We start from the raw sequence: 115,343 nt of genomic DNA, 5'->3' as shown, positions 1-115,343 counted from the left end.
TAGAGCATGCGGAACACGTTCGTAAAATAGTTCGGATCGTCATAGCCGACCGCGGACGCGATCTCGAACACCTTCATGTCGGTATTCAGCAGCAGCATCGCGGCTTTCGTCATCCGAAGCCGGGTCAAATAGGCGATGTAGTTGTCGCCGGTTTCTTTCTTGAACAGCTTGCTGAAATAAGCGGGACTGACATAGAACCGCTCGGCCATCTCCTTCAGCGGGCACGATTCCATGTAATGCCGTTCCAAATACTCGAGCGTGCGCTTCACGATGCTCCGGCTGCGTCCCTCTCTCCAGTCCTCGTACTCCGCGAGAAAACCGTCCGCCGCCCGCTTCGCCCATTGTGCGGCTTCCTCCGCATTCGCCGTCCGCCGAAGCTCCTCCAGCCGTCTGCCGAACGACGGGTCTTCCGCGCGGGCATCGAACGACTGCACGGCCGTCTTGTCCATGGCCATCGCCAGCGTCAGCGCCTCCATCCTGGCGTCCTCGGGCGAAAGCCCGGATATCCGTGAGGAGGCCAGGTCCAGCATCCGTTTCAAGGACTCGATCCGCCCAAGCGCGATTTCCGAAGCGAGCTGCATTTGCAGCTCCTTCACCTTCGACTGGCGCACGGGCGCATCTTGTCCGGCAGCGCGGCGAAGATCGCCCGCCCCGGCTCGGGGCTCCGAATTTCGGCGGAACCGCTCGCAGGCTGCGGGCAGATCGTCCGGTTCGGACAGTCGGCCGGCCGGGAAGACTTCGATGCGAAGGCCGAGACAGCGGTATACGTTTCGTTCGGCCGACGGCTTGAACGTTTCCGGATACGGGCCTTCCACGAACAGCGCGAACCAGTCGAACTCGAGCGGCACGGACGTCCACCGCGCGCCGCATTCTTCGAGCAGCTCGGCCAAAATATTGAACAGCGCAAACTGCAGCAGGCCGAGATCCCTCTTGCCGTACGGTTTATCCGCGGGGAAAAAGCTGTCCACGCGGATAAACAGCAGCTCCCGGTTCAAATATTGCTCCGACTCCCGGATGGCCGCCGCCGCATCGTGCGGCAGACGCAGCATAAAGGCGCGCAGCAGGCTCTCCCGCCGCTCCCGTTCAGCCTCCAGCAGACGCCGCTTCTCCTGCCGTTTTCCCTGGACGTGCTCGAACGCTTTGCGCAGCACGGCAATCAGCGTCTCCTCGTTGCACGGCTTCAGCAGAAAATCGATCGCCCCGTACCGCAGCGCCGCCTGGGCGTATTTGAAATCCTCGTATCCGGTCAGCATGATGAGGGCGGTATCGAACCGGTGCCGGTTCCGGTGCACATACTCGGCCAGCGCAATTCCGTCCATGCCCGGCATCCGGATATCCGTCAGAACCAGATCCGGCGGATCGCGCTCGATCAGCCGGACCGCTTCCTCGCCGTGCTCCGCTTCACCGGTTACGGTCCAGCCGATGGCGTGCTCCTCGATCATTTTGCGCAAGCCTTTCCGAAAAAACGTCTGGTCCTCGACGATGAGCAGTTTTCCGTTCATACGTCCGTCTCCCTTTCTTCCGCGCCTTGAACGAGCGGCAAAAACAGATGGACGGTCGTCCCTTCCCCCGGCGCGCTCGCGATTTCCAGCCGGTAAGGCGGACCGTACATCAGATCGATGCGGCGCATGACGCTGCGTACGCCGAGCGGCGTGCGGCCTTCGTCCGCGAGCTCGTCCGACATGACCCGGGCAATCTCGGCCGGGCTCATCCCGCAGCCGTTGTCGGAAACCTCCAGCTTCAGAAACGAATGAAGCCGGTACGCGCGAATCAGCAGCTCGTTCGGCGTATCGCGCTGTTCCCGAAAGGCATGCACGAACACGTTCTCGACGATCGGCTGCAGGAACAGCCGCAGCGTCGGGCAGGCGGCCACGTCCTCGTCCATCTCGATGCGGGCGTGAAAGCGGCTGCTTACGAAGGCGTCCTGGATGCGCAAAAAATTGCGGATCTGCTCGATCTCCTCCCGCAGCGTCGTCCGTTTGCGCACCCGCTCGAGCGAATATTTCAGCAGCCCGGACAGCGCGGAGACGAGGCTTGCGGTTTCGCGGTCGTCCTGCAGGTAGAGCTTCCAGTAAAGGCCGTTCAGCGTGTTGTACAGGAAATGCGGGTTCAGCTGCGCCTGCAGCGCCTTCAGCTCCGCTTCCTTTTCACTGATTTGGCGCAAGTACACTTCCTTGATCAGCGAGCTCAGGTTCGCCGCCATCGCGTTGAAGCTGTCCGCGATATACCCGAGCTCGTCGCTCGAGCGCGGCTTGATGCGAATATCGAACTTGCCTTCCCGCATCGTCCGCATCGCGGGTACCAGCTCCCGGAGCGGTCGCAGCAGCCGGTGGCTGAGCAGGAAAATCAGCATTGCGCTGAGCAGGACGCTGATGCCGCCGCTTGCGACGCTGATTTTCAGGATCAGCCGGCTTTTTTCAAGAAAATCGGCCATCGAGATGCGGCTGACGAGCGTAAACTGCGTCTCCGGCGAAACATGCTTCGCGAAGTAGTACGAAGCGCCCCCCGCTTTCTCGATTCCGTCGGTTTTGCGCTCCAGCAGCTTCGCGGCTTCGGCTGGTCCCGTCCGCATGTCGTTCGTATACAGCAGGTTATGGTGCCGGTCGAACAAATAGACGCTTCCCGCATGGTCCCCGCCTGCAATTTCGCGGAACGACCGGGCCAGGAAATACTGGTCGACGACCATGACCATCATGCCGTACATCCCGCCGCCGTCTTCCATGTACCCTTCGTCCAGCTGCTCCGAGTTGCTCTCGATAATAAACTTGCTGCGCATCCACTGGGCGGCGATGACGACGTCGCGGTATCCGCTTTTCTCGATATGGCTCGGCAGCCGCTTGTTCATCCATACCATTTCGCCTTCCGATGCCTGCACCTTCGCGAGAATTTCCTTGAACGTCTCGCCTACGATCGGTTCGACGGATTCCCGCATCAGTCCGTAATAATAGTTCCGACCGCTGAGGTCGAACAGGTAGAGCGACAGCACCTGCGGCGCGTCGAATTTCACTTGGCCAAGCTCGGCGCCGATCTCGCTCTGCATCGAATATCGGTCGACCGGCGGCACGCCGCCCTTTGACAGCTTCGTTACGTTCTTCTCGATTGTCGGGTTGAATACGACGTAGTTTGCGATGCGGGAAAGCTCCCGGATCCGCAGATCGAGCTGCGCCATCGCCTGCTCGCCGGCTTTGACGTACCTGCCGCTGACCTCGTCCTCGAACAGCCGCAGATGCGTCCGGTACGAGAAGACGCCGGCCATGGAAAATGTAAACAGGATGATAGCCGAAATCCCGAGCAGCAGCTTCACTTTAAAACTGGCTTTCCTTGGATTGAACATAACGTTATTCCTTCCGCCGAACCGGTGTATACGCTTCAAAACCGTGCGGGCCAGGGCGGCCGCACGGCTATCGCGAAGCGTGGACGCCGGTTAATCCGGCGCCACGATGAAATTGTCGAATACGGCCGTCTGGTTATGCGTGCGCAGTCCGGCATACCCTTCGGTCAGACTGGCGTCGGCGGCGCTGATTTTCCGGACGCCGTTGACGTACCCGGTCAGATAGCGGCCGCTCAGCTCAAGCCGCAGCAAATACCAGGTTCCCGGGCTTGCCGACTGCTCCGCTTCCGCGAGCTTCGTCCAGACGCCGTTTATTTTCTTGTACAGCTGAACCTTGCGCTGATCGTAATTGATCCGCATCGTATAGAAGCTGGACAGGTCGGCGCTCGCCCGGGCAATCAGCCCGGATGCGGCTTCGGTGCCTTCGCTGTACGCTTTGACAGCCGCGGTCACGGCGGCGTTCGCATAGACGCCCCCGGCCCTCGCCTCCGCAACGCCCGGCGCGGACTGCTTCAGCACCATCGAGATGTCGCTCGCCGGAGCCCAAGCGCCGCTTGCCAGTGTCCAGCCGTTCGTCCCGCCGCTCTGGAACAGGTCGCCGAACAGCACCGGCTCAATCATGACCGCGTCGGCCCGGCTGTTGCTGCCGGAGGTACCGGCTTTGCCGCCGGCGGTAAGCATGACGTATTGACCGGGTCCGGCGGCAAAATAAGCGGTATCGACCAGACGCCACTGACCCTGGGCAATACTCAGCTGGTCGACGGACACCCTGTCGGCAGCCCCGTTATGGTACACCGTATACGTTACGCTTTGCGACGAGGATTGATGATAAGGATAACGGACATAGACGTTATAATAACCGGGAGCTTGAACGTTCAGCATCCACTTCGCCGTGCTCCCGGCTGCGCTGCTGTAGCGGGAGCCGCCGCCGTAGCTGCCGGGAAGCGAGCTGCTTCCCCAGGTCCCCGACTCCGAATAACTGCCGCTCCCGTTATCGACGACCGTCGTTTCCCGCGGCTTCATCGGCCCGATGACGTTGGAATACGGGGAATAAACGCCCGAGGGGCTTTTCGCTCTGACCCGGTAAAAATAGCCCTTTCCCAGCACAGCGTCCGGGTCGTCCGCGACCGGCACGGTGTAGTTGTAATTTTCCGGGGCCGTCACGTCATCCGTTACGCCGCCGGCGATGACCGTCCACGGTCCGTTCGCCGAGGCCGCACGTTCGAGGTCGTAAGAAGCCGCGGTCGAGACGCCCATCCACGACAGCGCATGGACGGAATCCGACGGAAACAGCACCGGGGCGTCCGGCGCCGGCCATGCCGGGACAGCCGAGCCTCTGAACGAATACGCATAGCTTCGCAGCAGCTCGATGACCGCCGATTCGTTCGCCCAGTCGCCGCTCGGGAATCCGGGGTAACGCACGTACGACCAGTCGCCGACCGGCGGCCAATGCCATCCGCCCATCCGGTGATGGAACATCGTGCCCCAGATCATCGCGCCCGTCGTGCCGTTGCTTTGCATCGTGCTCAGCAGCCGATCGGTCGTTTCCGGCGGGAAATCGCCGAATTCGCCGATGATGAGCGGCTTTTTCCCCTGCGTCGTCGCTCTCCAGTTGTTCAGCGTTGCGACCGGATCCGCATAATTGTGGTATAGATAGATATGCGGATCAATAAAATCGATATTAGGGTCGTTCAGCGCATTGCTCCTGATGCCCTGGGCGCGCACATACCCGCCGTCTCCCACAAGGTGATTCGGGTCCAGACTCTTGATATACGCCGCCATCTCGCTCGTCCAGCTGTCCGTGGAACGAAGCTCGTTACCGAGCTGCCAGGCCAGAATGGCTTTATCGTTCTTGTACGGCACGTTCGTTATCGTGTTGGTCCGGTTCACGACGTACCGGATGAAATCCTTGAAATCCTGTTTTACGACCGGGTCGCTCCAGAAAGAATCGGCGCTTTTGCCGCGGAATGCCGCCCAATCGGCCGTGCCGCCCACATAGGTGTAGGCGTCCACAAAAGGAATGATCAGCCTGACGTTGTACCGGTTCGCGAGCTGAAGAATTTTGTCGAATAACCGAAAGGCGCTGTCATTGAAGTTACCGGGTCCCATGACGTGTCGATAGGTACCTGCGGGATCGCTGCTCATTTTGACTTCGAACGGATACAGGCGGATCACATTGATTCCCGACTGGCTTGCCGCGCGGATTTCGTCCTCGAACTCCGCCGGGTCGCCCCATGTTCTGCCCAGGAACGGGGCGTTCGTTCCGATAAACCGGAACTCGGTTCCCCCGTCCATCAGCTTGTCGCCGTTTCGCGTAATCCAATTCGCGGGATCGCCAAAAGCGCGATCCGAATTACCGATAAACAGGCAAGCTGCTGCGGCAAGCATGAAAACGAAAAAAGCGCAGACCTTTTTTCGACACGTTCTTCATGCGCATACCCCTCCAGTTGAAAGCGCTTCATATTTTGCGCAAAATCGCTTCGCTTACGCTCCGCCAACGATTTCAGGCAGCCCTCCTCCCCGAAAATCAGCCTCATCATGCCGCACGATCATGCCAGGCTCTCGACATGACGGGAATGACACCCCTAATCAAGTATACGCTTACATATCCGTTATATTCCAGAATGTAACAATTGGTTCATGCCTTTGTCGCATTTTGGGCAAAAAAAATCGGAAGGCGCAGATCCTAAGACCCGCGCCTTCCGAAAAGTCGCATTGTGTCGAATTCGAGCTGATTTATCCGTTCTTACTTCCGCAGCCGCAGCGGCGGTTTGCCGAGCCATTCCCGGCGGATATAGCCGTGGCAGACATCGATCGCCAAGCGCAGCTGTTCGGTGCTGCCGGCCATCACCCGAAGCATGCACCCGGCCATGTCCAGACGGGTCAGCCCGAAGCGGATGCCGCTGCCTTCCAGCCGCTCCGCCAGATGCTGGGCCAGCTTGTCCTGCGCGGCCGCGTCGGCCTTCTCGTGCACGGCGAGCAGCGACCCGTAATGCGTAAAGCCGTCGAGGTCGTCCCACTCGCCGCCGGCGGAAGGAACAAGCGCGAGCCGGTCGCGCGCCTTTAGCTCGCCGTCCAGATACAGCTCGGTCAACGAGTCGATACGCTCGTACGTGAAAGGGGCGCCGGACGGGCTCCAGCCCGGCGTCCATGCATCGGCGACGATGACGGAGGCGCCGGGCTCAAGGCAAATGCGCGTGCGCTGGAAATATCGCGCATCCGCATAAGCAATGACGGGGTCGGGCAGCAGCTCGACCAGCGCGCCGGCGGCGATGCGGATCTCCGTATCGGAGCGGACGCAGTCCCGCGGCGTCTTGTACACCTTCGTCGCCGATTGCGTCGTGACGGCCAGCTCCGCCCTCGCTTCCGCCGCAATTTCCAGCCGGTAACGGTCGCCGTCGACGAAGCCGCCTCCCGGATTCATCAGATACAAGAGCGCGCCGGCCGCCCCTTCCGCCTCCACGAGCCGGGACGGCTTATAGGCGCCGGTGCCGATCGATTCGGCAAGCGTCGTCCGTCCCTGGCGGAGGCAGGCCGTCAGCCGCAGATAGCCGGTGTAGCGCGCGGCATCAAGCGCCGGCATTCAGGCCCTCCAGCAGCACTTCCTCGCGCAGCCAGGCGATGACCTTATCGAGACCGTGGTCGATCTTCAGATTGGTCATAATGACCGGCCGGCCGCCGCGGGCGCTTGTCGCTTCGGCGTCCATCACTTCCAGGCTCGCCCCCACGTATGGGGCCAGGTCGATCTTGTTGATGACAAGCAGATCGGATTTGATCATGCCCTGTCCGCCCTTGCGGGGGATCTTCTCGCCCTGCGCCACGTCGATTACGTAAATGCTGAAATCGACCAGCTCCGGGCTGAAGGTCGCGGACAGGTTGTCGCCGCCGCTCTCGACGAAGATCAGCTGAACATCCGGATGCCGCGCAATCAATTCGTCGATGGCGGCGAAGTTCATCGAAGCGTCCTCGCGAATTGCCGTATGCGGACAGCCACCGGTTTCCACACCGATAATGCGGTCCTCCGGGAGCACGCCGTTGCGGATCAGAAAAGCCGCATCTTCCTTCGTATAAATATCGTTGGTCACAACGGCGAGGCTCAGCCGCTCGTGCAAATGGCGCGTCAGGCGTTCGACGAGCATCGTTTTGCCGGCGCCGACCGGTCCGCCCACCCCGATTCGAATCGGTTTCATTCCGCTTTCCTCCCTTGGCTAATGGTCTGCCGTTCGTTGTTCATTATCCAATGTTCACCATTCGTTATCCGTCATGACATGCGCATGCGTCCGTTGTCCGTTACGACACGCGAATGTACATGTTGTCCGTTATGACATAAACATGCGTCCGTCGAGCCGCTCGTGCCGGATGGCGGCGAGCTCCAGCCCCGGCGGGCTGATGCCGAAATCGTCCTCGTGCAGCCACTGGACGGCTTCCGCGGCCGCTTCCCATACGCCGTGCAGCCCGGCAAGCAGCCGCTGGCCGTCGGTCTGGCCGAGCGGGATGGCACGTACGGCATTTTGCACGAGCGCCGCCGAGCCCGCGTACGCGAGATGCAGCAGCGCTTCGCGCAGCGGAACGCCGCTGCCGCGGCAGACGATCGCGAAGACGATCGCCGTCTGCCCTCGGCAGCGTCCCGCCGCGATTTGCGCGCCGTATTCGACGAGCCCGGCGACGTCCGGCCACAGGCTGCGCACAAGCTCCAGCATGCGCCGGCCCATGCGGATGCCGGCCGTTCGCGATTCGTGCGGAATCGTCTGCGCCGCCATCCGGCGGTCAAGCGCCCAGACCGCCGCGAACACCCCAGCGTCAGCCGGAGCGGGTGCAGCGTCTTCCGGCGCCTTTTGGTGCGCTCCATCGGAACGGCGGTCAAGCGGCAAGCCGGCCGCCCGGATACGCCGTCCTGTCTGCGCCGTGCCCTGAGCTATTAATGCGGACGCCTCAGCCGGCATGCCGCCCTCCAGCGCTTCATACGCCAGACGCAGCGCGAAGCCTTCGTTATAGACCCACTGCCGGAGCAAATACGCTTCGAGCCAGGCGCGGAACGTGCGGCTGTCCGTAATGCGCCCCTCCTGCACGTACGTTTCGAAGCCGAACGAGTGGGAGAAAGCGCCGGACGGGAAGCCGCTGTCGCACAGCTGGAGCAGCACAAGCCGCCATTTATCCATGGCTGTGGCCGATGTGGCGGAACGCCTGCCGCACCGACCGTTCCTCGACCGCATACGGCACGCCGTGCTGCTGCAGCAGCTCTTCGATCAGGCGGTCGTGCATGACGAGCATCTCGTTCTCCTCGAACTGTGCCGGCGTGTGCCGGTTGCCGAGCTGGTGAGCGATAAAGCCCATCTGCCGGATCGTCTCCGGGCGGATGACGATCAGGCGGTCCGGGATGACGCTGATGACGATCGCGTTGCGTTCGTCCGCGAACAAAATATCCCCGTCCTGCAGATCCTTCGGCTCCTGAAGCCGGATCCCGATCACCCGGCCGTGATCGGAGGTCACGCGCTGAATGCGCTTGACCAGATCGTCGCTGCGCATATAGACCTTCTCGCGATGTGCGGCGGACAGCGGCGTCGTGGCGATATTTCCGACGATGCGTTCAATGATCATGTTACGCGCTGGCCCCTTCCGTCTAAAATAAAAAGTACCGCTGCGCCATCGGCAGCACGTCCGCAGGCTCGCAGGTCACGAGCTGCCCGTCCACTTTCACTTCATACGTCTGCGGATCGACGTCGATCCGCGGCATTTCGCCGTTATGAATCATATCGGCTTTGCTCAGATTCCGCACGCCCTTCACCGGCAGCAGCGTCTTCGTCAACCCGAGCCGCTCGCCGATGCCCAGCTCGTAAGCGGCCTGCGACACGAACGTGAACGAGGTGCCCCGCACCGCCTTGCCGAACGACCCGAACATCGGCCGGTACATGACCGGCTGCGGCGTCGGAATCGACGCGTTCGGATCGCCCATCAGGCTGTGCGCGATAAAGCCGCCCTTCAGCACGAGCTCGGGCCGCACGCCGAAGAAGGCCGGATGCCACAGCACCAGATCGGCGTATTTGCCGACCTCGACCGAGCCAACATAATCGGCAATGCCGTGCGTGATCGCCGGATTGATCGTATATTTGGCGACGTACCGCTTGATCCGGCCGTTGTCGCCGATGCCTTCGTCGCCCGGCAGCTTGCCGCGCTGCTTTTTCATCTTGTCTGCCGTCTGCCACGTCCGGAGCACTACCTCGCCGACGCGTCCCATCGCCTGCGAATCCGAGCTGATCATGCTGAACACGCCCAGATCGTGCAAAATGTCCTCCGCCGCGATCGTCTCTTTGCGAATCCGCGAATCGGCGAAAGCGATATCCTCCGGCACGTTGGGGTCGAGGTGATGGCACACCATCAGCATGTCCAAATGTTCGTCGATCGTGTTCCTCGTATACGGCCGCGTTGGATTCGTCGAGGACGGCAAAATGTTCGGATAGCTCGCCACCTTGATAATATCCGGCGCGTGGCCGCCGCCGGCGCCCTCCGTATGGTACGTGTGGATGACGCGGCCGCCGATCGCCTTCAGCGTCTCCTCCACGAAGCCGCCTTCGTTCAGCGTGTCGGTATGGATCGCGACCTGCACGTCGTAACGGTCGGCGACGCCGAGACAGCAGTCGATCGCCGCGGCCGTCGTGCCCCAGTCCTCGTGCAGCTTCAGGCCGATCGCCCCGGCGCGCACCTGCTCCTCCAGCGCCTCCGGCGAGGAGGAGTTCCCTTTTCCGAGAAAACCGAGGTTGACGGGAAAATGCTCCGCCGCCTCCAGCATCCGGTACATGTTCCATTCGCCCGGCGTGCAGGTCGTGGCGTTCGTCCCCGTGGCGGGGCCGGTGCCGCCGCCGATCATCGTCGTGATGCCCGAGGACAGCGCGGCGTCGATCTGCTGCGGAGAAATAAAATGAATGTGCGAATCGATCCCGCCGGCCGTCACGATCATGCCTTCGCCCGCGATAATTTCCGTCGAAGCTCCGATAATCATATCGATACCGTCCATCAGGAGCGGATTGCCCGCCTTGCCGATGGACGCGATTTTTCCGTCTCGAATGCCGATATCCGCTTTCACGATACCGGAATGGTCCACGATCACGGCGTTCGTGATGACCAGGTCCATCACGCCGTCGTCCCGCACGGCGAGCGGATGCTGCCCCATGCCGTCGCGAATGACCTTGCCGCCGCCGAACTTCACTTCGTCGCCGTAGACGGTAAAATCGCGTTCAATCACGGCGAACAGCTCCGTGTCCGCAAGCCGGATCGCGTCTCCCGTCGTCGGCCCGAACATGTCGGCGTACTGCTCCCTGCTCATGCGCAAACTCACGTTGTTCACTCCTTGATGGCGGTGCCGTTCGTTTTATTGTTCAAGCCATATATTTTGCGTTGACCCGCCAACTCCACCAGCTCGACGGTGTGCGGGTCGCCCGGCTCGAAGCGCACCGCGCTTCCCGCCGGAATGTTCAGCCTCATCCCGAAAGCCTGATCGCGCTCAAACTTCAGCGCCTCGTTGATTTCGTAAAAATGAAAATGCGAGCCGACCTGCACCGGCCGGTCTCCCGTGTTCAGCACGGAGAGCCGTACCGTCCGCCGCCCTTTGTTGCATTCGATCTCTTCCTGCCGCAGCACATATTCACCGGGAATCATTGCAGCGCTCCTCTCTCTGTACCGGCAAACGCCTCGCAGCCGAGCGTCGTGCGCTCCGCCCGGACGCCGCCTAGCGAATCGGATTATGCACGGTCACAAGCTTCGTTCCGTCCGGGAACGTCGCTTCGACCTGGATATCCGGAATCATTTCCGGCACGCCCTCCATGACGTCCTCGCGGCTCAGGATTTGCGCGCCTTCGTTCATTAATTGGGCGACCGTCTTGCCGTCGCGCGCCCCCTCCATCATTTCGTACGTAATAATGGCCACCGCTTCCGGATAATTCAGCTTCAGCCCCCGTGCCTGCCGGCGTCTCGCCAAATCGGCGGCGATCATGACCAGCAGCTTTTCCTTCTCTCTTTCCGTCAGTTTCACGTTGTCCCTCCCGAGCGTTTTTGTTTTGCCGGAGAATGCGTTTTCTTTCAGAATAGCCAAACCGAATTGGAACTGCAAGTTAAACGGTCCGTTCATTGAAATTATCCGTTCATCATCATGCAGCGCGGGTTTCTTCCGCCGCAGCCGGAACACCCGATGCCGGTCAGCCTTCCGCCCGCGCGCTTTCGCCCCGGATTGCCACAGCAGCCAGAGCATTTCTCCACACCTCTTCCATCGTGCCGTCCAGGAGCAGTCTGCCCTCGTGCATAATCGTCACCCTGCCGGCGAAGCGGCGTACGAATTCCATATCGCGCTCCGCCGCCAGCACCGCGCGCTGACCGGAAATGCGGACGAGCAGCTCACCCGTCTTCTCCGCTTCGGCGCCGGACATGCCGGCAACCGGTTCGTCGAGCAGGAGGACCTGAGGCTCCTGCGCGAGCGCCATGCCGATTTCCAGCCGCTTCCTCTGTCCGGGAGGCAGGCCGCCCGCACGGCGCAAGGCGTGCTCCTTCAGCCCGGTCGTCTCCAGGATGTCGGCCAGCCGCCTGCGCGTCTCCTTGTCGGATTTGACGATCAGAGCGGCGAAAATGCCGCGGTTCGGATGCAAGGCGAGCAGCAGATTGTCGGCAACGGTCAGACCGGAGACGACCGGAGACTTATAGATGCGGCTGCCGCCGATTTTGACGATCCGATGCTCCCGGCCGTCCGGATAAATTATTCGCCCCTGCGCCGGCTTTAGCTTGCCGCACATGACGTCAAGCATGGTCGTCTTGCCCGCGCCGCTTGGTCCGATAAGGAAATGAATCTCCCCGCGCCGAAGCTGCAGATTCACTCCGTTCAACGCCTTGAAGCCGTCAAATTCGGCCGTAACCTTTTCCAGTGACAGCACGACCGGTCCCGTCCCCCTATTGTGCGGCATTGCATTTCCTCCAGTCCTCCAAATTCGACAAAAACGGCCGGGCGCGTCAGCCCTGTCGGCAGGCATGCTGCGGTCGCATGGAACGGAGCGCCGGACGATCATTCCGTCGGGATGGATCGTCTCGGCATGAATGGAGTCGCGTTGCCGCTGATTCGTTGACCTTGCCGGCAGCTGTAGGCACGGCGTCCAATTCGAACCGCCGCCGCCGATGGGCATCGTCCCGCCAACAATGAGCCGGAAAACCGGCTGTTAAATCGTCATTTCGCGCCGATAAAGAAGACTTTGCCGTTCATAAACATGCCCGGCTTCTCCTCCTCGGCTGTCCGCGATGCCTGCTGCGCATCCGGCCGCTCTTCCTTCCGCCCGCGGCCGGAATGACGCGGCAGAAGCGTTCCGCTTGCGCCGTTCCTTCCTTCCACTCCTGAATAACTCTCTCTATCACGAACAATAGATCGCCGAAAAATCGTAATGTTCGCGTTTTATTCCATTATAAAATCGCTGTAATGTTAGTGTCAATATAATTGACATTAACAAGAAGAGGAAACGCTGTCGGAATAGGAATATCACTTGGATGTCAGTCTATTTTACATCTATATTCGGAATCGGGGATAATATTTCTATACGGCGCACTTAAACCTCGCTTTTCACCGGCCATGGCGATTCCGTTCGGCTGGTCCGTACGCCGGCCGGCGGAAAATTTGCACCGTACAGCACGCAAAAAACCCCCGGCCGTTATGGCCGGGGGTCGCTCGCAATATGGGTTTGACCGAACGTTTCGCTTGCCGAGCGCTTAACTCAGCGCCCCGTAGACGACGGCGCGAATCCGGGGATGAATGTAGGGCTCGAGGCTGGGCAGCATCTGCTGCATATATACGACGGACAGCTCTTCCTGCGGATCGATGAGCAGGTACGAGCCGGCAAGACCGGCCCAGCCGAACTCTCCGATCGTCGCGTTGTTGCCGCCGGCTGCGGGATCGATCAGCACGCGCACGCCAAGCCCGTAGCCGTAGCCCGGCGAATTGAAATCCTTCAGCTGCTCGGCGTTCAGGTGGTTGGTCGCCATGAGCTGAATCGTCTTCGGACTCAAAATGCGCGCGCCGTCCAGCTCGCCGCCCCGGGCGAGCGCCTGGGCAAAGCGGTTGTAGTCGGCAAGCGTGGACAGCAGTCCGCCGCCGCCGCTTTCGTAACGGGAGTCCGGCTGATAGTTCCGGTCCATCCTCGTGTTCAAGGTCAGCTCGCCGCCCTCCGCGTAGTCGTACATCGAGCAAAGCCGGTCCTTTTTACCCTCCTCGATGCGGAACGAGGTGTCGGTCATGCCGAGCGGCTCGAAAATTTCCTTCTTTAAATACTGCTCGAACGTCAGACCGGAGAGCGCTTCGACGAACGCGGCCAGCACGTCGTGGCTCGTGCCGTACCGCCAGTGCGTGCCGGGATCGAACGCAAGCGGGATCTCGGCCAGCGCCTTGGACAGCGACCGCATATCCGTCGGCCTGACGTCGCTTTCCATTTTGTCGCGCGTTAATCTGGCGGTTTCGACATCGTCGCCGCCGTATGTAAGACCGGAGCTCATCGTAAACAAATCTTTCACCCGAATCGGCCCCGCCGCCGGAGACACCGTCCGGGAGCCGAATGCATTGTAACGGAAAACCTGCGGATTTTTGAATTCCGGGAGATAAGCGTCCAACGGATCGTTCAGCAGGTAGAGCCCTTTCTCGTACAGCGTCAGCGCCGCCACGCACGTAATGACTTTGGTCATCGAGTAAATCCGGTAAATCGTATCCGGGCCGATTTCCTTCTTGCTCTCCAGGTTCGCGTAGCCCAGGTGCTCCTCGTACAGCACTTCTCCGCGCCGAATCACGCTGCAAGCGCAGCCTGCCGGCCCGTTCTCCATAAAACGTTTCAGCAGGGGCGTCAAACGCCCGCCCAGTCGTTCTTTTCGACTCATGATCATTACTCCTCCCGCAAACGGTTTCATTTCCAATTCATTATAGCACGAGCAAGCGTCCAGCGGCTTTATGATTTGATAGACAAGTGCAGGCTCTGCCGTTTCAAAGTCGTTCTTATCATTCATTCTGTGCACAGCCTAAAACCAGTTGGTATAATACAATGGAAAGGAGTGGAGAAGCATGCAACGTCTGATCGATCACTATATTCGCACGGAAGAACAAAGACAATGGGCCGATAAAATCGGGGAGTTGGCCGAACGATTCGCGGAGAGGGCCGCAAAACACGACCGCGAAGGGTCTTTCCCGTTTGAAAATTTTGCCGATTTGCGCGAGGCCGGTTACTTGAAGGCAACGGTCCCCCGCGAATACGGCGGGGACGAAATCTCGCTGTACGAAATGGTGCTGCTGCAGGAGCGAATTGCGTACGGAGACGGTTCGACGGCGCTGGCCGTCGGCTGGCATATCGGACAGGTCCTCCACCTTCGTACAACCCGCAAATGGCCGGAGGCGGTATTTGCCGATTTGTGCCGGTCGGTCGTCGAGGACGGGGCGATGATCAACACGTTCGCCAGCGAGGCCGCGTCCGGCAGCCCGAGCCGCGGCGGCCGGCCGGAAACGACGGCGGTGCCCGCCGACGGCGGATGGCGGATTACCGGACGCAAAACGTTCAGCACGCTGTCGCCGATTCTCGACCGTTTCGTCGTATCGGCTTATATCCCGGGCGAAGAGACGACCGGGGATTTTCTCGTCCATCGCTCCGACCGGGTCAGCATCGTCGAGACCTGGGACACGATCGGCATGCGCGCGACCGGCAGCCACGACGTCGTGCTGGACGGCGCATTCACCGCCGCTCACAATCGCTTGACCGGGAAAGGCGCGGACGACGGCAGCGGCTGGATGCTGCACATCCCGGCGTGTTATATGGGCATCGCCATCGCCGCGCGGGACTTCGCCCTTGATTTTGCCCGCATCTATCGGCCCAACAGCTTGAGCGAGCCGATCGCCTCCCTCCCGACCGTCCAGTCTTCGATCGGCGAGATGGAGGTGCTGCTGAGAACCGCGCGCTCGTACTTGTATATGGCCGCCGACCGCTGGGACCGGGAGCCGGAGAGCCGTACGACGATGAAGGCGGAGCTTGGCCTCGCCAAATACACCGTGACCAACAACGCGATCCGGATCGTCGACCTGGCCATGCGAATCGTCGGCGGCACCGGCTTGTCGCGCAAGCTGCCCCTGGAGCGCTATTACCGCGACGTGCGCGCCGGGCTGCACAATCCGCCGATGGACAACGCGGTTATTCATACGCTGGCCGCCTCCGCATTGGGAGAGCAGCTCCGCTCGGAGTGATCCGGCACGAAAACAGAGGCGGAAGCCGGCATTCACGAATGCCGGCTTCCGCCTCTGTCGATCATTCCCCGCAGGCAGCGCCGTCTAGGCCGGGAACAGGTTATCGTGCGGCTGCCCCTTCACAGCGGGACTGCCTTGAATGAAATATTCATACCGCCCGAAGCGCGACAACGCTTCCTTGTCAGGCCGCCAAATCGACTCGTCGATTTCGGTCTGGCAGCGGTGAGCCCGGAACGAGGCGAGTTTGGACTTTAAGTGGGCCTGGATATCGATCTTGAAAATATCTTTGCGGGTATACCCGTATCGTTCCGGATATTCCATCGAATCGCCGAACGAAATAAAATAGAGCGACCCGCGGCCCGCGCGCCGGAACGCAGCCGTCGCCGCTTTACCGATTGCGCAGTGATCCGGATGCCCGCCGAGCTTCTCATGGAACGTCAGCACGACGTCCGGATCAATCTCGTGAATAAGCGCTTCGATCCGTCCGATCAGGCTCTCTTCATCCTGAAACTCGACCGTCTTGTCACGGATATCGAAAAAGATCAGGCGGCGGATACCGAGACATTTGCAGGCTTCCTGCAGTTCGCTTTCGCGGGCGGCCGGGATCGTTTCCCGGTTTAAGTAAGGCGGGTTGCCCATGCGGCGCCCCATTTCGCCCCGCGTGGCGCTGACCAGCGTAATGTCCGCGCCTTCGGCGGCGTATTTGGCCAGCGTCCCGCCGCAAATAAAGGACTCGTCGTCGGGATGCGCGAAGACGGCGAGCAGCTTCTTGTTCTTGTTCATTCCGGAAACGGCTCCTTTCCTACATGCAGGGCAACGTTCATCCGGCCTCTGTCGTCGAAGCCGGCGAGCAGCAGACGGCCGTTACCATCGACTTCGGCGTGCGTCAGCGCTTCCATGCGCAGCCAGCCGTGGCCGTCAAATCGGAACGCAGCCCGGTAAGGGCCGTCTCCGGCAATAAATGCATGCGTCACGTTGACCTTGAAATTACGGACGAATACGAACGAGGTCGCCTCGCTGTGAATATATACGTCCGCCCCGACGAATTTCTTCAGCTCGGCCTCCACTTGAGACCTGTCGATTTTGTTCATTGCACCGGTTCCCTTTTCCATAAAATTTGATTGCGACCTAATCGTATCATAAATTCGTCCCGTCGCTTCCGAAAAATCCGAAAGATTTTGTTTATCGCCCGGTCCGGCGGCAATAAATTTCGGGTATTCGGATTGCGGTGAAATTGGATTTCTTCCACCCGCCGGATCTTGCATCAACATACCGCTTTGATACGATACCAAATACCAATGACCCCGATCTTTTTTGGGATCCGCTATTATGTTTCGTTTCCTTTATTGCGTTCGATCAAAAATACGAGAGGCTCCGATTGAATCGTTAAGTATCCTTTGCTGATAAGCCGTTCGCATTCATTGCAGAATGCATGCTCTGGGCGGTGAGGCTCAGGCCAGAACGGCCGGCTTGAGTATTTCCTCGCACCATTGTCGAAAACGTGTCGGCGTGCTGAACTCGGGGTTGCGCGGTACGTCGTTGTAGATCCCTTTGTCGACCGCAGCCGCCATGTTGATCAACCCCTGCGCCCACGCATCGGACATCCCGTGCTGCATCAATGCGGCCTTGTAGTCCTCACCAGAGACCTGCTGAAAGCGAATCGCCCTCCCCAGCACCTCGGACATGATCTGAGCCATGTCGTTGAAGGACAGCTCCTCGGGGCCGCATACCGGTATGTTCTGTTGTCCGCTCCAGGAGGGATCGATCAGCAGATTCGCGGCAACGGCGGCGATGTCGCGGGTTGCGCAGTGCGGGACCTTGCGATCCCCGGACATCGGATGGAAGAACACGCCTTGACGTTTGATCGACTCGACTTGCATGAGCATATTTTCCATAAACCCCGGCATGCACAATGAGCGGTAGCTCACGCCCGTGCTCTCGATCAGATCGTCCATGGCGAATATTGCGGAGATCTGTCCGGCGTTTTTGGCTGTCGCGCGGCCCAGGCTCGAGATACCGACCACGCGCTTAATGCCATGGGTATGGATAGCTTCGCACAGCGGCTTAACAAAGCCCAGAATATGGTCTTGGATGCTCTTCGCATGGGGTTTAGGGGGTACCAGCCAAAATACGGTGTCAGCGCCTGCGAACGCCTTGATGACAACATCGATATCGTCATGCGACCCCTGTATAACTTCGACGCGATCGCGCACACGTGTGGACAAACGGGAGGGATCGCGTGCGATCACACGGATTGACTCTGCACGATCCAGCACCATGTCGAGGACTTGGCGGCCGATCTGGCCAGTAGGAGCGGTAATGACCATCATGAAACCATTCATCCTTTCTTGCAGCTTAAAAGGCTGGCAATCGTTGACCGACACAAAATACACAGTGTTGTTTAAACAGCATTTTCGCGTAAACTATACGGTAGAATGAATGATAAGCGGTTTGGGCGTTTTGAGCAATCAGCAAATGATCGTAATCGTTGTGTAGACAACATCTACGTGTCTTTGTTGTTTGCTTGGGAATCCCTGATTTGAGGAGTGACGTTGAAAATGCCGGTCAATCAAAACGATCCCCGTGTGAAACGCACGCGTCAGTTGTTATTGCAGTCCTTTATGGAGCTGCTTGAACAAAAGAAGAACATTTACTCTATCTCCGTGCAGGACATTACCGATCGAGCCACTGTAAACCGAGCCACATTTTATGCACATTTCGAAGATAAATATGCTTTCCTTGAATGTTGGATGAGAGAAAAATTCCAACGGAAATTGGAGGAGGCGCTGCCTAATTCTTCAATATCGAATATGAGCAGCTTGCGAATCCTCATTCTAACGGTTTTTGATTTTCTTGCCCTTACCAGACAGTACATGATTCGGACTCCGGAGAACAGTCAGTTTGAACCGCTGTTTGAAATCGCGATGCAAAAAGAGCTTTATCAGCTCCTGGTCGCTTGGCTCAGCAAAGAGTCGAAAGCTTCCGTTTCGCAAGAGATGGTGGAAACCACGGCCCTCGTCATTAGTTGGGGCATACTGGGAACAGCTATACAGTGGAGTCGGGGTCCTCAACTGCGCACGGCCGAAGCGATGGTGCGAGACGTGCTGGTGGTTGTGGCGGCGGGATTGGCACCAGTACTTGACTAAAAGTAAATAAACATTTATTATTTTGAGGTAAAAGTGAACGGATATCCTCTATTAATCTAAATTTATTTAATAGACTGCCATTAATTTAGTACAATTTTATTTACTTTATCGCAAAAATGCAGGCTGCACCATAAGGAGGGATGGCATGACAACCCCATTCACATTCGGGATCTATCCGCTCAGCCCGGCCGGCTCGCCGACGGGACTCGCCCTCGGACCGGAGGACGATTACGGCAAAATCCGGGCGGCGCTTCAGGAGCTGCGCGGGAACAAGACGCTGCATCCGCGCATGTATGTGGTCGATATGGGAACCGAGATGGAAGCCCGTACGTTGGCCGCCGCGGAGCGATATGCCGCAAACGGCCTGCTGGGCAATTGGGCGATCGGAAACCTGCACCCGTCCGAGCTCGATATGGACGGCTGGCTTCGTTTTGTCCGCACCATCGTCGGCCGTTACGGTTCCCGGCTCGCGTCGCTGCAGATCACGAACGAACCGAACCTGTCGTTTATGGAAGGCTCGAAGCCGAATATCGCCCTGGCCCTGGTCGAGGGCGTAAAAACGGCCAAGCAGGAGGCGCTGAAGCTCGGACTGCGGCTGCCCGTCGGCTTCGGTTCGGTGCCGGACGGTCCGGCGGCGGTTCCCGGCTTCTGGGAAAGCCTGGCGCGGACCGGAGGCAAACCGTTTGCGGAGGCGGTCGATTTTGTAGGGCATAATTTCTATCCGGATGTGTTCGAGGCTGCGCTTGAACCGTCCGAAATTCCAGCGTCGGTCGAGCGCACGCTGCGCGAGCTGCGGGAGAAGCATCTGGCCGCCGCAGGGCTGCCCGCTTCCGTGCCGATCCGGGTGGCCGAGAACGGCTGGCCGACGGGCATCAATCCGTTCGACAACCGCGTGCGGACCTGCGAGCGTCAGGCGGAGGTGCTGGAGACGGTGATCCGCACCGTTCACGGGCTGCGCGAGGAGCTGAACATCACCCATTACGTTCTGTTCGATCTCCGGGATGCGGACAGCTCCAAAGAGGATCCTTTCCACCAATTCGGCATCATGCGGGACGACTACACGCCGAAGCCGGCGTATTTTACGTTCAAACAACTAATAAAGGAGCTCGGCGATTAAGCCGGGCTCCTTCTTCTTTAATCGATGACGCGGTGCCGGTACCACTTCTTCCCGTAGAAGCGCCGCAGAAAAATCGCGCCGCGCACGCCCCACTCGCAGTTCATCGCCAGCCAGACGCCGACGATGCCGAAGTGCAGCACGATGCCCAGGATATACCCGAGCACGATCCGGAACAGCCACATCGACAGCATGGAGACGATCGACGTGAATTTCGAATCGCCCGCCGCCCGAAGCGCCGAAGGCATCAGGAAGCTGAACGACCAGAACGGGATTTGCAGGATCGAGGTCAGAATCACAATCTTGAAAATGTCGGGCACGATCGCTTCCGGCGGGTGAAACAGGCTGACAATCGGATGGAACAGGGGCACGACGATCATCCCCATCAGCAGGCAGGCGCAGGCCGACAGCCCGAGAAACGTTTTCGTAAATTTCCGCGCATCCTCAACGTTTCGCCGCCCCATGCACTGTCCGACCACCGTCACCGTCGTCAGCGCCAGCGCATTGGCCGGGATTTGCAGCACGCCGGCGATCGAGCCGCAGATGGCGTTGGTCGCAATCGCGTACGTGCCAAGACTGACGATAAACACCTGCGTCAGCATTTTGCCGCCGTTGAAGAACAGCTGCTCCGCCGCAAACGGAATCCCGACGAGCAGAATGCGTTTGATCATGGCAACGTTCAATTTCAGCAGGTCCTGCAGCTGCACGTGCAGGTTCGTATCCATCTTCATCAAGTAAAACAGCGCGCAGACGGCCGCTCCGTAACGGGCGATATTGACGGAGAGCGCCATGCCGACGACCCCCATGTGCAGGAGGTTAATGAACAGCACGTTAAGCAGCACGTACGAGAAATTCATGATCATGGACAGCGCCAGCGACGCCCGCGTTCTCCCGATCCCTCTCAGCGCCCCGCACACCGCTTCCGTCAGCGCGATCCCCATGTAGGAGAGGCTGCTTCCGACCAAATACGTTTTGGCATTGCTGAACACGTCCGCCGAAGCCGAACCGAACAGCGCGGTCAGCGTCAAATTGTGAAATATGCCGATAAAGACACACAGCAGAAGCGCCAGCAGCGACACCGAGGTGACGGCGCTGGCAGCCGCTCTGGAGACCATCAGGTCGTTGCCGCTGCCCTTGTACTGCGCGACGACGACCGTTCCCCCTGTGGATACGGCAATAAAGACGCTGATCAAAAAAATATTCAGCGAATCGACCATATTGACTGCGCTGACCGCCGCCACGCCCGACGAGCTGATCATGGCGGTATTGAGCATGTTCAGACCGATAATGAACGCCTGATCGACGAGAATCGGCACGAAAAGAGACACGATTTGCCGATAATCGATCGATTCCCCCGTCAAATATTTGTCGAGGAAGGCCTGCTTTCGGGTTCTGAAATTGAGCTGAAGCACGTCATCACATTCTTTTTGGCGGATTCGTGAAACCTTGCTTGCTATTGAAAAAACTCTTCGCAAAGAAGAGCTTTGTTTACCCAACGTATGAGACCGGCCGTTCCAATCGCGAACGCAAACGCGTGAGAGACGAGCCGGGTTGCATGTCAATTACACAAAATGGATGTTCAATCGTCGCTTATCCCTGATTGATACTAACACCGGGCCGGAAGTCTGTCAACGGAGGATATCGCGTCTTTCGTTCTGCGCGTCGACAGCCTGCCGGCCCCCCGTCCGCGCCGGCGTCACCCGTCCGAGAAGGAGCGCAGACGCCGGAGCGCCGGGAACAAGTACATCCACAAGCCGGCGACGGCTATCGTTCCGAGGCCGCCGATGAAGGCGGCGGGGACGGCCCCGAGCAAACCGGCCACCATGCCGGATTCGAACTCGCCGAGCTGGTTCGACGTGCCGACGAACAGCGAATTGACGGCGCTCACCCGCCCGCGCATCTCGTTGGGCGTGTTCATCTGCACGAGCGTCGACCGGATGACAACGCTGATTACGTCCGATGCGCCGGTGAGGAACAGCGCCACAAGCGACAGCACCATGCTTTTCGACAAGGCGAAAACGATGGTCGCCAAGCCGAAGACGCCCAGGGCACCGAATAGGATCGGTCCAAGCCTGTACCGGAGCTGATATTTCGCCAGCACGAGCGACATCAGGAGCGCCCCTACCGCCGGCGCCGTCCGCAGCAGACCGAGACCCCACGGCCCCGTATGCAAAATATCTTTTGCAAAGATCGGCAGCAGCGCCGTCGCGCCGCCCAGCAGCACAGCGAACAGATCGAGCGAGATCGTGCCCAGGATTACTTTCCGGCGGAACACGAACTCGAGCCCCGAGAAAATCGAACGAATCACCTGCTGCTCCGAACTGCGGGCGCCCCGCACCATGCGGATGGAAAAGATCAGGATCCCGGCGAACAGCAGCGCCGCCGCCGACGTCAAATACACGAGCTCCGGTCCGAACGAGAACAGCAGGCCGCCGAGGGACGGTCCGAGGATGGATGCCGTCTGGCCGGCCGACGCGGACCAGGCCGACGCCTGCGGGATCATTTCCTTCGGCACCAGCTCCGGCACGAGCGCTGCGAGCGTCGGCGTCTCGAACGCGCGGCAGGCGCCGATCACGGCCGCCGCCAGCAAAATCTGGTCGCGCCCGAGCCATCCGGCATGGTTGCCGGCGGCCAGAAACACCGCGACAGCGCCTTCGAACAGCTGGCACAGGAAGACGATTTTCCGGCGGTCGAACCGGTCGGCGGCATGTCCGACCAGCAGCGTCAGCAGCACCATCGGCAGGAACTGGGCGAGTCCGACAAGCCCCAGGCTGAAGGCATCGTCCGTTATCGCGTACATGTGCCATCCGATCGCGACGGAAAGCATTTGAAACGAGGTCGTGGACAAAATACGTGCTGCCCATGCTTTTGCGAAAGACGGCTGCCGCAGCATCGGCGGGTTCGTTTGCTCCAAAATCAGTCACGACCTTTCCATTTTCGACAGAGAACCTGTCCGTTCGCCTATCAAATCTATTAATATATAGAATAGTCCGATCTGCGAGAAAAAGGAAGCTTTCTGCCGTTTTTTGACAGCTATTTATCGATTGGTCCCGGCGTCATTCTCGGCTTGCATGTGTTCGACAGGGAAAGGAAATATCGGGCGCGCGCAAGCTGCAAAAAATGACATCCGGATCCCTGCTCACAATTCGCCGCGAATCTGGTATACTAGTATCACATAAATACATACGCTTTCATTTGATCACGGAGGAGAGCTTGAAATGAACAATCCCGTAAAACCTAAAGAGCCGCTAGTGACGCATATTTATACCGCCGACCCGTCCGCGCACGTATTTGAAGGCAAAATTTATATTTACCCTTCTCACGACCTCGACCACGACGGGCCTTCGAACGACAACGGCGACCAGTACGCGATGGAAGACTATCATGTGCTGTCACTGGACAATTTCCAGTCGCCGTGCGTCGATCACGGCGAGGCGCTCCACCTGAGAGATATTCCGTGGGCGAAGCAGCAGCTGTGGGCGCCGGACGCAGCGTTCAAGAACAACACCTATTATTTGTACTTCCCGGCCAAAGACAAGGACGATATTTTCCGGATCGGCGTCGCCACGAGCCCGTCGCCTGCCGGTCCGTTCAAGCCGCAGGACAGCTACATCCCGGGAAGCTTCAGCATCGACCCCGCCGTTCTGGTGGACGACGACAACCGGGCTTATGTTTATTTTGGCGGCCTCTGGGGCGGTCAACTGGAGAAATGGCAGACGGGAACGTACCAGCCTGACGCGGCCGGACCTTCCGGCAATGAGCCCGCCCTCGGCCCGCAGGTGGCCGAGCTGAACGACGACATGCTGACGTTCAAAAGCGCGCCGCAGGAAATTTCGATCGTCGACGAGAACGGCAGCCCGATCACGGCCGGCGACGAGGACCGGAGATATTTTGAAGGCCCGTGGGTGCACAAGTACAACGGCTACTACTACCTGTCCTATTCGACCGGCACCACCCACTGCCTCGTGTACGCGATGAGCAAAAATCCGATGGGGCCGTATGAATTCAAAGGCACCATCCTTACGCCCGTCATCGGCTGGACGACCCACCATTCCATCGTCCAGTTCGAAGACAAATGGTACCTGTTCTACCACGACAGCTCCCTGTCCGGCGGCGTCAACCACAAGCGCTCCGTCAAATACACCGAGCTGAAGTATAACGAGGACGGCACGATTCAAACGATCGATCCGTACAAATGAGCATAAGGAAAGAGGCAGGTTCGTTCGGGCGAGCCTGCCTCTTTGCTATGCTTTAAGGATGCTATTTCACCGCTCCGATATACCGCTTGAGGCTGTCTTCCACGCATTCCGCAATCAGTTGAAAGAACGGCTCCAATCGGCCTATGGCGATGGCCTCTTCAAGCGTTTCGTAATAATGCAATCGCGCCTCATCCTCCGCTTTGACGATTGCCGGCGGAAAACCGCGGCTCATCAGGATCAGATTCAGGATCAGCCGCGCCGTCCGTCCATTTCCATCCGCAAAAGGGTGAATATAAACAAACTGAAAGTGAAGCCGCGCGGCAAGTTCAACAGGATGCAGCCGATCTTTTTTCTCCAGATACCAATCGATCAAATTTTCCATTTGTTCCTGAACAACCGTAAAATGCGGTGGTGTATGGCTCGACCCGGATATACCAACATTTACGGTCCGATAGCGCCCTGCATTCTCGTCATCAATATTTCGAAGCACCAACTGGTGGATGGATTTTACCACATACTCAGACAACTCGATCTTGCGGTCGACAATATCTTGAACATACAAAATCGCTTCGGCATGGTTGATGACTTCGAAATGCTCCCTTAGCTTTTTACCGCCGATGGTAAGCCCATCTTCCAGGACCAGCTTCGTTTCCAGCAATGTGAGCGTATTTCCTTCTATCGCATTGGAATTGTACGTCCACTCCACGCGATAGATTTCATTTAAATTCCGGACGGCAGCTGCCGGCAGCGGCCGAAGCAAATCCAGTTCGTTTTTCAGCTTGTCGATCTGCTCGAAATGCATAGCCGCCCCCCTAATCCCAGCCTATTATTCAATTCTATCACATTGAAAACCGATTTAGACGGGGACTAAACTATGCCGACTCGTCAAAATGGCTCTAGCGCTCTGAGTATTTGGTTTCAAGCAGTTCCCTTACTTCCTCCGATGACATGAAATTAAATGCAACTTCCCCGTCTTAAGCTTCGGAATAGTCGGGACACCGGGATTCGAACGGTTGTTGTTTATTTATCGTAAGGGTCATCTTAATGGATAAAACCGGTCTGCCCCTTCGCAATCGTTTCTTAATGGACTCGACAGCAGTATAATTGAAGGGCTGGTAAATAACTGTATGTTCATAAATGGACTCCGTAATATATTCGCTATGAGAATAAAACTTGACCGTAACCTTACCCGGTTTTTGAATAACAAGTGGCAGCCAGGATTTCGGTCTGGCCTGAAGCCACTGCCATTCCGCATCCGGCGCCGGCACCATGAGTGCTTCATCGGTTCCAGTTGGATCCTTCTCAATTATGCGATGATTCCCCCAGTTTACCCCGTGCCATAAAGCGCCAAATTCCGCTGCTTCGCGCGCAAATAGAGAGGCGCTGAGATAGGACCATGGAGAACCGTCGCCGTCGATAGCATCCATAAGATTCTCGAGTGCAAGCTCCGGTTTTTTATAGAAAAAGTTATTTTCGGCAGAATAATGATCCAGGTGATGTGCTGCTACAGCAGGGTAAGCGAAAATTCTCCCGTTACCATTTCCATTTGTCCGATAAAGGTATGCTTTAAGAACGAAACCTTCCTTCAGTTTTAATGAAGAAAACAGTTTCAGCAAATTCACCGGTTCAAAATTTATGAAGGTCCATTTTTGCTCCTCCAGCAGCATATCGTTAACCGGCTCACAGATTCTCTCCGCTTTCCTTCTCAGTTGATTGATTTTTTTAACGGAAAACTTGTTATGCATCGATAATCGTCCTCCAACTGAGTTTGGGCTAGGTAACCGGTCTACTTCGAACCAATTCAAAATATAACCAGGACAATGAGATTCCGGGCAATCTTTCCAACCCTCCAAATCGATCCCCACTACAAACGGGCTTCTTTCAAATCCGGGACATCCCCGGCTTCATAGCCATCCATTTAATAGATCCAGCCGTCCCTGCAGCTAACTGATTTTAGCACAAAAGTCCCCAATCCGGCGCGACAAATTGCTTCCGGTGCATGAATAAAGCATACAAGGTCGCATATACGCCTGCCTGTCGGCTAATGTACGTTTCCCTCCATCGGCTAAAGAAAAAACTGGCATCGGTTGAATACCGGTGCCAGCCGCTGATAAAGCTTGTTCTGTCCCAAATATATTCGTTTATTTACTTCACTTAAAACACGGCTCCGGTCCGAACTCCTATCTTGACCCACGTCGACGTCCTGTACCCGGTACAAAGACTATCCCTGGATATGGTCCGCATAAAACCGGAGACGTACCCAACACAAGCTTGGTCCGCCCTCCGATGATTCATTGCAGCGAATCGCGCCAATCCGATGGTTCCGCCTTAGCCTACAGCCCGAGGTCCCGGACCGCGCGTCCGGCCGCCTTCAGATTGGGGAGGCGCATCTCCGCGTACTCGCGGGAAAGGACGATCCCGCCGGCTCCGGCCTCGAAGGCCCGGTGTACCGCCTTGTAGATCGTGTCCGGATTGGCGGGAAAATGGTCCGCGTTCCACAGCACGTCGAACCCGATGCCCGGGTAGACCGGCACCTTGCCGCCGACGTCCGTGACGATCCGCTTCGTCAGCCGGTAGACGTAGTCCTCCGTGAAGCCATTGGTGTCCATTTCGTCCAGCTTCGGCTCCTTGTTCTTGTCCAGGCCCATGATATCGTAAAAGCCCGAGAGCAGGTGCTCCAGCGGCAGCTCGCGCAGAAAAGAGCCGTGCACGCTGTCGAGCAGCCACCGGCGTACGCGCGGGGCGGCGATATCGTGATACGCGATCGGCTTAATAAAATCGCAGTAGCGGGCCAGTTCCGCGTATTCGAGCTCGGCGAGCTGGAACAGGTCGTAGGTGCTCTGCTGGTGGTCGATATGGACGCCGAACTGCGCGTCCGGGCGAATCGCCTTGACCAGTCCGTACAGCTTCTGCGTCAGCTCCTCCCGGGAGGTGTAGGCGTCGTATTCCCAGGCCAGCACCTCGGGATATTTGAGCAAAATCCGCACAAGCGTGACGAACGCGCCGTCGACCGGGTTCACCGTGTTCGATTTTAGGCCGGTGACGTACTCGTACAGCTGCAGGTACCCTTCCCTGGCTCTCTCCGGGTCGATTCCTTTGGCGCGCGCCCGAGCGCAGCAGTGCTCGCAGAAGCAGCTCGGCACCTCGCCGTGCAGCAGCACGCGGGAGAGCGGACCGGACCGTTCGGACCCGTACTGGAGGCCGTCGATCGGGTAGCTCTTGAACATGTCCTCTACCGTCGACAGCCAGAAGTTGACGTACTGCGGGTGATTGAAGCACGTATTCGGATAAATCCGGCCGTAGACGTCGATGGCCATTACCTTCGGCCAGTTGTCGATAAAATCGACGGACCTGCGCTGGTGAGGCTCGAGAATGCGCGCCAGCAGCTTCATCCCCCGCCTGCGCGTCGGCTCCAGCAAATCCGCCAGCACGTCGCGGTCGGCATATTCCTCCGTTTGCGGATCCCGCCTGTGGCGCAGATAAGTGCCGCCAAAATACCGCTCGTGGTGGTTGATCCAAACCTTCGTCACATTCCGCTCGCGCTCGTCGCGCACCGGCACGCCGTGATCCGGCGCGAGCGCCTTCGCCGACCGGCCGTGCGCCCCGTAATAGCTGTGCGTCGCCACGATGACGGCGTTCACGCCGCCGTGCTCCTGAATCAGGTCGAGGCAGTGGTCCGCCCCCTCGTCGTACACGCTGGCGGGACCAAGCTGGATCCCGATAAAACGATTGGACAATTCGTGCCGCCTCCTTCTTGCGTCAGGTTTCTTCGCTTGCGTCCGCCGGCAGACCGAGCAGCCGGGCGGGCGTCCGCTTCATCATTCCATTAATCTCCTCCTGTGTCAGACCGTGTTCGGCCATGTAACGCGCCGTCTCCGTCATCATCTCCGTCCAGCTCGGCAGCTCCGGCTGGCCGCCGTCGGTCGCGAGCACGGTCGATTCGCAGCCGAGCTCCCGGATCGCCCGCAGATTGACGCCCAGGTTGGACACGTATCCGCCTCTTCGGTCGGGCTGGGCGCAGACGCGCTCGAACAACACGCCGTAGCTTTCCGCGATTTTTCGCTGGTCCGCCAGCGACATGCCGACCGCGTACGATTCGGGATGCGTGACGACGATCTTGTTTACGCCAAGCGACCGGGCCGCGTCCACAACGGCGAAAATATCCTCCGGCGACAAGTGACCGGTGCCGAGAATGGCGTCGCGCTCGGCAACCAGCTTCAGCACGTCCCGGAGCGGCGGAACGATCCGCCCGCCGGCGGTTACCTCCACGCCGCCGCTCTTACCCTCAAGCCGCAGGTGCGCGGCCGAATAGACCGTCGGCAGCCAGACCGTGCTGGCGCCGAGCCGCAGCGCGGTTTCCACCGCATGCGGATTAAGCCCGCCGACCGGCGGATTGAGCGTGATGCTGCCGAACAGGCGCACGCCGGGCACCTGCAGACCGGCGAGGCACGCCCGGTCCATCGTCGGCACGACGTGCGACTTGATGACGACGGCCCCCGCGCCAAGCTCCGCAGCCTGCGCCGCCAGCTGCACGTCGTCATGGGCGCGTGCCCGCACGTCCGGTCCCGAATGGACGTGCAGGTCGATGGCGCCCCGAAGATCGGGACGTCGACGAAACCCGGCCGGCATCACGCAGGCTGGCCGTCGCGGCCGAGCTTGCCGATGTCGAAGCGGTCCTTCAGCTCCTCCACGCTCATGCTGCCGGTGAAAAATTCGCTCGCCGACGTCAGATAGCGATAGCCCGTATGCAAAATATGCGCATAGCTGCTGCGCGGCTCGGCCGCCATCGCTTCACGGACCTCCGCTTCCGTAACGTCCGGGAGCTCCGAGCGAAGGCGGACGGCGAGCTTGGTCGCCGGCTCCGATTCGTCGTAGAATTCGGCGCGGACGAGGTAGCGGTCGACCTTATCCCGCACGGGGCGGAAGATCGCGTCCGCGTACCGCTCAACCTCCAGCGTAAACCGCTGCCGCCGCTGCTCGATCCGTTCGAACCAGGCGTCGAGGTCGCCGGCGGTCTCCTCCGGGCGGTGCATCGGCAGCAGCGAATTTTGCATCAGCATGCGGTTCAGCTCGCGCGTACCCGCCACGTCGAAGCGCTCGTGCCCGGGGATGCTCTCCATCCCCTCCTCGAACACGGCTGCCGGGTAAAGGCCATCCCGCTCATTCGCGTAATAACGCTTGTAGATGAACGCGTCGTTGTAGACGCTGCACTCCGACGGCGAGTAATCGATCGCTTCGGCGTGGCGCAGCGTAGAGCTGTCGAACGAGCTGAACACCGGCTTCATGCAGCGGTCCGCCGCCCGGTGGCACAGCCAACCGAGCACGTAGACGAGCTTGCGCTGCTGCGCCTCGTCGAAGCGTCCTTCGCGATAAGCGTCCCGCAGCTCCCCCATCAGGGGGGCGGTGAATTTGTCGCCGTAGCGGGTGACGCTCGCCAGCCGGGCCAAATTCGTGTACTTGCGGCCCGCTTCCTTGAACGTCGAACAAATGTCGGGCGATACCGCCATGAAATGAAAGCAATCTTCCATGGAGGAAAAATGCGTAATATTTTCGGACAATCGTCTCGCTCCTTCCGGATGACTTATTAACGAAGCCGGTCCGCGTGGTTACCCCGTTTTCTCCGCAAAAAACGTCTGTGCCTCCTGCAGCCGCCGGTACCCGTTCCGGACGCTCCGCGCGTACAGGCTCGCCGGCTCGGCCGCCAGCGCGGCTTCGAGTTCGCCGGCAGCGGCCGCTTCTCCTCGGCGCAGCCGCTCGATCAGCGCGAGCAGCGCGTCGCCACGCGCGTAGAAGGGCCCGCCGGCCGGCGGCTCGGCCAGCCGCTCCAGCTCCGGATCGGCCACAACCGCCGCGAAAGCGTCCAGCTCCGGATCGGCGCTGCTCTCCCAGCGGCTCATCAGCTCGATCCATTCGTCGACGATCGCCGTATTGGCGACGAACGTATGCAGCTCGATCGTGTTGCGCTGGCGCATAGCCTTCAGCAGCGCGCGGACGGAAGCGGCCTCCGGGCCGGGGGCGTCCCCTTTGATATAGTGGAGCCGGTACAGCAGCGCGTCGCCGTATACCCGCTTGTCGCCAAGCGCCTCGGCCGGGTCGCCGATGCCGCCCCAAGCCGCCAGGCCCAGCGCCAGCGCCAGCTTCGCCTGCAGCCGCTCGTCCTCCGCGCCGGAGCGCGCCGCCTCCCTGCAGCGGCGCAGCAGCTCGCGTTCCGTCTCGCCCCGGGCGCCCGAGGCGCCGGCCATCAACGCAAAATGCCGCTCCCGCCGCGCCGCCTCCTTGAATGCGGAGCCGATCGAATTGTCGGTCTCCAGCAGCAGCAGACAGTCGCTCAGCGCCTCCAGCCGGACTATCGAACCGTTGATCACGTTGCATTCCTCCTTCGCCGAGCTCTTATTTCGGCATCTTCTGGTACAGCTCGTTCGTTTCCTCGATGACCTGGTCGCCGCCGGAGCTGCGCCATTTCTTCATCTCGGCATCCCAGCCCGCCTCGTCGATTTCGCCGATAATAAACTTCACGCGGGCGTCCTGCAAAATCTGATCCAGCTCCGTGCCGCGTTCCGCCTGCGTCTTGGAGATCAGGTTGGCGGCCGGATTCGTCACGACCTTGTCGTTCATCTCCTGCTTGGCCGAGATCCACAGCTGATCGATCGGATTGCGCTCGCCCGGAATCGACGCCTGCAAGCTGTCGACGACGGCCAGCTCGTTGCGCCGGTTGTTGACGACCGCGTTATTCGCCGCCTGCTCGGGGCTGACGGTCGCTTTGCCGTCCTTCAGCGTGTAATGCGTTCCTTCGATGCCCCAGGTGAACAGCGTCTGCATCTCCGGCGCCGACAGCTTGTCGAAGAAGCCCAGCACCTGCTTCAGCTCCGCCTCGTCCTTGATGGCCGATTTCGGGAAGAAGAAGTTGCCCGTATAGCCGTTCGACATCAGCACGCGCTCCGTGCCGTCCTTGCTTTTCATTTTGACGAACGTCGTGTACTTCGCCTTCGGATCCACTTTGTCGGCATTCAGGCCGACGATCATGTCCGGGTCGCCGATCAAGAGGCCGCCCTGTCCCTTGTTCAGGAGGTCGTGCGCCTGCGAGCGGCTCTGCAGCGAAAACTCCTTGTTCATCAGTCCTTCCTGATAAAGCTTGCGGTAAAACTTCAACGCTTCCAGGTAGCCCGGATTGAACTGTGCCGGGGACAGCTTGCCGTCCTTCAGCTCCCAGCCGTTCGGCGCGTCGAACAGCGCCTGCACGAAGCCGAAGCCGCGCAGCGTGCTCTCGTCGACCAGGCCGATCGTATCGTTCTTGCCGTCCTTGTCCGGATCGTCCAGCGTGAACGCCTTGATCACGTTATACAGCTCGTCGATCGTGGTCGGCTGCTTCAGGCCGAGATTATCCAGCCAGTCCTGGCGCAAAATGACGCCGTCGCCGATCAGAGGGCGCGAGCGGGGCAGGCTGTACAGCTTGCCGTCGATTTTGACGCCGTCCAGCACCTGCGGGTCCAAATACTTTTTCAAATTCGGGAACTCGTCGATGTACGGCCCGATTTCCCAGAAGACGCCCGAACGGACGGCGTTCATCAGCGTCGTCGACTTGTTCTCGAAGACGATCAGCGCTTTGGGCATGTCGCCAGAGGCGATGATGGCGTTGATTTTCTCGTTGACATTGCCGCCCGGAATCCATGTCATCTTCAAATCGGTGCCGGTAAAATCCCTGATTTTCTGCACGAACGGATCGTCCTCCGCCGGCGGCTGGTTCTGGCTGAACTGATCGACCATCGTCATGACAAAAGGCTTCTTCGCCGCCTCCGAGCTTGCTCCCGGACTGGTGCCGCCGCTGCCGGTGCTTTCGCCGCCCCCGCCCTTCGCGCAGGCTGCCAGCATCGCGGAAATCAGCACGGCCGCGAGCGCAGCCAACCCTTTTCTTGCCGTCCACTTCCTGCCGACTTGCTGCTTCACCATAGTAAACCCCCCTGTTCCTTCTCGGAAATTGGCCGGCCATCCCGGTCGGCATCCCCATTCTAGGCAGCCCCGGCGAATACCGTCTATAATCACTTGAGTCCATCGCCCGGCGGCTGCGCGCGATAATCCGTGCGGACCGCGGAATGCTCATTGCGGCGAATTACCCGGTATAGCCGCTAATCATCGCCGGATTTCTTTTTTTTCGATATTCGCCCGGGGTCACGCCCTCCATCCGCCGGAAGTAACGGATGAAGTTCTGCGAATTGTTATACTGCAGCCGTTCCGCGATGTCCGCGATTCGAAGATCGGTTTCCAGCAGCAGCTCGCGGGCCTTCTGCAGCCGGTACATGGACAGGTAGTCACTGAAATTGGTGTCGAGCTCCTTCCTCAGCACGCGCTTCAGGTAGCTCGGATGGACGCCCAGCCGGTCCGCGCACAGCTCCAGGCTGAGACTGGTGTCATACTCGGCGCGGACCATTGCGGCGAGCTCCTCGGCGACCTTCACGTATTTGATCTCCCGGCGATTCTTCAGCAGCTCCAAAATGTCGTCGATCACCTCGTTCAGGAACCATTTTCGCAGCTCCTCCGAATTCCGCAGGCTAAACAGCCGGGTGAAAATCGAGCTTTCGCCCTCGAGCAGATGCTTCGCGCTGATCCGCATGTCCTGCACAATCTTCAGCAGATCAAGCAAAATCCGGGCCAGGTACACCTGCTGCTCCCGGTAACTGACCGGCTGGGCCAGCAGCCAGTCGAGAAACTGGTTGAACTGCGCCTCGGCCGCCTCCTTGTCGCCGATATTGAGGGCGGCGATCAGCTCCGTTTCCACGTGCCTTGGGAACGCCGGCAGCATGTTGTCCTCCTCGTCAGGCTGGACATCCTTCAAGTAGAGAATGGATTCGTCCCCGTACTTGATCCGGTAGCCGAGCGCCTCCTGCGCTTCCTCGTACGCCCGGGACGTATCGACCAGACGGCGGTACGGCTTGCTGATGCCGATGCTGACCTGGACGCCCAAATACTGCCGGAGCGTCGCCTGGATATCCTCGCACATGGCATACATCGTCCGGCGGATTTCCTCCTCGTCCTCGTGCGCGTGTCCGATAACCGCCGCCTGGGAGGTGTTGAGCAGCACCGATGGAAATCGCGTTTTCGGCGCGATCAGCTCCCGCACGATATTGTTCAGCGCAAACATGAGCAGATCGCTGTCCTTCTCCTGAAAGCGGGTATTCGCCAGCGAATCGATGCGCGTCGTGAATACGGTGAGCATCCGCCAGTCTTCGGGAATCTGGAAGGACAGGCATTTCTCGCGCGCCTCCTCCGTGCCCAGCTCGCCCCGCAGCAGCCGCTGCAGGAAAAAATCCTTCAGCTGCGCCAGCTGGATGTTCAGCTGATCCTTCAGCTCGAACTGCGAATTGCGCATGCTTAAGAATTGCCGGCGGATCAGCTCCAGCTCGTCCCCGCGCCCGCCCAGGCCCGATTCGGCGGCAAACTCGTAAATTTGCGCGATCGGCCGGTACATTTTGCGGGAGCCGAGCAGCGCGAGAATGACGATGAACAGCAGCATGACGAGACAGATGACGAGCACGATCGAGCCGATCGCCCGCGAGTCCTTCGTAATCTGCCTGAACGGCGAGATCGACAGGTACGTCCAGTCGTTGTAGGATGAGCGGATGAAGGTGACGCCTACCTGCTCACCGCTTTCCTTTAGCGTTTTGAAACCGCTTTCTGTTTGCTGCATCCGAATATCCCGCAGCACGGCGTCACCAAGCGACGTCCCGGCCAGATGACCGGCGTCGGACCGGGCGATGACGCGGTTTTTCCTGTCTGTGATAAGGAACGTCCCGAGCTTCTCGCTGCCCGCGATCATGCCGCTTAGCGCCGACTCCGGAAAGACGACGATCGCGAGGCCGGTCGGATGGGTGGAGTACTGCGGAATTTTCTGCACCAGCAGCAGGCTGTTGTCGTCCTTCCCGCTGCGGTTCGCATCGGTGCTTGGGATATAACCCTCGTTCGGCACCCACGCCGAAGGCGAAGACAACCGGCTCAGCAGCTTATCGTATTTGCTCCGGTCGTCGATTTGGCCGAGATGATAGGTTCCTTCGCCGTCGATAACCCAGTCTTTGGCGAAATTAATGAGGTAGACCCGCCGCACGCCGTATTCATAGAAGCTCATCGACGAAACGGCGTTGTTGAGTCTCGTAAACAGCGGAAACTGCGCCGGCACGATCGGTGAATTCATCGCATTGAGCATTTCGGTGGAATTGACGTAATTCAGCATCGTGGTCTCGATCGATTTCAAAATCTGCTCCGTATGGTTCAGCGACTGCTGCAGCAGCAGCCGATTGCTCTCGAGCACCTTATCCTGAATGGCCGACGAGGCTTTATGATAGGAGAGCACGCCCTGGATGGCCACCGGGATCATCGCAAGCAGTAGACTGAAGGCCAGCAGCTTCAGAAAATACGGTCTTCTCTTCACATCCGATTCCTCCGTTCCTTAAGTTTTACCCTTTCACGGAACCCAGCAGCGCGCCTTTAGCGAAATGCTTTTGCAAGAACGGATAGACGACAAGAATGGGAAGCGTACTGGCGACAATCACGGCCATTTTGACGATTTGGGCGGGCGGTGCGGTGTTCGTGTCGTTGTACTGGGCATCCCCGAAGCCGCCTTCCGCGACGATGACGATCTGTCTCAGCCAAACCTGAACGGGCCACAGCTTGGAGTCGTTAATATACAGGACGGCCTGAAAATAGCTGTTCCAGTGCGTAACCGAATAGAACAGCGCGAACGTCGCCATGGCGGGCATCGACAAAGGCAATACAATTTTAAATAAGATGCCCAAATCCTTGCAACCGTCTATTTTCGCCGCTTCCTCCAGCTCGCCGGGAAGGCTCTGGAAGAAGCTTCTAAGCACGATGAGGTTGAACGGACTGATCAGTACCGGAATCATAAGCGACCACAGCGAGTTCAGCATCCCCATATCGCGGATGACCAGATACGTCGGAATCATCCCCCCGCTGAACAGCATCGTGAACAAAATGAGCAGCATGATCGGCTTCCGCCCGTCGAGGTCGCGCCGCGCCAGCGCATAGGCCATCGTCGACGTGAACAGCAGATTGAGCAGCGTTCCGAGCACCGTAATATAGATTGAGACCCCGATGCTTCGGACGATCAGATCGTTGCTGAAAATATACCGGTACCCTTCGAGCGAAAACTTGGTCGGGAACAGCACGAATGTCTTCTGCAGCAGCTCCTCTCTCGCCGTGAAGGACGCCGCGATGATGTAAAGGAACGGAATGACCGCGACGGTGGACACAAGCAGCAGCAGCGCCGCATTGATGCCGTCGAACAGCCGGCTTCCCCAGCGTTTGTCCTGCACCATCGGTCAGAAAACCCCCTCTTCGCCCGATTTTTTGGCAAGCTTGTTGGCCAGCAGGACGAGCACCAGCCCGACGACCGACTTGAACAGCCCGACCGCGGCGCTGTAGCTGAACTGCCCCTGCCGGATGCCGGTCATGTAGACGTACGTGTCGTACACGTCCCCGACCTCGCGGTTGGCCGAATTGACCATCAGGAAAATCTGCTCGAAGCTCGTATCGAGAAACTGGCCCAGCCGCAAAATGAACAAAATGATAATCGTCCCGCGGATGCCGGGCAGCGTCACGTGCCACATCTGCCGCCAGCGCCCCGCCCCGTCGAGCCGCGCCGACTCGTACAGGCTGACGTCCACGGCGGCCAGCGCCGCGAGGAAGATGATCGTTCCCCAGCCCGTCTCCTTCCAGATGACCTCGGCGGTAATCATCACCGGAAACCAGGCCTTGCTGAGCAGGAAATTAATCTTGTGAAAGCCGAGCTGCGCCAGCAGCTGGTTGAAGATGCCCTCCTCCGTGCTGAAGAAGATGTAGACCACACCGACGACGACGACCCACGAGACAAAATGCGGCACGTAAATCAGCGTTTGCAGAAACCGCTTGTACAGCCCGCTGCGCAGCTCGTTCAGCATGAGCGCGATCACGATCGGCAGCGGGAAGAAGAACACGATGTTCAGCACGGCGAGCACCGAGGTATTTCGCAGCAGCGTCCAGAACTGATCGTCGGTAAAAAACCGCCGGAAATGCTCGAAGCCGACCCACTCGCTGCCGCTGATCCCGAGAAAGGGCTGATAGTTCTGGAACGAAATGACGATCCCCCACATCGGCCAATATTTGAACAGCGCAAAGTAGAGCGCTCCCGGCAGCAGCAGCACATACAGCCACCGGTTCTTGATGATCCGACCCAGCCGTTCTGGCCTCGGGCGGCTGCCCGCCGCGGCCGTCCCGCCTCCGGACAGGGAATGGGCACCGGGCACAACCATTTTACTCAACAAACACGCCTCCCCTGACGCTTAGTTTCATCCAAGCATACGACGCGTGTTCGAGTGTAGTCTATAATCACTTCGGCCGCTCAGGCCGGCAGGCGGATAATGCGCAGGGACCTGCAATAATCATTAGGGACCGGAAGGCGCGGCGGGCGTTTGGGGGAACGATGGGTGGGAGTTTGGGGAACGAGGGAATAGGGTTGTTTTGTTGTAAGGGGCATTACAATGACGAATAATTCGTTTTAGCGGAAGCTGGCTAGCGGGATACAAGTCAATCGGATTAGCGCATGAATCGGGAAACTCGTAGACGCCGATAAGTTGACAAAGGGCCGAATATATAAAAAAGGAGCCTCCCAGGAAAAAGATCCTTTTATTCGTCCCTTTGGTTCTAGTTGAATGCCCGGTGAAGCATCTCAGAAGCCAATTAATGGGGAAAATAAGAGGTAAAAACACTAAATTAGAACAATCCGTCTCAAAGGCTCTTTGGAAAAATGGCTATAGATTTCGAAAAAATGTTCTTTCATTGTATGGAAAACCCGATATTGCAATTAAAAAGTATAAAGTAGTCATTTTCATTGACTCATGCTTCTGGCACGGTTGTAAAAGTCATTATAAGTTGCCGTCTAAAAATCCTGATTATTGGACAAAAAAAATAAGCCGCAACATCGAAAGAGACTTGGAAGTTACTCAATATTACGTTAATAATGAATGGGTGTTAATACGGGTCTGGGAGCATGATCTTAAAGCTAATTTTGTTTCGATTATCGATCAAATTTGCAAGACAGTTATGATGGCTAAACAACAGTCTGTCCAAAAAAGACTTTAGTAAAGGCACCGCGCATGCCGCCGTGCAATTCCGAGTCAAGCCCAATGAGGCTGTCAAATCAAGTTCAGCAACAAAACGAAAAAATAGAACCCGCATCTTGCGTTCTAGGTCCGGAATTCCATGGCATCTTCCGTTCATTCGGTCCATAGCTGATTGGATCGGATTTTTCTCGCCAAAGTGAAAAAAGAACAGGAATTCGTGCAGGTTGTGCTGCTACGATTTCCTTGTTCTTTTTCACAATCCTTCCGGGAAGGAGATGCCGTCATGCGATCTGAAGGAAGATCACTTTTTATGGGCATGCTCCGCATTCGCCCGATCCAGCATCGCTTTCCAATCGGGGAAATCCGTCTCCCGCGCTACATGACGGTCGAAGAGTTCGCCCACAATGTTGTTGATGTCTTCATCGGTTCTGACTTGAAAATTGCCTTTCTCTAAAAACTCTCCAAAACTGCTACAGCGGGTAAACTTGCTCATGAATGACTCGTTGAACAGCTGATCGAACGAATTCGGAGCCCGCCCATTTGTTTTCTGGTCTTTTAAATCCTGCAGCAGTTCATCAAACGACATTGGTTTTTGTTTTCTCAATCCAACACTCCTTAATCTGATTATTGATTTTCTTGCGGCTTGCTCGGTGAAAGCCGGGAAGTCCCGCTTTTGGAACTACTGTTAGCTGATGCTCCATCTCCACTTTTCGTGCCTTTGCTCTTATAGGGCTTAGGTGCGTTCTTTTTTCTATTGGCACTGGCCTGCCAGCGATTCCAGCCCTTTTTGTCCGTTCCCCTGCCAGTTCCGCCCTTGCCTTTTGCTTTACTCAAACTCATCACTCCATTATAGGGCTTTATTCACTTTCGAGCAATACGCAGCATCACATGCACCGTATGCGGGAGCATGTGGGTGTTGTTTGGGTTCTGTGTTAGTTGGTTAAGACCCTTGATATATAAGGGTTTTAACATTAGCGTATTGTTCGTTTTGTTTGCGTTTGATTGCTTGTTGACGACGTTCGTCAACAAGGTGTCAACAACAAGAATCAATACCTAATAACAAAAACAGCGTTGAATGGATTATTGAATATGGTCTAGGAACTAATTATTTTGTACTCTGAAAGTGCTAAAAATCAATTTGATCAATCTAGTTCCCTCTCACTCGCTGTATGGCTTTTTGAGAAATAAATTGGCCATATTGAAAAAGCAAATGCTTTTCCAAGTCATGAGCTCCAGAATATCCATTAATTAATTGAAATACGCTTTTGATTATTTCTTCATCATCAATTGCTTCAATTAATCTAATAGCAACTATTTTAGATAATGAATCAACAAATTCTGACCATTTTTCATCAATAATGATTTTATTCCTCGACGCTGTTAAATTAACAACCAATTCACCAGATAATTTTATATCGTAAATAACTGGAAAGGGCCAATCTATATTGGCTGAATTATTATTTTCACCGACATTAAATAAATTATCATTAATACATATCCCCCCCATTGTTAAAAAGCCTTTTGATGGGATAGCTACAGTGCTTGTAGTATTTGTAACAAAAGTTATAACCTCATGTATAGATCCCGAATCAGAAACAAAACTCCTTTTAAATTCATTAATAGTTCTATCATCATCTGTATAATTTATTGTTGGCATGGATATCTCTGTCACTATTTTTTCATTGAACAAAAATAAGCATCTTATATTCCCTGATAATCCTTCAATAAGGCCATCAAGTGGTATATAAATTTCTTTTAGGTATTCGGTTAAATCGTCCCCTATGCACATTTCAATTTCCTGTCCGTAAGAATCATACTCTACAGTAAATTCATCTGTCTCAACGATAATCTTAGTAGAGTTGTAGCGAATAACCTCATTTAATATATTTAACAACTTTGAGTCAGCTTCTTGATCACCCGTATTTCCAAATGGATGTCCATCCTTTAAAAATAATTTAATCTTAGTTCCAGGATGTTCCCTGGATCCAATTTTTGCTAAAAATACACCTGACTCTCCTTCGATTTCAATATTTAATGGGTTTTCAGAGACTTGATAACGGTCTACTTTTCTTACCGTATCTACTTCAATTGAGTCAGAAACCATAAATGCTGATAAAAAACCAATACCAAACTTAGAAATAGGAGTGAAAGAATCAGATGCAGTAGCTATATCTTGATAGAACTCATCAGATCTATAATACGAAGAACCCACATTTGAAAAGTACTTTTTAATAATATTTTCATCCATTCCCATGCCGTTATCTTCTATTTCTAAGATATCGGTGTGTTCCTCTCTTTTAAACCTAATGTTTATAAGAGGTCTATATGTATTACCCCAGTCATTTTCTTTTATTGAGCGAAAGCGACAAGTGTCTAATGAATTTTGGAGCAATTCCCTTAAAGCGAATGCTGTATTACCATAAAGATTTGTACCCATTAAAAGCTCTATAATCTCAGATTGGTTTAATTTAAAATATGCATCGATGTAATGATATTTAGGATTCCCATTATCATCTTCAGCAATTCTAATTTGTGGTTTTACTATATTAGGTACATTAAGCTTATACTTATCTCTTAAATGTCTTCTGTCAAAAGAATAATTTAATTCTCTTAAAACAGCCTGACAACTTGTAATCTCTTGCTCAATGTATACACAGAAATCTTTTATAGATCTTTCAATAGCAGGGTGATCACATGTAGCTGAAAAAGTTATTTGTTCATTCGATAAACTCCACCCATCAATTGATCTGTGCTTTTTCCATTCTTCAAGACTTACAGGATGCTTAACTCCAATATGGTCAAATAAGACTTTTGGAGTCCTCTTGGAATCAAAATCAAATAAATCAGCTATTCTTAATATAATTGCAATATATGGAGCATTTACGTATTCATCAGTAGATACGAGTAAATTAGGATGAACATGTTGATCATTTCGAAGCAACGAATATGTGTTCTCATTATGACTTAAGCAAATCTTTCCTAGTACGGATGCAAAATTATAATTTTTGTAAACAAACCTTGATCTTTGAGAATTAACAATTTCCTTAGCTCGATCAGCATGAGTTTTTCTTATCCATTCTGATAGCCGATGCTTTTCAAGAAGATTTACCTGCTGATGATTTCCGGATGCAATATTTCTTCTTATTTTTCTTTGTAATGATGGGTTTGCAGCGCAATACCTATCATATTTCTCTTTTTGTTGTATTTCATAAGGACTCATGTCTTCCTTGCTAACACGACCAAGCCAAACATCTACTTCCCTTGCATCTGGTGCCATACCAATATCATGATAAAAAGCACTTAAAATTAATAATGCAATCTCTAAATTGCTCAAATCATTTACTTCATCAACTGGTATAAGCCTTTCCATTAAGTTCAAAACGTTAAAAAGGTGATCTCCGTCGTGTAAAGTGTATTGTTCCATATATCTGATAATTATTTTTGTTCTTTGATACGCATAATAACAAGCACTATCAATAATGGAAACTAGCGCATTAACTGCCACGTCAGACCTTCTTTTTAAAACATCATAAAATACTGAATTGTTCAGTTTATCAGTTACCTCAGATCTCCAACTATCCGCAACTATGTTAGTCATTAAATTTTCTATCCCCTTTTTACTACTATTTTCCTATGTAAAATGATACCATATAATTAGGCGTATAAGGTAGAAAAACTACTAAGGAGATTAAGGAATGAACCTTATAGATTTAGTTGAAGATGGATTCCACGTGGATAACTTTAAGAGAGTTGTTATAGAGGAGATTGGGGAACAGTCGACTGTTGACTTAATTTCCACTGCGAAAAAGATATTTCAACATGCTCCATCCCCAAACTATGATAAAAGCAGTAAGTTAGGTCTCTTATATGGTCTTGTCCAAAGCGGGAAAACCAATATTATTAATATGACAATTGCACTTGCCGCGGACAACAGCTACAAATTCTTCATACTACTTACGGATAACAACAACGACCTACAACAACAAACTTTAAAAAGATCCCAAGAATCTTTACCAGGAATGTACGTTAACCAAATAAGTACATTAATGCTTGAACCGCACGAATACGTAGAAGAAACAATAAATGATGAAGGTATAGTCGTTGTATGCAAAAAAAATTCTTCAGACTTAACAAAATTACTAGAATTTTTGGATCAATATGAAATACACAATATACCTAGTCTGATTATTGATGATGAAGCTGACGCTGTTGGATTAAATACAAACCAACGATATGAAGACAGACCACCTAGCACTATAAATCAATATCTGAACAATATTATTTCAGCTTTAGATCTAAATTTATTTTTACAGGTTACAGCCACACCTCAAGCAATAATATTGCAGAAAGATTTCTTATCACCTAGTTTTGTTGAGTTAGCTACAGTCGGAAATGGTTATATTGGTATTGAGACTTTATTTCTTGATAATAAAGACACCGTAATTAGAGAATTAAAAAAAGACGAAATAAACTTATTTACTGATGAAGAAAATAATGATTATATTGATTTCAACGTGCCTGCTGGTTTGAAGCAAGCTCTATGCTCATTTTATATTGCAGCCACTCTAAAGATTATGACAGAACAAACAACGAAGAAACCAACCAGCTATACTTTTTTATGTCATATAAGCCCTTTACAGAAAGTGCATGAAAAAATAAAATACTTTATTGACAGATTTAAAACTGATTTGAAAGTAACCATTAAGCATAAAGTTGAGAATGATATATTAAAAACATTGAAAGAAGAATTCTTAGATTTAAGTAAAACTTTTAATACCAAGGAATTAAATTTCGAAAAGGTATTAATAACACTATCACGAAATCTTGTTAATAGTAGTGTCAGGGTTCTAAATTCCTCCACAGATAATGAAGTGGCTTCTAATTACCGATATAATATTTTAATTGGTGGTAACAAATTTAGTAGAGGATTAACAATCCCAAGACTTTTAACAACTTATTACGGTAGACATTCAGCTACCCCACAAGTTGATACTCTTATTCAACATGCGAGAATGTGTGGCTATAGATCTGTAGATTTAGATGTTACTCGCATATTTATCCCGAACGACCTTGTAGATCTATTTGAAACAGTTTCAATTCATGATAAAACACAGAGAGAAATAATAGCAAAAAAAGGAATACAAAATACTCTATATTTGGATTTCAATAAAATAAAACCTACTCGTCCAAATGTAATACCGAAAGCTGTAGGAGCATTTCAAGCTGGGGCCATATATTTCCCTAAAGTACCTGAATTTCGTAAGGGATTTGTTGAAGATACTACAAAAGGTATCAATAAGGTAGTTAAGAGTAAATTCCCTAATAGCAAAACCTTATATGATATTTCGTTAGAAGAAATGAAACTACTTTTAAATAAAATAACTGTATTAAAAAATGGAGGATGGAATAGCAAAGTAATCACTCAATACCTTGATTGGCTTATTGAGAAAGATAAGAAGAGCGGTCTTTTTTTCTATTCTCTAGATAATGACATTGGCTTTAGCGAGACGCGTGAAGGCATTGGTGCAATTTTATCTGAAGAAGCTAACGACTATTTTAGAAATATAGGTTTAGATGATAAACCTATATTAATTCTATATAGGATAGTCGGCAGTAAAGAAAAAGATTGGGATGGCGAAAAATTTTGGGTCCCCTTATTCAAATTTCCATCTGACCACAATATCCTTTATAATCTCGATAATAATTGATTTGCGTTGCTCGCCTGATTAGTAGAAGCTAATCGGAAGTATCCGCTTACGATTTAGCTTTTACTGATAAAATGACTGGAAGTACACAATGAACTGTGACCCCATTTGTGGATCCTTTTGAAAAGGGGCGATATTTATCAAGCACCAATGAGATGGCTTCTGTATTCATCAGGAGTCATCTTTTTTAATGTCCATTGAACCCGTTCGGTATTATAGTAAGTGATGTACTCGTTGACACGAACTCGTAGTTCTTGAAGGGATGAGCAATCCTTGAGCTCTAATTCATCTTTCATATGTCTCAAGAACGTCTCCATCGAAGCATTATCCCAGCAGCTTCCCTTCCGTGACATGGATTGTTTGAATCCAGCTTTGGCAATCAGGGAACGAACATCAGGATGCGTGTAATGAAATCCCTGGTCAGAATGAAAGATAGTCTCAGAGTGTACTTCCCCATCTAAACGGTTAAGCAGCCGTCTAAGTGTTCGTTTAACAAGAGACAATTCCAAGAGGATGATAGGTAGTGAGCTAAGATTTCTTTGCACCATCCTTTACACAGGACAAATAAGCCCACTGGCCATTTCCATAACGCATATAAGTAATGTCTGTTAGCAATACCATTTCAGGCTCTCCCTGGGTCAAACTGACGCTTCAGGATGTTCGGGCAGGTACGATGCTCTTGTGTGGCATTAGCCATTTTACGATAGGGATTAGCTTGTCGTATGACAGCAACCAATCTAAATTTCCGCATCAAACGACGAATTTTCTTGTGGTTCATAACGATCCCATTAAGACGTTCTACCTCATCTTTATGAAAAGCGCGCCTGCCTTCCATCTAAGTGCATCAAAGTGCGCCTTAATAAGCTAAAAGTCTCATTCATCGGCAGCCTCTCGAAGTTGGCGGTGTTCTTCCGCCGTGAACCAGCGATAATACCCACTTGCGCTTACCTCAGCAAGCCCACATAGATAGCGGATTACACGTCTCAAACCATGCTTACGAACGACCTGGTTGATCAGCTGAAAGCGCTCGGAAGACGTTAGTAATTCATTGTTGTCTTTGTGCCTTTCGAGCGCTTCTAGCTTTTTTAAGAGTTCGTTCTCGGCTTCCAGGGCTTGATACGTGCCTCAGCAAGACGGAGTTTTTCCTCAACCGCTATCTCACTGCTGATCGGTCTTCCTGTGCTTCCTTTCCCCCTGCGCTCTTCCAGCAGTCCGGCTTCACCCGAATAAGCATACATTTTACGCCAACGCTCCAGACATCTCTTTGGCGTCTCCTGTCCGATAAGTTCAACGTTAAATCCTGCCAGTATGAAAATCTCCATTGGTGTACGCCCCGTTTGATTGGCTTGAACAGCTGTAATCTTAAAGGAAGGGGAATACGTGATATTTTTCTCCGATACGCGAAGTACGGATGGATTCGACTCTATTACCTTAATCTCTTGCTCCGTAAAAACTCGTCTGATTTTCCCCATGATCTACATCCCCACAACTCTTCTAATCTGATTAAAACACAAATGACCCACAAGAGGGCACTTTTTTCAAAGTGTCCATCTTACGGGTCACAGTTCACAAATGAGTTAGCTATCTTTTTCATTTAGAAAAAAAAGAACACTCTTGACTAATTGGGCATTGTAAATGCTTTGGTTTTTTGTCAGTACACACTACACCTGCAAGATCAAGCACTGCTAAATTAGCTGCTCTTGTACTGTCCATCCCTTCAAAATGGGACCTTATTTTAGACGCTAACTCCTTGTCCATTCGAGGTCTCGGATTCTTAGATGTATAACCGAAATATCTTGTAAAGAGCCGAATAACATTCGTATCAATTGGAACAACCGGTTGGTCAAATGCATAGCAGAGGATAGCATTTGCAATATAATCACCAATCCCAGGAAGCTTAGTTAATTCTTTATAATCGTTTGGAACATTACCGTTATGCTGGTTGCGGATTATCTCAGCGGTTTTTATTAGTCTTTCTGCCCGGTATCTTAGCCCAATAGGAGCAATGATTTCTTCCACTGTTTCAATATTTGCCCTTGCTAGTTCACTTATATCAGGATATTTAAGCAGCAACTGTTCATACACTTCCTGAACTTTACGTACGTGTGTCTGTTGAAGCAAAAATTCTGCTAATAAAATTCGAAAAGGTTCTTTCGTATTTCGCCAAGGGAAGTGGTGCCGACCATTTTCGGAATACCATGCCAGCAAACTTTCCCAAAAAAAAGAGTCTTCTCTCATTTTTTCACCACTTCTGTTTTTCGTATTATGTTCTATTCTTACCCATATCAGCAGCGTAAATAATTTAGACTTATAAATTCCCACCGTTTATTAACGTCCAATAATAATTAATAAAACACTCATACCAGTCCCCGGTAGTGAGTGTTTTTATTTATTTCGAAATCAAATGATATTACTCAATTGCTTCGTATATTCATCTTTAAACTGCACCCAGCAGGCTTCCTGCTTAGCCCATTGAGTTACATTTCGATCACCGGCAGAATCGCGAAGGAAGAATAATGCCTTATCTGCAATAATCCGTATTACTTCATCCCATTTATCGGAAAGTGTTTGCCTATTCCATACATCCAGCAGCTCTATCCTTTTTCCATAAATATGATGGAGCATAGCCACAGTATAATAAATTACATTTGCTCTATACCCCTGTAGTCGCATAGATTCCACAATATCGGTGACATGGAAATTAATAATCGTTCTTGCTATTAGTTTTTGATAAACCTCGATTGTTACTTCACTCAATGGAATGAGCTCATCGTTTTCATCCTTATCGTATTTCCAATACTGCTTGTTTTGCTCCATAAACCGCTTAAAGGCCTCTTCTCCACCTTTACTTGATATGTGTGGAAAACCTTCGCATGACATAAAATGTTTAGCTAAGTCAACTTTGGTAATCACCTTTTCACTTGGGTACTGCTTTTTAAATTCATTCTGTTCCTTACCACGTTTACGTCTATTCAAATCAACTGCATATTGACCTCTCGCGCGTTCAAAGTACCATTTGCTCTCAGCTTTACGTCCATCGTTAGTCGGTATCCATGTATCCCTAGAAAATTTCTCTAAGTCAGACATAAACCTAGAGTTGGCTAGCAAGTCAGAGTTATTTATTTTATTCTGTGTATTCGCATACTTTGAAATATTTGATACCATTTCATCTTCAAGAAGCTGCTGATCTTTTTCTTGATTTGCTTCAACATGTAGAATTGTTAATTTGGCCTGAACATAAACATCCGTTAAATCGACTCCACTCTTATAAGCCTGGTGGATGGATGCAGTCGTTTGGCCACCGTTAACAATTTGCCAGCCCGTCAATCCTTGAATTCGGAAAAGATTAATGTTTTCATTTATTTTCTCGATATCCCCTGCACGAGCTACACTAGAGATACCATTATTATAACTGACAAACATTCGCCGCTCATTTGGATCTTTTAGTGTCTTCAAAATCCCCTTATTGGTACCGCCTTTCGCTTGCAGAAAGGATCTGACATTCCGCTCAACGAGTTTAGACCCCCATTGATCATATGCTTTCGCAAGCAGCTCGGCAGGTATAAAACCTACATAACATGAAAAATAATTCATGGTTCCTTCATGTTGAGTATTAGGAACATACATCATTTCAAAAGTCTGTCCTAATTCATGTTCGAAGTCGATATGAATTGTTTGGATTCCTTGCTCGGCCAATATCATTTGAAGAATGCGATCTATATCCCATACTTGAACATTGACTGTTTCAATACCAGGGATAGATAGCTCAATAGGTTTATTCGCAGTATAGAACATGTTAGTCAAAACAAAAATATTTACTTCATCGATATCACTAATGTTTTCAGATATTAGTACAGCCAAATCTCGAGCTTGCAGAGAATGATCGATTGTTTGAGCCAATGTTTTAGCATTCGTAATAAACCGTTTAGCCTGATTAGCCAAATCGGTCAACATAGTCATACTTATTGAAATTAAATCCTGCTCATTCTGCTCGAAGTTATAATTTGCTACGTATAGATCAAGAACACGTTGACTCTCATCAAATGAATATGCATTAACAGCAATCTTATTTTGTGCATATGGAGGAATTAAAATATCCGGTTCAACATCTCGTTCCATAAACAACAGCATTTTTTCAAGAAAAGGCACAAGGTAAACGCCTGTTTTTGCTGCCCTCTCTTCTATTTCTTCAAGAAATCCCTTCAGGAATTCACTTCTTTGTCTGCTTTCCAGCATTTAATGAGTCCCCCATCACAAATCAAATACCTCTTCTACTTTTCTCTCAAATTCAGCACAATGTGTAAGATCTATACTGTAGCTAACATGAGATATTCCCTTTGGGAGATCTTCCTGTAATATTCTTGGGAAGTTCGCCGCGGCTTCATATACCTCTACTTTATCTACAAAAAAGAAATCATCGGTATAATCATTTTCTTTAAACCTTAAATCCTCAAGAAGGTCATTAAACTTTAATAACATGCGGTCTGAGCGGCTTGCAATTTTTTTGCGAACCTCATTAACAAGGGAATATAGAGAAATGCCATGAGTTTTGCTTGGTTCTATAAAGCAAACATAGAGATATATACTAGTAACTGCATTGGTCAACCTTAACTGATTTTCGTTTGAAATTTTTATTGTCTTGTTTAACTTATTTAATGCCGTTTTAATCTCTACACCGCGTTTAGAATGCTTAAAGTCAATTCGACCACTAGTTGGACCTTCCCATTGTTCAATTATAAGTGGCGGAGAAGTTGGAAACCGATTAAGCCAATCCTGTATATACCACAGCTCCCCAAAAAGTCCCCGTTGCTGTTCTTCGGTTAGTTTACGGTAACCGCCTTTTTGAAAAAATACACGCCATCTCTCAAGCACCTTGTATATTACTGAAAATATTGATTCATTCTCTACCCTTAGCAGCAAATGATCCACGACATTCTGCAGTACAACTTCAAATATCTCTGTACCATGTTCAGCCTCTTGCCTCAATACAAGAAAATAATGGCCCCTCAATAATGCCAATTTTTCGTAATACTCAATTTGAATAGATAAACCTCGCCATTTTGGAAGTGCCTTAAGCTGATCTGTCTCCCAAGATTCAAAACCTAAATCAATATACAACTGCCTAGTCATACTTGCAGTATCTACACCTGCAAAAAGTATAGGATTTTCAGCCGTTAGGACCCTCAATTTGTATACTTCTTGCTGAGATTGGTTGTTTATTTCATTAATCATCTGCTCATATTCTAATTTAAGATTCAGCATTCAGCACATCTTCCCTACTATATGAGAATACTTACTTAATAGTTTTATTTACTTCATAAATCTTAGAATCATCTAAAACTGAATCTGGAAACGAGATTCCGATTCCAATCGGTACCATGTTCTCACAAAAGGCAAATCCTAAGTCGTCAAATACTTTTACTTTAGGGTGAAGCGGGTAAATAAGAAGCATCCCATTTTCATTTGGTCTCAGTTTTCTAATCTCTTGCTTGTCTTTCATATTCTTTATTTCATCATGATCGAGATCAATAAATTCCTGCCGCGAAGCAACTATAGCCCGTATATCAATTTTCGCCTGTGCTTGATTGTTATACTCTTCCGCATTAACACCACGAACTACAGCTGAGCCAATCTCTAATGTCCCAAGTCGTACTGGAAACTTCTCAAGACCACTCTTATCGCTTGGATCTCCTTCAACTACTGCTACGGTCCAATATAATAGCTCTCCAATATCATTAACTTGCTGAATATAATTTACAATCTTGGTGCTATCAACTTTATCAGCCCCTTGGCTGGTTTTATATTCAGATAAGAATGTTAATACTTTATCGACGCCAACTTTCTGAGCCATGTAGTAACCCGTTTTCCCCGAGCCTATACGTGTCTTTTGGAAATCGGAGGATAATTTATTTGTTAAAGTCTCTGTTACTTTCATATTGTGAGAAAAAAAAGATTCCTTGTTCTCATATATACGTGTTTGCTGCAGGGTCAGTCTATAAATTACATTTGTTATAGAGGCATTTCTCATTTTTAACGGACTTGTTAATGTCATAGTTGGATGACTCAGCATTTTTACTGCGTATTCCAATGGTGTCTTTTTTGCTTTTGCCAGCCTATCAAATTCTCTCCGCAGTTCAATCATGGCAATGGCAAGATGTTCAAAATTAGAAGCAATCTCTGCGGTAGTGTAGATTCTGCATAAGTCCATATATCCCTTTCGATAACCAAACCAGCGTCCCATCTGCATTAAAGTATCGTACATTAACGAATTCCTAAAATAGTAGGTAATGCTGAGTCCCTCAAGCGTAAGTCCACGTGATAGCTTGTCTCCGCCAACTGCGATTACGTTTAAACCGTCCTCTTTATATTGGTGATAGTCTAATGCATCTTTACTATTTCCATTTATTTCGAAAACACTGACTTTGTTAGAACTTTCCTTAAGCTCCTGATAAACCTCATCCCAGCTGAATTCTTTTACGTCACCAGGCCATGCTTTGCTTGTTGGAATTATATCTTTCTCATAAAGCTCTTTAAGTGCGTTTACAATCATACTATTTTCGTTATATTGAATTTGCGTAATAATTTCTTTGAATACTTTGTCAACGCCGTCTTTTACACTCGACTGAACATCTTTAAAACGCGAGGTATGAATAAGCATTGAATTATGTTTGTTCCGCTGACCTCGCAGATTTCGTACAGCGATCGTTAAAAGAAATGCCAAGATGGATTCCTCCATCTGAGGAGGAACCTCTTCAAATTTATCAGCGTCACCTTTTGTTTTAATTCCAGTAAAGACTTCTATATCCGCATCCCTTAAAGGGCGAATTAAACTTGGGCGCGGATCGTCTGCTTCTTCTTCAACATTAAAGAATTCTTCTGGACCACAGTATTCTTTAGGTTTGGGGAGCCCAACAAGAAAATCCTTTGGATAAAGATCCTTACCTTCATCTTCCGTTTTGGCCTCAGCACTAATTAATAAATTTGCAAAGGGCGTTGCTGTATAACCCACATAACATCTCCTGTTGAATACCTCCAATATCTGCCGTATTAGCTTATTAATAGTTTTTGGATCTTCATCCTTGGAGGTATCAACCGATGCCTGATCTGCTTCATCATCAATAATTAAGACAGGAATATCTAAACTAAATAACTTCTTCTGGTATTCGAGCTGATTTTTCAGCGACTCCAGAACAATACTATTCTTTTTAACAACCATAAGAGTTTTTTGATTCAAATTAAAAATACCACTTGGTTCAGACGAGATATCACGTTCCACAGTAGTCCAAGAAGAAATAATATGATTAGGAGTATTTGCATAGATTTGGGCAACTCCAACCGGCTTTCCAGTCTTATCGACTCTACTGCCAATGACTTCTTCATCTAATCTTAACTGTGTCTGGGCCCGGAGGTCATTATGTACCCCTGATAACACAATTACCAACTTATATCCAATATCGTAAGCTTTATTAATTAACCCTGTGAAGTTGGCAGTTTTCCCAGATTGCACATATCCTAAAACAAGCCCACGCTTGTCAAAAGGATAAATATCCTCTGGGTTGCCCAAGGATCGCATGATTTCGTTTGTTGAATCATCAATGGAGTCAACGGCCTCTTGATCCCAATTCTTGACTCTAATTAAATAGTCTCTGTAACGGGTCCAAAAAAAAGCTCCAAAGAGTAATTTGGGGCTGTACCAATTTCTCTCTTCTTCTGAACGTAATACAGGTGTTTTTATGATGTCAAAACCAACATTAAATTTCATATACATTTCTAACGACCACTGCTCAACCAAACTTTCTCCTATGTTTTGACCTTGAATTACGAGCTTCGAAAATTCTAATGCCTTCTTAGCTGCTTTCTCTTGGCTGGGCAAAACAGACTTCAAATTCATATAATTAGTCGCAAAAGTGTTTTCAAATAACTTTTTCGCCTCATTCATGACTGACATTCGCCTCTTCTATAATTGATTTCAACGTTTTGCGATTTAAAACATCAAAAGCAGGTTGAGTAACAAGTGCATCTATCAACTGCTGCATATTTTGTACAACTTGAAGTTTAATTAAGGTAGAAGCAAACTGGATCACTAACTCTTTCATGGCATCGGTAACTATTTGAATTGATTCTTCCTCTACTTTGGGTGAATCGGTTATATTACTGGGTGACCCCAACTGAACAAACTTTAAATACAAGTTAAGCAGCTTCGAAGTTTCATCATCTATTTTTTTCTGTATTTCTGATAAAATAGGGTGATTTCTATTTAATACAAATTGCTGCCCTTCATCGCTACCTGATAACTCCCAAGTATTGAGACTCCCTTTGAAGGTTTGACTAGGATGGGACCCTTGAGTCCGATAATAAAAGACATCGCGCGAAATTTTACGAACAAATCTTGCAATTGTTTCAAGTCTTGTTTTTGCATTATCTGGAGGAATAACTGCAGACTTTTTAATATCTACCTGCCAATCTTCATCTGCAGCATTTGGTAAATCGATTCGGACTCTTGCCAGTTGGGATGAAGTATCCTTTTGAAACATTCCCAACCAATCTCCATAATGCAGTAATCTATTCTCACGATATATATAAAAGCCTTGATGATCTCTCCATCCTCTGCTGCCCCCTGCCCTTTTGTATTCCATTTCATTTAAGAATGAAGCATGAGGAAGAACATAATATTTTACTTTAATTTTGTTTCCATTTATGTTTAGAACCTGCGTTTCACCTTCCAGAGTAGAAGGGTGTTTAACCATAAAAGGGTCCCAGGGATCTAGCTCGTTTCCATTTAGGATAACCTGAACCTTACCGTTTTCTATGATTGAATGAAAAACAAACTCTAAGTGATGATGTATACGACGGACTTTGGCATAGAAACTGCTTTCATGTATCGTGTTTAGGCCTCCCGCTCCCATAAACCGATCCAGTTTATCAATACATATTACTGTGCCGCTATCACCTTCAATATCGCACATGAATTGCCTAACTTCATCCGGAATCGCCGTAAACAGCTGCCATTCATTGCATTTGGAGACATGATCTAGATCCCAGCAGCGCTGCGCATAAATTCCATTCTGTTTTGTAAGAACACTCAAGCGCTTACCTAGAGAAAATGAGGCTGTCTTCAGCCCCATACCAAATCTTCCGAGTTCATTTGGCTGCCTATCTGCACGCGGGTCTTTGGAACCAATATTCATTGCAGCTTGAAGCGTATCTTCATTCATTCCATGACCATTATCCGCAATAATTATGGCACCATCGTTTCCAAAACACATAAATTGGAGAATGATTTTAGTCGCTTTTGCATCTAGGCTGTTATCAATCAAATCTGCTATTGCAGTCCCTGCATTATACCCTAGAGAACGAAGTGCATGGACGATAGGGGTAGCTGATGGCTGAGATATAACTATACTCATAGTTGGTACTCCTATGTTTTAATAAATATTTCCGATTATTATATATACAGCAATATTCGACATAGAAGACCTATATCCTTTATGTAACAACGTTATCCTTTTTTTCAAAAGACGGATTGTAATATGAAGTGCGACAGCTAGAACAACAAAGAGGCCCATGAAGGGATTCGTGTAAAATGGAAGTTACCACACAACCATTTTTCTACAGGAGAACCCAACATGAGCTACTCCCATCTTAGCATAATCGAACGTGGACAACTAGAGACGCTGCATCGGTTGGGCTGGTCGACACGCGCGATTGCCTGTCAGCTAGGTCGTCATCACGCCACCATTGCTCGTGAACTGAATCGTAGTCAATCAGGTCCGTGTTATGGAGCCCTGAGAGCCCAACAGGCGTATCAGGAGCGGAGAGCTGCAAGCGTACCTGCTGGTAAATTCACGCCTGAGCTTGCATCAGCGCTTCAGGACAAGCTGAAGCAAACCTGGTCCCCCGAACAGATTGCTGAAAAACGCAGATGTGAAGGTGTCAACATCAGTTGAAAATTCCCCAAAACAATCACTCGAAAATTCCCCAAATTCATCGGTCGGCTTCTGCGTCTCCTGACGGTTCAGGACGGAAGAAGCCGGCCTTTTTCTTCTCCCTGATGCGGTAGCTTTCGCCCTTAATGTTGACGGTACTGGAGTGGTGGAGGAGGCGATCGAGGATCGCCGTAGCCAGCACGGAATCACCGAAGATGTCGCCCCAGGCACCGAATGTTTTGTTAGATGTAAGCAGGATCGAGCCGCGCTCATATCGCTCCGAGACAATCTGGAAGAAGAAGTGAGCTGCTGTTTCGTCCATCTTGCGGTACCCAATCTCATCGACGATGAGCAGGTCGGGCTTGATGAACATCTTGATCTTCTGCTTAATCGTGTTCGTCAAATGAGCAGATTGCAGCGTCTGTACCAGGTCATGCGCCGTAATGAAATAGACGGTGTACCGCCGCTTGATCGCCTCGAGCCCAAGTGCCACAGCCAAGTGTGTCTTTCCCACACCCGGGGGACCAAGGAAGATGAGATTCTCCTGGTGCTCCACAAAGCGGAGTGTAGACAGATCCCGGATTCGGCGCTCGTCAACAGACGGCTGGAAGGCAAAGTCGAACTGGTCCAGCGTCTTACGAAACGGCAGGTGGGCAAGGCGCGTTCGCGTTTGAATGAACCGGTCATGCTTGAATAGTAATTCTTCGGCCAGAAGCTTGTCCAAAAACTCCAGATACGGTATATTCGCTTTAGACGCTTCTTCGGCGTGCTGATGGATGATTTCCGGTATGCGGACCCACCCAAAGTGGCGGATCGCCGCCTCCAATCTCTCTTGCAGAATCATTGGAACACCGCCTCTTCCATGAGCGATTCGTAGACCGAAAGCGAGCGTTCCAACACTTCTGGTGCTGCTTGTGGGACATAACGAGGCGTGGGCTCTCCAACCGGACGACTCGATGTACTGCGAATGCCCTCGAAGTGTTTTTTATTGCTGACGATTTGATGCCGCCCCATGGATTTCGGATGCTCGGCGACGAGTTCTCCGCCGCAGTAGAAACGAAGCGTGCCGTTTTTCTCATCCTCGATTTCCACCACAGAGCCGACGTACTGAAACGGTACGGTATACCGATTCGCTTCGAATGAGACGTAGCAGTCGCTCGAAACCTTGCGCTGATGCCGCTCGGCGTAGGCGAAGCGGACCTCGGTGACCGGGCTGAGCGTCTCTTCTTTCCACATCTCCCAAGGCACTCGGAAGGTTGTACCGTGCAGCCGCCGGTTGGCGATGGCATCCATCCAGTGACGCGCCTGTGTATTGAGATCCTGCAGTCCGGTGAAGGTGCTTATGCGCGGCCAGAAGTTCTTGCGTACATAGCCGACGCCGTTTTCCACTTTCCCTTTGGTGCGTGCCCGGTACGGTTTGCAACGGCGCAGCGTGAAGCCGTAATGCCCGGCAAACCGGGCGAACTGCTCATTCCAGATGGTTTCGCCGCTTTCGTCCTGCCCGGTGACGACGGTCTTCATATTGTCGTACAGACAGGTTCGGGTCACGCCGCCGAAGAACTCGAACGCTCTCGAATGACAACCCATGAGCGTGTCCAGCCGACTGTCCTCCGTAAACTCCACATACAACGCCCGCGAGTAGCCCAGCACCATGATGAAGGCATACAGCCTTTTCAGCCGGCCGTCTTGCTCAATTTTGAATTCGCCCCAGTCCACCTGCGCCTGCTCACCGGGCTGCGTTTCGAACCGCTCGGTCGCTTTCGACAGGACGGCCGGCCTCAGGGGCTGCATGAAGAGACGAAGCATGGTACTGCCGCCGGTATAGCCTTTCGCCCGAATTTCGTCCAGGATGACCATGGCATTCAGGCAGCCTTCCGCCATACGGCGCTTTATGTAATCTTTGTAGGGGTCCAATTTCCCCGCTGTCGGCTTACGTTTTGGGTAGCCCCCCGGCTCGCCTGCCTGCAGCCACTTCCGAATCGTCTTGCGATCCTTCCCCAGTTCATCTGCGATTTGTGTGATGCTCATGCCTCTTTCCCTCATATCCTTCATCTTGTAAAACTCCCCGTTCTTGACCAATCTCGACTCTCTCCCTCCGGAGAGTATGTCGGCGGTGGGTGGGGAATTTTCAAGCGATGATATTGGGGATTTTACTACCGATTCTCACAAAGGGAAACCCTTCGTCTGCTTTAAGACCATCTACAGGTGGATCTATGACGGCCTTCTGTCGGTTGTAGAGACCGTTCTGCGGCATAAAGGCAAGCGGCGTAAACCCATGGAAACACGGGGTCGCTTCCTCATCGGCACTCCGATCAGTCAGCGCCCCAAAGAAGTGCGTAAACGTACGACCTTCGGGCATTGGGAACTCGATACCGTTGTGTCCAGTCGAGGGAATAGCAAGGCTTGTGCCGCTACTTTCATGGAGCGCAAAACACGCTTCTACTTCGCCGTAAAGATGCCCGATCGCACCGCGCATTCCATGGAAGTTGCCTTCGGTGTAGTCGCCAGTCAATACCCGCAAGGGACCTTTCAGACGGCGACAACCGATCGCGGCAAAGAATTTGCTTGTTATGCCGCGCTAGAGCACGTTCACGGCACGAAAGTTTATTTTGCAGATCCGTTTTCCTCCTGGCAGCGAGGTTCTAACGAAAACGGAAATGGCCTCCTCCGGGAGTTTTTTCCCAAGGGTCATGATCTAGCGACGGTTTCGGACGAGGAACTGGCAGCGGCCATCCGCCTCATCAACCATCGCCCTCGTAAATGCCTTGGCTGGATGTCTGCTTACGAATCTTTCATGGACGAACTGTCGCACTTGGTTTGACAATCCGTCAAAATAAAAGAGCCTCCTACTCAATGAGCAGAGACTCTAAACTTAAACGATAGCTGTTTCTTGTGGCGATATTAAATTTTTCAATGTATCTTGGACATCTACTCCCAGGTACTTTAGCACCTGTTCAGCAACTGCCCTGCCCAAAAGTGGAGGGACAGCATTTCCAATCTGCTGATATTGCGAATCTTTAGAACCTTCAAAAATAAAATCATCTGGGAAAGTTTGAAGCCGCGCTGCTTCCCTAATACTTATTGCTCGATTTTTACGCGGATGTATCCACATTGACTTTCGAACGTTCAAAACAGTCCCAGAAGGAGCTTGATAATCAAGCCTCAAATATACAGTATTTTGAGTTCTACCAGGATCAGAATATGTTTGTTTGTAGGATTCGTCTAGATCGTGGAAATTCTGACCCGGCGCTAATACTTTAAATCTTTCCAAGGCCGTATCAGTCGTCTCCGTCATCACATGATTTTGAGTTGTACTAGTAGTTCCACGTAAATACTGAAGAAGCGGGTTACAGCTTTTAAGAAGTGGCACATTAATTGGCTGATCGGCTTCCATTGCTGTAAATGGTTCAATTTCCTCAAGATCTCCAATAGCATCCTGTACTTTATAAAACTGTTCTGGATCCTTGATAATCGGAACCGGAAGGGCTACGGAATTATCTCTTACGAACTCTGATTTTACACCGATAAGAACAAGACGCTCTCGGAGCTGCGGCGCACCAAAGTGAGCAGCATTTATGATATGATCCTCATTTATTACATAACCAATGCTCTTAAATTTAGAGAGTAAGTATTTCATTACACCATACGTCTGCACACCAACACAAACATGCTTATGATCGAGTAAAATATCGACTATTTCAATGTTATTGGATTGAATTTCATTCATCTTCAGAAGAACTTTTTGAACTTCAATGATTTCATTTAAAATTTGAAATAAATCGTTTCGGGATGAATCAGTAAGCTCTTTACTCGATAATAAAACCCCAAGCTTTAGCCACAGTTCTTCATAAGCAGTGCTCCAATAACTGTTATGCTGCTCCTTCCATTTCAACAATGTTTTCTGTAGGGCATTTTGAGCTTTTGCAATATATATATTAGCCTCTTTCTCTTTTCTACTTATATGACTTATCTTAGAAAACAAATTCTTATCAGTAATTATAAATGGAGATAAATCAATGTTGTTTTGAATGCAGTTTCTTAGAAAAGAAACAAGATCATCAGATAAATTATTCTGTTTTCCTAAAATAACTTTGTCTGGGATTAGTTCTATTCCTAATTCCTCCACAATCTCTTTCTGATCCTTGGATGAGTAGAAAAACTTATGCTTGTCTGATTTCATAGCCTTGACGTTTTCCATTACAAAAGCATCCGGTTCCAATTCTTTTATAGCTCTGACATATTCCTTAACTAATTGGTTATTAGTTGAAATAAGCTCTGACTTCTGTCGGTTTGCATTTGAAAATCCTTGACAAGGTGGCCCACCAAAAACGAGATCTATCTTCTGCCAATCATCTTTTATCTTTTGAAAGTTAACTTTTCTGATATCCTTGTGATACCCAATATCTCTTCCAACATTCTCATGATTATAACTATTATGATTCCTTATATATGTTTTCTGGGCGGACTCATTGTTTTCCACCGCGGCCACAATTTTCACTTGACCTGTTTGTAAAAAACCTAAACTTAACCCACCAGCCCCGGAAAACAAATCGACCGCTAACAGCTTTTTACTTTCCATTGTACTCCCCACCTTTTATCACGAACGCCCGTTCTATATATAAGCAGCTTAACATTTCATAGATTATTTTTCAAGTGGCATCTCGTAAATTATTAGAATACAACATTTCGAAGGAACATGCTATACAAAAATAATAATCCTACCCATGTTTGTTGGGCAGGACTATCATTACATCAAAGTTTCGATTTTCTCTCTAACAAGTTCCTCTAAATCTTCTGGATCCAAGGTATCTAAGATTGTAACACCACCAAGCTGATTAATGTACATCATCAAACTTCTAAAATTCTCTCTATCAATAAATGAAGACTCCAGCTCTTTCTGCTTTAGTACTGAAAGAACTGATTTAGTTATATCTGGATTCCTCGAGAAGCTCCGTTCAAGAAGACTCTGCGCAATATCCAATTTAGATAGGAGGACTTTCGTCAGTTCAAAGGGATCTTCCCTATTCTCATCATAAGAAACATAGCCGTACCACCATAAACGAGCAATACCGTTTCTAATTAGTGCTCTATCTCGATTGGCCATAAAGAAATAACGTTCTTTTATAGCCTCTTCCGGTTTATCTTTATCTAGATACGACTCTACCGGCCACCTTTTCCTCATATATTTCCAAAAGATAGTGTGAGTTAAGTAAACCCATAATCTTTCATCTGTAGCTTGTAAAATTGTAAGTTCTTTTAAGGCTGTGTATATTTTTTTTGTGTTTTCATAATCAAAATGGATCGTACTGCTCAGGGGCATTTGTAAATCCACATTCTCTACCCTAATTTTGGAGGGGAACTTCCATGGGTTCGTTCCAAAATATTGATCAATCCAGAGCTCTTCCGCTTTATATTTTTCAAGATTGCTTTGAATATTTATTTTTAATTCTTCTAGACAACTATCACTTATATACTGTATTTCCATAAACCACACACACCTCAGTCTTCGTCTTCAAAGTTAATAAGTGCTAAAAGTGAAGTATTAAGCGGTTCTCCGATAAGCTTTTGAGCGACAGCAACGGTTGAGTCAGAGAAAGTGCTTTTATTTTCAGTTTCAATTCCTAACTCTTTAAGCCTGCTTCTAATCACCCTATACCACCGGCATTCCTCAAGCTCAACTTCCTGATCTACCGAGTTTTTAATTATTTCCAATATAGATACTAACGCAGGCATAATTATTAACGAAGATAATAAAGGTTGTAAATTTTGATTTAAAGAAATAGTTTTATAATATTCAAAATTGTCTGCAGATAGCTTAATAATAATTTTGTGGCCGGAAGAATCCATGTCGAATGGCGGGGCATTCTCGCCGCGGTTAGGCTGAACAGAAAAAATGGATGGCACCCTTTTTAAAGGATCATACTCTTTCTCCGCGAAGAACGTTCTTTCAGCGTCAACTGCTAAAACATCACCTTTTTTTATATAAAAAGTATGCCCTTCATAATCGGGGTGAAATTCGGGTAATGAATATTGCTCTACATTTTCTGCAGCTAATATAAAAGAACAGATCTGCACTTTTCCTTCAAGTGAATCGGCAGACAGCTGAAAGGAAAAATCAGAGTCAAAAGACTTAAACAGTTTTCGATATCGTGTTGTTGAGCATTCAAAATGAAATGCGAAGCAGGCTTTTTTCTCTTCAATTAGTTGGTTGATTCCATCACTGCTAGTAACACATTGCGCCTCAAAAATATAAGTATTTTGGGTTTTGCTGCTTTTAAGTGATGCTTGAAAATCACTATCGATAACATCATCCGCAAAATAAGATAATACTGGGTGTGGGTATTGGCGATAGTTAATTTGCATGAATCGCCACCTCCAGAGCACAGCGAAGCGAACCTTCAAGAGTAACTATTAAATCAGATTTTTTATCTAGAAATAAGGGTATCGGTCCAATTTTTCCATTTTTCCCAATAGGCACACTTTCCCCAGTTTGCTGTACGATTACTGATTTTACAGGAGCCGGCTCCCCACCTACTTCACCTATAACCTTAATTCCGATATATCCGGACCCCTCTATATCTGTTTGTAAAGATACTTTGTATAGCGCAGCAATAGGATCAATACAAAAAATTCTAGACCGTACTAATTTCGCGTTTTTACTTGGTGCAATCGAATTAGTACCCTCATTCGATTCCTTATCCTCGGGGCTTCCTGACCTATCAGTATTCCCGCTTGTATTTTGTTTTTTATTATCTTCCTCACCTGATTCACCTTTGTTACTGCCTTCGTCGGAACCATTTCCACTACCTTTTTTTCCTTCCTGATCTTCAGCAGCGGCTGCAGTTTCCTGATAGGCTTCACCAAGCTCATTTATTCCAACTATTGCTGTTTGTTTCATTTTTCTATGGGTAATTTCAATCTCGATATCTTTGGGAGCCGCCTTTTCCCCTTCAGTACCGTTTTGCACAATCTCCTGCTGGCCTGGGACTTCCAAAGAAGGGTCATCTTTGTCCGCTAAGTATTGACTTAATCCTTCTACATCCAATTCTTCTTCATCATTAACTACTGTTATGGAGCGCACCTTTTCATTTATCCAACCGTATAATTTTCTGATAATTCCTTTAGCTTCTTCGGGATTCTCGTGTCGATCTGGCTCCCAAGCGCTATGTGTAGGCGGCTCGATTTTTCTTAAAAAATCGTTAATGCCCTCACCTTTTGCTATCATTACACCTGCAAACTTAAAGGGGGTTCGGAAACTCCCCTTATCATATATTTTCATTCCAGTCCCTCTAACCATAGCAACCCGCTTAGGAAGATCCTTTCCGGGAAGAACAAATAAATCTATTTCACCCAACCCTGAGAAGTTGTTTTCTTTGAAGTGATATCGATTGGAGAGAGTATATGCTTCGTAATATTGATACGAAAGACATTCCGGATCGTCTTTCGTATATTTATCCAATAAACCCGATAATGTATGAGCGTTTATAGTTATTTCGCCGACCTTGACGATTAATTTATCATTAGATATAGCAATAAAGAAGTTTTCAAGAACAGATTTAATAATTTTTTCTTCCCATCCACTCTTTTCATTGAAGCCAGCAATAAATATATCAGTCCCTACATCCGACCTTTTAAAAATTTCATTGACGTCTGCAGTATTCAAAATGGGTCTGTTTTTCTCAACCACTCCGAAGTACCCCGTACCCTGCGTCGGCTCCTCTTGTTCACTTAGGTGCGTTACTAACTTAGCCACTCCTTGGAAGGCAGCTATTCCACTGTCGACTTCTTTTGTCCCGTAGAAAACAGTTCTTAAGTCGGAGCATGCGAATGGTGCATGCTTGCCTATACCGAAGGAACCACCTGAGTGTGAATCTTTATCTGAAGAACCTACGGATTTAATGAGATTGTGCCATCCTCCTCTTTGTCCTTCGTTAGCACCTGTTAATCCTGTTGTATTGTAATCACTAATCTTCAGAAATGGGATTGTTTCTAATTCCATTATTGATAGAGCATTATCAAAAAATTGCTTCGTCTTAACATTGTCGTGCCAATACTTCTTACACGAATGAAGTATATTTATAAAACTATCTTTTCCTGGGAAAAACTCCGTTGGTACATCTATTAATTTAAAATGAACCTCGACTGGTCCGTTATTCCTTGTATCCTTAGCGTCGCAAGAGTTTTGATTAATTTCTCTTGCTAAGGAATCCAAAGGATTACCCCGAAATGTTTCAATTCCTGCATCGTTTAGCCCAGTTACTTGGCCATAATTATTTGATGGGAAGCTCCAGCTTATCATGGTGGTCTCCTTACTTTTCTAAACTATTTAGAGATTTTCGGCATTGTTCTGCTAGATTTTGCACAAGGTCAACCGTTACAGCGTTTCCGATTTGCTTATATTGTTTCGCCCTTGGCATCCCTTCTGGAAATGAAAACTGGTTATCTTTAAAACCCTGTAAGCGAGCGCATTCTCTAGGCGTCAGTTTTCTTATACCCCAGTCATCTTGTATGACAGGAACATTATGTCCGCCTTCCCCCATATTCGCTGTGAGCGTGAAAGTACAATCGCTTTTATTTTCTCTGACATATGCCCTTCTCAATAAATACACAGAGTCTTTCTTTCCTTCTGCCATTTTATCTGCAAACATCTTACCGTATTTGGAGTTTATATCAAAATAGAAGTCTTGATCCGCTGCAGAGTCCAAATCTAGAAACTCTCTCACGTCTTTTAAATCATGATCAATCTCTGGGAACCTAAAGTTATTAACCTTAAAATAATCCCGAGAAAAGGCAACCATATAGAGTCTTTCTCGATTTTGCGGTATATCCGTGTGTTCCTTAGTATTTAGTACTACCGCATTGCTTTTATCTGCAATCAAGTTCCCCTTATTGTCTAATGGTACTCGAAACCAATAACCTGCCCTCTTGATTTCTTCTTCGATTATATTAATAGTTAGCTTATTATTGTGATATATTAAATTCTTTACATTTTCAAGTACGATTATCTTAGGTCTATTTCGCCCAAACTCTTTCAGTAATCTTATTATTTCAAAAAAGAGTCTTCCCCTCGGGTCTTCAAACCCTAGTTTATTCCCTGCAAGAGAAAATGATTGGCAGGGGAATCCAGCGGTAAGAACATCAACAGGTTCCAAACTATCACTTATAACAGATAAGTCTTCAATGGACTTTTCATAAAGCCTCGTTTCAGGATAATTATGCCTATATGTTTGAGCAGCATAAGAGTCTAACTCATTTGCCCAGATGACATTAAAGCCCTCATTTTTAAAAGCTCTGCAAAAACCACCAATACCTGCAAATAAACTTCCTACTGAATATGTATTCTTCTTATTATCCTGTATCAATTTTTCCAACTCCGTAAACATAGAATATCTAATAATAACTTTCCTTAAATATTATTCGACGAAAAGTGACTGCTTCCTTCCATACAGCAAGCCCCCAACAGTACTGAAGAGGTCCCTACCTTTGCCCCTTACACTTCGAAGTGATGATGAAGCCTGTACAGGTAATAAACTCTCGTCATACCGTCTTCTCGTGGTTATCACGAATACAAGTCTCATATTAATAATAGACTTCCTCAGTTAAACGCTCGGACCAGTGAAGAAACTTAGCGTAAGAAAAGAATTTGTTCCGATATTGCCAACTGTTTGAACTGCCATAAAGGTGAAGCCTAAGATAGGTTGGAATTCATCCCAGCTCATTCTTAAGTTCAAGAAAGGAACGGCTTAACCGTTCAATATGGGATAACTTTTTCATCTTCCAAGAAATATAGATTCCAAAAGGCCTTCAATTAGCTTTCTTGATAGGGTCACCTCTGGGTGACTTAAAGTGACCTTTGGGTGAGATTAAGTCACTCTAAATCGTTATTCTAGTGAGCAGAATCGTATAAAATCCTAAGAGACGCGGATATTGCCTAATCTTGTACCGTTTGGGGCTCCAATTAGTCAAAAGATAAGGTCACCTCTGGGTAACTTAAAGTGACCTCTGGGTGTCTTAAAGTGACCTCTAGGTGACCCTATATAAAATGTACTGTGAAAAAGGACTCCTGATATTCACCATTCTTAAAAAGAAAAACGGTATCTAAATTTTTAATTCTCCCTCTTGATTTGGTAACAATTTATTCGCGCTTCCAAGGCATATAATTTTCTCACTGTTTTGAAAATCAGAAAAACCCTTATGTATCAAGGGTTTTTCCAAAATAAATTTAGTGGGAATTACAGTGAGAATTGCGATGAGAATTGCAGTGAGACACTCACCACGATTCTCACTGCGTTACTCACCATGATTCTCACCAACCAAATCCCCAAACACATGCTCTACCTTGCCTTCCCTCGTCTCCCTCAATTGAATGGATTTATCTTCCTTACCGAGCAAGTTCACTGTGATGTAAACGTCATTGAATTCATTTTTCTTTTGCTAAAATATTCTGATAAAGCAGCCTCATATCCCGCCTTCCAACATGTCTACGGCTTAACGCTTGGAACCCATCCAGTCTTGGGTGGGTTGGAATTTTCAAAAGTTACAAGGCCGTCAAATACTGCTGCCATCTCTTAATAATGAAAAAATGTACATCACTTGACACTGATAAGATGGTGTTTATAATAAATTTATACCTTGTATTTACCATCTCTTTGCTCTGGCCAAGCGGCAAGGGCCATTCTATTGTTAAATTGCCCCAAGTTATGGGGTGTACTATGTCTAAATTCCCGATTAATTAAATAAATCTCTCATACGAGAGCCCGAGTAGAAAACTTCGCATTGGAGTTTTCTACTCTTTTTTTTCGATGGTTTTTCCTGTTCCATTTAAAAAACGGGACTATTATCAAAATAGGAGATGATAATGTGAAACAAGAGTTCAGTGTAGCAGATATTGCAAGGAAACTGCGTTTGTCTGATTCGACCGTTCACAGACGGATTCAGCTGGCAATTGATATGGGCTGGATCCAGCCTGAAAAGAAAGGAAGCAGATGCAAATACACCGAGACAGACCTTTCTGCAGTTGACATGTTGGAAATGTATTACAAGAAGTATCACACAGACGAAAAGTTGCTAGAAATAATCTCAAAGACAAGGAGGGAAGCAGCTAATAATCAACACGAGGCTATTGTGAAATTGACTGATACTTTCAATTTAGTGACTAACGAACTTATGATATTAATCTCTAATGTGACCCATGCGTTAGAAAAAGCTGAAGAGCGTAACAAAGCACTTGCCAGACAAATGCACAATATACAGGACAAACTAGACGCTCTCTCTGTCCGAATTATTCGAGCAGAAGACAAACTCAACATGAAATATAATCAAACTAGTTAAAGAGCATTAGCAGGTGCTTGTCCCCCACTAAACAATTCAAATTCATAATTTCAGCCGCATCGGATTACGATGTGGCTGACTATTTGTTCCTTAGCAACTCTTCCAGCATCTGCTCATATCTTTTCATATTTCTTATTGTTTCAATCTTGTTGCCCTGTAAAATTTCCTGCCGCGTAGGGTATAACATCGTCCACCATTTAGCCGGATCACGCGGCTCCCATGTTTTTTCGAGTTCTTTGGATGATGCCTTACCTAGTTCCTCGTCATATGCGAGCAATTCAAATTTGGCATCGTTTAGCAGGTTCTCTATCAATATTACCTTGATCTTAGCGTCAATAACATACGGCAGAAGGCTTTCAAAGTATCGTTCAACCTCGAACTGCTTCTTTTCCATATTAAGCCCATAGCAATATATGGGGTCTAATATTTTTCCGTTATCAACTTGTAATTTAACTTCAAACTGATCATCCCCGTAATCCTTGTAGAATAAGGCTTTTCCCGGGATCCCCCCGACAATAATCTCCAAAATGCTACCCCCCTTTATGAAATATACTGACTCAGGTTTAAGGATTGCTCAAAAGAGTCAGCAATAACGTACCTAAAATCAATCTTATTTTTATTTTGATTTGGCACCTTATAGGAAATCCCAGAAACCCGATATCTCATATTGGTGTCGCTAAAGAGTTCTGTGAACCCCTCGTCTGTTTGCACTACTTTAAATGGGTAGTAAACATTGTCTTTTATTAATGACATCATTAAGCGTCCTTTACTGTCCGTATACACCTTAAAAAGTCTAAATGCTGTAAGGTTCTCTTCTTCATCAATCAGTATTAAAACATCGATCTTATTTTCTTTCATCAATTATTCCTCCCACATTGCCCATAAACCATACATTTTACTCCGTGATGTGTGCAACTAAATAATATGTGCATGTATTTGTATTATAAATTAAATACAATTTGTAATCAATATATATTACTAATTGTGTTATGTTTTAACCCCTCACTTTCTTTCTATACTGATACGTGAGGTGATTTACATGAGCAATGACGAGTTCATCATAACCCCTAGAGAAGACAAGACTGTAACGATGTCAATTCGTATTGAAAAAGTCCTGCAGGAGCAGCTGGATGAGCTAGCCCGCAAGAGTAATCGTTCTCGAAACGAAATTATAAATATGGCATTGGAATATGCGCTCAAAAATGTAAAGTTTATTGATTCTACAAATGGCTAAGCGGTTGTATGAAAAAAGGTGCCTCTCCTGGGCACCTTAATTTAGCTACTTCAGAACCAATTTTTTATCTTCTTCAAACCACTACTTTTTGTAGAAGGGGTCCATTATACTGTAATCTCTATCCAGCACAATTCTTTCCCCACTCGGCTCTTCCCTAACATATTGACCATTGTGCATATAATATAATGGTGCTCCCGCTTCTTTTGCTTTTTGCCGAACGGAAGCTTTTACTTTCTTGAAGATCTTCATGAGATCATCTCTGTTTAAATCAGTCATGGAGTAAATCTCCCTTCCTTCAAAAAACATGCAAGGTTGCACTCCGGATATTCAAATTATACAATGCGGTATCTGGCCGGCCCCCTAAATACCTCCCTTACATGCCAGCTGATAAAACTTTCTTTCGTTGTATATATTGGGTTTATTGGAGAACGTACTTTTTTGCCGTGAAAACGCATAAGCCACTCCTCGAAGCCTTGTGTTCCGTAAGCTTGTTCAGTCACAAGTAAATCCCGCTCCCCAGTTATCGTAAATACACCACGATCAAACAATTTGTGATGCAAAGAGCATAGCGCTATTCCATTTTCCTCCGTATCCGGTCCGCCGGCTTGATGCCACTGTATGTGTGCCGCGTCAATGGCTACCAAATTATGCCCCAGTCTGACATTGAAGCCGCAAACCGCGCAGCTGTATTCATAAGCTTTTAATATCCTATCTCTAAAACCCGGGTCACGCTTCCGCTTTTTTTGTGCAGAAAAATCAAGTCCGATTTCATCAAGAATGTCCTGATGGATGGTTTCTGGGAAATGTTCATTCAATAGCAGTTCAGCTATTTCATGGATTAGTAATTCATTGTTCTGAAGGAGTGAAAGCACCTCTCCGCTAAACCCTCCCTCTACTTGTCCGTCTAAAAGCTGTTTATCCGAAAAGTGCCTTTTATCAATGGAATTAGTTAATCTCCAAATCCCATCAGTTGTTAGCCGAACAAAAGGCTGCTCAGGGTGATATGATTTCCTGGGCGGCCCAAACTCAATAAGCAGCCTTTTTAATTTATCCCGGACAAGTTCATATGGCAAAATCGTATTGTTTTGCTGCAGTTGGACCAACCCCAGAAGAATTAACAAAGGCTTATGCGGGGCCCGCTGCCCGTTCTTTTTCCATATAGAAAGGTTAGATAATTTTTCTTTTAATTCGGACGCTTCCATTGTTTTAACCTCTTCCTAAAAATAGAAGTACAATTTCATGATACCCCCTTCAATTCAGCAACACAAGAAGGCATGCATAAAATAAATTACATTATGTTAAAGATACTTTACAAACTGCATGGAATTTATTACAATGGCCTTAGGGAGGGAAAAAATGGAGATTAATGGCGAGCTTCAAAACAACGTATACCTCTTAAGGGCAGCAAAAAAGTGGTCACAGCAGGAAGTAGCTGACCGTCTAGGTGTAAGCAGACAAACGATTGCCTCAATCGAGGCGAACAAATACAACCCATCTTTAATCCTGGCATTCAAGATTGCCAAATTGTTTAATGTTGAGATTACTGAAGTGTTCCAATTTGAAGAATATGAAGAGGAGGACTCAGAATGAATTGGTTGGAATTTGCTGTATGGCTTATCGCCCTTGTCGTTGTTTGTTATAATTTTTACTATGAGCGGAAGTTTCTTAAGGAAGAGGGTGATGACGAACGAGCCGATATCATTAAGGGATTGTCTTCAAGGCAATCTTTCGCGTATGTATCGATGCTGATAAGCCTCTTGATCCTAGCTGATCTATTGTTTCAGTTCTCGTTTCAAGTATATAAATTACTCGTTGCTGTAATATTAATCGGTTCTAATGTTGCTTCCTTCGTTACATTGAGCAGAATTCGAAAAAACTACTAGTTGCTAACTCTTCGTCCAGTCTTTCCAGCCTTACCAACTCAGACTTTGGCAGCCCCAATTCGCTCGTCTTCTTCCTGCAATACGAACATGAACAATGGAGTAGTAGGATCTATTTTGCTTTTCCAGCTTTTCCAGCTTTTCCAGCTTTTTCAACATTAGGCTCTTCACAAATCATCGCTGCTTAAGTCAGACATGGATTACTATTCCCCCTCTATCTTGACAAGATTTATTGAAGTATCTATTATTAAGTTATACCTTTTAGTCTTCACCCTTTACTTTTATTCCCTCCAGACGGTCTGGGAATCATTCTATTGTTTAATTCTGCGTTTAAAATTAAATGGACGAATTCCTTCGTCAATAATATAAAGCCCTTTTCTGGTAGTATGCTTTTTCCCTACTGAAAAGGGCTTTTTGCGTTTTTAAAAAAATTAAATCAGCCGGGTTCCCCCATCATCCGAATGGCGGCTTATAACAAGGGAACAAGAACATTTGATATATGGAGGTCGGTTACACAAAAAAGAGATTTCCTTATCCATAACATAAGTACAATTTGGGTTGTCTGAAAATTGCTGGTGATCCTAATAAGCCTTACTCTTAAATTAAGGAGGTATTCACATGCGTGATTTTTATAAGCAGTCTGTTGATTATATTCCTGCCGCAAAACGCAATACTTTAACCCTTAAAGAGGCCTGGGAAGAGGTATTCGAATGCCAGATCTCTAAGGACAAGCTTTACGCAGAGGTCAGAGCAAAAAGAATTCCGCATACTCGTGTCGGGTCAAAGATCCTCTTTCGCAGAGATACTTTGCTTATGTGGTTCCACGAACAAGAGGCAAAGAACTATTGCTCAACCGACATTGAATCACATGCATAAGTAGGAGGTGTTCTCATGGCAAGTATACAAAAACGCAGTAACGATTCTTGGCTTTTGGTTGTGGAAGCCGGTATTGGGGCTGATGGAAAAAGAATCCGAAGAACTAAGACAGTTAAGGCGAAAGGGGTTCGCGAAGCAAGGAAGCTGCTTGCGGAATTTGAAACCGAGGTTGAGTCAGGCCATTATATCGCCCCGGAGAAAATGACATTTGCAGCATTTGTTGAAGAGTGGAAAGAGAAATATGCTCAGCAAGAGCTGGGGATTAAGACTTTAGATATCTACTCACGTTTCTTAAAAAACCGAATCCTTCCGGTCTTTGGCCACATGCGTTTAGACAAAATACAGCCATTCCACGTGGTCAACTTTATTTCAGAACTTAGTAAGGAGGGTAGCCGACAGGACGGCAAAAACGGCAATTTATCCCCGGGCACCGTACAATACAATCATAGGGTCCTTAAAAATATCTTTTCTCGGGCGGTTGAGTGGAAGCTCATCAAGAGCAACCCTGCTGCAGATATCAAAAGGTCCAAGGTCAAACGAAAAAAAATTGAAGTATACGATGAAGATGAAGTTGCTTTGTTGTTTGATTTTTTAGAAAAGGAGCCATTAAAATGGCGAATAATGATTATACTAGCGATAACAACAGCATTGCGCCGCGGCGAACTGGTCGGACTAGAATGGAAGCATATAGATTTAGATAAGGGTATTCTTGAGGTGAAACAAAGTATTTCTCATTCTATCAACGGTCAAAGAATCATCTCTGAGCCTAAAACCGATAAATCTGAACGAAAGGTAAGTCTATCGGACACTGTGATTGAACATCTGAAGGAGTATTATTTGGAGTCACGGAAAAAGCGCCTCGCATTGGGTGATGCTTGGAAAGGCGGGGATCATTTCTTTGTGTTCAGCAATGACGAGGGAAATGCCTATTATCCCGAGACACCTTACCTCTGGTTCCGCAATTTTCTTAAGGAACATGGCTTAAAGTACATAAGATTTCATGATCTCAGACATACGAGCGCCACCTTACTGATTAACAAAGGCGTGCATGCCAAACTTATATCGGAACGGCTCGGTCACTCAAATATCTCTACGACTATGAATATCTATGGACATGCTCTGCAATCCGCTGACAAGGATGCAGCAAATAAACTTGATTCGCTGGTTCCGCCAAAGAAGGGAAAGAGGAATGGTTAGATTTGAGGCCGTATGGGAAATTCCCAATACGGCCTTACTAATTTTGAATAAACCTAGGACGCTTATTTATAACTAGTCTTAGGTAAGTTGTTGCCATATAACAAAAGAAAAAGCGATGCATCCACCGCCCTAAAAGTTGACCGCCTTATAGTAGGAACGCTTTTTCTCATGCTAAATAACTAATCTCCGTGAGCATCAGCCCACAATTTCCAAATAACAACGGTCTGGCACCTGTCTCCATTCATCATACTACACCTACTTTTTTGCCGCAAACAAACATTGAACCACTTCACTTATTAAACTTATCCATTCGTTCCATCTTCACAAGATCAGATTTAGGCAATCCAAGCTCCCTTGTCTTTTTCCTGCAATAGGAACAAGAGCAATGAATCTTACCCTTAGAAAACTTTCCTGTACACTTTTCATGCCATCCGAGCTGCTTAGCGATCTTGCTCTTTCGCTGGATCACCCTTTTTCGATGGTGCCGATAGTACGCTCGAGTCCGATTACTAGATTTGTTTTTCATTCCATCACGCCCCTTGGGAAAAGGCCCAGCCTGCAAAGAAGCCAAGGGGATTTGTGTCATCCCTTACAGGCCGGGCGTGATGAAACTACTAACTTGAACAAGCATTGCATAATCACCTCGAATTGATGAGCTATTAGAAATGCATCAATCCTTATACGGATCAAACTCATCCGCTCCAGCCATGCAAACACCGATCGGTTTCAGTACATGCATGACCTCGATTGTTTCGGCATGCGCATCCAGTACTTCTTGAAGCTTCCGGTAAACAAAAGGACTCTCGTCCGTACCTGCACCGCGCAATTCAACACCGAAATCCCGAACAGCCTCAAGCATTTGCTCTGTAGTAATTTGACCGCCGCTACGGGTGCGAGATTTCCAATTCATCTTGCCCGCCGCTTGGGTCCGGCTCATGATTCGTCCCGCTCCGTGAACGGTGCTGTAGTAAGCATCCCTATTTTCTATGCTATCCTTCCCTTTTACGATAACGGATATATCGCCCATACTGCCGCCGATAAAACCAACCTGACCGGGTGCAGACGGGGTTGCCCCTTTGCGAACGACGACGACTTCTCTACCGTTGTGCGTCTCTTTCCAAGCATAGTTATGATGGTTATGCACTTCAATGTCCGCTTCCGCTCCCAATATGGCTAATACTTGCCGGAGCACATATTCCCTACCGGCATAGGCATAACGTCCAGCCAGTTTCATCGCTCTGTAATACATATCGCCCAGTTCGCTGTTCAAATCCAGTAGTACAGGCGGCTGATCCATCTTCTCTCCAGGAGCGTTCGCGAGAAAATCTCTGCCTGCAGCCAGGTTGATAAAACCGCTCGCCGTTTTATGCCCGAAACCTCGGCTCCCAAAATGATTTGCAATCCACAAACGACCGGTTTGCTCTTCTTCAAACAAGTCTACGAAATGGTTACCACTGCCGACTGTGCCGAGCTGACTCTGTGCCAATGCTTTCAGCTTGTCGTGCTCCTGTTTGCCTACCGCCCTGTAAACGGCCCAATCCAGATCATCAAAAAGTTTATGGTCAACCTTCTCATTATTGACACGACCTACTCCGAAGGAGATTTTGCGAGCGATCTCATCCATAACCTTCTTTAATCCGGGCTTTATATCATGGGCAAACAAGCTAGTTCGCACCGCTTTATTTCCGCATGCAATATCATAACCAACGCCGGAAGGAGAGATTTGTCCGTCGTAGACAACTACCCCGCCGATCGGCTGACTGTAGCCCTTATGATGATCGGCCATGAGCAGAGTTTGCACGACATTGCCGGTTTCTGCGCATGTTTTTGCTTGGGCAAGCGCTCCGCTGTCTGGGTTACCCCAGACCCACACGCCGTCTATATTTTGATAAGCCATACCACCATTCAACTCCTACATATATGAATGTTTTTACCTCTTAGGAGGTCCGGCAAGATGTCCCAATGCTCCATCCTTACCGCCCGCTCCCCATCATCTGTTTAACTGCCAGAGGAAATTTCCATCGTTCATACCGCTTATCCCCAAACTTCCCTCAGAACCGATCGGAACATATCGTCCAGCCGCTGATCCTGGCCTCCACCGAAGGTTTGCATCCCCGCCGCCATCCGTTCGTAATACTCGATTCTTGCTTCCAAATACTCGTTGATGGGGGTTATCCTTGGTTCGTAATCCATTTCATCGCCCGCCTTTTTGCGGACAAGCAAACCATCGATAATCGTTTTAAGCTCGCTTCCCCTTGGTACAACATCATCAACCAGCCGATCAAATTCTATAGGTGGCATGGTATTGTGCTTTTCAATCCACTCACATGCCAAAATCGGGCGGAGAACATAGAAATACTTTTTGATTTTCACCTGATCCCCTTGCAGATACTCCCGGTAGTTCCCCTTTGCCATGTGCAAATAGTGATACATACAGGACTTTGGGGAAAACGTGAAAGGAGAAATCCGGCCGATTTGCTCCGCTACCGCATGATTCTCCATATAAACGATCGGGGACTGAAGCCACTCAAGCAGCGGCGGATTGGACTTGCGGAACAAGTTCAACGCCTTTCGCAGATCCCAGCCGTTGATGTCCAGCATGTCGCTGATCGGCCGCTCGATGACATCCCGTTTCTCAAAGATCGATAAGTACCAATCCATGGGTCTAACATAGAGAAATCTGACGTCGTAGTCGCTGTCCTTGGACGGGAATCCCCATGCGCGGCTGCCCGATTCGCAAGCATATAGGATCTGAACGTTTTCTTCCCTTTCGATGCGCTGAAGCGCAGTCAAGATTTCTTGATGGTAACGGCTCATAGGATTCCCTCCTTGTCAATCTGATTGGCTGTTTCAACTTCATGTCCGTTATTTGCTTGCCGCCTTCTTATCCCCAATGAGAGAGCTTAGCCGTTCCAACAGGTCTCCGCCGCCCGTTACAGAGATAGACCCGATTTTCTCGCATATTTTCTCGAGGAATTCCAGCTCCTTCAGACGGAACAGCGTCTGGTTCTCATCCATCAGCTTAGCGGTATTCAGCAGACTTCGGGTCGAGGCCGTTTCCTCTCGGCGGGTGATGAGATTCGCCTGGGCCTTTTTCTCCGCCAGCAGGACCGTGTTTAGGATCTCCTTCATTTCCCCCGGTAAAATGACATCCTTAACCCCCGCACTTAGGAACTGTGCTCCGAACGCCTCCCCCTTCTCGCGTAAACGGGACAGGACGAACGAGGCTACGTCCTCCTTCCGCTTCAGGAGATCGTCCAGTTTCAGCGTTCCGACATACTCCCGAAGCATGAGCTGAAGCTGGATGTGAATCTGCTCGTCGAACGATTTCATTTCCAAGCAACGCATCGGGTTTACAATCTTGTATTGGCAGACGAAGTTCAGGCGCAGTGTGACCTTATCCTCCGTCATAATTTCCTGGCCGATAAGATCCATTTGCTGCTGTCTTCCGTCAACCGACTTGACGACAACCGAAACGGGCCCTTTCCAGAAGTAGTATTTCCCGGGTGCAAGCTGCCGTTGCAGAACATGATCATAAAACAAAAAACCGGACTCGTAGCTTGCGATCTCATAAGACTGCACATGAATGGCTAGCTTCGCCAGAATCGAGCGGTCTACCTCGGCAGGCAGCTCAGGATTCCGGATATCCGCATACAGGAACGTGTGTTTCTTCAAGATGTTCCAATAGGCGTAGGTGCCAGGCTTGAGCAGCTGCACGAATTGGCCGTCCTCATAATGCAGTACGTACTCGTGGTCCTGTACCTGTACGATATCGAGCTCTCGCACCAGGTCTTCATCTTGAAGGAACAGCTGCAGCTCTTTTCCCTCTACAACGAACGGCTTCGCGAGACTCAGCACGACAACGGTATGTTGCGACCACGATACATACCGGTAGGTCCCCGGATTGAGCTTCTTTACATAGCTTCCTTTATGGAAAAGTAAACCGCGCTGGTCGGCTTGAATGGTTACTTGTTTCAACATCTTTATTACCTCCTCATGGTTCGACCATTGGATGAAGAATCCCCCTGGAGTTCCGGCGGAATCCGTTTGAGATAAGCGGTCAGCCGGTGCTTTTGAAGGATATCCGGTTCAGAAGTTTGGCCCTCATTCAGCCAGCCTTGTTCCTCTTCCACCCTGCAAAAGTCTTCGGTGTTCCGCTCATCGGTATCCACAGATTACATGGCTGAGCTGCAGTGCGCTTATGCTAGCCGCTAGGGATTCTCTCCTTTGGCCTTTGATTAGATTTTCGCTCGATTGAAAGTCGAGTGTGCTCTACCAGAATCGCTCCCATGGCGATTGGGGAATCGAACCCCAAATAGTGGATTCTTACCGATCCGATCGTACAGGATACCGAAGCCTAACAGGCACGGCACTGCGGGATAATACGATATCCCCGCCTCGTTACGACCGTCCAAATAAGAACCAGGTGTCTTACAGGTACTATAATCGCACTTTCCACGGGAACCGAACATGGCGAAAGTATTACGACTGGGCATAAAGTTTTCCATTCCGTCCAGTTCCCTCCCCTGCTACAATGGAAGAAGCTGCATCATTTGAACGGGGGATCTCTTTGGCTAAGGAAAGCTTTGATAAAGAAATTCAATTCCTGCGTATGCTGGTGCTGACAAGCGGGGCGTTTAGCAGACAACAATTTGCAGAAAGATTGGGCATTTCCGTCCACACTTTCGATAAAACGATCCGGAGGCTCAAAGAGGTCATCAGCTCCGTGCACCAGCATTTGCCGCAGGAACAGAGCAAAGAGTTTTCTGAAACCATTCGGTTCAGCTATTATGACTCCACTGACCCGCTGCTCTTGTTTCTATTTCGCGCCAAATCGGTCAAGGAATCCGAAAGCCAACGAATCACGCTGTTATTAGCCGCGATGAATGAGCAGTCTTTGACTACAATGGAGCTCTTGGATATGTACTGCAGCAGTCTGCCGTCCGATCTTCCTCTGCCTGACGAAAAAACGATTCGGTCCGATCTCAAATACCTGGAAGAGGTCGGAGTCATCAAGAGGGAGCTTGGTCCTCGCCCCTTCCGGTATCGCATTCAAGACGACTTGATTCGCAGCTTATCGGATGAAGAGCTTCTAGATTTATATGATTTTGTAGATGTGATGGCGAACACACAGGTTCCTTCCGTTCAAGGATATCTGCTGCGTGATGGGCTCAAGAAGCATCTTTTGCGCAATCAAGTCGAGCAATATGCTGTAGAGCCATTTTTATATAAATATCATTACTACTCGCGGATCCTGGATGAGGCACATCTGTTCACACTCCTCCATGCCATCCGTCACCGCCGCAAAGTCCGTTTTCTATACTTCTCACCGAAGTCGGAAAAAAGCTACGCCTCTAAAAACACCAATCCCTTGTTTGAACGGGATACGGAGGGCAAAGCTGAAAAGACGCTGCCGCTTAAGATTGTCTATGATCATCAATATGGAAGATGGTACCTGCTTTCTCATGGCCGAGAGGGGATTCGAAAATACCGTATGGAAGGTATCACGCAAATTGAAGAGGACGAATCCGTTGACGAGGTTTGGTATGAGGAAAAGAAAAACGAACTTACTGAGAAAATACGCTACAGTTGGCTGATCGATACCGGACGACCGGTTACGGTGCGCGCCCGATTTTATAATCCTGAAGGTTCTGAACCTAACTTCGTCAAAGAACGGGTCATGCTGCAGGGACAGTGGGGACAGATTGTGTTCGAAGATGAACATTCTTTTATTTATGAGATTACCGTAAACGGTACTACCGAAATCAAGCCGTGGCTGCGGAGTTTTGGTTCCAGCTGTGAGGTTCTTGAACCCGCTCATTTTCGCCGGGAAATGATTGCCGAATGGAAGGAGATTCAGTCCTACTATGAATCTGTTTGAGAAAATATTCAATCACCAGATCATTTCCCGGTTGGAGGATTCCGGTACCTTCATGGTCACTTCGCATGAACGGGCTTGGCTAAAGACCATGCTGGAGCATCCCGCGGCGGCAGATGCTTTCACTGCAGACACTTTGGACATGCTACGTTCAGTTCTCGAATCTGATCAAGTGATGGATATATCCCATCACTTGATTGAAAAAGCCCGTACAATGGAAAAGCAGGTCTACCACCCGCTCCTGCGGCCTTTGCGCCGCCACATCATGAATAAGACGGGCATCCGTATAACCTACGAGGTCAAGGGCGGGCGTGTAAATACAGACCATTCCGGGATTCCGTATAAGCTGGAATACTCCATGGTCAAAAGAGAGTGGTATTTGCTTTGGCATCGCACACGGCCTCATGCTTTTATGAGCACCCGGCTGAAAAAGGTTCATTCCGTCACACCAGAACCTATTGAGCCGTCAGCAGCCGAAAGCATTCTAAAAAGGATCGGAAAAACGCTTGAATCGCGTAAAAATGAAGTGATTATTGAAATTGTCCCTGTTTATAACGCAGAGTTGTCCCGTATCCTGTACGCCTTCTCCAGCTTTGAAAAAAACGTTGAGTACGATTCGGAGAACGATACCTATCGAGTCGGGGTTTCTTTGCTTGGAGATGAAATGGAGTATTTACTTTCCAAGATCCGTTTTCTGGGGAAGCGGGTTCGGGTTGTTAAAGGCGATTATTTGAAAAGACGTATGTTGGAATCATCGACGAAGGCTTTAGAACGCTACGGGGTCATTCCGGCCGACGAGGAACTTTCTTCGCAGTTGGTAATGAATTTTGCTGTTGAAGGGGAAATATGGAGGACTACATAAAGTTCAATCAAACAATCATTACGTTGATTCAAGGAGACATTACGAAAGTAACGGCCGACGTGATAGTTAATGCCGCGAACACAAGCTTACTTGGTGGCGGTGGCGTGGATGGTGCAATTCATAAAGCAGGCGGCAAAAGCATTCTCGAAGAATGCGTAAAGATAAGAGAACGACAAGGAGGCTGCGCTGTCGGTGAGGCAGTCATTACTACGGCAGGCAACCTTCCCGCTTCCCATGTTATACATACGGTAGGTCCTGTATGGAACGGTGGTAACAAAAACGAAATTGAAAAACTCAAGAGCTGCTACAGAAATTCCCTTAGCCTTGCCTCGGAATATAAAGCCAAGAGCATTGCTTTTCCAAATATCAGCACGGGGATTTACCGTTTCCCCAAGCAGCTCGCAGCTGAAACTGCACTTGAGGCTGTGTTTGATTATTTAAACCCTGTGAGTGTCGAGCAAGCAACAATCGAGAAGATTTATTTTGCCTGCTTCGATGATGAGAATTTTAATATATATCGTAATAAACTCCTTAATGCTTTATGATTGGGCAGTGCTTTAATATGGAATTATTAATTTTTTATTCAAATTAAAGGAGTTGATCTAAACGATGGAAAACAGTAAGCCATCCGACGATCTGGCTTTCAAAATAGTAAAAACCATTTTGGATGACATTCAGGGAAGATATGCACTGGATCGAATGATCATTGGCGGTCCAGATCGTAAGGATCAAGAGATTCTTGCTTCAATGTTTGAAAAATGGAGGCATTTGGTTTCCCGTGAGCTGCATGTAAAAGGCATCGTTAGTGAAATTTATTCCCCATTGGAACTACATGAAATTGAAAAGTTAAGTCTTTTTGATCTGCTCGAGCTTCGAGAGAAATATTTGCGATTAGAAGGTGAAATGGTTTGATTATTAATGGAAAGGGGTATACTCACATGCAGCTCCGGATCATACGCAAATACGCTGCTTAACATGTAATGAAATAATAGAATCTACAACAAGACATGATCACAATACCTGCAGATGTGGAAATGTTTCAGTTGACGGAGGCCGAGATTATCTAAAACGATCCTATCCTTCAGGTGATCCATCTACTTGGTTCGAAGAATTAGCAGAATGACATTAGGGTATCGCTGGACAAATAAAGAAGGTATCGCAAAGGAAAAGATGAATTAGGAAGGGAAGATGATAACATGGACTCTCAAAATGAAAATAAGCGGGTTAATAAAAGCATATTTCTCGAGGATGCTACTTGCCCTATATGTGGCAGAACCGTTTACATAGATGACGGATACGGTTCGATGGAATCACAAGAATACTGTATAGTCGATCGCAATCATTATCGATTTTTTAGTAATTCGTTTGTCACAACGCTAATACTTAATAGTATGAAATTTGAGGATTTTCTCGATGCATCCGAATATATTGAAAGTTATATTAAGAAGTGATGAACCTGAACCAATTCCAGGCACATTACTATCAATAATTTTACATATCGTAGTTTCCATACATTCTACTCCGCAAAGAAACATACATTCTACTCCGTGGAGAATCATACATTCTACTCCGCGAAGAAAAATACATTCTACTCCGTGAAGAATCATACATTCTACTCCGCGAGCAATAGCTTTCAAAATACTCAATGAGATACTAAATTAATTCCTTTTCCTCATCACTCACGTCCTTTCAACCCCGATACTTTACCCCGAATTACGGAAACCTCGATACCACTGCTTAGTTCTAATATAGTGGTTTGATTCCAATTCCTCACTTACTTTTCCAGCTTAAAACGTTCCTCCATCTTCTGACTTCCTCGAACCTTTGAATTCTTTCATTGCGCCTATTAACCCTTTGACGATAAGTTTCTTGCTCCGCGGGACTCATGGTCCTTAGCTTTTGAATTACTTCGCTGATATCTTCATCTTCCCCGCTACCATTAGGCTCTTTCCGCTTTTGATGAACTCCCCAAGCAATACCTTGTTCCCAAGCCCTTTGGAGTTCATATGCTACTTTATCCGCAAGTTCTTCTGTCGGTAATTCCATTAACTGCTTATCGAAAACGCCGTCAGCCACAAGAACAAGAAACTTATCGTCTCTGACTACCGATTTGTACAAGGTACAGTCTCCTTTCACAAAATACTTTCAAACCATCTTACCATATAAAAGCTATCTCTGGGCGTCAATGAAAGGCACTACTAAGCGTGGAATTTGCTCCGGATGCAATGAAACCACAATAAATACACCCAACCAGCCTCTTTCGAAATGAATAAAAATCCACAAGGGACCTGTTCTATGCAAGCCATAGCCATATGCCCCTCAATATTAGGATTTTACTGTACTCTCTTGAATCCATGAATCAATTGCGTCTCTATGAAACAATATCCTTCTTCGGATCCTCACGTGGGGAATCTGCTTCTCGCGCACCATCGTGTAAATGCAGTCAGTAGAGACGCCAAGATAATTGGACAATTCGATTACTGAAAAAACGGATCTTTCCTGGCTATTTGCTTTATGATGAACAAATTCTTCTATCTCATTTTCACAAGAATTTGCTTCATATTTATTCTGATTGTCGAGATTAAGGTTGACAACCCGCTCCTCTTCTAATTCCAATAAAAGTCTTAATAATTTTACTCGCAACAGATCATCAGTTTTCATGATTTCGCCCCTCAGTTTATTTAACTTCAAAGCCCTTACAATTTTCCTATTTGCCGATCATAATTCTTTGCGAAACAGTGATTTTAGAGATAAATTCAAGCTACGATTTATAGATTTTTTTCAATTCCAATAAGCATTCATGCCCATTTTAATCAACTTTTAACCAAACTTCTTTTTAACTACTCTCTGCTAAAGGATTTAAAGATTGGTGACCTCAGGCCGTTCGAGCTTTCCAGAAGTCGGAATTTCCATAGTAAATAGAGAATGTTACGATTTCTAGAGAAGCGGGTTGTGTAATGGCGGGTAATTATTAAATAAGGTGAATGTTGAAACCTTAAACGAAGACTTCTGGAAGTTACAGAGTCAATTATCTCAATATCGAGCACCCTACTTTCCAATCAACAAACCAATCCGTTTTTTACTTGACGAAATTACATAAAATTTGTAAACTAACATACAAATAATAAAATAATATAATAGTTAGGATGGTGACCAATGAGTTTGATCCCAATGTTGCTCGAAGAAAGAAAACGTCTTGCCGAAAGCATCGCAATTGGTACACTTAGAAACAATGAAAACAGAGAAAAAAACACCATGATTACAGCAAATCGTTTTCGCGGATCAAACTCAGATGAGGTTAATCAAGAAGTGTTTAGCTTCTTCAGCACAAATCCTAATTACCATATTAGTACCCACGAAGAGAACGGACATGCTCATATTCGCCTATATGCCAAACAGGAGCAAGTTCTATACGTGTTGTTGCGAGAAGGTACATATTTGAATGTAGTTAAAGAAGCTGATGGCAACAAAGATTCGGGTATTCATTACTTATTCGGGTATGCCAACACCATATATTTCGAAAGCTCTACTATCGAAGAAGAGTCCAAATCATCACCGTCACCTCAATTCGGACAACTCACATTGTTCGATGACGAATCCAGCCAAACGGCCTTCAGGAAACAACAAATACGCAATAGAGTTTCCGATGTTGTGGGTATCATCACGGAAATTAAGGATGTAATTCTCATCACATACGACATCAACAATAAGGGCGAAGTTATAATGCTCAATGCAAGGATTTTAAAACCTAACTTCATCGAAGACGCTGGGTATAAGGAAAACTGGAGCGAGCTCTTGGTCGATTATTCCGTCGCACCAAACACTGAGTTCTCCTCCACCTTCTCAATCGAAGAAGCAACCAGGGAACAAAGTAAAGAGCTTGATCTGCTCATGGGTATTAAGCCAAATATTAAAATAGAAGAAAACAAATAAGTCAGGGGACACGTTCATGGCTCGCGGGAACAGCTTTAATAAAGATCGGTTCAAGTCAGCAAGAATCTACGCGGGATATACCATATCAGAGCTAGCCGAACAATCGAACATATCCAAACAAGCGATATCTCAATTTGAGAACGGCAAAGCCAAGCCTACTCTTGAAACCATGATGAGCTTTCTCCCAATGCTGAAATTCCCAATGGAGTTTTTCTATGAGAAGGATCTAGTCAAGGATATCGAGATTGGCAATACCTTCTTCCGTTCGTTGGTCAGTGCCACGAAAAAGGCAAGACTCTCACAAATTGAGAAAACCAAATATCTCTCTGCCATTTGTGATTACCTTGAAAACTTCATCAACTTCCCGACCCTTAACCTCCCTTCTGTCCATGACCTTCTAGAGAGTGACGCTGAAAAATTTGATGATCTTAGGTCAATTAAATCTGATGACATCGAAAAGATCACACTTACTCTTCGCAATCACTGGGGTATCGGAACCGAGCCGATAGGCAATATGGTTCATTTACTAGAGAAAAACGGTTTGATTGTAACATCACTTGGAACTAACTCCGAGAAGATCGATGCTTTTAGCCAGTGCCAAATGATTGGAAATCGTGAACGGTACATTGTTGTTCTAGGCAACGATACACATTCAGCGGTTAGAAGACAATTCACCGCTGCTCATGAGTTAGCTCACATTATCCTGCACAATTGGAGCACCGATACCGAGGAATATTATGAAGAGCATCGATTAGTCGAAAAGCAAGCAGATAGTTTTGCTGGCGCTCTTCTACTGCCTAAAGAAGCCTTTATTAAAGACCTCCTCTACCCCATCAACCTTAATTTTTACGTTGAGTTGAAGAAGAAGTGGAACGTTGCAATTTCCGCGATGATTGTAAGAGCTTTTCAACTTGAGGTTATTACCTACAATCAGTATCAGCACCTAATGAGACAAATGAACTCAAAGGGCATGAAAATACGTGAGCCGTTGGACGAAAAGATTCCGGTTCCTCAGCCTATGGTTTTGCCCAAAGCAATTGATCTTCTTCTTGCAAATAAAATTGCCACTTCAAGGGAAATAATGAACGCAGGTGGGCTGAATCTCTCTCAAGAGATGGTCGAGGAATTGCTGGGTTTAAAAAGTGGTACGCTTAATAAGAGTGGTCAGAGTGAGGACGAGGTCTTGCTTTATCTTGCTGATCGTAAGAAAGATAAAAGAGCCAATAATTAATGGTTGGCTCTTTTAATATTCACCAAGTTAACAATATCTTGATCAAGCAAATTCATGTGGTTGTATGTTCAGTTAATGCAGCTTTTAAAAATGCAATGTCTCGCTTGATGTCTTTCGGCTTAATCGCGCCGAGAACTCTGTGTCCGACCTCAGGTGTCCAGTATATTTTCAGTTTTTCTCGAGCTCGAGTAATGGCTGTGTAAAAAATGCTATGAGTTATGTGGTCTTCGATTTCATCCGTGATAACAATTTTTACAGAATTGAATTCCAATCCCTGTGCTTTATGGATTGATACCGCATAGGCAACTTGGAATGGCACAACAGCTGTTATTGGAACTTCACGGTTTTCATCAACTTTTCTATGATCATCAACTGTAAAGCGGATTACTGAACGTCCCGACGCTGAATTCGGCAGAAGTTCAAAATCACAGTTCCGAGCCTCCAGTCCGTTAATCGACTTATCCACTTCGATATCAAACTGGATTTTGTCATCAACAAGTTTGATGCCCGCTATCCAACCTTTTATATTGTTGTAAATCACGGGCGTGAAACGATCAGATTCGTTAAACAGTATCGGGTCGCCGATTTTATACAGTTGGAGTCCCCACGGTACAGCGGGGTTAGGGTTAGCTTGTTGAAGGAAACGATTAATGTTATTTATCCCATAGAGACCGTCATAGTTGAGACATAAAATAATCTCATCTGGTTCTGCGGGTATAAATATCGAAGCATCCAGCGATGCTGAATACTGGTTTCTAGCTATTGTTTCGACTATTCTGTCATCCATACTGCGAACCCTATCCCATAACGTCTGCAGCTCCTCATTGTGGCTTCGGTATGGTTTAGTAAGCTCATTGATGGAGGATGTCTGTAAAAAGCCTTTTGCAGCACTAAACCAATTTCCGAACTGAATAGCTTCAATTTGATAAATATCACCTATTAAAACAAGCAGTTCAAACTCAGCTTTTACTAAGATATCTTTCATATCACCGTTGTTAACCGTGCTGCACTCATCGATGACCACGATATCATACTTTGTACGTATGCTCTGTTTCTTAATAAACTTTGTAACAGTCATAAAATCCGTATTGTCTGTTTGAACTGTAACTCTGCGTTTCATGTTATCAACGGCAGGATTTGTATTTGCTAAGTATAGTTTACTCTGATGCATAAATAGATTTGAAATATGGTTGATAAGTGTGGATTTCCCTGTACCAGCCGAACCATAGATAAGCGCAACAGATGACTGGGTGAACATCTGGCGCAAAGAGATTTTTTTCTCTTCACAGTCCACTGGGTGAACTGCCGAAGTGAGCCAACCGTCCACATAGTTAATATAGTTTTGAACGCCACCAGATGACAATTCGATCAGTCTCTGAATAATCCCTACCGTGTCATTTTCATAGCCAACTATGTAAAAATGACCGTTACGTTCTTTTAAGCGGCGAGCCTGATGCCGCTCATTCTTGTATAGTTTTCTGTTGAAGGTACTTACAAGCGCATCGATATCGCCAAACCGTTCAAGCTCCGCTCGCGGAGTATAGAGCTGTCCGTTCCTCTCTGTATTTTTGAGTACATATCGGGCAAGCATCTCGTGCATCCTGTTCGTCGTATCAAGACAGTCAAACAAATCAACAAGCCTCGGGTTGTGATGCAAAAGCGAGGTACTAAACGGCATCTGCTCAAAGGGAATACAGCCATAGGCCAAACGAAGCTGTGAAAGAAAGCGGTTGGAATCTCCAAGCTGATCCTCAATCACCTTGTTATTCATATGATAGAGTAGATAGCGAAGAACATTGCAACCGGTGCTATTGCTGCTAATAATCTCGCGGCTACGGTCGAACAAGTCAAAGAGATGACTAACCTTCGCATTGAAGGCCGCGAGAACTCTTGAACGGATTTGCCTATAATGCGCATCTTCAAAACAAAGCAGTTCCACAAGGTTAAACCCAGTCTGTGTCAAGAACTGCATCAATCCTCGCCCCTCGGCAGAGCCCGCATAGCCTGGCAAATGCTCTCCGAGAATATTAGAGAACTTCTCTATTTCAATCGGCCGAATTGCCACTTCCCAACTCACAATGATGAAAATGGGCATTGTCTTGCCGAGGATAGTGATATTGTCTGCGACCGTCCAAAGCTTTACGGCGTAGTATTTCGAGATGTCCCATTCAGTAAAAGCGATTATGCGGTCAAATTTGCTCGCTTTTCCGATTGCGGGGATGAAGGTGACTTCGTAGTAAATTCGTTGATTCACAAAGAAAGGCTTAACTTTGTGGATATAATATCGCAGATTAGTGGATGCGGCCATATCCGCATTATGATTTCTGCTGTTTAACCTCTCGGCTATTCTCTCGTAATACTCCTGTAGGTTTCTATCTGTATTTAGTGGGAATTTGTCCAGATTCGCAAGCACATCAAGCCCATGCTTAGTTTTCAGGAAAGCTTTGATTTTCAGCATAAACTCATAGTATTTCAGCATCACACGCTCTGAATCTTCGGGGTCAAGCGTATAGTGCGAAACAACACTTTGCAAATAGGCGTGAAACCTCGATAGGAATTTCAGTTGTCCCTTGGTCTTCACAAAGCTGATAGCCTGCTCTATGTTCTGATAATTGTATGTAGTAACATTGGCATGGGCATAGATTTTGAACATCGCATGCTCGACAAACGTCCGTAGATTGGACAGGATATCCTGCGAAACCGCCCCTCTACCCAAGGCGTCTAGGTTCTCAATATGACGACAAATTGCGGCATCACTTCTGTGAATTTGCTCGTCAATTTTACGAATTGTTTCGGGATCGGTGGTCATTTGTTTACCCCATTTCTTAGGCTTCGCTTGTCGTCACCAGTCAAGAGCAGGACCAAAGAAATCGCGGAGTGCAATGTGTTCTTTGGATCTGTGTTCGATATTTCCCATCACTCGGTGAAGAGCACATGTAATAGAGTTTATCTAGTACAATATTCCTATCTCAAGAATATCCTATTTCCATCTCAAATTCCACAAACAATTCCCAATTAAGACAATAGCCTCTGCCAAATGCAGGGGTTCATCCCAATTTCACACAAATGTCTTGTCCACATCCATTTATTCCCAATATCGCCGCTCATCGTCTCAATGAGCTGGTTAATTCGCAACTTGAAGTGGATCTTGGTTTTCGTGGTCTAAAACTTTATTTCGTATTATTAGGTCAGCCAGTTGATTACTGGTTGGCCTTTTTGCTTAGGCATCATATGATGGCGGTAGCCGGGAGAACGTAAACTTTATTGGGGCAAACCCCGTAGTGAAAACAGTTCTCCCACTACCCCAATGACCATGTTTGAGCTGGTAGAGACCGCGATCTCGTATCACAAGCGAAGCTATGGGTTTGGAACCATCGTGGGAGAACCGGCAAAACGGTAAATAAGGAGCATAGGATGAAACCAGTTGTAGGAATCGATGTGGCCAAAGGATCGAGTGTGGTTCAGGCCTTTGTAAGGCGGGATGAACCCTATGGGGCATTGAAAACCCTCATGCATGATGAGGGCGGTTTTGAACGGTTGGGAGAAGTACTGGACGAACTGAAGGCCGGTTGTTGTTTTGGAGGCAACCGGTCATTATCATCGCAGATTGGTCGCCTATCTCGTACGCGAGGGATATCATCATGTTGTGATCAATCCCCTGCAATTCAAACGCGCGAGGAGTGCGCAGCTTCGAAAAGTAAAGACGGACGCAGCTGATGCTTGGCACTTAGCGAACATGTATTACCGAGGCGATGTAACGCCACACCGTGCGTGGAAGGAGGTGTATACGGAGTTGCAGCATGTGACGCGTCCACATGCGTTCATCACCTCTATGTATGTTCAGGCGAAGTTAAACGCAAGAGTCTTGCTGGATCAGGTGTTTCCTGCGTACGAAAAGGTATTTAGTCAGCTGTTTTCCGCTATGGCCCTTAAGGTCTTGCAGGAATGTTTGAGCAGCGGGATAGAAAAGGTGGAAGACGTTATTCGAGAACAGGTAGGTAAATCCCATTGAAAGGTTTGGATCGGAGAGAAAACCGAACAGCTGAGACAAGCTCTACAGAATACATCCAACGATAAGAGTTCTTCCCAAAGTACGGTCTTGGCTGGAATGGTCTCTCTCTTGCTTGAATTTCAAAACCAGTTATGCCAACAGATGCTCAGCGACACTACCGGAGGTATCGTTATTGAAGACCGTTCCAGGAATAGGCGATAAACTTGCAGCCACAATTTTGGCGGAGATTGGAGATGCTCGTCAATTTGTGAGCGCGAAACAGTTGGTGGCCTATGCGGGACTGGATCCAGGTGTCTTCAGCTCGGGAAAGTTTGTCGCCTCCCATAACCGAATTACGAAGCGAGGTTCCAAAAGACTTCGAAGAGCGCTGTATCTGGCGGTTCAATGTGGATTACGACGCGGTGTTAACCAACGACTTCAGGATTATTACACTAAGAAAAAGAAAGAGGGTAAGCCCTACAAGGTGGCCGTGATCGCTTGCGCCAACAAGCTTCTCCATCACGTATACGCCATCCTCAGCAAGGCCAACCCTACCAGTGTGAGAATCGGTAGTAAAATCCCCAATATCATCGCTTGAAAATTCCCCACCCACCGCCGACATACTCTCCGGAGGGAGAGAGTCGAGATTGGTCAAGAACGGGGAGTTTTACAAGATGAAGGATATGAGGGAAAGAGGCATGAGCATCACACAAATCGCAGATGAACTGGGGAAGGATCGCAAGACGATTCGGAAGTGGCTGCAGGCAGGCGAGCCGGGGGGCTACCCAAAACGTAAGCCGACAGCGGGGAAATTGGACCCCTACAAAGATTACATAAAGCGCCGTATGGCGGAAGGCTGCCTGAATGCCATGGTCATCCTGGACGAAATTCGGGCGAAAGGCTATACCGGCGGCAGTACCATGCTTCGTCTCTTCATGCAGCCCCTGAGGCCGGCCGTCCTGTCGAAAGCGACCGAGCGGTTCGAAACGCAGCCCGGTGAGCAGGCGCAGGTGGACTGGGGCGAATTCAAAATTGAGCAAGACGGCCGGCTGAAAAGGCTGTATGCCTTCATCATGGTGCTGGGCTACTCGCGGGCGTTGTATGTGGAGTTTACGGAGGACAGTCGGCTGGACACGCTCATGGGTTGTCATTCGAGAGCGTTCGAGTTCTTCGGCGGCGTGACCCGAACCTGTCTGTACGACAATATGAAGACCGTCGTCACCGGGCAGGACGAAAGCGGCGAAACCATCTGGAATGAGCAGTTCGCCCGGTTTGCCGGGCATTACGGCTTCACGCTGCGCCGTTGCAAACCGTACCGGGCACGCACCAAAGGGAAAGTGGAAAACGGCGTCGGCTATGTACGCAAGAACTTCTGGCCGCGCATAAGCACCTTCACCGGACTGCAGGATCTCAATACACAGGCGCGTCACTGGATGGATGCCATCGCCAACCGGCGGCTGCACGGTACAACCTTCCGAGTGCCTTGGGAGATGTGGAAAGAAGAGACGCTCAGCCCGGTCACCGAGGTCCGCTTCGCCTACGCCGAGCGGCATCAGCGCAAGGTTTCGAGCGACTGCTACGTCTCATTCGAAGCGAATCGGTATACCGTACCGTTTCAGTACGTCGGCTCTGTGGTGGAAATCGAGGATGAGAAAAACGGCACGCTTCGTTTCTACTGCGGCGGAGAACTCGTCGCCGAGCATCCGAAATCCATGGGGCGGCATCAAATCGTCAGCAATAAAAAACACTTCGAGGGCATTCGCAGTACATCGAGTCGTCCGGTTGGAGAGCCCACGCCTCGTTATGTCCCACAAGCAGCACCAGAAGTGTTGGAACGCTCGCTTTCGGTCTACGAATCGCTCATGGAAGAGGCGGTGTTCCAATGATTCTGCAAGAGAGATTGGAGGCGGCGATCCGCCACTTTGGGTGGGTCCGCATACCGGAAATCATCCATCAGCACGCCGAAGAAGCGTCTAAAGCGAATATACCGTATCTGGAGTTTTTGGACAAGCTTCTGGCCGAAGAATTACTATTCAAGCATGACCGGTTCATTCAAACGCGAACGCGCCTTGCCCACCTGCCGTTTCGTAAGACGCTGGACCAGTTCGACTTTGCCTTCCAGCCGTCTGTTGACGAGCGCCGAATCCGGGATCTGTCTACACTCCGCTTTGTGGAGCACCAGGAGAATCTCATCTTCCTTGGTCCCCCGGGTGTGGGAAAGACACACTTGGCTGTGGCACTTGGGCTCGAGGCGATCAAGCGGCGGTACACCGTCTATTTCATTACGGCGCATGACCTGGTACAGACGCTGCAATCTGCTCATTTGACGAACACGATTAAGCAGAAGATCAAGATGTTCATCAAGCCCGACCTGCTCATCGTCGATGAGATTGGGTACCGCAAGATGGACGAAACAGCAGCTCACTTCTTCTTCCAGATTGTCTCGGAGCGATATGAGCGCGGCTCGATCCTGCTTACATCTAACAAAACATTCGGTGCCTGGGGCGACATCTTCGGTGATTCCGTGCTGGCTACGGCGATCCTCGATCGCCTCCTCCACCACTCCAGTACCGTCAACATTAAGGGCGAAAGCTACCGCATCAGGGAGAAGAAAAAGGCCGGCTTCTTCCGTCCTGAACCGTCAGGAGACGCAGAAGCCGACCGATGAATTTGGGGAATTTTCGAGTGATTGTTTTGGGGAATTTTCAACTGATGTTGACACCAGAACTAAAAAACCAAAATTACCCATTACCTTCACGCCAATGAAGGATTATTTGTCATGCTCAAAAACAGTATACCGGGTTTTAAAAATTTGTCTATACTAGAGGGCTTGACAACCATTAGCTGGTTTTCACAGAACCCTTGGAGAACCAGCTGCTGACTCAGAAGATTAAAAATAATCGCTCCTTTCAGCCGGCAACACTTGGTCGTAATACATACACCCTGTTCACTTGAAGAAGAACAAGATATCATACACATTGATCACAGTACATGCAGCCTGGGACTATATTTCTCGTCCAAAGACTTCATTCAATTAGGAGGTAGAGAACATGGCTAGATGCACGGCTCCAGTAAGGGGACATAGCTCAGCGAGTGCCGCAGCCAACTGCCCAGCGTGCAGTGGGCGTTATGGCCGCTATAGTGGTGGTGGCTACGGGTACTCGCCCCCTTCATACTCCCCGTCCCTGAGAAGTGGGGGAGGCGGAAGCAGCGGCGGAGGTTCCGGCCGCAGTGAAAAGCCGCGTTGGTCGAAAGTAGGTTCGTCCGTGTCGTACACGCTTGCAGAAATTCGGGCACTCACACCAGTCCGCAACAGCGTCGAATACCTGGCAGAGAAGGACCTTCGGGACGTCTTCCTCTGCCATGCGTGGGACGACCGGCGGGGGGCCGCCAAGGAGCTGCACGATCTGCTTGAGTCACGTGGTGTCTCCGTCTGGTTCAGCGAGAAGGACGTTGGCCTCGGCGTGCCGTTGCTTCGCGCCATCGACAAGGGCTTGGCGAACTCGCGAGTTGGGATTGTGCTGGTGACCCCTGCGCTGCTAAAACGTCTGCCAGCAGAGGGCATCGCCGACAAAGAACTTTCGGCACTCCTCGCTGGTGAACGGCTCGTTCCGATTGTGCATGAGACAACTTATGAAGCTCTCCGCGAAGTCAGTCCCTTGCTCGGATCACGAAGCGGCCTGAACACTGCAGAAGAGCCAATGGCAGACGTCGCGGCCAAGCTCGCAGAGCTGGTCGCTCTCTAAGCTCTGTTGTCTACTAGAGGGTCCGCATAAATATAAAGTATTGACTGGATGTATTAAGTCCGCGCGGTTTTTCGAATTGCAAAACCGTCAGACTCCGAGAAATAAGTATTAGACTGACCCGAAAAAACGAAACAGCAGCAGCTATGGACGAGAAAATAAAGTCCTATACTGCTGCTGTTTTATTGAACTCCCTCGGTACGATTTAGTTTTCTCACGATACTCGCTTATTCGCAGGATTTCACCCTTGCAAGAAATACAGAAAGAGAGTATGAGGAACCTCGTAATAGACCTGGACAACATGAAGGCGTGAGGAAAGAAAGGGGGAGGTTGCCACCCCATATCCTTCCATATACTGCACGCGTTCTCCACGCCGCCCCTGGAGGTTTTCACTCCCATGTCTCAACGGGTCTATGCCCTCTCATTCCTTCGTTACGCCTTTCCAAGGGGTGGAGGCCGGTCTTGCTATCGTTACGGGTCGGTGCCCTTTGGTTCAATACATCCGGTACTTCGTGCTTTCTTTGAAATCCCGCGAATAAGCCACTATTCGTAAATTGAAGCGGTAGGTAGAAGTTAAGCTGCTAGCAGCATTGGCATCGTCTTATGAGGGTCGTAAGCTTCTCCACGGCGGGCCATTCCAACTAAGATTCGAGCTAACTTACCACACAGTTTCATGATGGACCTCATTTTCTTCATCTTCTTCACTTGCACATTACGAGCATGCAAGGCTTTGAATTCCGGATTGTTTGCGACCAAACTTATGGTCATCATGAAGATGAAACGGCGGAGACGAGATCGTCCACGTTTGCTAATCTTCATCTGTCCGGTCCATTTGCCTGAGCTTGCTTCCGCAAGGTTAAGGCCAGCATGCCGCAGCAAGGCATTCCCGTGAACAAAGCCGCTCAGGTCGCCTGCCTCGCCTAGAATACCGGCAAGTGAAATGGCACTTATCCCTTTAACAGCAAGCAGGGATTTTGCAAATGGAATCCGCTCTAAAACAGAAATGATCTCCGTTTCTACAGTTTTTAGCTGCATGCAGGCAAGATCGTACTCATCGAGTAACTGCTTCAGATGTAGCCTGTAGGCATGGGCGGCTTGGTTCGTACCAACAGAGTTGCGTGCAAGCGAGATAAGCGCTCGAGCTTTTCGTTCGCCAGAATGCCGTTTCATAAGGGACTTCCAGCCTCGTACGATGTCTAAGGGCTGTAATTTACTCAGTTCATCGGGTGTTGGGAAAAGACGTAGTGTGGCCAGTGCACCGACGCACATAAGGTTCTTGAAGACTTGCCGCAGCTCTGGGAAAACAACGTCGACCCACCGATGGATTTGATTCTTGGCACTGACCAGCCTCGTCACGACAGAGTCGCGATTGGAGAGAAAGACACGCAATTCTTCAAAGGTCTCGGGTGTATTGCGAATAAACGAGTAGTAACCGTTTTTGACCATGTCCGCGATGACGAGAGCATCCTTTTTGTCGCTCTTGGATGGCGTATTGTCACGGTTTTCTTTGTTCTTTTTCACAAGATGTGGATTGACGAGAACGACTTCAAATTGGCGCTCTGAGAGCCACCTAGAAAGGTTCAGCCAGTAGTGCCCGGTAGGTTCCATGCCAACAATGGCTGCTGTTAGGCCATGCGCGGCTTGTAGCGAGAGCATCCACCGATGAAGGTTATGAAATCCTTCTTCGTCATTTGAGAAGGAAAGTGGATTACCAACTACAATTCCACGAAAATTAACAGCACGCGCGACATGTGTTTGCTGGGCGATGTCGATCCCGACGACCAGATGATGAGCGGTAATTTTTTCAATGAGTTGATTTTGTTTGTCCTGCGCTTTAAACTTCATAGTAGAGCGTCCTCCTGGATGATGGGATTTTAAGGGCTATGACCCGTTGCGTACTCCCATCGTACCGAGGTGCTCTTCTTTTTTCAAAGACGAAATTAATCCATTTACAGGAATGCTAACGTTTCCCGTCAGGCTTAAAGCCTGCTCCGCAATCTACAAACTTATTTACAATGTCTAAAGATTAATGACGAAAGCCGCCAACTGCGTAATAAGCATGGCGGCTTTCTTTCATGTCGGATTGTTCTTTAGGAGATGCTTCCATATTCCTAACCCATCATTAATTCCGGCGTAATACAGCCATTGACGCTCTACTGTGAGCCTATAATTCATAACTTCTTCCTATTCGAGAACCCATTGAAATGCCTCTCGCGGGAGTACTTGTTTCAGTTTCTCTTCAATCTCATTCTGTCTTTTTTGAAACGCCTTTACCTCATCCAAATACCCAGCTTCCCTTGCTTTCTCTAAAAAGCGCTCGTCAAATGCAGGAGTCATCCATTCTGGCAAAGGTAGCTGTGGCAACATAATCCCCTCCCGCGATAAGGTCATCGCGTATTAATCATAAGCTCTGAATTTCTTTAACTATTTCCTGGCGCCGCTCCGATGTCGTTCCGGCTTTTCCTGTTCTACACCGAGCTTGCAGTGAAGTCTTGTGATAGATAAAAACATTTGCGTCTGCATATCGTCCAGTTCAAGACCGATTAGAGAAGTACAGTAAGATTGACTTACATTATGACAAGTTTGAACAACGGACGTCATTTAAAAACCTCCCAGGAACACGTTTGTTGCATGTTACCTTGATAGGACTGATTACTCAAGATCATATATGTAGGGGTTCTAAGCATTCCTCAAGATAAAAATAGAGCAAGTCATCATTAACGTTATAACCCACAAAATGTACGTCGTAGACAAAATGTCTACGAGAAAGTCACTGCGAACTCCCACAAAAAAGCTGATGTCTACGGTAGTCTACGAACTTAGACATAACAAAAGCCCAGACCGCATGAGGTCGGGCTTTTCATGGTGGAGGCGAACCGCGGCTCTTCAAAACCACAATTCGCCGCCACGATAGCAACTTTGGGGTAACGTGGCCTAAATTTTAAACTCTTTTAGCTCTTCGGAGTAGCAATCTAGTACATTACCATATTGAGCTTTAAAGGTATCAATATCAGTATTTAGATAATGTGCTGCGGTGCAATCTGAGATGTAGTTATTTTTGTAAGCTAGGGCGACCAATCCCGCAAAAAGCCCTCTTTTATGGCTAGGCGTTTCATGAATAGGGAAATAATCAGTCATATAGTTCTCACTTGCCAACCAATGATCTGAAGGTCTAAATTGGATATTTGAATTTGGGACAAGCTCTCCATAATTTCGCAAGTGATATTTAGCAGCTGTTACACTAATTCCAAATGTTTCAACAACACTCCTCAAGCCTTGTTCCCCTGTACCATTTTGCCTATAAACCTTAGAAACCAATGCTTGCGGGGCTAAAAACTCAACTGAAAAAGCATTAGCCCTTTGTTCCACATAATCACCAAGTTCTTTCCAGTTTTGTTCAAATGAAGAGTATTCATCTAAACGCAAATCCTCTAAAAAATCATCAGGATCCCAAAGAAGATGACCTAATTCATGTGCAATGGTTAACCTTTTAGAGAATACATTAGATGTGTTTAATCCATTAATATTAATAACTATTCCCCTACAATTTTCAACTGATAAAATTGCGCCTGCGATGGATGGAGATAGGCTGGCTTGAATTAGTGGAATTTCAAAGTACCCTTCGCATAATCCTCTTAGTGAAGGAACTTCTATCCCTTTAATATTCAAGGTTTTTCTGAGATGTCCACCAAGATAATATCCGTGTTGCCATGCAGGATAGCCTGGTGATCCATAATTACTACTTTTTTCAACCCTCTCCCAAATCAACTCATTTTTATCTTTAAGCAGTTTTACTAATTCTGTTTGCCTCTTGATAACCCAACTAGCCTCAGTTAAAGTCAGGATATCTTTACGACTTAGTCTTGTTGCTGATTCAGCAGCTATTGTTTTTAAGCGTATTGCTAGCCGCTCCCCACTTTGCTCATTGGACAAAGATATTCTCTTGTCATCCAAGCCAAGTTTTTGGGCAACCTTATTTATTATACTTATCGGACTTCTAAATTCCGGATCCTCTAAGTTAACCAGTTGTTCCAAAGAAACCTCCAAATACCTAGTAATATCCGAAAATTCTAAGCCTAATTTCTCACGTCTTTCCTTAAAAGTTCTTGCTGGCTCCTCAATATCGTGGGCAATAAATATCACTTTTTCATCAATAGCCTTCAGTAACTTCTCAATCCCAAAAATATCCAACGCTTCGAAAGCTGTTAGAATTTGGCCTTTTGCTCCGGAATTCCAATCACCTAAAACAGCAAGATGATCCTGACTTCTAACGAATTTAACACTCGAATATAAAGCATATTCTTTGAGATTCTTACCTTCCAAACCATCACCAAATACAAGTTTAGCTTTATCTAACCAATCCATAGATATCACCTTGATCTCCCTCTAAATAACCTCACCGGACCATCAATATCTTCATCCCAGCCAAAATTAACGACTTCGTAATTACAGTTTGAGAACCACTCAGCAATCTTATCTAGTTCATCTTTATTTCTAGCTCTATATCTGCTTGAACCTCCGGAAATCCATATGACATTGCTACTACCATCAAACCAAACCTCTCCGCCACAGTACGCATCCTTACCACCTGTCAAGTTTGTATGGGAAACACTATTTCTTGTTAACTTTTGACCTGTCTCGCCATTTTCGAGTATTAATGGTACAGTTTCTTCGGTAATAACCCATAGATATTTATTAACACCATTAAACTCATCGTAACTTACAGGTGGTGAACCTGCCTCAATTATCTCCATTTCGTGGTACAAAAATTCAATAAGTCCATCCTCTGGCTGCAATTGCTGTAATTCATCATCATATTTCTTGCGCTGCAAGTCGGGTGGCCTAATACTAAATAGTTCCTTATATTCAGTAAATGCGTCACACTCCACAATTTTACGAATCGTCATCTCCGCCATCTTTTCCCCCGCACCTTTAATCGATCAAATAGTCACTTTAATACATTCTACATTAGTACTACACTTTATGGAATATGTTTTTGGGAAATTAATCCACCAAAGTAGTTTGCTGTTCATTACTTTGGACGTTGTTGTGTTAGGAAAGCACTGCTAGGCCCATGTATAAAATCAAACCCAGCGGGCCGAATTTTTTGCTAGAATGATCATGTTTTTGAATTCCATTTGCCTCCAAAGTGTTTGTTAATAACCATAGGCTGCAAGTATATGAGATACGTGGTTATGTATGTCTTTCGGAGGCTTGGATCTATTCCGAGGAAAAGCAAAAATCCACTACCTCAAGCGGTAGTGGATTTACATGGTGGAGGCGAGGGGATTTGAACCCCTGTCCCAATAATTGAAAACGCCCGATTCAAGAATCAGGCATCTCCCAATTAATCTATTAATTCGTCAACAATCAGTCAACTCTACTATTTCCTCGCCTCCGTTTCACACTATTAGTTCATCTGTACTACTCCCCAAACCCGCTCCACTATTGCAATCTCAGCCATCTGTACCATTACTCACTAACAAAGCCACCGATTCTACGTGAACGGTATGCGGAAACATATCCACCGGCTGCACCTCGACGGTGGAATACCCGCCGTCCTCCAGCACACGCAAATCCCGCGCGAGGGTCGACGGGTTGCACGAGACGTACACGACGCGCTTTGGGCGCATGGCGAGGATGGTGTCCAGCAGCGCTGGGTCGCAGCCTTTGCGCGGCGGGTCGACGACGATGACGTCGGGGACGATGCCGTCCTTGCGCCAGCATGGGATGACGGTTTCGGCTGCGCCGGCTTCGAACGAGGCGTTGGCGATGCCGTTCAGCGCGGCGTTGCGTTTCGCGTCCTCGATCGCCTCGGGGACGATTTCGACGCCGTAGACTTGGCCTGCTTGGCGCGCGAGGAAGAGCGAGATCGTGCCGATGCCGCAGTAGGCGTCGATAACCGTCTCCGTGCCGGTCAAGCCTGCGTATTCGACCGCTTTTCGGTAGAGCGCGACGGTTTGGGCAGGATTGACCTGGTAAAAGGAGCGGGCGGAGATGGCGAAGCGGATGCCGTCCAGCTCGTCGTAAATGACGTCGCTGCCCCATAGGACGCGCGTTTCCTCGCCGAAAATGACGTTGGTGTTCTTCGTGTTCACGTTCTGCACGATACTTCGCACGTCCGGCAGCGCGGAGCGGATGCCTTCGACAAGCTCCTCCGTCTGCGGCAGCTTCCTGCCGTTGGTGATCAAGACGACCATCGTCTCGCCGGTGACAAAACCGGTCCGGACGACGACGTGGCGAATCAGGCCGCGGCCACTCTCTTCGTCGTAAGCGGTGATTCCGAGGCGGGAGCCGAGCGCTTTGACCCGCCGCACCGCTTCGTCGTTGCGCTCATGCTGGATCAGGCAGGCGTCCATGTCGATGATGCGGTGCGAGCCGCGCGCATAGAAGCCGCCGACCAGCGAGCCGCCAGCGCCGTCGTTGACGTCCGCCATCGCCATGCCGATCGGTACCTGCGCCTTGTTGCGGTAGCGCCAAGGCTTGTCCATGCCGATGGTCGGATGGACGACGACACTTCGGCTCGCGACGCGACCATTTTGGTGGTTAACGGATGGCGCATTCCTGTCGTTTTCGGTGCGATCCGGTCCGCCGCCTGCAGATGGCGCAGCAACGCTGTCCGCCGCCTTGTCCTTCAGCCTGCCTGCAGCTGCCGCATCGTCGCCATCAGCCGCCCTGTCCTTCAGCCTGCCTTCAGCCGCCGCATCGCCGCCGTCAGCTGCCTTGTCCTTCAACCTGCCTGCAGCCGCCGCATCGCTTCCGTCCTCCCCCGCAACGGTCAGTTTCCCGATCCGCACAAGGTTATCCACGACGTGCTGCCGCTTCCAGCGGAGCTGGGCGGCGTAGTCCATGTGCTGGAGCTGGCAGCCGCCGCACTGCTTGTAGATCGTGCACGGCGCGTCGACGCGGTCGGGGCTGGCCGTCTCGATTTGCAGCAGCTTGGCGTAGCCATACTGCTTTTTCACCTTGAGCACCTTGGCCCGGACGCGTTCGCCCGGCAGCGCTCCCTGTATAAAAAGGGTAAAGCCGCTTGCGCGGCCTACCCCTTCGCCTTCATGCGTCAAGCCGACGATATCGACGACGACTTCATCGTTTTTCGCGACTGGCACGCCGCTGCTGCTTTTCATCGTTTAAACCCGCCCGCTTTCTGTCCGTCCGTTAAAATGTCGTTTCTTATCGATATGTCGATTCGCCCGCTTCGTCGACAAAAATCCGCAAATGCTTGGGCAGCACCGTGAACGTGCACGGCAGCGTGCCGCCGTATTCGCCGTCCAGGTTGAGCTGCACGTAATCCGGCGTCGTGACGAGCATCTCCCTCGTCCGAAAATGGATGATGTGCGGGTCGTTCAAATGCTCGCCGCGCAGCGCCAGCGACGCCAGCCGGATGAACTCCGCCAGGTTGCATTTGCGGAGCACCAACACGTCGAACAGCCCGTCGTCCAGCCGCGCGTCCGGGGCGAGCTTCTCGAAGCCGCCGACGGAGTTGCTGTTGCAGATCAGGAACATCATGATCTCGTCGTGAATTTCGCCGACTTCGCTCGCCTGGAGCCGAAGCTCGGTCGGGCGGAGACGGGTCATTTTCTCCAGGCCCTTCATATAGTAAGCGAGCTGGCCGATCATCGTCTTCAGCCTGCTCGGCACCTCGTACGTCAGCTCCGTCAGCGAACCGCCGCCCGCGATGTTGATAAAATAGCGGTTGTTCGCCCGACCGAGATCGATCGCACGCACGTACTGCTGCGCGATCAGGTCGACCGCGTATTCCCAATGCTTCGGGATGCCGAGCGCCCGCGCAAAATCGTTTGTCGTACCGAGCGGCAAAATGCCGAGCGGCGGCCGGTATTCCTTTTCCGCCAGGCCGTTAATCACCTCGTACAGCGTGCCGTCGCCGCCCGCCGCGATGATCATATCGAAGCCGCGGTCCGCCGCCTCCGCCGCGGCGAGCGTTGCGTCGCCTTCGCTCATCGTCGCATGGCAGCTCGTTTCGATGCCGCTCCGCTCCAGCCGCTGCAAAATATCCGGCAGCCTCCGTTTGATTTCTTCCCTGCCCGATGTCGGGTTATAGATCAGTCTTGCCCGTTTAATGTCCATTACCTGCCACCTCCGGCACGTTTCAACCCGCCTGCAAAACCGAAGCCCGAACGCCAAAAGGAGCCCCGCATCGCGGCGCGTCGGTTGCAGCGCAGCCGGCACGGATGCGAGGCCGGACGTATTCGGCCCAATCCCCGGTTCGTACTTGAACGAAAGGCCGGCGCTTGGCTCTACTTTCGTGGAACGATTTTCCTGTTGCAACGCCTCGGTCTCGAAAACGGCTGAAACGGCCTGCCGCCTTTCCTGCCAATTGCTTCCTCTATAGTGTCGTCCTTTTATTCTATTCTATTCGGATCCCGGTTCTCAAGCCACGCGGCAATCTGCCCGCCCATCCATTGTGAGATATAGGGGCTCGGGAGCATCGCCCGCCCGTTGTAGCGGTACTGGAGGCCTGACAGCCTTGACGGGATCACGGTACGCGTAAAATAGCCGACGCTCAGGAAAAGCGGTACGACGATGACGTTTTGCCCCGGACGTTTCCGCTGCAGCGCGCGCAGCTTGCAGGCCGCCTGGTCCGGCAGCAGCATCGCGGTGTCCGCGCCGGCGAAGCCGCCTCCCTGCCGCATCCGCTCCGCGAGCCGCGTCATGCCGCCGCGCCACCGCGCGAAGAAGCCGGCTTCGCGCGAGCCGTGCGCGACCAGCAGCAGCCGCTCGCGCTCCGGCGCCTCCGACAGCTCGCGGATATTCGCGAGCAGCAGCTCGGCAATGTCCGCATCATCGTCGATCGGCTGCCCGAAATGCACGCGCATGCCGCCGCAGCGCAGCGGCTCAAGCTCCCCCGCCCGCGCCGGCGACACCGGCGGCAGGCCGAACGCCTGCGCGATGTCGTCCACATGCGTGCTGCCGGACGACACAAAGAGCGGAAGGACGTAAAGCTCCGTTACGCCTTCCGCTTCCAGCCGGTCGAGCCCGTCTTGAATGAGACGGCCCTCGACAATTTCCAAAAACGACGAGACGACCGGCAGACGCCGGTCGTTACTCGTTTGCCCGCCGATGCTCGGCTCGCTGCCAGAAACCGGCGGCTGGGAGCCAGCCGACGGCGTACGGCCGTCTCCCGTTTGCACGCCAATGCCCGGCTCGCTGCCGGTAACTGGCGGTCGGGAGTCTACCGACGGCGTACGGCCGTCTCCCGTTTGCACGCCAATGCCCGGCTCGCAGCCGGTAACCGGCGGCCGGGAGCCAACCGACGGCGTACGGCCATCTCCCGTTTGCCCGCCAACACCCGCCAGGCCGGTGAGCCAAAACACTTCCGCCTGCGCGGCGGCGGCTGCGACCGCTTCTTCGACGAGCCGTACCCATTCCGCCTCGCGCGAGCCGTGGCTGATGACCAGAACGCCCGGCTTCATACCGTCAGCGCCCCGCGCGCTCCAGCGCCATTTTGTACCCGTCGTTGCCGTAGTTGAGGCACCGCTTCACGCGTGAAATGGTCGCCGTGCTTGCGCCCGTCTCCGCTTCGATCTGGCTGTACGTGCAGCCTTTGCCCAGCATGCGCGCCACCTCCAGCCGCTGCGACAGCGACTGGATTTCGTTTACCGTGCACAAATCGTCGAAAAAAATATAGCACTCCTCGACCGTTTTCAGCGTCAAAACCGCTTCAAACAGCTGGTCGATCGCCTTGTCGTTCAGCTTTTTCAGCTGCATTTGCCCGTCACCTCTGCAAGAACTAATAGTCTCATTGTATCGGTTCGGCGCCGAATTTTCAAGCATTACCGCATTCAAGCTTTACAGGACAGAAGAACCGCTTCGGCAAAAGATTCACGTTTTCGCCGGCTTTCTCATAGCCTCATAAACGAAAGCGAGTGCGCTTGGCGCCCTATGAGGCCTGTCATGAAGGACGAACGTCCCGGTCCAACCGGACAGTCGCGGAGAAAATTTGGCCCGATACGGGCATTCGTCCAATCCGTATGACTGCCCAGCCCATAGACTGTTAGAAAAAGCCAAAGGTTGTGATTCCGCGTGAAATACCGCTACAGCCCGCCTTACCGCAGCTTCGCCCAGCCGTTAGGCGGCCAAAGTCAGGGTCAGAGCCCGTACCCGGGCATTTCCGATCCGTTTCAGGGCGGGTTTCCGAATACTTCCGGGGGCGCGGGTCCGTTCGAAATCTCCCCCTTGCAATCGACTACGCCGGGGATTGTCATCCAGCCCGCATCGGGGCTTCTCCCTGCCGGCTCCGAGCTGGTGGAGTCCGTCGCCGGCTCCGGCTCTTCCGGCAAAAGCGGCTCCAAGCTCGCGAACAGCCTGAACGATCTGAAAGGCATGATCGACCGCCTTGGCGGGGTCGACGGCATTGTGAATACGATGCAGAAGGTGCAGAAGGTCGTCGGCAGCCTCCAGCAGATGGCCCCGCTCCTGAAGGTGCTCGCCGATTCCTTCGGGAAAAAGAAAGCCGCCGCAAGCGCCGACGACGACCTCGTGCCGGCGCGTCCGCGGCGCAGAAAGCGCCGTACCGGCGCATCGTCGCAGCAGCGCCGCAGAGCGCGCCGGCGCAAACGCCGTTAACGGCGCGTCTTGCCTCGGCCGTGCAGCGCCAGGCGCGGCACGCATACGCCGTTAACGGCGAGCCCGCCCTGGCCGCGCAGCGCCAGGCGCGGCACGCATACGCCGCTTGCGGCGCGCCCTGCCCTGGCCGCGCAGCTCAAGGCGCGGCACGCAAACGCCGCTTGCGGCGCGCCATGCCCTGGCCGCGCTGCGCCAGGCGCGGCTTAAGCCGCGTGCCTTACGCCCGCAAACGCCGGGCGCCGTCTCAAACCGCACTCGGCCCCAAAAAAGGCCGGCTGCCCTGCGGCCGCTATTTCGTGAGCGGCGTGCGTGGCAGCCGGCCTTCGGGCCGTTACATAAAAAGCGCAATGACGCGGTAGATCAAGGCCGCGATAATGGCCGTTACCGGAATCGTGATGATCCACGAAATCACGATCCGCCCGGCGAGGCCCCATTTGACGGCCGAGAAGCGCTTGGCGCTGCCGACGCCGAGGATGGCCGACGTGATGACGTGCGTCGTGCTGACGGGCAGCTTCGTAAGCGTCGCCGTCAGGATGACCGACGCCGAGGTAATATCCGCCGCGAAGCCGTTGATTGGCTCGATTTTGAAAATTTTCGTCCCCATCGTCTTGATGATTTTCCAGCCGCCGATCGAGGTGCCGAGCGCCATCGAGCTAGCCGCCGCCACCTTGACCCACCAGGGCACGTCGAGCGTGGACTGCAAATTGGCCGCCACGAGGGCGAAGGTGATGATCCCCATCGCTTTCTGCGCATCGTTCGTGCCGTGCGTGAACGACTGGAAAGCCGCCGTAATGATCTGGCCGGTCCGAAACCCTTTGTTGATCTGGTGCGGGCTCGACTTGGCGAATATCTGCTTGAACAGCCACATGACGATGAAGCCGATCGTAAACGCAATGAGCGGCGAAAAAATGAGTCCTTTGATGATATCCGTAAATCCGCTGTAATTGATGCCGCCAAAGCCTTCCGCACTGACGACCGCTCCCGCTAGAGAGCCGATCAGCGCATGGGAGGAGGAGGACGGAATGCCGAACCACCAGGTAACCAGGTTCCACAGAATGGCGGACAGGAGCGACGCGATGACGATCTCGACGCCGTGCTCCAGCTTGGCCGGATCCGCCACCTTGCCGCCGATCGTCTTGGCGACGCCGGTGAACAGCATCGCGCCGACGAAGTTCATGATGGATGCGACGATGATGGCCACCCGCGGCGAAAGCGCCCGTGTGGAGACCGAGGTGGCGATCGCGTTCGCCGTATCGTGAAAGCCGTTGATAAAATCGAACGCGAGCGCGAGAAAGATAACGATGCCGACGAGCACGTATATGTCCATAACCGCTTGTCTCCTACTCCTTAACTGTTGCGCATGATGATCGTTTCAAGCGTGTTCGCGACGTCTTCGCAGTAGTCGGTCGTCTGCTCGAGACGCTCGTAAATTTCTTTTCGTTTGACCAGCTCGATCGGATCGACCACATTGGCAAACAGGCTGGTAATGCAGACGCGGAGCAGGTCGTCCGCCTGGTTCTCCAGCTCGTTGATATGAATGGCCGGCTCGCGGATCGCCAGCAGCTTCTTCTCGGTCAGCAGGTAAATCGCCTTCTTGATCTGCTGCGCACAGCGGAGCAGGTTGTCGGCGAACAGGCGAATGTACTCGTCCGGCGCCTGGATATTATACATTTCAAAACGGGAAGCGCAGGCTTCGATGCCGTCGAGCACGTCGTCGAGCGAAGTCGTCAGCGCCATGATGTCCTCGCGCTCGATCGGGGTGATGAACGTTTTGTTCAGCTCCGTCAAAATCGTATGGACGTGGCGGTCGGCTTTGTTCTCGTATTCCTTCATCGTTTTGGCGAATGCCGTCAGATCTTCCAGATTCGAGACGTTCTGCTCGAAATAGCCCACGGCCTCCAGAATCGTGTCCGCCATCGCTTCCAGCGTCGTAAAAAACACGTCTTTTTTCTTGAACATCGGTATCCCCTTCGCTTGTTGCCATAATTTAACGCAGGTCGCCAGTCCTGTAAACCGACAATATCTTACCATAGTTTACAGGTCAATTGTTATGGCATTGTAAAATGTTCTGCAACTTTTTGAATTATTTTCACGGAAGCAGGCGGGGGACCGCTCCGGCAGTTCTATTCTTTTCCGGGATCCCCGTTTTTAACCGCCCGAAGAGTCGAAAAAAAGAAGCCTTCCGCCCGGCAGCGCGTAATTGGCGCTTCAGCCGCCGGACCGGCTTCTTGGTGAAAACAGCCTTTCTATCGGGTTGGAGCAAACGCAGGCATCAGGTGATCTCGATATGCCCGGCAAAAGTCGGCGTCATCGGCACGACGTGATAGTACGTTTTGCCCGGCACCATCGACAGCTCCCGGCCGTCCTTCATCAGATGGATCGCGCCGTCCGCTCCGCGCTTCCACTCGCACTGCACCGCTTTGCCGAGCTGGATGAGCATGGCCGGTCCGCCGGAGTCGAGGTCGATGTCAAGCCGCCCGTAATCGTCATAGGTGCGGTGCTTGGCGCCGATGACCGCGATGTTGGCCGTCGTCAGCTGCGTATTTGTCGTCAAATCGGTATGCGGCTCGCCGTTAATAAAACGGGCATACAGCTTCGTCGCCGGGTCGTACGTATAGGAAACCCGGTAGCTTTTCAGCAGAAAATGAATGGCCACCTTCTCCGCCGGCGTCCCTCCGCCCGTCGCTCCGTCTTCCGCAAAGGAGAACGCAGGAACTTTCACGTCCCGGTCGTAGTGCCGTTTGGACGCGCCTTCCTGCAGCTTGCTCAGCGTCGAATACAAATTGTGCGGCGCTTTGCGCGACTTGTCGCGGTAGAAGTAGGCGCTCGCATTGTTGATTTCGTCCATGTCGGCCTTGCCGGAATGCTGCAGCAGCGCCAGGGCGTCGTTGCTCGCGCCGGAATGGACCAGCACGCCGCCGTACGACTCTCCGATCTGGATCAGGTAAGGCCGGATGCTGCGGATCGGACCGATCGGACCGGTGAAGCTGTCGTCGCTTTGAAAAATGGCCACGAGCCGCGTGATGCCGCCCTCGGCCAGCACCTCCCACACGACGTCGGCATGGGGCAGCCCCGACTGCGGACGGGCCGGCTTCAGGTTGTTGATCATGACCGCAAACGGCCGGTTCGTCACCTCTCGCTGGGAGGGCAGACCGGTCAGCGGCGCGGTATAGGCCGGCTTCGGCGGCGTAACGTTCGTTTCCTCGTTGTGATGCTGCGGCTGCACAAGCGGCGGCGCCGGATTCGTATCGCCGGCGGACGGCTTCGGATTCGTTTCGCCGCCGCTGCAGCCCGCCAGGAGGCCGGACAGGATAAGCGCGGTCATGCCAATTACGGACACAGACCGGAATTTCATGCGTGTATGGCGAGCCATGCGCATTCCACCTTTCGCCTTCGATTGTCAGGCTTTTCCGCCCTGCAGTCTATTAAACCACATATACGCACCGCTTGTCTCCTTCGCGGCGCGCAGGACGGCTGTCGGCCGATGCAAATGTTACCGGGTGTACGCCTTCCAATGCCCGCCGCATACTACTCGTATGACACCTACAGAAAGGGAGGAACGGCGATGCCCCTTTGGCTGGAATGGGTCGGCCGCCACTGGCTTGGCTTTGTGCTGCTCGCGGGACTTGCTGCGTCCATCGCGTATGTAAGCGTTAAACATAAACAATTGTTTTATAAGGAATAAGGGAAAAGGTGTGCCGGCAGCCGGCACACCTTTATTTCAGAACGATGAATCGGGGGTACAAAGCCCCCCCCCCCCCCGGGATTGCGCCGATTATTGGCGGCCGGAGCCACAGCGCTCCCACCGGAAAGGGCAGTTCGTGACGTCAGGCTTGCCCCGCTCGCCATGGGCTCAGCCAGCTCCTTGCCGGAAAGAGCCGCCCATGACGTCAGGGCCACCCCGAAGCCGGTTCTATTCCTGACGTTCCGCTTTTGGCTCGGCCGGTTCCATGTTCAGGCCCGCCGGTTCTATTCCTGACGTTCCGCTATGGGTTCGGCCGGCTCCTTGTTGATCAGCGGCAGCCGGACCGTGACGGCCGTCCCTTTGCCGAGTTGGCTGTCGATCCGGAGCTCGCCGCCGTGCAGCTCCACAATCTCCTTGCAGATCGCAAGACCAAGTCCGCTGCCCGAACGGTGGCTTTCGCCTTTATAAAATTTATCCGTCACGTGGGGCAAATCCTCCGGTACGATCCCGCTGCCGGAATCGATCACGGCGATACGCGCCCGGCCGGCTTCCTCATCCGCCTTTACCGTCACGGTCCCGCCGGCCGGCGTAAATTTGAAGGCGTTGTCGATGACGTTAATCAGCACCTGCTTCAGCCGATTGGCGTCCGCTTCCACCATCAGCGGTCCTTCGCCGTATACGGCCGTTAATTGGATGCCTTCCCGCTGTCCCCTCGCTTCGAATTGGCGCATCGTTTCCCGCACCGGCTTCATGACGTCGAGCGCTTCGGGATGAAGCACGATATTTTTGGCATACAGCTTGGAGAAATCGAGCAGGTCTTCCACCAGCCCGGCCAGCCGGTCCGTTTCCCGGTCGATGACCGTAAGGCCCAGCTGCAGCTCCTCGGGATCGGACGGATCGCGGGCCAGCGTTTCGCTCCAGCCCTTGATGGAAGTGAGCGGCGTGCGCAGCTCATGGGAAATCGACGAAATAAAATCGTTTTTCAGCTGCTCGCGCCGGGTCAGCTCCGATGCCATCGTATTGAGCATTTCGGCAAGCCGCCCGATTTCATCGCGGTTGGCGATCCTCACGCGGCGCGTCCAGTCGCCTTCGGCCATCTGCTCGGCCACGCGCGTCAAATTGCGGATCGGGCGGGCGATCCGGCCCGCAAGCCAGACGCTCATCGTGAAGAAAAGGAGCACGACGACGGCGCCGACCAGCACCGACGTCCATATCATGCTGCGCACGATGGCGTCGACCCGTTCGAGCGACGCCGTGTAGCGGAACATGGCGACGACGCGGCTGTCCCGCTCGACGGGCAGCGTTACGGCGACGATCCGCTCCTGCGTCGCAGGATTGATGCCGCGCCAGACGCCCTGGTCGCCGTTCATCGCCCGGACGACGTCCGGTGTCGACAGCGGCTTGCCGTCGCCCGCGAGTCCGTCGCTGTCCACGACGAGATGCCCTTCGGCGTCGAGCAGCTGAAGGCGCGAGCTGCCTTCGGTCATATTTTGCAGCATGTAGCTGGACATGTCGTGCATCGAATCGTAGGCGATGTTGCGGTCATGCAGCGCCGCTTCCGTCTCCGCCCGCTGCAGCACCGCGCTTTGCGCGCTTCCGTAGTAGTAATTCCACACGAGCGTCACAAACATGCCGCCGAGCAGGACGACGACGAGCAGGATCAGAACGCCGTAGCTCCATACCATGCGTGTGCGAAGGCTGCCCATCGGTCATTCGCTCCGTTCCCACCGGTATCCGTAACCCCACAGCGTCTCAATATATTTCGGCTCCGACGGCTCGTCCTCGAGCTTTTGCCGGATGCGCCGGATGTTGACGTCAACGATTTTCAGATCCCCGACAAAATGGCGCCCCCACACGGCGTTCAAAATCTCGTCGCGACTCAGGCCCTCGCCAGCGCGTTCCATCAGCAGCCGCACGAGCGTCCATTCGGTCGGCGTCAGCACGATTTCGGCGCCGTCCTTCCACAGCCGCCGCTGCGCCTCGGACAAGCGGAACGGCCCGGAGCGCAGCTCCGTTCCGCGCCCGGCCGCCGGCGACGGCGTTGCCCCGGCTTCGCCGGAGGCGGTCGGCTCCGCCGCCGCGCCCGGTATGCCCGGCTCCGCCGACGCGGGCACCGCCCCTGCTGCGGCCCCCGGCGCCTGTGGGCCCGCCGCCTCGCTCGAGGCCGGGCCGCGGCCGGCGGCTTGTCCCGACGCGCCCGGCATGCCCGGCTTCGCCGGCGCGGGCGCGGTCCCCGCGGCCCCCGGCGCCTGTGGGCCCGCCGCCTCGCTCGAGGCCGGCTCGCGGCCGGCGGCTTCGCCGGCCGATCGGCCTTCCGGCCACGAGAGGCCGCCCGGCATCATGCGCCGGTACAGCGCGCTGACCCTGGCGACCAGCTCGCCGGGGCTGAACGGCTTCTGCACGTAGTCGTCCGCGCCGAGCTCGAGGCCGAAGATTTTGTCTTCTTCCTGCGACTTCGCCGTCAGCATAATGATGCCCATGCGCGGAAACTGCTCGCGCAGCCGGCTGCATACCTCGAAGCCGCTCATCGTCGGCAGCATGACGTCCAGCAGGGCGATATCGAACGGCGGGGACGCTTCTCCGGCCAGCGCCAGCGCCGTTTCGCCGTCCGCGGCTTCGGTGACGTCCATGCCGCCCCGTTTCAAATTAATGCGGACAAAGCCGCGAATCGATTCCTCGTCTTCCAGCAGTAAAATACGCATGGATTCGCGCGCCTCCCGTCTTCAAAATTATGTTTCCGGCAGCAGCGCGAACTGCTGCCGCAGCGCCGCTTCGCCCGGCTGCATCTGTTTAAACGCCGCTGCCGCCTCTTCCGGCCAGTCCGCCGGAGGCTCGTCCCAAATCGCTTCGTAGACGAGGCCGGACGCTTTCGCCAGCACCGCATAACGGTCCGACCGGTCCTGCTGGTCTTCCTCGGCGTCCTTCCATTCCCCCGCCGCGACGGTCCGGATCCGGAACAGCTCCGCGCGCCGGTTGGATGCCGTATCGTAATAATCGAACGCAATCGCTCCGGCATCCGGATCGGTAGGGCGGCGCACCGTATAATGCCCCTTCCACCCGGCGGGAATCCGCACCGAAAAGCCTTTGTCTCCGTCCTCATACCGTTCTTCGACAATCTCGAATTTTCCGGCCCCGTTCCACTGCAAATAGCGGTCGATCCAGAGCATATCGGCAAAGGAAATGTCAACGGGCTGGCCGGGCGCGGCCCGGCGGACATGAAGGTCGATAATGCCGTCGCCGTTAATGTCGTTATTCGGCGTCTCCGAAGCGACATCCTCCGGCGTCAAGCCTTCCTGATCGCCGGACACCTGAACCAGCGAGCCGTCATTCCATACAAGCATCGACGCCGAGGTCGAATGCGCCCCGATTCCCGCATAGGTCAGCAGGCCGTAACGGGCGGGAGCGATTTTGCCCGCCGCAAGCTGCGTATAGCCGTTCACCGAGCCGTTTAGCGGCGCGGATGCGAGCTTGCGGACGGTGGAGCCCGTCACGCTTTCAATGGTTACGGCTGCTTTTAAATTGTCGCGGTTCAGGTTGACGAGGGCAAGCTCATCATGGCCGTCTCCGTTCACATCGCCCGTATTCATTATTTCGTACGGCAGTTCGCCTATGGGACGGGGGACCGAATCGGCGGACGCATCCTTCGGTACATGATAAATATCCAGCATATGCTCGGGTTCCCCATATTCGTTCCATCCGATCAGCACTTCGGGGACGCCGTCGCCGTCCATATCTTCCGTACGCATAAAATCGATGCCGTACACAGACGATTCGGCAAACGTAAACCATGGCTTCCAGCCGTTCGCCCGCTTCTTCAGCGCCATCACCTGATGCTTGTCGTTCTCGCCCGCAAAGGTGACAACCGCCTCCATCTCCCCGTCTCCGTCCAAATCAATCTTGCTTACCGCCGAGGTCGTATCCGACCGGTCCGGAAGCGACAGCTTCGAACGCGGAGGCAGCGCATCCTGCACGGCGGAAGCCAGCTCCGCATTTTCCGGGGTCAGCCGAGGGTTGATCAGCAGCTCCGAAGGCGTCGACGTGTACTCGCAGCCCGTTGCGGACAGCAGCACGATCAGCCCTGCAAGCACGAGCGGCCCCCGGCGCCCGATTCGCTTCAGTCGATTCATTCTCCTCATTCTCGTCCCCTCTTCCGTAAGGCAAAAGAAAACGGCTCCTGCTCCGAACGAACCGTCAGCGCGGCTTAGCGCCCCTTTTAGTCCCTTTCTTACTCATCCCGGCGGCCTTCCGTGCATTCCTGCTCGGCTTTTCGGCATTCCTCTATTTCTTCTTTCCGGGTTTCCTTCGTTCCTGCTTCCCGGCTTTCTCGGCCTTCCGGGCATTTCATCTATCCTTCATTCCGGCTGTCCCGGCTTTCAGCCCCTGTCAATCTTTATGCTCCACGCCTGTACATAAGCGGCCGAACCTACGCCTGCGCGCTGCCTTTCGCCTTCGCCGCCAGAAGCTGGTCGACGGTGACGAACGTGTAGCCTTTGCTCTGCAGGTCTTTAATGATGAGCGGAAGCAGCACCGGCGTATTCTTAATATGTTTCCCTCCGAAACAATGCATTAAAATAATGCCGCCCGGATGCGTATTCCGGTCGACGTTAAGGCGCATGGCCGGCACCGAATCGCCCGCCCAGTCCCGGGTATCGACCGTCCAGCCGACAAGCGTCCGTCCGTTCTCCATGGCGATCGCCTTCAGGCTCGGCGAGACCGCCCCGTACGGGGCGCGGACCAAATCCGGCACGATCCCGGCAGACCGCTTAATCAGCGTGTCCGTCCACATGAGCTCGTTCACGATTTTCGTATCCGGCAGCTTGGACAGGTCGGGATGATGGTAGGAATGATTGCCGATTTCATTCCCTTCCTGAATGATCCGTTTCATGATCGCGGGATACTTCTTCACCTGCGTACCGACCGTAAAAAATGTCGCATGAACGTTGGCTTTCTTCAAAATGTCCAAAATCTGCGGCGTATACCGGTTATCCGGCCCGTCGTCGAACGTCAGCGCCACGAGCTTGCTTCCCGGCTTCGCCTTGTAAACGGCCGGCTTGACGGTCGGCTTGTCGAGCCGGGCGATCGCGTGTACCACTGCGGGCTTCGCGGCCGTCTGCTGCGGCGCGCCGGCGTTTCCGGTGACTTGGTCCGAGGCGGACGCGCCGCCTCGCGAAATGGCGGACGCCGCTCCCGAAGCCTGGGACGCGGCAGCTTCCCCGCCATTCGGCAGCGAAGCTTGCTGCCCGCTGCCGGACAATCCCGTCCATAGATGCGGCCAGGCATGAACCGCCTCCCGTGTGCCCGCCGCCGAGAGGATCGTCAAACCGACGATAAACAACAGCATTTTCCAGGGCCATGCCCGCCTTTTTAAGCGACGTTTTCTCATTCCGCTCTCCCCTTGCTACACCTTTACCTATCGTACCTGAACCGCCCGGATCAAGTCGTTACAAAAGAGTAACACCGCCGTGCCGCACGCGCATGGGCATGAAGTCGCATAAGAGACGATTTATCCTGAAAATCCGGGCAATTGCTTATGAAGGTCATGCCGGTTTCTCCGCTGTCCCGAAATTGAGGCTTCCTGCCATTCTTATGCGGCGAATCCGTCCATGATGTTCCTCCATTCTTAAGGCGGGTTCACCCGTAATGTTTCTTGCCATTCTTATGCTGCGGGCTCGCCAGTGATGATATGGGCACACTTTTTTACAAGGGCGCCAAATGAAAGCGAATAACGGAAAATACGGCTCCAACCGAAAAAAAACCCATATAATCTCATAAAAAAACCCCGGTTCGGCAATCTGCCAAACCGAGGCGTTTCGCAAGTTACGGTCAAACGCAAGGTTCATTGAGAATCGTTTCTGCTTTTATGATGCCAAGATAAATCGATGAAGCCGCTGTTCACGATGTTTGGGCCGGCTGCCACCGAATGAAAAATCTCCAGCTTGTAGAAGTCCCCTTCGCAGCTTAACCCTTCAGCGCTTTCGCGGCGATATCCGTGCGGACGTGCATACCGCCGAAATGGACCGCGGATACCGCTTCATACGCCCGGGCGCGCGCCTCCGCGATATCGGCGCCGAGGCCGACGATGCCGAGCACGCGGCCGCCGCTCGTGACGACCTCTCCGTCCTGCTCCGACGTGCCGGCGTGGAAGACCAGCGCGCCTTGCGCTTTGGCCGCTTCCAGCCCTTCGATCGCGCGGCCTTTCGGGTACGGGCCGGGGTAGCCTTCCGACGCGGCGATGACGCATACCGCAGCTTCGTCGCTCCACTGGATGTCGAGCTGGTCCAGACGTCCGTTCAGCGCGGCGAGTATGATGTCCACGAGATCGGTTTTCAGCCGCGGCAGGACAACCTGTGTCTCCGGGTCGCCCATGCGGGCGTTGAACTCGATCGTTTTCACGCCGCCGTCCTTCGTTATCATGAGTCCGGCAAACAGGACGCCCCGGAACGGGCGGCCCTCGCTTACCATCGCCCGCGCCGTCGGCTCGATAATCGTCTTGATCGCGGCTTCCACGATCGCCGGATCGATGTGCGGCAGCGGCGAATAAGTACCCATACCGCCGGTGTTCGGCCCTTTGTCGCCGTCGAAGACCGGCTTATGATCCTGGGCCGGCACCATCGGGCGGACCGTCTCCCCGTCGACGAAGGACAGAATGGACATTTCCTGCCCCTCGAGAAACTCCTCGATGACGACGCGGCCGCCGGATTCCCCGAACACCTTGCCGACCATCATGTCGCGCAGCGCCTGCTCCGCTTCTTCGATCGTATAGGCGACGGTGACGCCCTTGCCCGCCGCAAGGCCGTCCGCCTTCACGACGATCGGCGCGGACTGCTCGCGCAGGTAAGCGAGCGCCGTTTCGAAATCGGTGAACGTCTCGTATTTCGCCGTCGGGATGCCGTATTTTTTCAGCAGATTTTTCATGAAAATTTTGCTGCCTTCGATTTCCGCCGCGTTTTTGCGCGGACCGAAGATCGGAATGCCCCGCTCTTCGAACGCATCGACGATGCCGTCCGCCAGCGGGTCGTCCGGTCCGACCACGACGAGATCGACCGCATGATCGGTCGCGAATTGGATCAGATCGGCGAAACGGTTTACCGGAATCGGCACGCACTCCGCCAGCTCCGCGATGCCCGCGTTGCCCGGCGCACAGTAGATTTGCTTCACTTTATCGCTTTTGGCAAGCGCCCATACGATCGCATGCTCGCGGCCGCCTCCGCCGATCACCATTATACGCACATGCAACACCCTCCCGATTGTACTCGCACTTTCAGCCTCGGCCGGCTCCTAATGTTTAAAATGGCGCACGCCCGTGAACACCATCGCGATATTGTTCGCATTGGCCACGGCGATCGATTCCTCGTCGCGCACCGAGCCGCCCGGCTGGATGACCGCGGTAATGCCGGCTTTGGCCGCCAGCTCCAGCGTGTCGCCCATCGGGAAGAACGCGTCGGAGGCCAGCACCGCGCCGCGCGCGTTGTCGCCCGCCTGGGCAATGGCGATTTGCGCCGCGCCGACACGGTTCATTTGACCGGCGCCGACGCCGATCGTCATGCTGTCCTTCGCCAGCAAAATCGCGTTCGACTTCACGTGCTTCACGACCTTCCAGCCGAACAGCAGCTGCTTCAGCTCCTCCTCGGTCGGCTTGCGGCCGGTCACGACCTTCAGCTCGCTTTCGGACAGGCTGTGCACGTCGCTTTCCTGAACGAGCATGCCGCCGTCGACGCTCGTCACGAGCCAGTCGGCTTTGCGCTCCTGGGCCGATTCGAACTCGCCGAGCTTCAGCAGGCGGATGTTTTTCTTCTTCGTCAAAATCTCGAGCGCTTCCGGCGTGAAATCCGGGGCTAAAATAATTTCCAGGAAAATCTCGCTCAGCAGCTGCGCCGTCTCCGCGCCGATCGTGCGGTTCGCCGCGACGATGCCGCCGAAAATCGACGTCGGGTCGGCAGCATACGCCTTCTGGTACGCTTCGTGGATATCCTTGCCGATGCCGACGCCGCACGGGTTCATATGCTTGACGGCCACGACGGCCGGCTCGTCGAATTCTTTGACGATGGCGAGCGCCGCGTTCGCGTCGTTAATGTTGTTGTAGGACAGCTCTTTGCCGTGCAGCTGCTCCGCCGTCGTAATGTTGCCGGGCGAGGCCAGCGGCTTGCGGTAAAACGCCGCCCGCTGGTGCGGGTTCTCGCCGTAGCGCAAATCCTGAACCTTCTCGTACGTGACGGTATAGCGCTCCGGCAGCGGATCGCCCTGCAGCTTGGACAGGTAATCGGAAATGAGCGCATCGTAGGCGCCGGTGTGGCGGAATACTTTCGCCGCCAGCCGTTTGCGCGTCTCGAGCGTCGTATCGCCGTCCGCCCGGATTTCTCCAAGCACGGCTTCATAGTCCGCCGCGTCGACGACAACGGTGACGAACGCGTGATTTTTCGCGGCGGAACGCAGCATGGTCGGACCGCCGATATCGATGTTCTCGATCGCATCCTCGTACGTCACGTCCGGTTTCGCGATCGTCGCCGCGAACGGATACAGGTTGACGACCACGAGGTCGATGTAATCGAGGCCGAGCTCCTTCATCGCCTTCTGGTGCTCCTCGTCGTCGCGGACCGCGAGCAGGCCGCTGTGCACGGCCGGATGAAGCGTTTTGACGCGGCCGTCGAGAATTTCCGGGAAGCCCGTGACGTCGGAAATGCCGACGACCGGCACGCCTTCCTTCTGCAGCAGGCTTGCCGTTCCGCCCGTCGAAATGATTTGCACGCCGAGTCCCGCAAGCGCGCGGGAAAACTCCACAATACCCGTCTTGTCCGATACACTGATTAACGCTCTTCGAATTGCCACTTCAGAAACCCTCCTCAATTGGTTTTAGCCGCCGAAAACCGAATGCAAAACGCCGGATACGATCCCATGCTCCGAGAGCGATCCATTCTCCGGGATGCGATCCTAAACTTCGGGAGCGATCCATGCTCCGAGATGCGACCCCATATTCCGGGAGCGACCTATGCCCCGGATGCTATCACATGCCCCCGGGATGCTATCCCATACTCCGGTAGCGACCCATGCTCCGGGCGCCGCCGTTTTGCCCGCTCCGGGCGCTGCCGGCCGTTTACGTTGCGCTTTGCCCGCTCCCTGCGCCCGAAGCTGCGCCGGCATCCGCGTCTGCGCCCGTTCCGGCATCCGTTATCGTGACGATGCGCCCGTCCAGCCGGACCGCGCCCGCGGCAATCCGCTGAACGACCCAGGGGAGCAGCTCTTGCTCGGCCGCATGAATGCGTGCCGCAAGCGCCGCTTCCGTGTCGCCGTCCAGCACCTCGACCGCCCGTTGGGCGATAATCGGCCCGCTGTCGAGGCCGCCGTCCACGAAATGGACGGTAACGCCCGTCAGCTTCACGCCGTAGTCCAGCGCCTGCCGGATGCCGCTCACGCCCGGAAATGCGGGCAGCAGAGAAGGATGAACGTTGATCATACGCCCGTAATACGGCTCGACGAGCACCGGCGTAATGATCCGCATATAGCCGGCAAGCACGATCAGCCCGATGCCGCGGCGCTGCAGCTCCGCGTAAATTTCCCGCTCGTACGCCTCGCGCGTCGGGTATTCCTTCGGCCGGAACAGGAGCGTGTCGATGCCGGCCCGCTTCGCCCGCTCCGCCACCGGCGATTCGGGCTTGTCACAAACAAGAAGCTCGAGGCTTGCGCCCTCGAGCCGGTCTTGTCCCGCCGCATCCGCCAGCGCCTGGAAATTGGTTCCTCGGCCGGAAGCGAATACGGCGAAGCGTAAAGCCCCCATTACACGTCCGCCCCCGTAAAGGTGACGATGCGGCTGCCTTCCGTCACCGTTCCGATCCTGTACGCGTCCTCGCCGAACTCGCGGGCGGCGCGCAGCGCTTCCTCCGCCTGTTCGGCCGGGACGACGACAACCATGCCGATGCCCATGTTGAACGTCGTGAACATGTCGCGATTCGTAATGGCGCCTTTTGCCTGCATCAGCTTGAATATCGGCTGGATCGGCCAGGAGCCGTAATCGATGTGCGCGTTCACGCCCTCGGGCAGCACGCGCGGAATATTTTCGATAAAGCCGCCGCCGGTGATGTGGGCCATGCCCTTCACCTGCACGCGGCGCGTGAGCTCCAGAGCCGATTGGACGTAGATGCGCGTCGGCTCGAGAATGACCTCGCCGAGCTTCCGGCCTTCGAGCTCCGGCACCGCCTGGTCCAGGCTGTAGCCGCTTTGCTCAAGGAGCAGCCGGCGCACGAGCGAGAAGCCGTTGCTGTGAATGCCGCTGGAAGCGAGGCCGATAATCGCGTCGCCCGGCGCAATCGATTTGCCGTCGATGATCTTTTTGCGATCGACGATGCCGACCGCGAAGCCCGCGATATCGTACTCGTCCCCTTGATACATGCCGGGCATTTCCGCCGTCTCGCCGCCGATCAGGGCGCAGCCCGACTGTACGCAGCCGTCCGAAATGCCTTTGACGATCGCCTCGATTCGCTCCGGCACCACCTTGCCGCACGCCAGATAGTCGAGGAAAAAAAGCGGTTCCGCGCCCTGCACGACGATATCGTTCACGCACATCGCCACCGCGTCGATGCCGATCGTGTCGTGCTTGTCCATGGCAAAGGCGACCTTCAGCTTCGTGCCGACGCCGTCGGTGCCCGAGACGAGAACCGGCTCCTCGTACTTGTCCTTGTTCAGCCCGAACAGTGCGCCGAAGCCGCCGAGCTCGGTCAGCACTTCGGGGCGGAACGTTTTCCTTACGTGCTTTTTCATCCGTTCGACCGCTTCGTTGCCCGCCGCGATATCGACGCCGGCTTGTTTGTACGCTTCTGCCACCTGGTTCAGCTCCTTTATCGTTCACCTTGTTAAAGCTTCATCCCGTAAAAAGAGGATGTCATCACATATTCCCGTTCGAATCGTCGCGGCGAGAAACCGGGCGCGATCCCGGCGGCAGCCGTAAGTCGCCTTACCACGGCGAGCATTGCCGGAGCGGCCCCGGCCACAGCCGTAAGTCGCCTTACCGCAGCAAGCATTGCCGGAGCGATCCCGACCGCAGCCGTTAGGAGGATGGGCTTGCCCCGGCGAGCATGCCGGAGCAAACCCGGCCACACCGTTATGCGGACCGGGGCATATTCGCGAAATCCAGTGCGCGCCTGCTCCGCCGAGGCTCCACGGTTAACGCTGCCCGCAAAGTGCGCGTCAGCAGCTGCAGCTCTTGTCCGAGCTTTCGTCGACCTCGGTCGGATAATCGTTGTTGAAGCAGGCCATGCACAAGCCGCGATTTTTCAGCCCGTCGTTGCCGCCGATCGCCTCGACCAGCCCTTCCTCGCTCAGAAAATAAAGCGAGTCCGCGTTGATCGCCCTGCGGATTTCCTCCACCGTTTTCTGCGAGGCGATCAGCTGCTTGCGGTCCGGCGTGTCGATGCCGTAGTAGCACGGATTCGCGAACGGCGGCGACGAAATGCGCACATGCACCTCGGTCGCGCCCGCTTCCCGCAGCATGTTCACGATGCGCAGCGACGTCGTGCCGCGCACGATCGAATCGTCGATCATGACGACGCGCTTGCCCTCGACGACCTTGCGGACGGCGGACAGCTTCATTTTCACGCCCTTCTCGCGAAGCTCCTGGGACGGCTGGATAAACGTGCGGCCGGTGTACTTGTTTTTGATCAGCCCCAGCTCGTACGGAATGCCCGTCTGCTCCGCATAGCCGATCGCCGCCGAGATGCTCGAGTCCGGGACGCCGGTCACGATATCCGCGTCGACGAACGATTCGATCGCTAGCTGCTGACCCATCCGTTTGCGGGAGGAATGAAGGTTAATGCCGTTAATGTCGCTGTCCGGCCGGGCAAAATAAATATATTCCATCGCGCATGTCGCGCGCTGCGCATTGTCCGCAAAACGGTCCTCGCGCAGGCCGTCGCGGTCCAGAACGAGCAGCTCGCCCGGCTGAACGTCGCGGACGTATTCGGCTCCGACCGTCTCGAGCGCGCACGTCTCCGAAGCGAAGACGAAGCCCTTGCCGAGCTTGCCCATCACCAGCGGGCGAAGGCCGTGGGCATCGGACGCGACGAGCAGCATGTCGTTCGTCATGATCAGGAACGCGAAGCCGCCGATAATCCGCTGCAGCGCTTCTTTCGCCGCCGTAACGAAGTCTTTGCCCGAACGGGC

The 115,343-nt window shown here is 51.1% G+C and carries 101 protein-coding genes and 3 pseudogenes (2 of these 104 running past the window's edge); 27 read left to right on the top strand and 77 right to left on the bottom strand.

Translation table 11 applies throughout. The annotated features are described in order from the left end of the window. The 14 genes from PD282_RS03850 to PD282_RS03785 all read right to left on the bottom strand — a co-directional run. Nucleotides 1-1,502: the 5' portion of a response regulator transcription factor gene (locus tag PD282_RS03850; RefSeq protein ID WP_274649065.1), read on the bottom strand. It extends 40 nt beyond the left edge of the window; the window shows 1,502 of its 1,542 coding nt (coding positions 1-1,502); the start codon lies at nt 1,500-1,502; the stop codon falls past the left edge of the window. After that, nucleotides 1,499-3,334 carry a sensor histidine kinase gene (locus PD282_RS03845; protein WP_274649064.1) on the bottom strand — a complete coding sequence of 612 codons (1,836 nt, stop codon included), beginning with the start codon at nt 3,332-3,334 and terminating at the stop codon, nt 1,499-1,501. Before PD282_RS03845 ends, PD282_RS03850 begins: the two co-directional genes overlap by 4 nt. 90 nt (nt 3,335-3,424) lie before the next feature. Next, the gene (locus PD282_RS03840) at nt 3,425-5,626 is read right to left on the bottom strand and encodes a golvesin C-terminal-like domain-containing protein (protein ID WP_274649063.1); all 2,202 of its coding nucleotides are present in this window, start codon (nt 5,624-5,626) and stop codon (nt 3,425-3,427) included. Continuing rightward, entirely contained in the window at nt 5,626-5,829 is a 204-nt protein-coding gene (locus tag PD282_RS03835; RefSeq protein WP_274649062.1) for a hypothetical protein, read from the bottom strand. The genes PD282_RS03840 and PD282_RS03835 overlap by 1 nt, the downstream gene beginning before the upstream one ends. Before the next feature lie 248 nt (nt 5,830-6,077). Beyond that, a complete protein-coding gene (locus PD282_RS03830) occupies nt 6,078-6,914 on the bottom strand; it encodes an urease accessory protein UreD (protein ID WP_274649061.1) in 837 nt (278 codons plus the stop codon). Then, nucleotides 6,901-7,521: an urease accessory protein UreG gene (gene ureG / locus PD282_RS03825; protein ID WP_274649060.1), complete on the bottom strand. Its 621-nt coding sequence runs from the start codon at nt 7,519-7,521 to the stop codon at nt 6,901-6,903. Before ureG ends, PD282_RS03830 begins: the two co-directional genes overlap by 14 nt. Nucleotides 7,522-7,650: 129 nt before the next feature. Further along, nucleotides 7,651-8,490 carry an urease accessory protein UreF gene (locus PD282_RS03820; RefSeq protein WP_274649059.1) on the bottom strand — a complete coding sequence of 280 codons (840 nt, stop codon included), beginning with the start codon at nt 8,488-8,490 and terminating at the stop codon, nt 7,651-7,653. Then, nucleotides 8,483-8,929, bottom strand: a complete 447-nt coding sequence (locus PD282_RS03815; RefSeq protein ID WP_274649058.1) for an urease accessory protein UreE — start codon at nt 8,927-8,929, stop codon at nt 8,483-8,485. Before PD282_RS03815 ends, PD282_RS03820 begins: the two co-directional genes overlap by 8 nt. 22 nt (nt 8,930-8,951) lie before the next feature. Further along, nucleotides 8,952-10,664, bottom strand: a complete 1,713-nt coding sequence (gene ureC / locus PD282_RS03810) for an urease subunit alpha (RefSeq protein ID WP_274649057.1) — start codon at nt 10,662-10,664, stop codon at nt 8,952-8,954. A gap of 5 nt (nt 10,665-10,669) precedes the next feature. Beyond that, the gene (locus tag PD282_RS03805) at nt 10,670-10,984 is read right to left on the bottom strand and encodes an urease subunit beta (RefSeq protein WP_274649056.1); all 315 of its coding nucleotides are present in this window, start codon (nt 10,982-10,984) and stop codon (nt 10,670-10,672) included. Between the two features lie 70 nt (nt 10,985-11,054). Further along, complete coding sequence (locus PD282_RS03800) at nt 11,055-11,357, bottom strand: urease subunit gamma (RefSeq protein WP_274649055.1); 303 nt, start codon at nt 11,355-11,357, stop codon at nt 11,055-11,057. Between the two features lie 163 nt (nt 11,358-11,520). Then, a complete protein-coding gene (locus tag PD282_RS03795) occupies nt 11,521-12,276 on the bottom strand; it encodes an ATP-binding cassette domain-containing protein (protein ID WP_274649054.1) in 756 nt (251 codons plus the stop codon). Between the two features lie 257 nt (nt 12,277-12,533). After that, nucleotides 12,534-12,695 (bottom strand): hypothetical protein, encoded by a 162-nt coding sequence (locus PD282_RS03790; RefSeq protein ID WP_274649053.1) that lies wholly within the window; start codon nt 12,693-12,695, stop codon nt 12,534-12,536. A gap of 371 nt (nt 12,696-13,066) precedes the next feature. After that, nucleotides 13,067-14,221 carry a serine hydrolase domain-containing protein gene (locus PD282_RS03785; protein ID WP_274649052.1) on the bottom strand — a complete coding sequence of 385 codons (1,155 nt, stop codon included), beginning with the start codon at nt 14,219-14,221 and terminating at the stop codon, nt 13,067-13,069. Nucleotides 14,222-14,402: 181 nt separating this feature from the next. Here PD282_RS03785 and PD282_RS03780 point away from each other — a divergent pair, with 181 nt between their 5' ends. Continuing rightward, nucleotides 14,403-15,569 carry an acyl-CoA dehydrogenase family protein gene (locus PD282_RS03780; protein WP_274649051.1) on the top strand — a complete coding sequence of 389 codons (1,167 nt, stop codon included), beginning with the start codon at nt 14,403-14,405 and terminating at the stop codon, nt 15,567-15,569. Nucleotides 15,570-15,653: 84 nt separating this feature from the next. Here the strand turns inward: PD282_RS03780 and PD282_RS03775 are convergent, their stop codons facing one another. The 3 genes from PD282_RS03775 to PD282_RS03765 all read right to left on the bottom strand — a co-directional run bounded on the left by PD282_RS03775 (nt 15,654) and on the right by PD282_RS03765 (nt 17,899). Further along, nucleotides 15,654-16,352, bottom strand: coding sequence for a PIG-L family deacetylase (locus tag PD282_RS03775; protein ID WP_274649050.1), 699 nt, complete (start codon nt 16,350-16,352; stop codon nt 15,654-15,656). After that, on the bottom strand, nt 16,349-16,660 hold the full coding sequence (locus tag PD282_RS03770) for a DUF1806 family protein (RefSeq protein WP_274649049.1): 312 nt from the start codon (nt 16,658-16,660) through the stop codon (nt 16,349-16,351). Before PD282_RS03770 ends, PD282_RS03775 begins: the two co-directional genes overlap by 4 nt. 360 nt (nt 16,661-17,020) lie before the next feature. Next, the gene (locus PD282_RS03765) at nt 17,021-17,899 is read right to left on the bottom strand and encodes an NmrA family NAD(P)-binding protein (RefSeq protein ID WP_274649048.1); all 879 of its coding nucleotides are present in this window, start codon (nt 17,897-17,899) and stop codon (nt 17,021-17,023) included. 228 nt (nt 17,900-18,127) lie between these two features. On the opposite strand from PD282_RS03765, the gene PD282_RS03760 reads away from it, so the two are divergent. Together PD282_RS03760 and PD282_RS03755 are read left to right on the top strand one after the other, a co-directional pair. After that, nucleotides 18,128-18,715, top strand: coding sequence for a TetR family transcriptional regulator (locus PD282_RS03760; protein WP_274649047.1), 588 nt, complete (start codon nt 18,128-18,130; stop codon nt 18,713-18,715). Nucleotides 18,716-18,860: 145 nt separating this feature from the next. After that, a complete protein-coding gene (locus PD282_RS03755; protein WP_274649046.1) occupies nt 18,861-19,832 on the top strand; it encodes a glycoside hydrolase 5 family protein in 972 nt (323 codons plus the stop codon). Between the two features lie 17 nt (nt 19,833-19,849). Here the strand turns inward: PD282_RS03755 and PD282_RS03750 are convergent, their stop codons facing one another. Together PD282_RS03750 and PD282_RS03745 are read right to left on the bottom strand one after the other, a co-directional pair. Beyond that, nucleotides 19,850-21,241 (bottom strand): MATE family efflux transporter, encoded by a 1,392-nt coding sequence (locus PD282_RS03750; protein ID WP_274649045.1) that lies wholly within the window; start codon nt 21,239-21,241, stop codon nt 19,850-19,852. Nucleotides 21,242-21,525: 284 nt separating this feature from the next. Next, nucleotides 21,526-22,743 (bottom strand): MFS transporter, encoded by a 1,218-nt coding sequence (locus tag PD282_RS03745; RefSeq protein ID WP_274649044.1) that lies wholly within the window; start codon nt 22,741-22,743, stop codon nt 21,526-21,528. Nucleotides 22,744-23,047: 304 nt separating this feature from the next. Here PD282_RS03745 and PD282_RS03740 point away from each other — a divergent pair, with 304 nt between their 5' ends. Then, on the top strand, nt 23,048-24,028 hold the full coding sequence (locus PD282_RS03740) for a glycoside hydrolase family 43 protein (protein WP_274649043.1): 981 nt from the start codon (nt 23,048-23,050) through the stop codon (nt 24,026-24,028). 61 nt (nt 24,029-24,089) lie between these two features. On the opposite strand, the gene PD282_RS03735 is transcribed toward PD282_RS03740, so the two are convergent. The 10 genes from PD282_RS03735 to PD282_RS03690 all read right to left on the bottom strand — a co-directional run bounded on the left by PD282_RS03735 (nt 24,090) and on the right by PD282_RS03690 (nt 36,324). Beyond that, on the bottom strand, nt 24,090-24,830 hold the full coding sequence (locus PD282_RS03735; RefSeq protein ID WP_274649042.1) for a Fic family protein: 741 nt from the start codon (nt 24,828-24,830) through the stop codon (nt 24,090-24,092). Between the two features lie 172 nt (nt 24,831-25,002). Next, a complete protein-coding gene (locus PD282_RS03730; RefSeq protein ID WP_274649041.1) occupies nt 25,003-25,773 on the bottom strand; it encodes a hypothetical protein in 771 nt (256 codons plus the stop codon). Nucleotides 25,774-26,361: 588 nt separating this feature from the next. After that, entirely contained in the window at nt 26,362-27,765 is a 1,404-nt protein-coding gene (locus PD282_RS03725; protein WP_274649040.1) for an alpha-amylase family protein, read from the bottom strand. A gap of 22 nt (nt 27,766-27,787) precedes the next feature. Next, nucleotides 27,788-28,657 carry a DUF6282 family protein gene (locus PD282_RS03720; RefSeq protein WP_274649039.1) on the bottom strand — a complete coding sequence of 290 codons (870 nt, stop codon included), beginning with the start codon at nt 28,655-28,657 and terminating at the stop codon, nt 27,788-27,790. Further along, nucleotides 28,657-29,586: a hypothetical protein gene (locus tag PD282_RS03715; RefSeq protein WP_274649038.1), complete on the bottom strand. Its 930-nt coding sequence runs from the start codon at nt 29,584-29,586 to the stop codon at nt 28,657-28,659. Before PD282_RS03715 ends, PD282_RS03720 begins: the two co-directional genes overlap by 1 nt. A 48-nt stretch (nt 29,587-29,634) precedes the next feature. Next, the gene (locus tag PD282_RS03710) at nt 29,635-30,393 is read right to left on the bottom strand and encodes a hypothetical protein (protein ID WP_274649037.1); all 759 of its coding nucleotides are present in this window, start codon (nt 30,391-30,393) and stop codon (nt 29,635-29,637) included. 25 nt (nt 30,394-30,418) lie between these two features. Beyond that, nucleotides 30,419-31,975, bottom strand: a complete 1,557-nt coding sequence (locus tag PD282_RS03705; protein ID WP_274649036.1) for an extracellular solute-binding protein — start codon at nt 31,973-31,975, stop codon at nt 30,419-30,421. 160 nt (nt 31,976-32,135) lie between these two features. Continuing rightward, complete coding sequence (locus PD282_RS03700; protein ID WP_274649035.1) at nt 32,136-34,448, bottom strand: response regulator transcription factor; 2,313 nt, start codon at nt 34,446-34,448, stop codon at nt 32,136-32,138. Nucleotides 34,449-34,473: 25 nt separating this feature from the next. Next, nucleotides 34,474-35,352: a carbohydrate ABC transporter permease gene (locus PD282_RS03695; RefSeq protein WP_274649034.1), complete on the bottom strand. Its 879-nt coding sequence runs from the start codon at nt 35,350-35,352 to the stop codon at nt 34,474-34,476. A 3-nt stretch (nt 35,353-35,355) separates the two neighbouring features. Then, complete coding sequence (locus PD282_RS03690) at nt 35,356-36,324, bottom strand: ABC transporter permease (RefSeq protein ID WP_420832344.1); 969 nt, start codon at nt 36,322-36,324, stop codon at nt 35,356-35,358. Between the two features lie 406 nt (nt 36,325-36,730). Here PD282_RS03690 and PD282_RS03685 point away from each other — a divergent pair, with 406 nt between their 5' ends. Continuing rightward, a complete protein-coding gene (locus PD282_RS03685) occupies nt 36,731-37,153 on the top strand; it encodes a very short patch repair endonuclease (protein WP_274649032.1) in 423 nt (140 codons plus the stop codon). 282 nt (nt 37,154-37,435) lie between these two features. Here PD282_RS03685 and PD282_RS03680 read toward each other — a convergent pair whose 3' ends face one another. The 3 genes from PD282_RS03680 to PD282_RS03670 all read right to left on the bottom strand — a co-directional run bounded on the left by PD282_RS03680 (nt 37,436) and on the right by PD282_RS03670 (nt 40,732). Then, nucleotides 37,436-37,720 carry a hypothetical protein gene (locus tag PD282_RS03680; RefSeq protein ID WP_274655000.1) on the bottom strand — a complete coding sequence of 95 codons (285 nt, stop codon included), beginning with the start codon at nt 37,718-37,720 and terminating at the stop codon, nt 37,436-37,438. A 38-nt stretch (nt 37,721-37,758) separates the two neighbouring features. Next, complete coding sequence (locus tag PD282_RS03675; RefSeq protein WP_274649031.1) at nt 37,759-37,968, bottom strand: DUF3934 family protein; 210 nt, start codon at nt 37,966-37,968, stop codon at nt 37,759-37,761. Between the two features lie 313 nt (nt 37,969-38,281). Next, a complete protein-coding gene (locus PD282_RS03670; RefSeq protein ID WP_274649030.1) occupies nt 38,282-40,732 on the bottom strand; it encodes an HD domain-containing protein in 2,451 nt (816 codons plus the stop codon). 97 nt (nt 40,733-40,829) lie between these two features. On the opposite strand from PD282_RS03670, the gene PD282_RS03665 reads away from it, so the two are divergent. Further along, nucleotides 40,830-42,842: a Z1 domain-containing protein gene (locus PD282_RS03665; protein WP_274649029.1), complete on the top strand. Its 2,013-nt coding sequence runs from the start codon at nt 40,830-40,832 to the stop codon at nt 42,840-42,842. 137 nt (nt 42,843-42,979) lie between these two features. On the opposite strand, the gene PD282_RS03660 is transcribed toward PD282_RS03665, so the two are convergent. The 7 genes from PD282_RS03660 to PD282_RS03630 form a co-directional block, all read right to left on the bottom strand. Continuing rightward, the gene (locus tag PD282_RS03660; protein ID WP_274649028.1) at nt 42,980-43,387 is read right to left on the bottom strand and encodes an integrase core domain-containing protein; all 408 of its coding nucleotides are present in this window, start codon (nt 43,385-43,387) and stop codon (nt 42,980-42,982) included. Nucleotides 43,388-43,924: 537 nt separating this feature from the next. After that, a complete protein-coding gene (locus tag PD282_RS03655) occupies nt 43,925-44,311 on the bottom strand; it encodes an HTH domain-containing protein (RefSeq protein ID WP_274649027.1) in 387 nt (128 codons plus the stop codon). 118 nt (nt 44,312-44,429) lie between these two features. After that, nucleotides 44,430-45,161, bottom strand: a complete 732-nt coding sequence (locus PD282_RS03650) for an HhH-GPD family protein (protein ID WP_274649026.1) — start codon at nt 45,159-45,161, stop codon at nt 44,430-44,432. A 78-nt stretch (nt 45,162-45,239) separates the two neighbouring features. After that, nucleotides 45,240-47,075, bottom strand: a complete 1,836-nt coding sequence (locus PD282_RS03645; protein ID WP_274649025.1) for an AIPR family protein — start codon at nt 47,073-47,075, stop codon at nt 45,240-45,242. Between the two features lie 15 nt (nt 47,076-47,090). Further along, a complete protein-coding gene (locus PD282_RS03640) occupies nt 47,091-48,101 on the bottom strand; it encodes a PD-(D/E)XK motif protein (RefSeq protein WP_274649024.1) in 1,011 nt (336 codons plus the stop codon). A gap of 31 nt (nt 48,102-48,132) precedes the next feature. After that, on the bottom strand, nt 48,133-50,778 hold the full coding sequence (locus tag PD282_RS03635) for a Z1 domain-containing protein (protein ID WP_338045156.1): 2,646 nt from the start codon (nt 50,776-50,778) through the stop codon (nt 48,133-48,135). Continuing rightward, on the bottom strand, nt 50,771-52,246 hold the full coding sequence (locus PD282_RS03630; protein WP_274649022.1) for an ATP-binding protein: 1,476 nt from the start codon (nt 52,244-52,246) through the stop codon (nt 50,771-50,773). Before PD282_RS03630 ends, PD282_RS03635 begins: the two co-directional genes overlap by 8 nt. A gap of 219 nt (nt 52,247-52,465) precedes the next feature. Here PD282_RS03630 and PD282_RS03625 point away from each other — a divergent pair. Further along, nucleotides 52,466-52,771: pseudogene (locus PD282_RS03625) on the top strand (transposase); the annotation flags it as partial. A 52-nt stretch (nt 52,772-52,823) separates the two neighbouring features. Here the strand turns inward: PD282_RS03625 and istB (PD282_RS03620) are convergent. Together istB (PD282_RS03620) and istA (PD282_RS03615) are read right to left on the bottom strand one after the other, a co-directional pair. After that, nucleotides 52,824-53,609: an IS21-like element helper ATPase IstB gene (gene istB / locus PD282_RS03620; RefSeq protein WP_274648771.1), complete on the bottom strand. Its 786-nt coding sequence runs from the start codon at nt 53,607-53,609 to the stop codon at nt 52,824-52,826. Next, nucleotides 53,606-54,808 carry an IS21 family transposase gene (gene istA, locus PD282_RS03615; RefSeq protein ID WP_274654975.1) on the bottom strand — a complete coding sequence of 401 codons (1,203 nt, stop codon included), beginning with the start codon at nt 54,806-54,808 and terminating at the stop codon, nt 53,606-53,608. The genes istB (PD282_RS03620) and istA (PD282_RS03615) overlap by 4 nt, the downstream gene beginning before the upstream one ends. A 61-nt stretch (nt 54,809-54,869) precedes the next feature. On the opposite strand from istA (PD282_RS03615), the gene PD282_RS03610 reads away from it, so the two are divergent. Continuing rightward, a complete protein-coding gene (locus PD282_RS03610) occupies nt 54,870-55,586 on the top strand; it encodes an IS30 family transposase (protein ID WP_274649020.1) in 717 nt (238 codons plus the stop codon). 51 nt (nt 55,587-55,637) lie between these two features. Here PD282_RS03610 and PD282_RS03605 read toward each other — a convergent pair whose 3' ends face one another. The 5 genes from PD282_RS03605 to PD282_RS03585 form a co-directional block, all read right to left on the bottom strand. After that, nucleotides 55,638-57,344: a DNA cytosine methyltransferase gene (locus PD282_RS03605; RefSeq protein WP_274649019.1), complete on the bottom strand. Its 1,707-nt coding sequence runs from the start codon at nt 57,342-57,344 to the stop codon at nt 55,638-55,640. Between the two features lie 168 nt (nt 57,345-57,512). Continuing rightward, a complete protein-coding gene (locus PD282_RS03600; RefSeq protein ID WP_274649018.1) occupies nt 57,513-58,250 on the bottom strand; it encodes a DUF6339 family protein in 738 nt (245 codons plus the stop codon). 14 nt (nt 58,251-58,264) lie between these two features. Next, nucleotides 58,265-59,128 carry a hypothetical protein gene (locus PD282_RS03595; RefSeq protein WP_274649017.1) on the bottom strand — a complete coding sequence of 288 codons (864 nt, stop codon included), beginning with the start codon at nt 59,126-59,128 and terminating at the stop codon, nt 58,265-58,267. Next, nucleotides 59,118-61,064 (bottom strand): hypothetical protein, encoded by a 1,947-nt coding sequence (locus tag PD282_RS03590; RefSeq protein WP_274649016.1) that lies wholly within the window; start codon nt 61,062-61,064, stop codon nt 59,118-59,120. Before PD282_RS03590 ends, PD282_RS03595 begins: the two co-directional genes overlap by 11 nt. Before the next feature lie 10 nt (nt 61,065-61,074). Further along, the gene (locus PD282_RS03585; protein WP_274649015.1) at nt 61,075-62,127 is read right to left on the bottom strand and encodes a DNA cytosine methyltransferase; all 1,053 of its coding nucleotides are present in this window, start codon (nt 62,125-62,127) and stop codon (nt 61,075-61,077) included. 832 nt (nt 62,128-62,959) lie between these two features. On the opposite strand from PD282_RS03585, the gene PD282_RS03580 reads away from it, so the two are divergent. Next, the gene (locus PD282_RS03580; protein WP_274649014.1) at nt 62,960-63,337 is read left to right on the top strand and encodes a hypothetical protein; all 378 of its coding nucleotides are present in this window, start codon (nt 62,960-62,962) and stop codon (nt 63,335-63,337) included. Nucleotides 63,338-63,625: 288 nt separating this feature from the next. Next, nucleotides 63,626-64,096: a winged helix-turn-helix domain-containing protein gene (locus PD282_RS03575; RefSeq protein ID WP_274649013.1), complete on the top strand. Its 471-nt coding sequence runs from the start codon at nt 63,626-63,628 to the stop codon at nt 64,094-64,096. A 79-nt stretch (nt 64,097-64,175) separates the two neighbouring features. Here the strand turns inward: PD282_RS03575 and PD282_RS03570 are convergent, their stop codons facing one another. Continuing rightward, the gene (locus PD282_RS03570) at nt 64,176-64,622 is read right to left on the bottom strand and encodes a hypothetical protein (protein WP_274649012.1); all 447 of its coding nucleotides are present in this window, start codon (nt 64,620-64,622) and stop codon (nt 64,176-64,178) included. Between the two features lie 14 nt (nt 64,623-64,636). Beyond that, nucleotides 64,637-64,954: a hypothetical protein gene (locus PD282_RS03565; protein WP_274649011.1), complete on the bottom strand. Its 318-nt coding sequence runs from the start codon at nt 64,952-64,954 to the stop codon at nt 64,637-64,639. A 181-nt stretch (nt 64,955-65,135) separates the two neighbouring features. Between PD282_RS03565 and PD282_RS03560 the strand changes: the two genes are divergently transcribed. Next, a complete protein-coding gene (locus PD282_RS03560; protein ID WP_274649009.1) occupies nt 65,136-65,330 on the top strand; it encodes a CopG family ribbon-helix-helix protein in 195 nt (64 codons plus the stop codon). A gap of 81 nt (nt 65,331-65,411) precedes the next feature. Here PD282_RS03560 and PD282_RS03555 read toward each other — a convergent pair whose 3' ends face one another. Next, the gene (locus PD282_RS03555) at nt 65,412-65,636 is read right to left on the bottom strand and encodes a hypothetical protein (protein ID WP_274649008.1); all 225 of its coding nucleotides are present in this window, start codon (nt 65,634-65,636) and stop codon (nt 65,412-65,414) included. Nucleotides 65,637-65,662: 26 nt separating this feature from the next. Continuing rightward, nucleotides 65,663-66,532, bottom strand: a complete 870-nt coding sequence (locus PD282_RS03550; RefSeq protein WP_274649007.1) for a phosphorothioated DNA-binding restriction endonuclease — start codon at nt 66,530-66,532, stop codon at nt 65,663-65,665. Nucleotides 66,533-66,686: 154 nt separating this feature from the next. On the opposite strand from PD282_RS03550, the gene PD282_RS03545 reads away from it, so the two are divergent. From PD282_RS03545 to PD282_RS03530, 4 genes are all read left to right on the top strand, one after another. Next, complete coding sequence (locus PD282_RS03545; protein WP_274649006.1) at nt 66,687-66,920, top strand: helix-turn-helix transcriptional regulator; 234 nt, start codon at nt 66,687-66,689, stop codon at nt 66,918-66,920. After that, nucleotides 66,917-67,213, top strand: a complete 297-nt coding sequence (locus PD282_RS03540) for a hypothetical protein (protein ID WP_274649005.1) — start codon at nt 66,917-66,919, stop codon at nt 67,211-67,213. Before PD282_RS03545 ends, PD282_RS03540 begins: the two co-directional genes overlap by 4 nt. A 615-nt stretch (nt 67,214-67,828) precedes the next feature. Beyond that, on the top strand, nt 67,829-68,086 hold the full coding sequence (locus PD282_RS03535) for a helix-turn-helix domain-containing protein (protein WP_274649004.1): 258 nt from the start codon (nt 67,829-67,831) through the stop codon (nt 68,084-68,086). 15 nt (nt 68,087-68,101) lie between these two features. Continuing rightward, entirely contained in the window at nt 68,102-69,283 is a 1,182-nt protein-coding gene (locus PD282_RS03530) for a tyrosine-type recombinase/integrase (RefSeq protein ID WP_274649003.1), read from the top strand. Between the two features lie 670 nt (nt 69,284-69,953). On the opposite strand, the gene PD282_RS03525 is transcribed toward PD282_RS03530, so the two are convergent. The 3 genes from PD282_RS03525 to PD282_RS03515 form a co-directional block, all read right to left on the bottom strand. Continuing rightward, nucleotides 69,954-71,180, bottom strand: coding sequence for an RtcB family protein (locus PD282_RS03525; RefSeq protein ID WP_274649002.1), 1,227 nt, complete (start codon nt 71,178-71,180; stop codon nt 69,954-69,956). Between the two features lie 137 nt (nt 71,181-71,317). Continuing rightward, complete coding sequence (locus tag PD282_RS03520) at nt 71,318-72,100, bottom strand: nucleotidyltransferase domain-containing protein (RefSeq protein WP_274649001.1); 783 nt, start codon at nt 72,098-72,100, stop codon at nt 71,318-71,320. Between the two features lie 48 nt (nt 72,101-72,148). Then, nucleotides 72,149-73,264 carry a slipin family protein gene (locus PD282_RS03515; protein ID WP_274649000.1) on the bottom strand — a complete coding sequence of 372 codons (1,116 nt, stop codon included), beginning with the start codon at nt 73,262-73,264 and terminating at the stop codon, nt 72,149-72,151. 589 nt (nt 73,265-73,853) lie between these two features. Between PD282_RS03515 and PD282_RS03510 the strand changes: the two genes are divergently transcribed. The 5 genes from PD282_RS03510 to PD282_RS27435 all read left to right on the top strand — a co-directional run bounded on the left by PD282_RS03510 (nt 73,854) and on the right by PD282_RS27435 (nt 77,146). Then, entirely contained in the window at nt 73,854-75,164 is a 1,311-nt protein-coding gene (locus PD282_RS03510) for a helix-turn-helix transcriptional regulator (protein ID WP_274648999.1), read from the top strand. Continuing rightward, nucleotides 75,151-76,023: a WYL domain-containing protein gene (locus PD282_RS03505; RefSeq protein WP_274648998.1), complete on the top strand. Its 873-nt coding sequence runs from the start codon at nt 75,151-75,153 to the stop codon at nt 76,021-76,023. Before PD282_RS03510 ends, PD282_RS03505 begins: the two co-directional genes overlap by 14 nt. Continuing rightward, on the top strand, nt 76,008-76,568 hold the full coding sequence (locus PD282_RS03500) for an O-acetyl-ADP-ribose deacetylase (protein ID WP_274648997.1): 561 nt from the start codon (nt 76,008-76,010) through the stop codon (nt 76,566-76,568). The genes PD282_RS03505 and PD282_RS03500 overlap by 16 nt, the downstream gene beginning before the upstream one ends. Nucleotides 76,569-76,632: 64 nt before the next feature. Further along, nucleotides 76,633-76,935 (top strand): hypothetical protein, encoded by a 303-nt coding sequence (locus tag PD282_RS03495; RefSeq protein WP_274648996.1) that lies wholly within the window; start codon nt 76,633-76,635, stop codon nt 76,933-76,935. Between the two features lie 49 nt (nt 76,936-76,984). After that, nucleotides 76,985-77,146 carry a DUF7695 domain-containing protein gene (locus tag PD282_RS27435; RefSeq protein ID WP_420832343.1) on the top strand — a complete coding sequence of 54 codons (162 nt, stop codon included), beginning with the start codon at nt 76,985-76,987 and terminating at the stop codon, nt 77,144-77,146. Between the two features lie 647 nt (nt 77,147-77,793). Here the strand turns inward: PD282_RS27435 and PD282_RS03490 are convergent. Together PD282_RS03490 and PD282_RS27330 are read right to left on the bottom strand one after the other, a co-directional pair. Beyond that, a complete protein-coding gene (locus tag PD282_RS03490) occupies nt 77,794-78,141 on the bottom strand; it encodes a hypothetical protein (RefSeq protein ID WP_274648995.1) in 348 nt (115 codons plus the stop codon). Nucleotides 78,142-78,348: 207 nt separating this feature from the next. Next, a complete protein-coding gene (locus tag PD282_RS27330) occupies nt 78,349-78,684 on the bottom strand; it encodes a helix-turn-helix domain-containing protein (RefSeq protein ID WP_338045155.1) in 336 nt (111 codons plus the stop codon). 495 nt (nt 78,685-79,179) lie between these two features. Here PD282_RS27330 and PD282_RS03480 point away from each other — a divergent pair, with 495 nt between their 5' ends. Both PD282_RS03480 and PD282_RS03475 read left to right on the top strand, forming a co-directional pair. Then, nucleotides 79,180-79,956 carry a DUF5986 family protein gene (locus PD282_RS03480; protein WP_274648994.1) on the top strand — a complete coding sequence of 259 codons (777 nt, stop codon included), beginning with the start codon at nt 79,180-79,182 and terminating at the stop codon, nt 79,954-79,956. A 16-nt stretch (nt 79,957-79,972) separates the two neighbouring features. Next, nucleotides 79,973-81,187: a helix-turn-helix domain-containing protein gene (locus PD282_RS03475; RefSeq protein WP_274648993.1), complete on the top strand. Its 1,215-nt coding sequence runs from the start codon at nt 79,973-79,975 to the stop codon at nt 81,185-81,187. A 52-nt stretch (nt 81,188-81,239) separates the two neighbouring features. Here PD282_RS03475 and PD282_RS03470 read toward each other — a convergent pair whose 3' ends face one another. Then, the gene (locus tag PD282_RS03470; protein ID WP_274648992.1) at nt 81,240-83,996 is read right to left on the bottom strand and encodes an ATP-dependent DNA helicase; all 2,757 of its coding nucleotides are present in this window, start codon (nt 83,994-83,996) and stop codon (nt 81,240-81,242) included. A 605-nt stretch (nt 83,997-84,601) separates the two neighbouring features. Between PD282_RS03470 and PD282_RS27555 the strand changes: the two are divergent. The 4 genes and pseudogenes from PD282_RS27555 to PD282_RS03440 all read left to right on the top strand — a co-directional run bounded on the left by PD282_RS27555 (nt 84,602) and on the right by PD282_RS03440 (nt 88,924). Next, nucleotides 84,602-85,776: pseudogene (locus tag PD282_RS27555) on the top strand (IS110 family RNA-guided transposase). 76 nt (nt 85,777-85,852) lie between these two features. Continuing rightward, the gene (gene istA / locus PD282_RS03450) at nt 85,853-87,064 is read left to right on the top strand and encodes an IS21 family transposase (RefSeq protein WP_274648990.1); all 1,212 of its coding nucleotides are present in this window, start codon (nt 85,853-85,855) and stop codon (nt 87,062-87,064) included. Then, nucleotides 87,061-87,846 (top strand): IS21-like element helper ATPase IstB, encoded by a 786-nt coding sequence (gene istB / locus PD282_RS03445; protein WP_274648771.1) that lies wholly within the window; start codon nt 87,061-87,063, stop codon nt 87,844-87,846. Before istA (PD282_RS03450) ends, istB (PD282_RS03445) begins: the two co-directional genes overlap by 4 nt. Before the next feature lie 598 nt (nt 87,847-88,444). Further along, complete coding sequence (locus tag PD282_RS03440; protein ID WP_274648989.1) at nt 88,445-88,924, top strand: toll/interleukin-1 receptor domain-containing protein; 480 nt, start codon at nt 88,445-88,447, stop codon at nt 88,922-88,924. 570 nt (nt 88,925-89,494) lie between these two features. Here the strand turns inward: PD282_RS03440 and PD282_RS03435 are convergent. The 8 genes from PD282_RS03435 to PD282_RS03395 all read right to left on the bottom strand — a co-directional run bounded on the left by PD282_RS03435 (nt 89,495) and on the right by PD282_RS03395 (nt 98,650). Further along, the gene (locus PD282_RS03435) at nt 89,495-90,766 is read right to left on the bottom strand and encodes an IS110 family RNA-guided transposase (protein ID WP_274648988.1); all 1,272 of its coding nucleotides are present in this window, start codon (nt 90,764-90,766) and stop codon (nt 89,495-89,497) included. Between the two features lie 339 nt (nt 90,767-91,105). Beyond that, entirely contained in the window at nt 91,106-91,288 is a 183-nt protein-coding gene (locus PD282_RS03430) for a hypothetical protein (RefSeq protein WP_274648987.1), read from the bottom strand. Nucleotides 91,289-91,855: 567 nt separating this feature from the next. After that, complete coding sequence (locus tag PD282_RS03425; protein WP_274648986.1) at nt 91,856-93,286, bottom strand: ImmA/IrrE family metallo-endopeptidase; 1,431 nt, start codon at nt 93,284-93,286, stop codon at nt 91,856-91,858. 5 nt (nt 93,287-93,291) lie between these two features. Beyond that, nucleotides 93,292-93,837, bottom strand: a complete 546-nt coding sequence (locus tag PD282_RS03420) for a hypothetical protein (protein ID WP_274648985.1) — start codon at nt 93,835-93,837, stop codon at nt 93,292-93,294. A 540-nt stretch (nt 93,838-94,377) separates the two neighbouring features. Further along, a complete protein-coding gene (rlmD, locus tag PD282_RS03415; RefSeq protein ID WP_274648984.1) occupies nt 94,378-96,048 on the bottom strand; it encodes a 23S rRNA (uracil(1939)-C(5))-methyltransferase RlmD in 1,671 nt (556 codons plus the stop codon). Nucleotides 96,049-96,094: 46 nt separating this feature from the next. Continuing rightward, complete coding sequence (locus tag PD282_RS03410) at nt 96,095-97,009, bottom strand: diacylglycerol kinase (protein WP_274648983.1); 915 nt, start codon at nt 97,007-97,009, stop codon at nt 96,095-96,097. 275 nt (nt 97,010-97,284) lie between these two features. Continuing rightward, the gene (locus tag PD282_RS03405) at nt 97,285-98,355 is read right to left on the bottom strand and encodes a sirohydrochlorin chelatase (RefSeq protein ID WP_420832267.1); all 1,071 of its coding nucleotides are present in this window, start codon (nt 98,353-98,355) and stop codon (nt 97,285-97,287) included. 4 nt (nt 98,356-98,359) lie between these two features. After that, nucleotides 98,360-98,650, bottom strand: a complete 291-nt coding sequence (locus tag PD282_RS03395) for a YerC/YecD family TrpR-related protein (RefSeq protein WP_274648982.1) — start codon at nt 98,648-98,650, stop codon at nt 98,360-98,362. A gap of 315 nt (nt 98,651-98,965) precedes the next feature. On the opposite strand from PD282_RS03395, the gene PD282_RS03390 reads away from it, so the two are divergent. Further along, a complete protein-coding gene (locus tag PD282_RS03390; RefSeq protein WP_274648981.1) occupies nt 98,966-99,508 on the top strand; it encodes a hypothetical protein in 543 nt (180 codons plus the stop codon). Nucleotides 99,509-99,839: 331 nt separating this feature from the next. On the opposite strand, the gene PD282_RS03385 is transcribed toward PD282_RS03390, so the two are convergent. From PD282_RS03385 to purF, 13 genes and pseudogenes are all read right to left on the bottom strand, one after another. After that, on the bottom strand, nt 99,840-100,835 hold the full coding sequence (locus tag PD282_RS03385; protein ID WP_274648980.1) for an inorganic phosphate transporter: 996 nt from the start codon (nt 100,833-100,835) through the stop codon (nt 99,840-99,842). A 20-nt stretch (nt 100,836-100,855) separates the two neighbouring features. Next, complete coding sequence (locus PD282_RS03380) at nt 100,856-101,467, bottom strand: DUF47 domain-containing protein (protein ID WP_274648979.1); 612 nt, start codon at nt 101,465-101,467, stop codon at nt 100,856-100,858. Nucleotides 101,468-101,780: 313 nt separating this feature from the next. Continuing rightward, entirely contained in the window at nt 101,781-102,881 is a 1,101-nt protein-coding gene (locus PD282_RS03375) for a DUF3048 domain-containing protein (RefSeq protein ID WP_274648978.1), read from the bottom strand. Between the two features lie 596 nt (nt 102,882-103,477). After that, nucleotides 103,478-104,899, bottom strand: a complete 1,422-nt coding sequence (locus tag PD282_RS03370) for a sensor histidine kinase (RefSeq protein WP_274648977.1) — start codon at nt 104,897-104,899, stop codon at nt 103,478-103,480. Nucleotides 104,900-104,902: 3 nt separating this feature from the next. Further along, nucleotides 104,903-105,397, bottom strand: a complete 495-nt coding sequence (locus PD282_RS27325) for a winged helix-turn-helix domain-containing protein (protein WP_338045247.1) — start codon at nt 105,395-105,397, stop codon at nt 104,903-104,905. A gap of 129 nt (nt 105,398-105,526) precedes the next feature. Next, nucleotides 105,527-105,895 (bottom strand): annotated as a pseudogene (locus tag PD282_RS03360) (response regulator transcription factor); the annotation flags it as partial. A gap of 27 nt (nt 105,896-105,922) precedes the next feature. After that, on the bottom strand, nt 105,923-107,320 hold the full coding sequence (locus PD282_RS03355) for an FG-GAP repeat domain-containing protein (protein WP_274648976.1): 1,398 nt from the start codon (nt 107,318-107,320) through the stop codon (nt 105,923-105,925). A 296-nt stretch (nt 107,321-107,616) separates the two neighbouring features. Beyond that, entirely contained in the window at nt 107,617-108,576 is a 960-nt protein-coding gene (locus PD282_RS03350) for a polysaccharide deacetylase family protein (protein WP_274648975.1), read from the bottom strand. Nucleotides 108,577-109,151: 575 nt separating this feature from the next. Beyond that, nucleotides 109,152-110,423 carry a phosphoribosylamine--glycine ligase gene (purD, locus tag PD282_RS03345; RefSeq protein ID WP_274648974.1) on the bottom strand — a complete coding sequence of 424 codons (1,272 nt, stop codon included), beginning with the start codon at nt 110,421-110,423 and terminating at the stop codon, nt 109,152-109,154. 48 nt (nt 110,424-110,471) lie between these two features. Then, on the bottom strand, nt 110,472-112,019 hold the full coding sequence (gene purH / locus PD282_RS03340) for a bifunctional phosphoribosylaminoimidazolecarboxamide formyltransferase/IMP cyclohydrolase (protein ID WP_274648973.1): 1,548 nt from the start codon (nt 112,017-112,019) through the stop codon (nt 110,472-110,474). Nucleotides 112,020-112,284: 265 nt separating this feature from the next. Continuing rightward, nucleotides 112,285-112,965 (bottom strand): phosphoribosylglycinamide formyltransferase, encoded by a 681-nt coding sequence (purN, locus tag PD282_RS03335; RefSeq protein WP_274648972.1) that lies wholly within the window; start codon nt 112,963-112,965, stop codon nt 112,285-112,287. Continuing rightward, nucleotides 112,965-114,008: a phosphoribosylformylglycinamidine cyclo-ligase gene (gene purM, locus PD282_RS03330; protein WP_274648971.1), complete on the bottom strand. Its 1,044-nt coding sequence runs from the start codon at nt 114,006-114,008 to the stop codon at nt 112,965-112,967. Before purM ends, purN begins: the two co-directional genes overlap by 1 nt. A 363-nt stretch (nt 114,009-114,371) precedes the next feature. Further along, nucleotides 114,372-115,343, bottom strand: partial view of an amidophosphoribosyltransferase gene (purF, locus tag PD282_RS03325; protein ID WP_274648970.1) — the 3' portion only. The gene runs 510 nt beyond the window's last position; only the last 972 of its 1,482 coding nucleotides appear in the window; its start codon lies off the right edge, out of view — the gene reads right to left on this strand; the stop codon is at nt 114,372-114,374.

The organism is Paenibacillus humicola (assembly GCF_028826105.1).
GTDB lineage: Bacteria > Bacillota > Bacilli > Paenibacillales > Paenibacillaceae > Paenibacillus_Z > Paenibacillus_Z humicola.
Note: the sequence above shows the minus strand (reverse complement) of the source record. Positions and strands in the feature narration are given on the sequence as shown.

Excerpts from the sequence above, each read along its gene's own strand:
- PD282_RS03845 (WP_274649064.1), bottom strand. The coding sequence starts at position 3,334 with ATGTTCAATCCAAGGAAAGCCAGTTTTAAAGTGAAGCTGCTGCTCGGG.
- PD282_RS03840 (WP_274649063.1), bottom strand. The coding sequence starts at position 5,626 with ATGGACGGGGGAACCGAGTTCCGGTTTATCGGAACGAACGCCCCGTTC.
- PD282_RS03830 (WP_274649061.1), bottom strand. The coding sequence starts at position 6,914 with ATGCCGGCGCTTGATGCCGCGCGCTACACCGGCTATCTGCGGCTGACG.
- ureG (WP_274649060.1), bottom strand. The coding sequence starts at position 7,521 with ATGAAACCGATTCGAATCGGGGTGGGCGGACCGGTCGGCGCCGGCAAA.
- PD282_RS03820 (WP_274649059.1), bottom strand. The coding sequence starts at position 8,490 with ATGGATAAATGGCGGCTTGTGCTGCTCCAGCTGTGCGACAGCGGCTTC.
- PD282_RS03815 (WP_274649058.1), bottom strand. The coding sequence starts at position 8,929 with ATGATCATTGAACGCATCGTCGGAAATATCGCCACGACGCCGCTGTCC.
- PD282_RS03805 (WP_274649056.1), bottom strand. The coding sequence starts at position 10,984 with ATGATTCCCGGTGAATATGTGCTGCGGCAGGAAGAGATCGAATGCAAC.
- PD282_RS03795 (WP_274649054.1), bottom strand. The coding sequence starts at position 12,276 with ATGCCGCACAATAGGGGGACGGGACCGGTCGTGCTGTCACTGGAAAAG.
- PD282_RS03785 (WP_274649052.1), bottom strand. The coding sequence starts at position 14,221 with ATGAGTCGAAAAGAACGACTGGGCGGGCGTTTGACGCCCCTGCTGAAA.
- PD282_RS03780 (WP_274649051.1), top strand. The coding sequence starts at position 14,403 with ATGCAACGTCTGATCGATCACTATATTCGCACGGAAGAACAAAGACAA.
- PD282_RS03775 (WP_274649050.1), bottom strand. The coding sequence starts at position 16,352 with ATGAACAAGAACAAGAAGCTGCTCGCCGTCTTCGCGCATCCCGACGAC.
- PD282_RS03770 (WP_274649049.1), bottom strand. The coding sequence starts at position 16,660 with ATGAACAAAATCGACAGGTCTCAAGTGGAGGCCGAGCTGAAGAAATTC.
- PD282_RS03765 (WP_274649048.1), bottom strand. The coding sequence starts at position 17,899 with ATGATGGTCATTACCGCTCCTACTGGCCAGATCGGCCGCCAAGTCCTC.
- PD282_RS03760 (WP_274649047.1), top strand. The coding sequence starts at position 18,128 with ATGCCGGTCAATCAAAACGATCCCCGTGTGAAACGCACGCGTCAGTTG.
- PD282_RS03755 (WP_274649046.1), top strand. The coding sequence starts at position 18,861 with ATGACAACCCCATTCACATTCGGGATCTATCCGCTCAGCCCGGCCGGC.
- PD282_RS03740 (WP_274649043.1), top strand. The coding sequence starts at position 23,048 with ATGAACAATCCCGTAAAACCTAAAGAGCCGCTAGTGACGCATATTTAT.
- PD282_RS03735 (WP_274649042.1), bottom strand. The coding sequence starts at position 24,830 with ATGCATTTCGAGCAGATCGACAAGCTGAAAAACGAACTGGATTTGCTT.
- PD282_RS03730 (WP_274649041.1), bottom strand. The coding sequence starts at position 25,773 with ATGCATAACAAGTTTTCCGTTAAAAAAATCAATCAACTGAGAAGGAAA.
- PD282_RS03720 (WP_274649039.1), bottom strand. The coding sequence starts at position 28,657 with ATGCCGGCCGGGTTTCGTCGACGTCCCGATCTTCGGGGCGCCATCGAC.
- PD282_RS03705 (WP_274649036.1), bottom strand. The coding sequence starts at position 31,975 with ATGGTGAAGCAGCAAGTCGGCAGGAAGTGGACGGCAAGAAAAGGGTTG.
- PD282_RS03695 (WP_274649034.1), bottom strand. The coding sequence starts at position 35,352 with ATGGTGCAGGACAAACGCTGGGGAAGCCGGCTGTTCGACGGCATCAAT.
- PD282_RS03690 (WP_420832344.1), bottom strand. The coding sequence starts at position 36,324 with ATGGTTGTGCCCGGTGCCCATTCCCTGTCCGGAGGCGGGACGGCCGCG.
- PD282_RS03680 (WP_274655000.1), bottom strand. The coding sequence starts at position 37,720 with ATGTCGTTTGATGAACTGCTGCAGGATTTAAAAGACCAGAAAACAAAT.
- PD282_RS03670 (WP_274649030.1), bottom strand. The coding sequence starts at position 40,732 with ATGACTAACATAGTTGCGGATAGTTGGAGATCTGAGGTAACTGATAAA.
- PD282_RS03665 (WP_274649029.1), top strand. The coding sequence starts at position 40,830 with ATGAACCTTATAGATTTAGTTGAAGATGGATTCCACGTGGATAACTTT.
- PD282_RS03660 (WP_274649028.1), bottom strand. The coding sequence starts at position 43,387 with ATGGTGCAAAGAAATCTTAGCTCACTACCTATCATCCTCTTGGAATTG.
- PD282_RS03655 (WP_274649027.1), bottom strand. The coding sequence starts at position 44,311 with ATGGGGAAAATCAGACGAGTTTTTACGGAGCAAGAGATTAAGGTAATA.
- PD282_RS03645 (WP_274649025.1), bottom strand. The coding sequence starts at position 47,075 with ATGCTGGAAAGCAGACAAAGAAGTGAATTCCTGAAGGGATTTCTTGAA.
- PD282_RS03640 (WP_274649024.1), bottom strand. The coding sequence starts at position 48,101 with ATGCTGAATCTTAAATTAGAATATGAGCAGATGATTAATGAAATAAAC.
- PD282_RS03635 (WP_338045156.1), bottom strand. The coding sequence starts at position 50,778 with ATGAATGAGGCGAAAAAGTTATTTGAAAACACTTTTGCGACTAATTAT.
- PD282_RS03630 (WP_274649022.1), bottom strand. The coding sequence starts at position 52,246 with ATGAGTATAGTTATATCTCAGCCATCAGCTACCCCTATCGTCCATGCA.
- istB (WP_274648771.1), bottom strand. The coding sequence starts at position 53,609 with ATGATTCTGCAAGAGAGATTGGAGGCGGCGATCCGCCACTTTGGGTGG.
- istA (WP_274654975.1), bottom strand. The coding sequence starts at position 54,808 with ATGAGGGAAAGAGGCATGAGCATCACACAAATCGCAGATGAACTGGGG.
- PD282_RS03610 (WP_274649020.1), top strand. The coding sequence starts at position 54,870 with ATGTCGGCGGTGGGTGGGGAATTTTCAAGCGATGATATTGGGGATTTT.
- PD282_RS03605 (WP_274649019.1), bottom strand. The coding sequence starts at position 57,344 with ATGGAAAGTAAAAAGCTGTTAGCGGTCGATTTGTTTTCCGGGGCTGGT.
- PD282_RS03600 (WP_274649018.1), bottom strand. The coding sequence starts at position 58,250 with ATGGAAATACAGTATATAAGTGATAGTTGTCTAGAAGAATTAAAAATA.
- PD282_RS03595 (WP_274649017.1), bottom strand. The coding sequence starts at position 59,128 with ATGCAAATTAACTATCGCCAATACCCACACCCAGTATTATCTTATTTT.
- PD282_RS03590 (WP_274649016.1), bottom strand. The coding sequence starts at position 61,064 with ATGATAAGCTGGAGCTTCCCATCAAATAATTATGGCCAAGTAACTGGG.
- PD282_RS03580 (WP_274649014.1), top strand. The coding sequence starts at position 62,960 with ATGTATCAAGGGTTTTTCCAAAATAAATTTAGTGGGAATTACAGTGAG.
- PD282_RS03565 (WP_274649011.1), bottom strand. The coding sequence starts at position 64,954 with ATGAAAGAAAATAAGATCGATGTTTTAATACTGATTGATGAAGAAGAG.
- PD282_RS03560 (WP_274649009.1), top strand. The coding sequence starts at position 65,136 with ATGAGCAATGACGAGTTCATCATAACCCCTAGAGAAGACAAGACTGTA.
- PD282_RS03555 (WP_274649008.1), bottom strand. The coding sequence starts at position 65,636 with ATGTTTTTTGAAGGAAGGGAGATTTACTCCATGACTGATTTAAACAGA.
- PD282_RS03550 (WP_274649007.1), bottom strand. The coding sequence starts at position 66,532 with ATGGAAGCGTCCGAATTAAAAGAAAAATTATCTAACCTTTCTATATGG.
- PD282_RS03545 (WP_274649006.1), top strand. The coding sequence starts at position 66,687 with ATGGAGATTAATGGCGAGCTTCAAAACAACGTATACCTCTTAAGGGCA.
- PD282_RS03540 (WP_274649005.1), top strand. The coding sequence starts at position 66,917 with ATGAATTGGTTGGAATTTGCTGTATGGCTTATCGCCCTTGTCGTTGTT.
- PD282_RS03535 (WP_274649004.1), top strand. The coding sequence starts at position 67,829 with ATGCGTGATTTTTATAAGCAGTCTGTTGATTATATTCCTGCCGCAAAA.
- PD282_RS03530 (WP_274649003.1), top strand. The coding sequence starts at position 68,102 with ATGGCAAGTATACAAAAACGCAGTAACGATTCTTGGCTTTTGGTTGTG.
- PD282_RS03525 (WP_274649002.1), bottom strand. The coding sequence starts at position 71,180 with ATGGCTTATCAAAATATAGACGGCGTGTGGGTCTGGGGTAACCCAGAC.
- PD282_RS03520 (WP_274649001.1), bottom strand. The coding sequence starts at position 72,100 with ATGAGCCGTTACCATCAAGAAATCTTGACTGCGCTTCAGCGCATCGAA.
- PD282_RS03515 (WP_274649000.1), bottom strand. The coding sequence starts at position 73,264 with ATGTTGAAACAAGTAACCATTCAAGCCGACCAGCGCGGTTTACTTTTC.
- PD282_RS03505 (WP_274648998.1), top strand. The coding sequence starts at position 75,151 with ATGAATCTGTTTGAGAAAATATTCAATCACCAGATCATTTCCCGGTTG.
- PD282_RS03500 (WP_274648997.1), top strand. The coding sequence starts at position 76,008 with ATGGAGGACTACATAAAGTTCAATCAAACAATCATTACGTTGATTCAA.
- PD282_RS03495 (WP_274648996.1), top strand. The coding sequence starts at position 76,633 with ATGGAAAACAGTAAGCCATCCGACGATCTGGCTTTCAAAATAGTAAAA.
- PD282_RS27330 (WP_338045155.1), bottom strand. The coding sequence starts at position 78,684 with ATGAAAACTGATGATCTGTTGCGAGTAAAATTATTAAGACTTTTATTG.
- PD282_RS03480 (WP_274648994.1), top strand. The coding sequence starts at position 79,180 with ATGAGTTTGATCCCAATGTTGCTCGAAGAAAGAAAACGTCTTGCCGAA.
- PD282_RS03475 (WP_274648993.1), top strand. The coding sequence starts at position 79,973 with ATGGCTCGCGGGAACAGCTTTAATAAAGATCGGTTCAAGTCAGCAAGA.
- PD282_RS03470 (WP_274648992.1), bottom strand. The coding sequence starts at position 83,996 with ATGACCACCGATCCCGAAACAATTCGTAAAATTGACGAGCAAATTCAC.
- istA (WP_274648990.1), top strand. The coding sequence starts at position 85,853 with ATGAAGGATATGAGGGAAAGAGGCATGAGCATCACACAAATCGCAGAT.
- istB (WP_274648771.1), top strand. The coding sequence starts at position 87,061 with ATGATTCTGCAAGAGAGATTGGAGGCGGCGATCCGCCACTTTGGGTGG.
- PD282_RS03435 (WP_274648988.1), bottom strand. The coding sequence starts at position 90,766 with ATGAAGTTTAAAGCGCAGGACAAACAAAATCAACTCATTGAAAAAATT.
- PD282_RS03430 (WP_274648987.1), bottom strand. The coding sequence starts at position 91,288 with ATGTTGCCACAGCTACCTTTGCCAGAATGGATGACTCCTGCATTTGAC.
- PD282_RS03425 (WP_274648986.1), bottom strand. The coding sequence starts at position 93,286 with ATGGATTGGTTAGATAAAGCTAAACTTGTATTTGGTGATGGTTTGGAA.
- PD282_RS03420 (WP_274648985.1), bottom strand. The coding sequence starts at position 93,837 with ATGGCGGAGATGACGATTCGTAAAATTGTGGAGTGTGACGCATTTACT.
- rlmD (WP_274648984.1), bottom strand. The coding sequence starts at position 96,048 with ATGAAAAGCAGCAGCGGCGTGCCAGTCGCGAAAAACGATGAAGTCGTC.
- PD282_RS03410 (WP_274648983.1), bottom strand. The coding sequence starts at position 97,009 with ATGGACATTAAACGGGCAAGACTGATCTATAACCCGACATCGGGCAGG.
- PD282_RS03405 (WP_420832267.1), bottom strand. The coding sequence starts at position 98,355 with ATGAAGCCGGGCGTTCTGGTCATCAGCCACGGCTCGCGCGAGGCGGAA.
- PD282_RS03395 (WP_274648982.1), bottom strand. The coding sequence starts at position 98,650 with ATGCAGCTGAAAAAGCTGAACGACAAGGCGATCGACCAGCTGTTTGAA.
- PD282_RS03385 (WP_274648980.1), bottom strand. The coding sequence starts at position 100,835 with ATGGACATATACGTGCTCGTCGGCATCGTTATCTTTCTCGCGCTCGCG.
- PD282_RS03380 (WP_274648979.1), bottom strand. The coding sequence starts at position 101,467 with ATGTTCAAGAAAAAAGACGTGTTTTTTACGACGCTGGAAGCGATGGCG.
- PD282_RS03375 (WP_274648978.1), bottom strand. The coding sequence starts at position 102,881 with ATGGCTCGCCATACACGCATGAAATTCCGGTCTGTGTCCGTAATTGGC.
- PD282_RS03370 (WP_274648977.1), bottom strand. The coding sequence starts at position 104,899 with ATGGGCAGCCTTCGCACACGCATGGTATGGAGCTACGGCGTTCTGATC.
- PD282_RS27325 (WP_338045247.1), bottom strand. The coding sequence starts at position 105,397 with ATGCCGGGCGCGTCGGGACAAGCCGCCGGCCGCGGCCCGGCCTCGAGC.
- PD282_RS03355 (WP_274648976.1), bottom strand. The coding sequence starts at position 107,320 with ATGAATCGACTGAAGCGAATCGGGCGCCGGGGGCCGCTCGTGCTTGCA.
- PD282_RS03350 (WP_274648975.1), bottom strand. The coding sequence starts at position 108,576 with ATGAGAAAACGTCGCTTAAAAAGGCGGGCATGGCCCTGGAAAATGCTG.
- purN (WP_274648972.1), bottom strand. The coding sequence starts at position 112,965 with ATGGGGGCTTTACGCTTCGCCGTATTCGCTTCCGGCCGAGGAACCAAT.